The sequence below is a fragment of the Acutalibacter muris genome (genome assembly GCF_002201475.1).
GTDB lineage: Bacteria > Bacillota > Clostridia > Oscillospirales > Acutalibacteraceae > Acutalibacter > Acutalibacter muris.
The window spans coordinates 1187168-1299967 of the sequence record NZ_CP021422.1 but is presented as its reverse complement, the minus strand read 5'-3'; the positions used below and the strand labels follow the sequence as shown (position 1 = coordinate 1299967).

Annotated in this window: 123 protein-coding genes (2 of these 123 only partly in view); 22 read left to right on the top strand and 101 right to left on the bottom strand. The window is 53.3% G+C overall.

The genetic code is table 11. From position 1 onward, the window contains the following. The 18 genes from ADH66_RS06595 to miaB all read right to left on the bottom strand — a co-directional run. Nucleotides 1-215 carry the start of a YicC/YloC family endoribonuclease gene (locus tag ADH66_RS06595; RefSeq protein WP_066534133.1) on the bottom strand. It extends 661 nt beyond the left edge of the window, so the window shows 215 of its 876 coding nt (coding positions 1-215); its start codon is at nt 213-215; its stop codon lies beyond the left edge, outside the window. Nucleotides 216-366: 151 nt separating this feature from the next. Then, complete coding sequence (locus ADH66_RS06590; protein WP_066534134.1) at nt 367-759, bottom strand: hypothetical protein; 393 nt, start codon at nt 757-759, stop codon at nt 367-369. Further along, nucleotides 756-1697 (bottom strand): RluA family pseudouridine synthase, encoded by a 942-nt coding sequence (locus ADH66_RS06585; protein WP_066534137.1) that lies wholly within the window; start codon nt 1695-1697, stop codon nt 756-758. The genes ADH66_RS06590 and ADH66_RS06585 overlap by 4 nt, the downstream gene beginning before the upstream one ends. A gap of 5 nt (nt 1698-1702) precedes the next feature. After that, nucleotides 1703-2215 carry a signal peptidase II gene (gene lspA, locus ADH66_RS06580; protein WP_084384198.1) on the bottom strand — a complete coding sequence of 171 codons (513 nt, stop codon included), beginning with the start codon at nt 2213-2215 and terminating at the stop codon, nt 1703-1705. Nucleotides 2216-2236: 21 nt separating this feature from the next. After that, nucleotides 2237-3370: a DivIVA domain-containing protein gene (locus ADH66_RS06575; protein ID WP_066534139.1), complete on the bottom strand. Its 1134-nt coding sequence runs from the start codon at nt 3368-3370 to the stop codon at nt 2237-2239. 15 nt (nt 3371-3385) lie between these two features. Beyond that, the gene (locus ADH66_RS06570; RefSeq protein WP_066534143.1) at nt 3386-4126 is read right to left on the bottom strand and encodes a YlmH family RNA-binding protein; all 741 of its coding nucleotides are present in this window, start codon (nt 4124-4126) and stop codon (nt 3386-3388) included. Between the two features lies 1 nt (nt 4127). Then, nucleotides 4128-4685 (bottom strand): cell division protein SepF, encoded by a 558-nt coding sequence (locus ADH66_RS06565; protein ID WP_066534145.1) that lies wholly within the window; start codon nt 4683-4685, stop codon nt 4128-4130. Between the two features lie 24 nt (nt 4686-4709). Then, nucleotides 4710-5429, bottom strand: coding sequence for a YggS family pyridoxal phosphate-dependent enzyme (locus tag ADH66_RS06560; RefSeq protein WP_066534146.1), 720 nt, complete (start codon nt 5427-5429; stop codon nt 4710-4712). Further along, a complete protein-coding gene (locus ADH66_RS06555; protein WP_066534147.1) occupies nt 5407-6723 on the bottom strand; it encodes an HlyD family efflux transporter periplasmic adaptor subunit in 1317 nt (438 codons plus the stop codon). The genes ADH66_RS06560 and ADH66_RS06555 overlap by 23 nt, the downstream gene beginning before the upstream one ends. Continuing rightward, nucleotides 6720-7712 (bottom strand): tRNA (adenosine(37)-N6)-dimethylallyltransferase MiaA, encoded by a 993-nt coding sequence (miaA, locus tag ADH66_RS06550; protein ID WP_066534148.1) that lies wholly within the window; start codon nt 7710-7712, stop codon nt 6720-6722. Before miaA ends, ADH66_RS06555 begins: the two co-directional genes overlap by 4 nt. Further along, on the bottom strand, nt 7712-9622 hold the full coding sequence (gene mutL / locus ADH66_RS06545; protein WP_066534150.1) for a DNA mismatch repair endonuclease MutL: 1911 nt from the start codon (nt 9620-9622) through the stop codon (nt 7712-7714). The genes miaA and mutL overlap by 1 nt, the downstream gene beginning before the upstream one ends. A 19-nt stretch (nt 9623-9641) precedes the next feature. After that, the gene (locus ADH66_RS06540) at nt 9642-10286 is read right to left on the bottom strand and encodes a ParB/RepB/Spo0J family partition protein (protein WP_066534151.1); all 645 of its coding nucleotides are present in this window, start codon (nt 10284-10286) and stop codon (nt 9642-9644) included. A 3-nt stretch (nt 10287-10289) separates the two neighbouring features. Next, the gene (locus ADH66_RS06535) at nt 10290-11045 is read right to left on the bottom strand and encodes a class I SAM-dependent methyltransferase (protein WP_066534152.1); all 756 of its coding nucleotides are present in this window, start codon (nt 11043-11045) and stop codon (nt 10290-10292) included. Between the two features lie 19 nt (nt 11046-11064). After that, on the bottom strand, nt 11065-13680 hold the full coding sequence (gene mutS / locus ADH66_RS06530; RefSeq protein WP_066534153.1) for a DNA mismatch repair protein MutS: 2616 nt from the start codon (nt 13678-13680) through the stop codon (nt 11065-11067). A gap of 45 nt (nt 13681-13725) precedes the next feature. Further along, nucleotides 13726-14136, bottom strand: a complete 411-nt coding sequence (locus ADH66_RS06525) for a YlbF family regulator (RefSeq protein WP_066534158.1) — start codon at nt 14134-14136, stop codon at nt 13726-13728. Between the two features lie 27 nt (nt 14137-14163). Further along, entirely contained in the window at nt 14164-14289 is a 126-nt protein-coding gene (locus ADH66_RS21315; RefSeq protein WP_257789562.1) for a hypothetical protein, read from the bottom strand. 8 nt (nt 14290-14297) lie between these two features. Continuing rightward, nucleotides 14298-14624 (bottom strand): hypothetical protein, encoded by a 327-nt coding sequence (locus tag ADH66_RS06520; RefSeq protein ID WP_066534160.1) that lies wholly within the window; start codon nt 14622-14624, stop codon nt 14298-14300. Nucleotides 14625-14641: 17 nt separating this feature from the next. Then, nucleotides 14642-16021, bottom strand: a complete 1380-nt coding sequence (miaB, locus tag ADH66_RS06515; RefSeq protein ID WP_084384199.1) for a tRNA (N6-isopentenyl adenosine(37)-C2)-methylthiotransferase MiaB — start codon at nt 16019-16021, stop codon at nt 14642-14644. Nucleotides 16022-16307: 286 nt separating this feature from the next. Between miaB and ADH66_RS06510 the strand changes: the two genes are divergently transcribed. The 6 genes from ADH66_RS06510 to hydF all read left to right on the top strand — a co-directional run bounded on the left by ADH66_RS06510 (nt 16308) and on the right by hydF (nt 21719). Next, complete coding sequence (locus ADH66_RS06510) at nt 16308-16565, top strand: TM1266 family iron-only hydrogenase system putative regulator (protein WP_066534162.1); 258 nt, start codon at nt 16308-16310, stop codon at nt 16563-16565. Beyond that, nucleotides 16558-17613 carry a [FeFe] hydrogenase H-cluster radical SAM maturase HydE gene (hydE, locus tag ADH66_RS06505; RefSeq protein ID WP_066534166.1) on the top strand — a complete coding sequence of 352 codons (1056 nt, stop codon included), beginning with the start codon at nt 16558-16560 and terminating at the stop codon, nt 17611-17613. Before ADH66_RS06510 ends, hydE begins: the two co-directional genes overlap by 8 nt. An 8-nt stretch (nt 17614-17621) precedes the next feature. Next, nucleotides 17622-18131 carry a GNAT family N-acetyltransferase gene (locus tag ADH66_RS06500; protein WP_207653043.1) on the top strand — a complete coding sequence of 170 codons (510 nt, stop codon included), beginning with the start codon at nt 17622-17624 and terminating at the stop codon, nt 18129-18131. Further along, on the top strand, nt 18115-18879 hold the full coding sequence (locus ADH66_RS06495; protein WP_066534170.1) for a class I SAM-dependent methyltransferase: 765 nt from the start codon (nt 18115-18117) through the stop codon (nt 18877-18879). The genes ADH66_RS06500 and ADH66_RS06495 overlap by 17 nt, the downstream gene beginning before the upstream one ends. Nucleotides 18880-18956: 77 nt before the next feature. Further along, nucleotides 18957-20405, top strand: coding sequence for a [FeFe] hydrogenase H-cluster radical SAM maturase HydG (hydG, locus tag ADH66_RS06490; RefSeq protein WP_066534171.1), 1449 nt, complete (start codon nt 18957-18959; stop codon nt 20403-20405). A 111-nt stretch (nt 20406-20516) separates the two neighbouring features. Next, complete coding sequence (gene hydF / locus ADH66_RS06485; protein ID WP_066534172.1) at nt 20517-21719, top strand: [FeFe] hydrogenase H-cluster maturation GTPase HydF; 1203 nt, start codon at nt 20517-20519, stop codon at nt 21717-21719. Nucleotides 21720-21868: 149 nt separating this feature from the next. Here hydF and ADH66_RS06480 read toward each other — a convergent pair whose 3' ends face one another. Then, complete coding sequence (locus tag ADH66_RS06480; RefSeq protein ID WP_066534174.1) at nt 21869-22738, bottom strand: hypothetical protein; 870 nt, start codon at nt 22736-22738, stop codon at nt 21869-21871. A 351-nt stretch (nt 22739-23089) separates the two neighbouring features. Between ADH66_RS06480 and proB the strand changes: the two genes are divergently transcribed. The 4 genes from proB to ADH66_RS06460 all read left to right on the top strand — a co-directional run bounded on the left by proB (nt 23090) and on the right by ADH66_RS06460 (nt 27363). After that, nucleotides 23090-23899 carry a glutamate 5-kinase gene (gene proB / locus ADH66_RS06475; RefSeq protein WP_407922913.1) on the top strand — a complete coding sequence of 270 codons (810 nt, stop codon included), beginning with the start codon at nt 23090-23092 and terminating at the stop codon, nt 23897-23899. After that, nucleotides 23899-25146, top strand: a complete 1248-nt coding sequence (locus tag ADH66_RS06470; protein ID WP_066534178.1) for a glutamate-5-semialdehyde dehydrogenase — start codon at nt 23899-23901, stop codon at nt 25144-25146. Before proB ends, ADH66_RS06470 begins: the two co-directional genes overlap by 1 nt. 15 nt (nt 25147-25161) lie before the next feature. Then, nucleotides 25162-25983, top strand: a complete 822-nt coding sequence (gene proC / locus ADH66_RS06465) for a pyrroline-5-carboxylate reductase (protein WP_066534179.1) — start codon at nt 25162-25164, stop codon at nt 25981-25983. A gap of 483 nt (nt 25984-26466) precedes the next feature. Beyond that, nucleotides 26467-27363: a hypothetical protein gene (locus tag ADH66_RS06460; RefSeq protein ID WP_207653042.1), complete on the top strand. Its 897-nt coding sequence runs from the start codon at nt 26467-26469 to the stop codon at nt 27361-27363. Between the two features lie 51 nt (nt 27364-27414). Here ADH66_RS06460 and ADH66_RS06455 read toward each other — a convergent pair whose 3' ends face one another. The 4 genes from ADH66_RS06455 to ADH66_RS06440 all read right to left on the bottom strand — a co-directional run bounded on the left by ADH66_RS06455 (nt 27415) and on the right by ADH66_RS06440 (nt 32013). Next, nucleotides 27415-28803, bottom strand: coding sequence for a glycoside hydrolase family 3 N-terminal domain-containing protein (locus tag ADH66_RS06455; RefSeq protein WP_236757237.1), 1389 nt, complete (start codon nt 28801-28803; stop codon nt 27415-27417). A 17-nt stretch (nt 28804-28820) separates the two neighbouring features. Beyond that, complete coding sequence (locus ADH66_RS06450) at nt 28821-29615, bottom strand: glycoside hydrolase family 3 protein (RefSeq protein WP_066534183.1); 795 nt, start codon at nt 29613-29615, stop codon at nt 28821-28823. A 78-nt stretch (nt 29616-29693) separates the two neighbouring features. Further along, nucleotides 29694-30980 carry an O-acetylhomoserine aminocarboxypropyltransferase/cysteine synthase family protein gene (locus ADH66_RS06445; RefSeq protein ID WP_066534185.1) on the bottom strand — a complete coding sequence of 429 codons (1287 nt, stop codon included), beginning with the start codon at nt 30978-30980 and terminating at the stop codon, nt 29694-29696. A gap of 151 nt (nt 30981-31131) precedes the next feature. After that, nucleotides 31132-32013 carry a TolB family protein gene (locus tag ADH66_RS06440; protein ID WP_201448069.1) on the bottom strand — a complete coding sequence of 294 codons (882 nt, stop codon included), beginning with the start codon at nt 32011-32013 and terminating at the stop codon, nt 31132-31134. A gap of 371 nt (nt 32014-32384) precedes the next feature. Between ADH66_RS06440 and ADH66_RS06435 the strand changes: the two genes are divergently transcribed. Continuing rightward, nucleotides 32385-34196 carry a DUF342 domain-containing protein gene (locus tag ADH66_RS06435; protein WP_066534189.1) on the top strand — a complete coding sequence of 604 codons (1812 nt, stop codon included), beginning with the start codon at nt 32385-32387 and terminating at the stop codon, nt 34194-34196. 18 nt (nt 34197-34214) lie between these two features. On the opposite strand, the gene ADH66_RS06430 is transcribed toward ADH66_RS06435, so the two are convergent. Both ADH66_RS06430 and ADH66_RS06425 read right to left on the bottom strand, forming a co-directional pair. Next, nucleotides 34215-35063, bottom strand: coding sequence for a tRNA lysidine(34) synthetase (locus ADH66_RS06430; RefSeq protein ID WP_066534195.1), 849 nt, complete (start codon nt 35061-35063; stop codon nt 34215-34217). Then, nucleotides 35060-35893, bottom strand: a complete 834-nt coding sequence (locus ADH66_RS06425) for a pyridoxamine kinase (RefSeq protein ID WP_066534200.1) — start codon at nt 35891-35893, stop codon at nt 35060-35062. Before ADH66_RS06425 ends, ADH66_RS06430 begins: the two co-directional genes overlap by 4 nt. A 165-nt stretch (nt 35894-36058) precedes the next feature. Here ADH66_RS06425 and ADH66_RS06420 point away from each other — a divergent pair, with 165 nt between their 5' ends. Genes ADH66_RS06420 through ADH66_RS06410 form a run of 3 tightly spaced genes read left to right on the top strand, consistent with a single transcriptional unit; the run spans nt 36059 to nt 39557 of the window. Beyond that, nucleotides 36059-37252: an aminopeptidase gene (locus ADH66_RS06420; RefSeq protein ID WP_066534201.1), complete on the top strand. Its 1194-nt coding sequence runs from the start codon at nt 36059-36061 to the stop codon at nt 37250-37252. 42 nt (nt 37253-37294) lie between these two features. Beyond that, nucleotides 37295-38347 carry an L-threonine 3-dehydrogenase gene (gene tdh / locus ADH66_RS06415; protein ID WP_066534204.1) on the top strand — a complete coding sequence of 351 codons (1053 nt, stop codon included), beginning with the start codon at nt 37295-37297 and terminating at the stop codon, nt 38345-38347. Nucleotides 38348-38360: 13 nt separating this feature from the next. Continuing rightward, nucleotides 38361-39557 carry a glycine C-acetyltransferase gene (locus ADH66_RS06410; RefSeq protein ID WP_066534205.1) on the top strand — a complete coding sequence of 399 codons (1197 nt, stop codon included), beginning with the start codon at nt 38361-38363 and terminating at the stop codon, nt 39555-39557. Between the two features lie 51 nt (nt 39558-39608). On the opposite strand, the gene ADH66_RS06405 is transcribed toward ADH66_RS06410, so the two are convergent. Continuing rightward, the gene (locus tag ADH66_RS06405) at nt 39609-39917 is read right to left on the bottom strand and encodes a DUF3892 domain-containing protein (protein WP_066534208.1); all 309 of its coding nucleotides are present in this window, start codon (nt 39915-39917) and stop codon (nt 39609-39611) included. A gap of 190 nt (nt 39918-40107) precedes the next feature. Between ADH66_RS06405 and ADH66_RS06400 the strand changes: the two genes are divergently transcribed. The 3 genes from ADH66_RS06400 to ADH66_RS06390 all read left to right on the top strand — a co-directional run bounded on the left by ADH66_RS06400 (nt 40108) and on the right by ADH66_RS06390 (nt 42864). Beyond that, nucleotides 40108-41622: a YifB family Mg chelatase-like AAA ATPase gene (locus tag ADH66_RS06400; RefSeq protein WP_066534209.1), complete on the top strand. Its 1515-nt coding sequence runs from the start codon at nt 40108-40110 to the stop codon at nt 41620-41622. Nucleotides 41623-41630: 8 nt separating this feature from the next. Next, nucleotides 41631-42311, top strand: a complete 681-nt coding sequence (gene sfsA / locus ADH66_RS06395) for a DNA/RNA nuclease SfsA (RefSeq protein WP_066534212.1) — start codon at nt 41631-41633, stop codon at nt 42309-42311. A gap of 151 nt (nt 42312-42462) precedes the next feature. Then, on the top strand, nt 42463-42864 hold the full coding sequence (locus ADH66_RS06390; RefSeq protein WP_066534215.1) for a BlaI/MecI/CopY family transcriptional regulator: 402 nt from the start codon (nt 42463-42465) through the stop codon (nt 42862-42864). Between the two features lie 74 nt (nt 42865-42938). Here the strand turns inward: ADH66_RS06390 and ADH66_RS19940 are convergent, their stop codons facing one another. From ADH66_RS19940 to ADH66_RS06370, 5 genes are all read right to left on the bottom strand, one after another. Beyond that, the gene (locus tag ADH66_RS19940; RefSeq protein WP_066534216.1) at nt 42939-43139 is read right to left on the bottom strand and encodes a hypothetical protein; all 201 of its coding nucleotides are present in this window, start codon (nt 43137-43139) and stop codon (nt 42939-42941) included. Nucleotides 43140-43243: 104 nt separating this feature from the next. After that, on the bottom strand, nt 43244-44452 hold the full coding sequence (locus tag ADH66_RS06385) for an aspartate kinase (RefSeq protein WP_066534217.1): 1209 nt from the start codon (nt 44450-44452) through the stop codon (nt 43244-43246). A gap of 134 nt (nt 44453-44586) precedes the next feature. Continuing rightward, nucleotides 44587-45483 (bottom strand): homoserine kinase, encoded by an 897-nt coding sequence (gene thrB, locus ADH66_RS06380; protein ID WP_066534219.1) that lies wholly within the window; start codon nt 45481-45483, stop codon nt 44587-44589. An 11-nt stretch (nt 45484-45494) separates the two neighbouring features. After that, nucleotides 45495-46742: a homoserine dehydrogenase gene (locus ADH66_RS06375; protein WP_066534221.1), complete on the bottom strand. Its 1248-nt coding sequence runs from the start codon at nt 46740-46742 to the stop codon at nt 45495-45497. Between the two features lie 42 nt (nt 46743-46784). Continuing rightward, on the bottom strand, nt 46785-49268 hold the full coding sequence (locus ADH66_RS06370; RefSeq protein ID WP_066534224.1) for a transglycosylase domain-containing protein: 2484 nt from the start codon (nt 49266-49268) through the stop codon (nt 46785-46787). A 147-nt stretch (nt 49269-49415) separates the two neighbouring features. Between ADH66_RS06370 and ADH66_RS06365 the strand changes: the two genes are divergently transcribed. Further along, on the top strand, nt 49416-49817 hold the full coding sequence (locus ADH66_RS06365; RefSeq protein WP_066534230.1) for a hypothetical protein: 402 nt from the start codon (nt 49416-49418) through the stop codon (nt 49815-49817). Nucleotides 49818-49894: 77 nt separating this feature from the next. Here the strand turns inward: ADH66_RS06365 and ADH66_RS06360 are convergent, their stop codons facing one another. The 45 genes from ADH66_RS06360 to ADH66_RS06155 form a co-directional block, all read right to left on the bottom strand. Then, nucleotides 49895-51562, bottom strand: a complete 1668-nt coding sequence (locus ADH66_RS06360) for a recombinase family protein (protein WP_066534231.1) — start codon at nt 51560-51562, stop codon at nt 49895-49897. Nucleotides 51563-51633: 71 nt separating this feature from the next. Then, nucleotides 51634-51930 (bottom strand): hypothetical protein, encoded by a 297-nt coding sequence (locus ADH66_RS06355; protein ID WP_088364383.1) that lies wholly within the window; start codon nt 51928-51930, stop codon nt 51634-51636. 401 nt (nt 51931-52331) lie between these two features. Continuing rightward, nucleotides 52332-52523 carry a helix-turn-helix domain-containing protein gene (locus ADH66_RS06350; protein WP_066534235.1) on the bottom strand — a complete coding sequence of 64 codons (192 nt, stop codon included), beginning with the start codon at nt 52521-52523 and terminating at the stop codon, nt 52332-52334. Beyond that, complete coding sequence (locus ADH66_RS06345) at nt 52520-52909, bottom strand: sigma-70 family RNA polymerase sigma factor (RefSeq protein WP_066534236.1); 390 nt, start codon at nt 52907-52909, stop codon at nt 52520-52522. The genes ADH66_RS06350 and ADH66_RS06345 overlap by 4 nt, the downstream gene beginning before the upstream one ends. Nucleotides 52910-53219: 310 nt before the next feature. Then, the gene (locus ADH66_RS06340; RefSeq protein WP_066534238.1) at nt 53220-53567 is read right to left on the bottom strand and encodes a hypothetical protein; all 348 of its coding nucleotides are present in this window, start codon (nt 53565-53567) and stop codon (nt 53220-53222) included. Between the two features lie 4 nt (nt 53568-53571). Next, nucleotides 53572-54489 (bottom strand): ParM/StbA family protein, encoded by a 918-nt coding sequence (locus ADH66_RS06335; RefSeq protein WP_066534239.1) that lies wholly within the window; start codon nt 54487-54489, stop codon nt 53572-53574. Between the two features lie 121 nt (nt 54490-54610). Further along, a complete protein-coding gene (locus tag ADH66_RS06330) occupies nt 54611-55672 on the bottom strand; it encodes a DUF3854 domain-containing protein (RefSeq protein ID WP_066534241.1) in 1062 nt (353 codons plus the stop codon). A gap of 21 nt (nt 55673-55693) precedes the next feature. Next, on the bottom strand, nt 55694-56368 hold the full coding sequence (locus tag ADH66_RS06325) for a hypothetical protein (protein ID WP_066534243.1): 675 nt from the start codon (nt 56366-56368) through the stop codon (nt 55694-55696). After that, nucleotides 56355-56822: a hypothetical protein gene (locus ADH66_RS06320; protein ID WP_066534245.1), complete on the bottom strand. Its 468-nt coding sequence runs from the start codon at nt 56820-56822 to the stop codon at nt 56355-56357. Before ADH66_RS06320 ends, ADH66_RS06325 begins: the two co-directional genes overlap by 14 nt. Nucleotides 56823-56834: 12 nt before the next feature. Next, complete coding sequence (gene recD2, locus ADH66_RS06315) at nt 56835-58661, bottom strand: SF1B family DNA helicase RecD2 (RefSeq protein WP_236757236.1); 1827 nt, start codon at nt 58659-58661, stop codon at nt 56835-56837. Then, a complete protein-coding gene (locus tag ADH66_RS20910; RefSeq protein ID WP_066534255.1) occupies nt 58550-59821 on the bottom strand; it encodes a hypothetical protein in 1272 nt (423 codons plus the stop codon). The genes recD2 and ADH66_RS20910 overlap by 112 nt, the downstream gene beginning before the upstream one ends. Nucleotides 59822-60117: 296 nt before the next feature. After that, nucleotides 60118-60495: a helix-turn-helix domain-containing protein gene (locus ADH66_RS06305; protein WP_066534260.1), complete on the bottom strand. Its 378-nt coding sequence runs from the start codon at nt 60493-60495 to the stop codon at nt 60118-60120. 178 nt (nt 60496-60673) lie between these two features. Continuing rightward, a complete protein-coding gene (locus tag ADH66_RS06300; RefSeq protein ID WP_066534261.1) occupies nt 60674-61252 on the bottom strand; it encodes a Uma2 family endonuclease in 579 nt (192 codons plus the stop codon). 75 nt (nt 61253-61327) lie between these two features. Further along, on the bottom strand, nt 61328-63541 hold the full coding sequence (locus ADH66_RS06295) for a vWA domain-containing protein (protein ID WP_066534263.1): 2214 nt from the start codon (nt 63539-63541) through the stop codon (nt 61328-61330). A gap of 61 nt (nt 63542-63602) precedes the next feature. Beyond that, nucleotides 63603-63824: a hypothetical protein gene (locus ADH66_RS06290; protein WP_066534264.1), complete on the bottom strand. Its 222-nt coding sequence runs from the start codon at nt 63822-63824 to the stop codon at nt 63603-63605. Then, on the bottom strand, nt 63824-64306 hold the full coding sequence (locus ADH66_RS06285; RefSeq protein ID WP_066534266.1) for a hypothetical protein: 483 nt from the start codon (nt 64304-64306) through the stop codon (nt 63824-63826). The genes ADH66_RS06290 and ADH66_RS06285 overlap by 1 nt, the downstream gene beginning before the upstream one ends. Nucleotides 64307-64308: 2 nt before the next feature. Further along, nucleotides 64309-64869, bottom strand: coding sequence for a helix-turn-helix domain-containing protein (locus ADH66_RS06280; protein WP_207653041.1), 561 nt, complete (start codon nt 64867-64869; stop codon nt 64309-64311). Next, a complete protein-coding gene (locus ADH66_RS20905) occupies nt 64866-65651 on the bottom strand; it encodes an AAA family ATPase (RefSeq protein ID WP_236757205.1) in 786 nt (261 codons plus the stop codon). The genes ADH66_RS06280 and ADH66_RS20905 overlap by 4 nt, the downstream gene beginning before the upstream one ends. After that, on the bottom strand, nt 65636-66742 hold the full coding sequence (locus ADH66_RS20900) for a P-loop NTPase family protein (protein ID WP_066534274.1): 1107 nt from the start codon (nt 66740-66742) through the stop codon (nt 65636-65638). Before ADH66_RS20900 ends, ADH66_RS20905 begins: the two co-directional genes overlap by 16 nt. After that, nucleotides 66723-67469, bottom strand: coding sequence for a hypothetical protein (locus tag ADH66_RS06270; RefSeq protein ID WP_066534275.1), 747 nt, complete (start codon nt 67467-67469; stop codon nt 66723-66725). The genes ADH66_RS20900 and ADH66_RS06270 overlap by 20 nt, the downstream gene beginning before the upstream one ends. A 93-nt stretch (nt 67470-67562) precedes the next feature. Continuing rightward, nucleotides 67563-68027 (bottom strand): single-stranded DNA-binding protein, encoded by a 465-nt coding sequence (locus tag ADH66_RS06265; RefSeq protein ID WP_066534276.1) that lies wholly within the window; start codon nt 68025-68027, stop codon nt 67563-67565. A 169-nt stretch (nt 68028-68196) separates the two neighbouring features. After that, the gene (locus ADH66_RS06260; protein WP_157130573.1) at nt 68197-68604 is read right to left on the bottom strand and encodes a hypothetical protein; all 408 of its coding nucleotides are present in this window, start codon (nt 68602-68604) and stop codon (nt 68197-68199) included. Between the two features lie 56 nt (nt 68605-68660). After that, the gene (locus tag ADH66_RS06255; protein WP_066534278.1) at nt 68661-69215 is read right to left on the bottom strand and encodes a hypothetical protein; all 555 of its coding nucleotides are present in this window, start codon (nt 69213-69215) and stop codon (nt 68661-68663) included. 62 nt (nt 69216-69277) lie between these two features. Then, the gene (locus ADH66_RS06250; protein WP_066534286.1) at nt 69278-69619 is read right to left on the bottom strand and encodes a zinc ribbon domain-containing protein; all 342 of its coding nucleotides are present in this window, start codon (nt 69617-69619) and stop codon (nt 69278-69280) included. Nucleotides 69620-69784: 165 nt separating this feature from the next. Next, nucleotides 69785-69949 carry a hypothetical protein gene (locus tag ADH66_RS20415; protein WP_169714844.1) on the bottom strand — a complete coding sequence of 55 codons (165 nt, stop codon included), beginning with the start codon at nt 69947-69949 and terminating at the stop codon, nt 69785-69787. A gap of 96 nt (nt 69950-70045) precedes the next feature. Further along, nucleotides 70046-70732: a hypothetical protein gene (locus ADH66_RS06245; protein ID WP_066534288.1), complete on the bottom strand. Its 687-nt coding sequence runs from the start codon at nt 70730-70732 to the stop codon at nt 70046-70048. Next, nucleotides 70722-70970, bottom strand: a complete 249-nt coding sequence (locus tag ADH66_RS06240; protein WP_066534290.1) for a hypothetical protein — start codon at nt 70968-70970, stop codon at nt 70722-70724. The genes ADH66_RS06245 and ADH66_RS06240 overlap by 11 nt, the downstream gene beginning before the upstream one ends. Then, nucleotides 70967-71677, bottom strand: coding sequence for a YkgJ family cysteine cluster protein (locus ADH66_RS06235; RefSeq protein ID WP_066534291.1), 711 nt, complete (start codon nt 71675-71677; stop codon nt 70967-70969). Before ADH66_RS06235 ends, ADH66_RS06240 begins: the two co-directional genes overlap by 4 nt. 10 nt (nt 71678-71687) lie before the next feature. Further along, on the bottom strand, nt 71688-72278 hold the full coding sequence (locus ADH66_RS06230) for a hypothetical protein (RefSeq protein ID WP_066534292.1): 591 nt from the start codon (nt 72276-72278) through the stop codon (nt 71688-71690). Continuing rightward, a complete protein-coding gene (locus tag ADH66_RS06225) occupies nt 72265-73056 on the bottom strand; it encodes a hypothetical protein (protein WP_066534293.1) in 792 nt (263 codons plus the stop codon). Before ADH66_RS06225 ends, ADH66_RS06230 begins: the two co-directional genes overlap by 14 nt. Further along, on the bottom strand, nt 73053-73271 hold the full coding sequence (locus ADH66_RS06220; protein ID WP_088364382.1) for a hypothetical protein: 219 nt from the start codon (nt 73269-73271) through the stop codon (nt 73053-73055). The genes ADH66_RS06225 and ADH66_RS06220 overlap by 4 nt, the downstream gene beginning before the upstream one ends. Before the next feature lie 2 nt (nt 73272-73273). Next, entirely contained in the window at nt 73274-73969 is a 696-nt protein-coding gene (locus tag ADH66_RS06215) for a DUF1281 family ferredoxin-like fold protein (RefSeq protein ID WP_066534296.1), read from the bottom strand. A gap of 84 nt (nt 73970-74053) precedes the next feature. After that, nucleotides 74054-76012, bottom strand: a complete 1959-nt coding sequence (gene ligA / locus ADH66_RS06210; protein ID WP_066534299.1) for an NAD-dependent DNA ligase LigA — start codon at nt 76010-76012, stop codon at nt 74054-74056. A 322-nt stretch (nt 76013-76334) separates the two neighbouring features. Beyond that, complete coding sequence (locus tag ADH66_RS06205; RefSeq protein ID WP_066534301.1) at nt 76335-76766, bottom strand: hypothetical protein; 432 nt, start codon at nt 76764-76766, stop codon at nt 76335-76337. A gap of 273 nt (nt 76767-77039) precedes the next feature. Further along, on the bottom strand, nt 77040-77330 hold the full coding sequence (locus ADH66_RS06200; RefSeq protein ID WP_066534304.1) for a type II toxin-antitoxin system YafQ family toxin: 291 nt from the start codon (nt 77328-77330) through the stop codon (nt 77040-77042). Next, nucleotides 77327-77605 carry a type II toxin-antitoxin system RelB/DinJ family antitoxin gene (locus ADH66_RS06195; protein ID WP_066534306.1) on the bottom strand — a complete coding sequence of 93 codons (279 nt, stop codon included), beginning with the start codon at nt 77603-77605 and terminating at the stop codon, nt 77327-77329. Before ADH66_RS06195 ends, ADH66_RS06200 begins: the two co-directional genes overlap by 4 nt. 85 nt (nt 77606-77690) lie before the next feature. Next, the gene (locus tag ADH66_RS06190) at nt 77691-79595 is read right to left on the bottom strand and encodes a PcfJ domain-containing protein (RefSeq protein ID WP_066534307.1); all 1905 of its coding nucleotides are present in this window, start codon (nt 79593-79595) and stop codon (nt 77691-77693) included. A 12-nt stretch (nt 79596-79607) separates the two neighbouring features. Continuing rightward, a complete protein-coding gene (locus ADH66_RS20515; RefSeq protein ID WP_201448068.1) occupies nt 79608-79763 on the bottom strand; it encodes a hypothetical protein in 156 nt (51 codons plus the stop codon). 39 nt (nt 79764-79802) lie between these two features. After that, a complete protein-coding gene (locus ADH66_RS06185; RefSeq protein WP_066534309.1) occupies nt 79803-80171 on the bottom strand; it encodes a hypothetical protein in 369 nt (122 codons plus the stop codon). Then, nucleotides 80168-80566: a hypothetical protein gene (locus tag ADH66_RS06180; protein WP_066534311.1), complete on the bottom strand. Its 399-nt coding sequence runs from the start codon at nt 80564-80566 to the stop codon at nt 80168-80170. The genes ADH66_RS06185 and ADH66_RS06180 overlap by 4 nt, the downstream gene beginning before the upstream one ends. A 106-nt stretch (nt 80567-80672) precedes the next feature. After that, entirely contained in the window at nt 80673-80984 is a 312-nt protein-coding gene (locus tag ADH66_RS06175; RefSeq protein WP_066534312.1) for an LPD11 domain-containing protein, read from the bottom strand. 262 nt (nt 80985-81246) lie between these two features. Beyond that, the gene (locus ADH66_RS06170; protein WP_066534314.1) at nt 81247-81552 is read right to left on the bottom strand and encodes a type II toxin-antitoxin system RelE/ParE family toxin; all 306 of its coding nucleotides are present in this window, start codon (nt 81550-81552) and stop codon (nt 81247-81249) included. Beyond that, entirely contained in the window at nt 81545-81814 is a 270-nt protein-coding gene (locus tag ADH66_RS06165; RefSeq protein WP_066534318.1) for a type II toxin-antitoxin system Phd/YefM family antitoxin, read from the bottom strand. The genes ADH66_RS06170 and ADH66_RS06165 overlap by 8 nt, the downstream gene beginning before the upstream one ends. Nucleotides 81815-81877: 63 nt before the next feature. Further along, entirely contained in the window at nt 81878-82672 is a 795-nt protein-coding gene (gene srtB / locus ADH66_RS06160) for a class B sortase (RefSeq protein WP_066534321.1), read from the bottom strand. A 10-nt stretch (nt 82673-82682) separates the two neighbouring features. Then, nucleotides 82683-83513, bottom strand: a complete 831-nt coding sequence (locus tag ADH66_RS06155; RefSeq protein ID WP_066534324.1) for a tyrosine-type recombinase/integrase — start codon at nt 83511-83513, stop codon at nt 82683-82685. 214 nt (nt 83514-83727) lie between these two features. On the opposite strand from ADH66_RS06155, the gene ADH66_RS06150 reads away from it, so the two are divergent. Beyond that, nucleotides 83728-84069 (top strand): phage integrase N-terminal SAM-like domain-containing protein, encoded by a 342-nt coding sequence (locus ADH66_RS06150; RefSeq protein WP_066534325.1) that lies wholly within the window; start codon nt 83728-83730, stop codon nt 84067-84069. 47 nt (nt 84070-84116) lie between these two features. On the opposite strand, the gene ADH66_RS06145 is transcribed toward ADH66_RS06150, so the two are convergent. The 10 genes from ADH66_RS06145 to ADH66_RS06100 form a co-directional block, all read right to left on the bottom strand. After that, entirely contained in the window at nt 84117-84527 is a 411-nt protein-coding gene (locus tag ADH66_RS06145; protein WP_066534327.1) for a hypothetical protein, read from the bottom strand. Nucleotides 84528-84537: 10 nt separating this feature from the next. Continuing rightward, nucleotides 84538-85371 (bottom strand): carbohydrate ABC transporter permease, encoded by an 834-nt coding sequence (locus ADH66_RS06140; protein ID WP_207653040.1) that lies wholly within the window; start codon nt 85369-85371, stop codon nt 84538-84540. A gap of 47 nt (nt 85372-85418) precedes the next feature. Then, nucleotides 85419-86270 carry a carbohydrate ABC transporter permease gene (locus ADH66_RS06135; protein ID WP_066534333.1) on the bottom strand — a complete coding sequence of 284 codons (852 nt, stop codon included), beginning with the start codon at nt 86268-86270 and terminating at the stop codon, nt 85419-85421. Nucleotides 86271-86377: 107 nt separating this feature from the next. Beyond that, on the bottom strand, nt 86378-86635 hold the full coding sequence (locus tag ADH66_RS06130; protein ID WP_066534334.1) for a hypothetical protein: 258 nt from the start codon (nt 86633-86635) through the stop codon (nt 86378-86380). A gap of 49 nt (nt 86636-86684) precedes the next feature. After that, nucleotides 86685-86852, bottom strand: a complete 168-nt coding sequence (locus ADH66_RS19935; RefSeq protein ID WP_157130574.1) for a hypothetical protein — start codon at nt 86850-86852, stop codon at nt 86685-86687. Nucleotides 86853-86928: 76 nt separating this feature from the next. Next, nucleotides 86929-88440, bottom strand: a complete 1512-nt coding sequence (locus ADH66_RS06125) for a recombinase family protein (protein ID WP_016304734.1) — start codon at nt 88438-88440, stop codon at nt 86929-86931. A 94-nt stretch (nt 88441-88534) separates the two neighbouring features. Further along, entirely contained in the window at nt 88535-88726 is a 192-nt protein-coding gene (locus ADH66_RS06120) for a hypothetical protein (protein ID WP_430981912.1), read from the bottom strand. Nucleotides 88727-88730: 4 nt separating this feature from the next. Further along, nucleotides 88731-89672, bottom strand: a complete 942-nt coding sequence (mobV, locus tag ADH66_RS06115) for a MobV family relaxase (protein ID WP_066534335.1) — start codon at nt 89670-89672, stop codon at nt 88731-88733. A 173-nt stretch (nt 89673-89845) separates the two neighbouring features. After that, a complete protein-coding gene (locus ADH66_RS06105) occupies nt 89846-90241 on the bottom strand; it encodes a replication initiator protein A (RefSeq protein WP_066534337.1) in 396 nt (131 codons plus the stop codon). A 111-nt stretch (nt 90242-90352) separates the two neighbouring features. Further along, nucleotides 90353-90766, bottom strand: coding sequence for a cysteine-rich VLP domain-containing protein (locus tag ADH66_RS06100; protein ID WP_066534339.1), 414 nt, complete (start codon nt 90764-90766; stop codon nt 90353-90355). Nucleotides 90767-91092: 326 nt separating this feature from the next. Between ADH66_RS06100 and ADH66_RS06095 the strand changes: the two genes are divergently transcribed. The 3 genes from ADH66_RS06095 to ADH66_RS06085 all read left to right on the top strand — a co-directional run bounded on the left by ADH66_RS06095 (nt 91093) and on the right by ADH66_RS06085 (nt 94551). Further along, nucleotides 91093-91893 (top strand): helix-turn-helix domain-containing protein, encoded by an 801-nt coding sequence (locus ADH66_RS06095; protein WP_066534341.1) that lies wholly within the window; start codon nt 91093-91095, stop codon nt 91891-91893. 108 nt (nt 91894-92001) lie between these two features. Further along, a complete protein-coding gene (locus ADH66_RS06090) occupies nt 92002-92850 on the top strand; it encodes a DNA adenine methylase (RefSeq protein WP_066534347.1) in 849 nt (282 codons plus the stop codon). A gap of 12 nt (nt 92851-92862) precedes the next feature. Continuing rightward, nucleotides 92863-94551 carry an AlwI family type II restriction endonuclease gene (locus tag ADH66_RS06085; protein WP_066534348.1) on the top strand — a complete coding sequence of 563 codons (1689 nt, stop codon included), beginning with the start codon at nt 92863-92865 and terminating at the stop codon, nt 94549-94551. Between the two features lie 22 nt (nt 94552-94573). Here ADH66_RS06085 and ADH66_RS20335 read toward each other — a convergent pair whose 3' ends face one another. The 15 genes from ADH66_RS20335 to ADH66_RS06005 all read right to left on the bottom strand — a co-directional run. Continuing rightward, nucleotides 94574-94906, bottom strand: a complete 333-nt coding sequence (locus ADH66_RS20335) for a hypothetical protein (protein ID WP_162288732.1) — start codon at nt 94904-94906, stop codon at nt 94574-94576. Between the two features lie 183 nt (nt 94907-95089). Beyond that, the gene (locus tag ADH66_RS20510; RefSeq protein WP_066534353.1) at nt 95090-96502 is read right to left on the bottom strand and encodes a type 2 periplasmic-binding domain-containing protein; all 1413 of its coding nucleotides are present in this window, start codon (nt 96500-96502) and stop codon (nt 95090-95092) included. Between the two features lie 463 nt (nt 96503-96965). Next, complete coding sequence (locus ADH66_RS19925; protein WP_207653039.1) at nt 96966-97931, bottom strand: S8/S53 family peptidase; 966 nt, start codon at nt 97929-97931, stop codon at nt 96966-96968. A 337-nt stretch (nt 97932-98268) separates the two neighbouring features. After that, the gene (locus ADH66_RS06060; RefSeq protein ID WP_066534357.1) at nt 98269-99804 is read right to left on the bottom strand and encodes an ABC transporter substrate-binding protein; all 1536 of its coding nucleotides are present in this window, start codon (nt 99802-99804) and stop codon (nt 98269-98271) included. 457 nt (nt 99805-100261) lie between these two features. Further along, nucleotides 100262-100504: a hypothetical protein gene (locus tag ADH66_RS06055; RefSeq protein ID WP_088364380.1), complete on the bottom strand. Its 243-nt coding sequence runs from the start codon at nt 100502-100504 to the stop codon at nt 100262-100264. Nucleotides 100505-100517: 13 nt separating this feature from the next. After that, a complete protein-coding gene (locus tag ADH66_RS06050) occupies nt 100518-101573 on the bottom strand; it encodes a TIGR04066 family peptide maturation system protein (RefSeq protein ID WP_066534359.1) in 1056 nt (351 codons plus the stop codon). Beyond that, the gene (locus ADH66_RS06045; protein WP_084384208.1) at nt 101573-103006 is read right to left on the bottom strand and encodes a radical SAM/SPASM domain-containing protein; all 1434 of its coding nucleotides are present in this window, start codon (nt 103004-103006) and stop codon (nt 101573-101575) included. Before ADH66_RS06045 ends, ADH66_RS06050 begins: the two co-directional genes overlap by 1 nt. 126 nt (nt 103007-103132) lie before the next feature. Further along, nucleotides 103133-104791, bottom strand: coding sequence for an ABC transporter ATP-binding protein (locus ADH66_RS06040; RefSeq protein ID WP_066534366.1), 1659 nt, complete (start codon nt 104789-104791; stop codon nt 103133-103135). Continuing rightward, nucleotides 104772-105833, bottom strand: coding sequence for a hypothetical protein (locus ADH66_RS06035; RefSeq protein WP_066534368.1), 1062 nt, complete (start codon nt 105831-105833; stop codon nt 104772-104774). Before ADH66_RS06035 ends, ADH66_RS06040 begins: the two co-directional genes overlap by 20 nt. After that, the gene (locus tag ADH66_RS06030; protein ID WP_066534372.1) at nt 105834-106607 is read right to left on the bottom strand and encodes a carbohydrate ABC transporter permease; all 774 of its coding nucleotides are present in this window, start codon (nt 106605-106607) and stop codon (nt 105834-105836) included. Then, nucleotides 106604-107467: a carbohydrate ABC transporter permease gene (locus ADH66_RS06025; RefSeq protein ID WP_066534376.1), complete on the bottom strand. Its 864-nt coding sequence runs from the start codon at nt 107465-107467 to the stop codon at nt 106604-106606. Before ADH66_RS06025 ends, ADH66_RS06030 begins: the two co-directional genes overlap by 4 nt. A gap of 17 nt (nt 107468-107484) precedes the next feature. Beyond that, nucleotides 107485-108735, bottom strand: coding sequence for an extracellular solute-binding protein (locus ADH66_RS06020; protein WP_066534378.1), 1251 nt, complete (start codon nt 108733-108735; stop codon nt 107485-107487). 705 nt (nt 108736-109440) lie between these two features. Further along, a complete protein-coding gene (locus ADH66_RS06015) occupies nt 109441-110415 on the bottom strand; it encodes a hypothetical protein (protein ID WP_157130577.1) in 975 nt (324 codons plus the stop codon). Between the two features lie 17 nt (nt 110416-110432). After that, entirely contained in the window at nt 110433-111614 is a 1182-nt protein-coding gene (locus ADH66_RS06010; RefSeq protein ID WP_066534381.1) for a trypsin-like serine peptidase, read from the bottom strand. Nucleotides 111615-111951: 337 nt separating this feature from the next. Next, nucleotides 111952-112800, bottom strand: the 3' portion of a protein-coding gene (locus ADH66_RS06005) for a M56 family metallopeptidase (RefSeq protein ID WP_207653038.1). Its footprint extends 69 nt past the window's final position; the window shows 849 of its 918 coding nt (coding positions 70-918); its start codon lies beyond the right edge, outside the window; its stop codon occupies nt 111952-111954.

Below are 112800 nucleotides of genomic sequence, written 5' to 3'. Positions count from 1 at the left end.
CCAAGGTTCTCTATCTGTAAAAACAGGTCCACCTTGCCCCTTGATATGCGCTCGTGCAGATAGGTCTTGAGCCTGTCCTCTAAAAACTGGTATCCCCTTGTGACCCTGGGATTAATCTCGAAAAATTTATGGTTCACGGACTTTAGCTCGAACACGATATGCCGCGTTTCTACTATACCCTCTCCTCTGCCATAGCCTGTCATACTTTTTAGCATATCTGCGGTTCTCCTTCTGTCTGTTTTACTATAAACCCCTAACCAAGAAATTTTACCATTTCCAAGGCTTCAATGCAACTGATTTTCAAAGATTTCATACTTTTTTAAGAAAAAACCCGCGGGTCCCTCTGCAAGGGCCGCAGGTATCAGGTCAGTGGAACTCGTATTTTACAATAGTGCTCATGGGCGTAAAAGCATGGGTGTCGTCGCAGTCAAAGCCCCTGGCCCTGAAAAAGCCAAAGAAATCCGGGAAAGCCGTCTCGATGCTTACGGCCCCGAAATTCTCCCCATATGACGCGGCGGAACGCATAAGTGAGTCAAGAAGGAACACGGTCTCACCTCTGGGCGCTTCTGAAAAATCATAGTCCTCCGCAGTCAGCTGTAAGATGCGCAGCACAGAGCCCTCCAGCTCCAGCGCCGCTGTGCCGAGAGTCTGTCCCCGCTCGCACATAGCCAGTACCCTTGCCTGGGGTCCCGCGCCTTTTATCCCCTTGAGAATCTCCCTCTCCCTCTCTCTGTCCTGCATTGGCAGTATCTCTATCATAGCTCATACTCCTTACTGTGAAGCTTGTGTAAAAACCTGCTGAAATATTCCGGCAGCTCTGCCGAAAGCTCGACATACTCCCCCGTCCTGGGGTGGACAAAGCCCAAGAGCCCCGCGTGAAGGCACTGGCCCCGAAGCTCGGTGATGACCTTTTTAGGGCCGTACACCGGGTCCCCGGCCACAGGGTGGCCGGTATAGGCCATGTGCACCCGTATCTGATGGGTGCGGCCCGTCTCAAGCCGCAGGCGCAGATAGGTGAACCCCGGGAGCCGCTCCTCCACGAAAAAATGCGTAACGGCTTCCCGGGCCCCCGGGGCGTTATGAAGGACCGCTATTTTCTTGCGGTCGGCAGGGCTCCTGCCTAGGGGCGCGTCCACGGTGCCCTTATCCTCCCTGAAGCCGCCATATACCACGGCCCGGTACTCCCTTTTGAGGCTGTGGGCCTGTATCTGTCCGGCCAATCCCCTATGGGCCATGTCGTTCTTTGCCACCAAGAGCAGGCCGCTGGTATCCTTGTCAATGCGGTGCACAATCCCCGGGCGCAGCACGCCGTTTATCCCGGAGAGGCTTTCCCCGCAGTAGTGCACAAGGGCGTTTACCAGGGTGCCGGTATAGTTCCCCGGCGCGGGGTGCACTACCATGCCCTTGGGCTTATTTACCACCAGCAGGTCCTCGTCCTCATAGGCGATATCAAGGGGGATATCCTCCGGCAAAACGTCCGGCTCCGCCAAAGGGGGCAGAGTCACTGTGACGGCCTGCCCGGGGGAAAGCTTTGCGCTTTTGGCCAAAGCCTTTCCCCCCGCCGTTACAAAGCCCCCGGAAATCAGGTTCTGAAGGGCTGAGCGGCTCATGCCCTCGAGCCGCTGGGCCAGCAGCTTATCCAGCCGCAGGGACGCGTCCTCCACTATAAGCGTGAGCTCCTCCCCAGCCTGGACCATAGCCCTCAGCCCTCCTGCTCGGCAAGCTGCTTTTCCCGCCGGGCTCCTATTATGAAATGGATCACCAAAAAGACCGCTCCGATCGTCACACAGCAGTCAGCAAAATTGAATATATAGGGAAAAAACAGCACATGGATAAAGTCCACCACGAAACGCTCGCCTGTGGGCCCCAAATTTATTATCCTGTCAATTAAATTCCCCACACCGCCCGCAAGCAGCAGCGTAGCCGCCGTATAGCTTGCCCAGGTGTGCTCCTTATAGAGGAATACCGCCGCAATTATGCCTATAGCCACAAGAACGCTTAGAACCATGACCAGCCATATCAGCCCATCAAACAGGCCCATGGCGGCGGCCGTGTTCTCAAGATATCTGAATTCCAGCAGCCCGGGTATGACTGTCACGGACCCGCCCGCGCCCTCCCGCAGGAGGGTAGCCGCCAGGTGTTTCGTGACCTGGTCCACAACGATAAGGGCGGCTGACGCCATAATGAGCAGCACCCTTCCCAGTTTTTTACTCAAGGTTCTCTCCTTTCAAGCATCTCACCGCCTGCGCTTCCTTCCGTCCACGTCAATGCCGTCTCCGAAGGGAAGGTTGCTGTAATTTGTGCTCTTCTCCCGGCGCAGCGCTTCGGGGATATTGGAGTGGGCGTTCAGGTCGATGCCCACTGAGCTCAGGTCATTGTCCTCCAGATAGCTCTCCGGCAGGCGGGAGGGCTGCAGCTGCTCCTGGACGTAATTATACGTGTCGTTCAGCGTGCGTATCTGTGACTGCTCCTGCCGCCCTGTCCCCTCTCGTGGCGCGCCCCGGGAGGGCTGGGGAGCCGGCCTTTCCCTCACTGTCCTTGGGGGCTGGGGCTGGCGCGGGGCGGGCTGCTCCCTGTACTCCTGCACCGGCAGCATATGTCTTGGCTCTGGCTCTGGCCTTGGCTCCGGCGCAGGTTCCGCTATTGTCTCCGCTTCTGCCTCCACAACAGGTTCCTCCGGCGGAAGTTCATACAGAGGCTCCGCGGTCTTTATAGGTTCCGGCTCACGAATCGCAACAGGCTCCGGCTGGGGTACGGCCGCCGGCTTTTCGGGCTCCGGCTCGTCCTTCTGCCTGAAGGTGGGTATATGGTCTATACACTCCAGATGCTTTTTATACATCTCCAAAAGCGAGGAACGGAAAGCCGTCACCTGCTTCTTGATTTCCTCAAGCTCGGTCTTCTTCGTGTCCGCCATCTGTGAATATTCCTTGGCGGCCTTTGCCGCGTCGCTTTCGGCGTTCTGAGTGATCTTGCGGGCCTCCTCGTTGGCCTCAAGAAGCTTTGCCTCTGCCTGGGCCCGGGCGTCGCTGACTATGCCCGCGGCCTTCTCCTCGGCCTCCTTCACCATGGCCTTGGACATACGTTGGGCGCTGATGATGGCCTCCTTGATCCCCTCCTCGTCCGTGCGGTAAGTCTCGATCTTCTGGGCCAGGACAGAGAGCTTGCGCTGGGCGTCCGAGTTCCTGGCGGCCAGTTCAGTGTTCAGCGCGGCCAGCTCCCCGGCCTGTTTTACCGCCGCGTCCCTCTCTGCCAGCAGCTCCTGGAAAGAAGCGGCCACCATGTCGATAAAATTATCCACATCCTCCGGCTTATAGCCGGAGAATCCCGCTTTCCCAAAGCTCACCTCATTGATTTCCTTTACCGTCAGCATCTGGAAGTTCCTCCCCTATTGATATTTCCTACATTTAACGGTCAGCCGGCCCTTGCCGGTCAAGGGCCCGAAAGAGTCCAATATAAATTTCCCGTGCCCACGAACGGAGATAATGTCCCGCTCCTCCAGCCGCCGGTCCACGCTGAGGACCTCCTGATGGTTCACCAGCACAGCCCCAGAAGCGATAAGCCTTGCGGCCTTTTCCCGGCTTGTGCGGCATAAGAGCGCCGCGAGGCAGTCCAGCCGGTCCGAGGCTATAACGCCGCTGATATCCTTATACTCCCGAAGGACTGGCAACGGCCCCTGATATCCGGCTGTTATCCTTACTCCTGTCCGGCCTATTTTCCGAAGGCTCTCTAAAAAATACCGCTCCATCTCCCGCCTGACAAAGGCCACTGTGCGGCCCTCCTCCACCAGGAGGTCGCCTATTACGCTTCTCTCAATGCCCAGCCCCATAAAGGACCCCAAAAAATCCCTGTGGGAGAGCTTATCTCCCGGGCGGTAGATGAAGGTCAGGGCGGAAATGGGAAAATCTTCATAAGCGGGCTCCATATAGTCCGGGAAAAACCCGGCCATGACCCTCTCGGCTCCCTCATAACCGCCCCAAAGCAGATACTCCCCCGGCTCCCTGCGAAGGGCCTCCCGGCAGAAAGCCGCCTGACTCTCGTCAAGAAAGCCAAGAAAGCAGGGCCTGCGCCAGGCGGTCCTTACAGCGTCCCTCAGCTTTGCAAGGAGAAGCTCTCTTTCTCCGCCCATGTTAGAAATACAGCCCGTTGCTTTCCAGCTCGTCCAGCACGTCGTCGCCGGTCAGGTCCACAGTATACGGGGTGATGATAAAGGTGGAGGTGGCTATGCGCTTTATCTTGCCGTTATTTGCATAGGCCACGCCGCTGAGAAAATCCACGATGCGCCTGGAGGTCTCCTTATCGGTCTTCTCCAGATTCAGCACCACCGTGTGGCGGCGCAGCAGCTCGTCGGCTATAGAGCGCACCTCCTCGCCAAAGGAAACCGGGTTTCGGACCACCACCTGAAGCTGGGTCTTTGCGTTTATATTGACCACCTTGCCCGGGCTCTGCTCCCTTGGGGTATAAGCCCTGGCCGTTGAATACTCCCTTACATTATTCTCCCTTGGCGTATAGCTGGAGAACGACGAAAAGGACGACACCGGCGCCGCCCGCCGGGATTCCTCCCGGGAAGAGCCGTAATCCTGGCTCTCCTCGGGCTCCTGCTCTGTCTCCTCCGGATAGTCGTCGTACTCGTACTCATCCTCCGGCGGATTCCACATCCTCTGCAGCTTATCCATCAGCCCTGCCATAATACAAACGAACCTCCCTTATTGTTACGCCCTCGCTCCGAACAGCGACGAGCCCACGCGAACCATCGTCGCGCCGCTTTCAATGGCCTCGGGGAAGTCGGAGGACATCCCCATAGAAAGACATACCATATCTACATTATCCATGCTTTTCGCCCGGATGTCAACATAATATTGCTCCATTGCCGTAAAATAGCGGTAAAGAATTTTTTTGTCACTACATATTGGGGGTATAGCCATGAGTCCCTTGACGTGCAGGCCGGGGAAAGCGCGTATCTCATCGATAAATTCCACAAGTTCCTCCGGCAGGGCGCCGCCCTTATTCTCCTCCCGGCCGATGTTCACCTCAACGAGCGCCTCCATTATAAGGCCCTCCCTCTCACAAAGCCGTGATATTTCACGGGCCAGCTTTACGCTGCCCACCGACTGGATACAGCTGACCTTGCCAATAAGGTACTTGACCTTGTTGGTTTGCAGCTGGCCGATAAACTGTAGGTCGCACTCCTCTTTATCCAGACGGTCATATTTATCCAGAAGCTCCTGCACCCGGTTTTCCCCAAGGCACCTGAGCCCCCTTGCTATGGCATGGTTTATCACCTCTACCGGCACGGTCTTTGTGGCGGCCAGCAGAGTTATGTCCCCGGGGCTCCTCCCCGAGCGCTCCGCCGCCCGGGCGATCTTCTCCAGTATCTCCTGATAATTCCTGTCGAACGCCCCAAAGCGTTCAGCGAACGATCTTTCCGTCATAAAGGTCAACTCCTCCCACTACTACCTGATCATACATACGTATAGTATGGTCCGTCACCAGGTTCTCCTGCTCGTCCTCGCTAAGCTCCAGCTTGCATACCGCATAGCCGTTAACGTCTTTTTCCGAGAACACCTGCACAAATTCCAGCCGGCCGCCATAGACCACATAAACGCCCTTGACGTTTTCCTTTACCTTGGTAACCGTATTTCCGTCCTTGTCTTTCTCCTCGTATTCTATATCCAGAAAGCGCAGGGCCTTCTCGTTTACCAGCACGCCGGAATATGTTCTCACATTCACCTGCACATTTTCGTTGCGCACAGCGGCCAGGTCCGCGTCCATATAGGTGCACTCAAAGACCACCGCCGTCTTACCCGTGTCCACGTCCCGGTTCTTTGCCACCACTCTGGCCGGGATGGTGGCCGTGCTGGCATAGGGGATATCCAGGGTCACGTCCTCCACGCCGTCAAACTTTCCCATAGAATCCTCGTCAAACAGGCAGGCCATGTACCACTTGAAATCCTCGCATATTTTGCCAATATACTGTTCGGGGAGATCCCTACCCTCCAGGGCAAACAGCTTCTCCAGCTTTTCGGGGGTCAGCTTTTTCACCTCGTCTATTGATACCGTCTTTTCAAGGCCGTCCGCGAAGGTGACAAAGCATCCGGAGACGGGGGCCTTGATCGAATTCGTCGCCTGGTCCGTGGTCAGCGATTCCTTTTCCGCTCTGAGCTCCTTCACCCGCTGGGCATAGTCCTCATGGCTCTCCTGGCCTGAAAGCACCTGCTTGCGGCTTAAAGACAGAAGCAGCGCCTCTTTAGTATTGGCAACGCTGGAGAAATCACCGCGCTGTACGTCCAGCACGACGCTGCCCAGTTCCTCGTATATCTGCTCGCCAAGGGCGGCGCTTGCCGACACATAGGCGTCCAGCGGCCGGGAAAGGGCCGACAGGCTTTGTATCTCCCTTTCTATGCGGTCCGCCATGTTCTGGGCGGCGGCGTCGCTCTCGCTTTGAAAAATATCGGCTATCACCCCGCCCTTGGAAACACGCGCGCCGTTTGCCACGCGATAGTTCAGCACCCCGGTATAGTTGGGGCTTATTAGGCTCTCCTCACGAACGGCAAAGCCCTGGGTCTGTATGGAGTCCACCACCTCGCCGTAAAGGGCCTCCTCCGTCACAAGGCTGTTGTTTGTAAAGGAATCCGCCCGGCGGTTAACGGCGCTGAAAGCCACTGAGAGGAGCACCAGCAGCGATATGGTTATAACGGCGGCGGCATACAGCTTTCGGTTCTTCAATGGGCGCCCCCTCCTTCCCTCAAGCTGAGTTCAGTATAAAACTCACAGCTTTCCAGTATTTTCATACACTCCTCCAGGGCCGCGTCTGTGCCGCAAAGCCCGTCCATATACAGATATCGGATCTCCGGCTCCCGGGCAAACCATGTAAGCTGGCGCTTGGCGTAGCGGCGGCTCTCACGTTTGATATTTTCCACAGCCTCCTCAAGAGCTATTTGCCCCTCAAAGTACGGAAAAAGCTCCTTATACCCAATGGACTGGGCAGCGGTGGGCGGCTTTGGGGCGCTTTTGCAAAAGCTGTAGAGCTTTTGCGCCTCCTCTAATAGTCCCTTTTCAAGCATCCTGTCCACACGGGCGTTTATGCGCTCATATAAGCGCCGGCGGTCCCTAAACACAGGACAGATCATCACATACCTATATGGCCCCTCGGCCTGTCTTGACCTCTCCGTCTGCCGGGAAAAGGGCTCCCCTGAAAGTATACAGTATTCCAGCGCCCGGAGTACGCGCTTTAAGTTGTTGGGGTGTATCTCCTCCGCTGATACCGGGTCAAGCTCCGCAAGCTTTCGGTGCATCTCATCGGGACCCAGCTTCTGGGCCTCTGAGAAAAGCTTAGCCCGAAGGTTGTCGTCCCTGCACTCCTCCGTAAAGGTGAAGCCCCGAAGCAGAGAGCGGGCGTACAGCCCCGTACCCCCTACCAGCACCGGCAGCCTTCCCCGGCTGTCTATCTCTCCGATAGTCTCTCCCGCCAGCTTTACATAGTCGGATACGCTGAAATTCTCCTCCCACCCAAGAAATCCTATAAGGTGGTGCCTGACCTGTGAAAGCTCGCCCTCCTCCGGCTGGGCTGTGCCTATTTTAAGCCCTTTATATACCTGCATAGAGTCGCAGGAGACTATCTCGCCGCTAAACTTTTTCGCAAGCTCAATGCCCAAAGCCGTCTTTCCCGTGGCCGTGGGCCCTGTGACCGCGATAACAATAGGTTTCTCCGCCATTATACTCTCCCAAATTGTTTCTCTATCTCCCGCCGGCTAAGCAGAATGTATACCGGCCTGCCGTGGGGGCAGTACCGCACCTGGGGGTTCCTCTCCAGCTCCGCCGCAAGGGAGATAAGCTCCTGGCGGCTGGTGTGGTCCCCGGCCTTTATGGCGGCCCGGCACGCCACGTTGTGGTAGACCCAGTCCATATGCTCCGTAGCAAGCTCCGTCTTGAAGCTTGCCAGGTACCCGGCGATTTCCATCACGGCAGCCGCCGCGTCCCCGCCCTCCAGCAGCAGCGGCGCCGAGCGCACCAGCACCGTGCCCGCACCGAAGTCCGACACCTGGAACCCGGCCTCTGAAAGCTCCTTTTCATGGGCCAGCACGGCGGAATATTCGTCCATGTCCAGGCTCACCGCCACCGGCTCCAAAAGAGCCTGGGCCTCGCAGCCACCCCGGTCGGCCTTCAGCCGCTCATAGAGCAGCCGCTCGTGGGCGGCGTGTTTGTCGATAAGCATGAGCTTGTCCGGGCCGTACTCTACGATAATATAAGTCCCAAAGGCCTCGCCGATTATGCGCGAGGAAAATTCGGACACTATCGGCTTTGGCTTTTCCTCCGGGGGCTCCTCGCGCTCCGGCGGGGGCAGAGGCGAGTCCTGCGGTGAGAGGGACTGTCCGGGCTCCGGCTTTGCGGCCGAGTTTTCTCCCGGTTCTATGTCAATTTGCCTTGTCCTGAACACTGGCATTGGAGCTGTCTCAAATACCCGCTTTATTGCCTTTGGGAGCTCGGGTACCTTGGGTTCTTCGGCTCCGCTGTCGTGCAGGAAAAGCGGCTGGTTGAAGCTTTTTGCGGTCGAAAACGTCAGCTGCTCCTTCTTTTCCGGCACAGGCGCATAGGGCGACACAGGCTGCTTTTTCAGCTCCATCTCCTTGGGCCTGTCCCCCGCGTTCAGTGCCGAGCGTGCGGCGTGGTACACCGCGTCGAATATGGGCCGCTCGTTGACAAAGCGCACCTCCAGCTTCGCCGGGTGCACATTCACATCCACCGCCTCACAGGCTACCTCTAAATGCAGCACACAGGCGGGGAATTTTCCCGCCATAATGGAGCCCTTATAGGCCTCCTCCAAGGCCGCCATGGCCGTTCGGCTGCGGATAAAGCGCCCGTTTATGAAAAAATTCTGCATACTGCGGTTTGGGCGGCACCCGGCGGGAGCGCTGATAAAGCCCCGTACCTTTACATGCCCCAGCCGGTAATCCACAGGTATCAGCGTGGAGGAAAACTCCCTGCCGCAGACGGCGTATACTGCCGAGGAGAGCTTGCTGTCCCCGGGACTATGCAGCTGCTCCTTGCCGTCCCGGATAAAGCGTATGGATATCTCCGGGTGGGACATGGCCAGCTTGTCCAGAATACCCGCCACGGAATTTCCCTCTGTCACGTCCTTTTTCAGGAATTTCATCCGCGCCGGGGTGTTGAAGAACAGGTCCCTCACCACAAGGGTCGTACCCCCCGGGCATCCCGCTTCGGTAAGCTCCGGCTCCTCCTCCCCGCCGCAGGCATACCTGACGCCAACGGCTTCCCCCTCGGCCCGGGTAAATAGCTCCACATGGGCCACCGCCGAAATAGAGGCCAGGGCCTCCCCCCGAAAGCCCAGGGTGCCTATAGCGTTCAGGTCCTCCTGCCCCGCCACCTTGCTTGTGGCGTGGCGCAGGAAGGCGGTGGGCACGTCCTCCGGCGCTATGCCGCAGCCGTTATCCGTGACCCGCATATATGTGACGCCGCCCCGGCGTATCTCCACGGTGATGACCGTGGCCCCCGCGTCCACGGAGTTTTCCACCAGCTCCTTTATCACCGCCGAGGGCCGCTCCACCACCTCGCCGGCGGCGATAAGCTCGGCCACCTGTTTATCCAGCACACGAATTTTCGGCATTCCATGACTCCTTCATTCTTTAAGACTTTTGCGCAGAATTATCTTCAAGGGCTCCTGTCTCTGCAAAATAGTCGTCGCAGAACTTGTTCCACAGCACTTCATACTCGTCATGAGTTACACGCCGCATATCATAGGGCGTATAAATCCCGCGCTTTCTTGCCTCTGCCACAAAGCCCTCTACAGGCGGCGGGTCCTCATCAATGAACGCGCGTACTTCGCTATACCCCGCGTCAATGGCGGCGGCAAGCCGGGTGTGGCCGTCCAGAGAGATATACCCGCCCCCATCGGGTATCACAGGTATGACGATATCCTCCGGACCGTGGATAAAGGTTCTGACCGCCGCCAGCTTGTCCTGGTCCACGTAAAACTGTGACGGCTGAAGCTTCTCAAGCTTTACTTTAAATATCTCCACCGGCGGAAATTCCCGCACCAGCTCCCCCTTCACGTCAACAAAGCGTGTGATATGTCCCGCGTAAAACCTGAAGGCGTCGATTATCTCAGGATAAAGCCCTGCGTCCTCTCCGCGTATAACCGCCGAGTTCCCGCCCGTCACCTCAACTTCACAGGGCTTTCCGTTTACCAGAAACGCTCCGTGCTGATAGAGCACGGTTTTTGAAAACCTCTCGTCTTCATAGCGGTCTATTCTCTCAATTTCCGTCTCCATTCTCTACTCCTTCACGGCTCTCGTCGCCAAAAAGCATGGGATATTGTGCTCATGCAAGGTTCCCGCGCCGTTGGTGTCCTCATATAGATGTGTCAGCCGGAAGCCGGCCTCCAGCTGGCCGCCCACCTGTTCCTCCATGGTGTGGGAGAACTGGACGCCGTCGTCGTCCCGCTCAAGCTGGGCCCTCTGCTCCGGGTTCTTCAAGGGGTCAAAGGGGAAACGGCAGAGCTCCGACCTGTCGTCCTCGTCCACAAACAGGAAGTTTATACCGTTATCCAGCCCGCACAGCAGAACGCCGCCCGGCTTTAATATACGCCAGCACTCTTTAAAAATGGGCTTTACCTCCTGCACATAGCAGTTGGAAACCGGGTGGAAGATAATGTCAAAGCTGTTGTCCTCAAAGGGCAGCGGTTTTGTCATGTCCCCGCGAAGAACGTTTATCGCGTACCCCTCCCGCCCCGCCACAAGCCGCTCGCTCTCCAGCTGTTTCGGCGAATAGTCCAGCACCGTGCACTCTGCTCCCAGGGCGGCGAAGATGGGCATCTGCTGCCCGCCGCCGCTGGCAAGGCCCAAAAGACGCTTACCCTTCAAATCCCCGAACCACTCCTTCGGAACCGGCTTTGTGGGCGTCAGCAGGACGCTCCACCGGCCGCTACAAGCGGCTGCATACTCCTCATGGGATATGGGCTTTCCCCACTCCCAGCCCTCCTCTATCCACTTGTCAATAGTGGACGCGTTTATGTCCTGATAATTTTCCATAATGAATCTCTCTTATCTCTCAGTCTTTAAGCATACTGTTGAGTTCAAACAGCGCGTTCATGCACTGCATTGGCGTCATGGCGTTTACGTCCAACTCCCGAAGCCTTTGCAGCACCTGGCTGCCGGTATTGTCCATGGTCAGCTGCACTGGCTCCTCATTATCCCTGAAGGCCCGGGGGGACATCTCGCCGCCGGAATTCTCCAGCTCCCCCAGCACCTGCTTTGCCCGCCTTATCACCTTGTCCGGCACTCCGGCCAGCTTTGCCACCTCGATACCGAAGCTGTCGTCTGCTCCGCCCCGCACTATACGCCGCAGGAAGGTGATATCGTCCCCACGCTTCTTCACGGCGATATTAAAGTTCTTCACCCCGGGCAAGAGGCTCTCCATCTCCGTAAGCTCGTGATAGTGGGTGGCGAAAAGGGTTTTCGCCCCCACCAGCTTCGGGTCATGGACGAATTCCAGCACTGCTCGGGCGATGCTCATGCCGTCAAAGGTGGAGGTGCCCCGGCCTATCTCGTCAAAAATAATAAGACTCCCCTGAGTGGCGTTTCTGAGGATATCAGCCACCTCGCTCATCTCTATCATAAAGGTGGACTGCCCGGCGGACAGGTCATCCGACGCGCCCACCCGGGTGTATATGCTGTCTACAATGCCCAGCTCCGCCACAGCCGCCGGGACAAAGCAGCCTATCTGGGCCATTATTGAGATAATGGCCGTCTGGCGCATATAGGTGGACTTTCCCGCCATATTGGGCCCGGTGATAACGGCCACCCTGGTGTCGTTCATGTCCATGTCCACGTCGTTCGGCACAAAGGGTGTGTCCTGCGGCAGGGCCTCCACCACCGGGTGACGGCAGTCCTTCAGATATATCTTGCCGCTCAGATTCACCACCGGCCGGGTATAATCATTCTTCACCGACACCATCGCGAAGGAGGCCAGCACGTCCAGGGCCGCCACGGCCCTTGCGCTCTGCTGCACCCGGTCAAGCTCGCTCGCCACCTGCCGGCGTATGCCGTCGAATATCCTGCTCTCCATCTCGATGGAGCGGTCATGGGCCCCCAGCACCCGGTTCTCAAGCTCCTTGAGCTCCGGGGTGATATAGCGCTCGCCGCCGGTGAGGGTCTGCTTTCGTATATAGTCCTCGGGCACCAGGTCCTTATAGGAATTGGTAACCTCTATGTAATAGCCGAAAACCTTATTAAATCCCACCTTCAGCTTGGGTATCCCGGTGCGCTCCCTCTCCCTCATCTCTACAGAGGCGATAAGGCTCTGGCCGCCGGTCATGTCGCTTCTTATCTCGTCAAGCTCGACGCTGAACCCCTTCTTTATGAGCTTGCCCTCGCGTATGGTAAACGGCGGGTTCTCGTCGATGGCTTCATCAATAAGCCCTGAAATGTCCTCAAGGTCATCTATCTGTCCGTTCAGGCCGCAGAGCATGGTGGCTTGGCACCTGTCCAGCACCCGCTTTAGCCCCGGAAGCTTCTGCAGCGCTGCGCATAACGCCCGCAGATCCCGGCCGTTGGCGGAGCCGTACACTATCCGGGTCATGATACGCTCCAGGTCGTGTATGCCCGTCAGCTGCTCTGTCAGCTCGTCAAGAAGCTGTCTGTCTCCCGCAAGCTCCTCCACGGCGTTCAGCCGCAGGGTAATCTTAGCCGGGCTCATCAGGGGACGCTCCAGCCATGCGCGGATAAGCCGCTTGCCCATTGGGGTCTTGGTGCGGTCCAGCACCCATAACAGAGAGCCCCTGCGCTCCTTGTTCCTCATAGTCTCAATAAGTTCAAGATTGCGCACGGTGTTAAGGTCCAGGGTCATATAGGCCGAATCGGACTCCAGCTCTATCTCCCTCAGCCGCTCAAGACCCGTTATCTGCGTGCGGCCCAAATAGACCAGCAGCGCCCCCAGGGCCGTCACGGCCATGGGCCTGCCCGAAAGCCCCAAGTCCTCCAAGCTCCTGCCGCCAAACTGCTTCGAGACGGTCTCCCCGGCCCGGGACAGATTATACTCCTCTTTGTCCAGACGCTGTACCGCTGCCTGGAGCTTGTCGCGGAAAAACGCGCCCAGCTCCGAAAGCTCCCCTATACCCTCGTCTGTCAGGAGCTCTTTTGGGGAGAAGCGGCTTATGCGGTTCTCAAGCTCCCTTATGAGCTCCCTTACGTCCTCCATGGGCTCCAGCTGCTCCGCGTGGAGCTCCCCCGTGGAAACGTCCGCGAAGCAGAGCCCTACTCCCTCCTCGCCCCGGCAGACCGAGCAGATATAGTTGTTCCGGGATTCGTCCAGCATACTGCCCTCGAGAACGGTGCCCGGGGTTATCACCCGGACTACCTCGCGCTTTACAAGCCCTTTTACTGTCTTCGGGTCCTCCACCTGGTCGCAGATGGTCACCCGATAGCCCTTAGCAAGGAGCTTTGTTATATACCCCTCGGCGCTGTGGAAGGGTATGCCGCACATGGGGGCCCTCTCCCCCTGGCCGCAGTCCCGGCCCGTCAGGGTCAGGTCCAGCTCCCGGGAGACGGTCTTAGCGTCGTTAAAGAACATCTCATAGAAATCCCCCAGCCGGAAAAACAGGATGGAGTCGGGGTTTTCCTTTTTCGCTTCAAAATACTGCTTCATCATGGGGGAAAAATCCGCCATGCTTGCCGCCCCCTTATCGGTTCATTTTCCCGCAGAGCCTATCCATCAGTGGCAGCCGCCCCCGCAGCTGGAGCAGTCGCCGTTACAGCTGGCCGCGTCGTAGTCGCAGGTCTCCGGGTCCGCGCCCTCAGAGCAGAGGTCCAGAATACCCTTCACCCGCTGGAACATAGCGTCAAACTCGGTCTTGGCCGCGTCATACCGTTTCATATGCTCGTTTGCCATTATCTTGGCGTAGACCTCTCTGAACTCCTTATTCAGCCGCTGCAGGGTCTCGTCATTGCGGTCGGGCTTGGCGGCCTCGTTGCTTATAGCCATGCGCTTTAAATTGAACTCGCCTATAGCGTCCTGAAGCTCCTGGTCCTCGTCGCTCTGCTGCCGTGCCAGCTGCAGCTCCACAAACCTCGGGTCAGCCTGTATGGCGCGGCCCAGCTCTCTTGTCAGCTCGATGATGTCCATTGAAATTACCTCCAAAAGTTTTTTATATTATTCTACAGTAAATTCTGTCCAGTAAATCTTGTCGTAAACCATAACGTCCTTTGGCCTTGTCATGCCCAGCTTTTCATAGAACTCCACGGCCTTCAGGCGCTCCTCCTGTATGGTATAGTTCACAGTTCCCCTCACTTTACCCTATATTTTTTCTCTATCCGCTTATAGATCAGCACCAGCAACACCGCACCAGCCGCTCCCAGCACGCACATCAGAACTGTCGCCGCCATCGGGCTCCACAGTGCAATAAGCCCCGAAATGAACCAGACTGCGCTATACCCGCCCCACAGCCTGCTCACGGCCCGGTTATACGCGGGAATATCCGAGATGCTCTCGCTGGGGACCTCAACGCCGGACCAGAAATTCATCGGGGTCTTTCTTCTTGCGCCATAACCGCCAATACCCAGGAAAATGGCTCCGCAGAGCATACATAAAAAAGCCAAAATAAGCTTGCCCATAGTACGCCTTCCCCTCTCTAAATTTTCTGTCCTCTCAGACTCCATCCCTTCGCTTCGGTGACCTCCACCTCGGCAAACTCTCCTATAAGGCTGTCGTCCCCCGAAAACAGCACCACAAGGCTCCCCTGGGTCCTGCCGGAGAGCAGGCCGCTCTTGCCGTCACGGTCCTCGACCAGCACGTGCTGGCGGCTGCCCACCAGCTTTTTGCAGTTGTTTACGGCTATTTCCTCCTGCACCTTCAAAAGCTCCGCAAACCACTCAGTTTTCTCCTCGTGTGGCACCGGGTCGGGCCTCCCCGCCGCTTTAGTGCCTGGCCTTGGGGAATAGATGAAGGTAAACAGGTTCACAAACTCAACCTCTCTGATAAGGCTCAGGGTATCCTGAAACTCCTCGTAGGTCTCGCCGGGAAAGCCCACTATCACGTCCGACGTGAACGTCACGTCCGGCATAACCCTCCTGGCATATTCTATCAGTGAAAGGTATTTCTCCCTGTCGTACCTGCGGTTCATCTCCCGAAGCACCCGGTCATTGCCTGACTGAAAGGGCAGGTGTATATGGTGCGGGATATGCTTACTCCCCGCCATCGCGTCAAAGAGCTCCTTGGACGCGTCCTTGGGGTGGGAGGTCATGAAGCGCAGGCGAAAGTCGCCGTCAATGCTGTCAAGCCTCGAGAGAAGTCCGGCAAAGTTTATCTTCTCCGAAAGCCCCTTGCCGTAAGAGTTCACGTTCTGGCCCAGCAGGGTTATTTCTTTATACCCGGACTCCACCAGAGTCCTGCACTCGCTGTATATATCGTCAGGCCTGCGGCTCTTCTCCCGGCCCCGCACATAGGGCACGATACAGTAGGAGCAGAAGTTGTCGCAGCCGTACATGGCCGTGACCCAGGCCCTTGATTTTCCGTCCCGCCGTATGGGAACGTCCTCACGAATAGTCTTCTCCTCATGGCCCAGGAGCAGGACGCGCTGGGACTCGGACAGGACCTCATAGAGCATCTCCGGCAGCCGGTGCAGCACATGGGTGCCGAAAACCAGGTTCACAAAGGGGAAGGTCTTTTGCAGGCGCTTTGCCACCTCTGGCTGCTCGGTCATGCAGCCGCAGACCCCGATGATGAGCCCCGGTTTGCGGCGCTTCAGGTTCTTCAGCGCCCCCACGTTGCCGAACACCCTGTCCTCGGCGTGCTCCCGGACGGCGCAGGTGTTGAAGATTATCAGGTCCGCCTCACTGTCGGAGTCAGTAAACCCAAAGCCCATCTCATAGAGCAGGCCCTTTATCTTCTCCCCGTCCGCCACGTTCTGCTGACAGCCGTAGGTGCGCACATAGGCCAAGGGCGCTCCTCCGGCCCGGACACGCATAAGCTCGCCCACGCCGGAAATATATGCGGTCATATCCTCGTTCATCAAGCAGCGTCCTCTCTCCGAATTTATTTCACTACAAAATGTAATCAATGTATTTTATCATAAAAAAAGGAAAACTGCAAGTGATTTGATGGGAGGACGCATAAATCCCGGCTGGCAAATTGTTTTACTTGACTTTCCCCGCCTGTGCGGGTATAATAAGCTCAGATTCGATACCTGACCCAAAGGGCGGCGGTCCTGCGTGAAAGGTGCGGCATATACTGCGCTTTGCTTCGCCGTACCTTTTTTGAGGTACGGCTTTCCTTATGCCAATAAACGGAGGTATACCATGGAGACACGGGTGGCTGTCATAAGCATAATAGTCGAGGAGCCGGAGACAGTTGAAAAACTCAACGGCATTTTGCACGAGTACGGCGAGTATATAATCGGCCGCATGGGGCTTCCATACCGGGCCCGGAACATCAGCATTATCAGCATTGCCCTGGACGCGCCGAAGGACACTATTTCCAGCATGGCGGGCAAAATAGGCAACCTGCATGGGGTCAGCGTCAAGACGGCCCTCTCGGGGGTGACCGGCCATGAATGAGCATATTCTTTCACTTATAAACGCTTTGGCCGACAGCCACAGCCTCAGCCTGGAGCAGTACGCGGAGCTGATAGAGGCCCGCGCCCCGGAGACCGCCGCCCTCCTTGCCCAAAAAGCCGTGGCGGCGCGCAAGGCTATATACGGAAACGATGTATACGTCCGGGGGCTTATTGAGATAAGCAATATCTGCAAAAACGACTGCCTTTACTGCGGAATAAGAAGAAGCAACAAGAACTGCGACCGCTACCGGCTTACCAAGGAGCAGATAACGGACTGCGCCGCCGAGGGCTATAGGCTGGGCTTCCGCACCTTCGTGCTCCAGGGGGGCGAGGACCCGTACTATACTGACAATGTGCTGTGCGATATAGTCAGTGAGCTCAAGTCAATATATCCTGACTGCGCCGTGACTCTCTCCATGGGCGAGCGCAGCCGCGAGAGCTATGAGCTTCTTCGCCGGTCCGGGGCGGACCGGTATCTCCTGCGCCACGAGACGGCGGATAAGGCCCATTACGAGAGCCTGCACCCAAATGATATGTCCTTTGAGAACCGTATGCGCTGCCTTCGGGACCTGCGGGACCTGGGCTATCAGGTGGGCTGCGGGTTCATGGTGGGCTCGCCAAACCAGACGAGCAATACTCTTGCGAAGGATTTAAAGTTTATCGAGGGGTTCAAGCCAGATATGTGCGGCATCGGCCCCTTCGTCCCCCATAAGGACACACCCTTCCGGGACCACCCCCCCGGCACGGTGGAGCTGACCTGCTATCTTCTCTCAATTATCCGGCTCATACACCCCCCTGTCCTTCTGCCCGCCACCACCGCCCTTGGCACCATTCATCCCGAGGGACGTGAGATGGGCATAAAGGCAGGAGCGAACGTGGTAATGCCCAACCTGTCGCCGGTGTCGGTACGTAAAAAGTATGAGCTTTACGATAATAAGATATGTACAGGCGAGGAATCGGCTCAGTGCAAGGACTGCCTGAGCGCCAGGATGGAGTCGGTGGGGTATCATATTGTGACGTCGCGGGGGGATGTGAGGCGTCAAAAATGACTGTCAATATGAAGTTTATAGTGAATCCCGATATCCGTCTGGAATCCATTACAAAAGAAACCACAGAAGCGCTTTACCCACTGTTTATGGAAGATATCCGGGAATTGAACCGATGGTTCGGCTTCGACGCTGATTACAGCATACAAAACGACTACCACTATCTCGATAATCGAAAGCCGCCCTATGACAATGCAATAGTTGTTTTTTACCGCGGTGTCCCCTGCGGCAGATTCGGGCTTTATGACTACTCCCCTGGCGAAAATTCTATCTATATGTACTACTGGATATCCTCCAGGTTCCGCCGGAAAGGGATTGCCCTCGCGGCTATGGGCGCAATGCTGAAGTATCTGGGCGGGTTAGCGGTCCGGGAGGTCATGTTTGACGTGGACAGGGAAAATCTTGCCAGTATTAAGCTGCTTGAGAAATACCCAGATATACGGCTGAAATCTGAGGGAAAGCACATGATTTTTGCCTGCGATTTGCAGGCAGGGAGGTATAAAGATGGGCAAACTGTATGACAGGGCAGAAATCTACGACCTTATCGAAAGCGAAGATAGGTGCAAGGTTTTCAAAACCCACTGGGAGCATATTCTCAGCGGCAGAGACCTCCGCTCCCTGCTGGACGTGAGCATCGGCTCGGGCAGCGCGACACTGCCCCTGGCGGAGCTTGGGGTGCGGCTTTCCGGGTCCGACCTGAGCGAAAATATGCTTGCAAATTGCAGAAAAAAGGCCGAGGCGAGGGGCTTTGATATTGAGCTGAAATGCTGCGATTTCCGGAATGTCGCGGACAATTTTGACGGCGCTTTTGACTGCGTCGCCAGCACAGGGAACTCCCTGCCCTATGTAAACAACGAGGACCTACTCGGGACCCTGGAGCAGATGGACTCTCTAGTGAAGCCCGGCGGATATCTCTACTTTGAGATACGCAACTGGGATAAGATACTTACGGACAGAAAGCGCTTTTTCCCATACGCGCCCTTCTTTGACGGCGACACGCGTGTCAATCTGACCCAGATATGGGATTATAACAGCGACGGTACGATCACCTTTAACATTATGTATTTGTTTGAAAAAGACCAGAGGTATGTCCAGATGGAGGTCTTTGAGGAGCACTATTTTCCAATAAAGCGAGACCTGTTTTTAGGAAAGCTCAAGGCCATGGGCTATAGTGACATACAGTTGCTGCCTTACCCCTCCCATGTCGATACAAAGGGAACGCCCGTTGAAGATTTACCCTGGTACTGTGTAGTTGCCCAAAAGCCATAGGCTTTAAATGTAAGCTTTTAAAATATTTTAATCTGAGGCTAAGAGAAATCTGCCCCAAAGAAAAGGAGTAATGCAAGATGGCAAAGTACGACCCCAGATCCCTGCACGCGGAGGAGTTCATCAATGATGAAGAAATACAGGAAGCCCTCCGCTATGCCGAGGAGAACAAGCGCAACGTGGAGCTCATTGACCAGATTCTCGAGAAGGCCCGGCCCCAAAAGACCGAGACCGGCTGCGTCTGCTCGGGACTTACCCACCGGGAGGCCTCGGTGCTGCTGGCCTGCGATATCCCGGAGAAGATCGAGAAGATGTACGAGATTGCCGAGGAAATAAAGCTGGCCTTTTACGGCAACCGCATAGTCATCTTCGCGCCGCTGTATCTCTCAAACTACTGCGTCAACGGCTGCGTATACTGCCCCTATCACGCGGTGAACAAGCATATCCCCCGAAAGAAGCTCACCCAGGAGGAGGTCAAGGCCGAGGTCATAGCCTTACAGGATATGGGGCACAAGCGGCTGGCTATAGAGGCCGGAGAGGACCCGGTCAATAATCCCATCGAGTATATTCTGGACTGTATCAAGACCATTTACAGCGTCCACCACAAGAACGGCGATATCCGCCGGGTGAACGTAAATATCGCCGCCACCACCGTTGAGAATTACCGCAAGCTGAAGGAAGCCGGTATCGGCACCTATATCCTGTTCCAGGAGACCTACCACAAGAAGTCCTATGAGCAGCTGCACCCCACCGGCCCCAAGCATAACTATGACTACCACACCGAGGCCATGGACCGGGCCATGGAGGGCGGCATTGACGACGTGGGTCTGGGGGTGCTGTTCGGGCTGGAGCTGTATAAGTACGAATTCGCGGGACTCATTATGCACGCCGAGCACCTGGAGGCCGTCCACGGCGTGGGCCCCCACACTATAAGCGTGCCCCGTTTAAAGCGGGCCGATGACATCGACCCCGACCAGTTCGACAACGGCATCGACGACGAGACCTTTGCCCATATCACCGCCTGCATACGCCTTGCGGTGCCCTATACCGGCATGATAATCTCTACCCGGGAGACCGAGGCCGTGCGCTCGAAGCTTCTGCGCCTGGGCATCTCCCAGGTCAGCGGCGGCTCCCGCACCTCTGTGGGCGGCTACACCCAGGAGGAGCGCCCCCACGACACCGAGCAGTTCGACGTGTCCGACCAGCGCACCCTGGACGAGGTGGTCCGCTGGCTGATGGAGAACGGCCATATACCCTCCTTCTGCACCGCCTGCTATCGGGAGGGCCGCACCGGCGACCGCTTCATGAGCCTTTGCAAGAACGGCCAGATACTCAACTGCTGCCACCCCAACGCCCTTATGACCCTCTCAGAGTACCTTGAGGACTACGCCAGCCCCGAGACCAAAGAGGTGGGCTATAGGATGGTCGAGGAGGAGCTTAAAAGGATACCCAAGGACAAGGTCAGGGAGATAGCGGAGCAGAACATTAAAGATATCAAAAACTCCAACAGAAGGGACTTCAGGTTCTGATATGCTTGTCAAAACTGATAACGGCAGCGGGCTGCTGGAGATGATTTCAGAAGATTGCCGCCATTGACGAGAAATTGTTGGAGTTTTGGAAGTGAAGAACGGAGGGATAGTATGAGTCTGAACGATACCGTATCGGCGGAGCGCCCCCATATCGCCTTTTTCGGTATGCGCAACGCCGGGAAGTCCAGCCTTGTGAACGCCGTCACCGGCCAGCAGCTGGCGGTGGTGTCCGACGTGAAGGGCACCACCACCGACCCGGTCAGAAAAGCCATGGAGCTGCTGCCCATTGGGCCGGTGGTTATAATCGACACCCCCGGCCTGGACGACGAGGGGGAGCTTGGCGAACTGCGTGTACAGAAGGCAAGGGAGATACTGGCAAAGACCGACATAGCCGTGCTGGTGGTGGACGCAAAGGAGGGGCTCAGCGTGCTGGATAAGGAGCTGCTGGGGCTCTTTAAGGAGCGGGGCCTCCCCTACTGCGCGGCGTATAATAAGGCTGATTTGCTGGGCGAACGCCGGGAACTTGGTGCGGATTCGCTTTACGTAAGCGCAAAGACCGGGGAGGGCGTCACCGCCCTGAAGGAGAAGCTGGGGGCCTTTGCGGGCAAAGCGGGCAACGAGCGGCGCATTGTGGCGGACCTGCTGGGCCCCGGCGATTTAGTAGTGCTGGTAACGCCCATAGACGCCGCCGCGCCCAAGGGGCGCATGATACTGCCCCAGCAGCAGACCATGCGAGACATTCTGGACGCACACTGCGCGTTTGTCACCTGCCAGACCGGGGAGCTGGCGGCAACGCTGAAAATGCTGGCGAAGAAGCCAAGGATAGTGATAACCGATTCCCAGGCCTTTGAGAAGGTGGCGGAGGTCACCCCGCCGGATATACTTCTGACCTCCTTCTCCATACTGTTCGCACGGTATAAAGGCAGCCTGCCCACCTTGGTACAGGGGGCTGTGCAGCTGTCAAAGCTCAAGGACGGCGACCCGGTGCTCATCTCCGAGGGCTGTACTCACCACCGGCAGTGCGGGGACATCGGCACGGTGAAGCTGCCCGGGTGGATAGAGACGTATACCGGAGTGAAGCCCCGGTATACCTTCACCTCCGGCGGGGAATTCCCGGAGAGCCCGGAGGGCTACAAGCTGGTGGTGCACTGCGGCGGCTGTATGCTCAACGAAGCGGAGATGAAAAGCCGGGTGGCAAGGGCCAAAAAGGCCGGAGTGCCCATTGTGAACTACGGCGTGGCCATCGCGCAGATGCACGGCATACTGCGCAGGAGCTTGGAGGCGTTCCCGGATATTTTGGAGCTGCTGGCATAGAAAGAAGGAGAGGGCTTTGCCCTCTCCTTCTTTGCCTCAACATTTTGGATAGCAGTAAAACCGGGTGGACGTGTCACGGGTCTTGCGCTAGTTCTTTAGGTGAAAACCGGGACGCCTGAACCTTCGCTATATCCCTTTGGAAAGTCGCCTTATGGACGATACTGAGAGCGATACGGATTTTTTATATACTTAATATGGAATATGGCACAGGTGATCTTGGAAAAATATTTCCAAAAATTCCGACACTCGCCAAAGACTTTCCAAACCTTCAATTGAAATTCGTATTGTATGTAGCACTTCCTATGATGTAAAAAAATTACAGGGTATTCACTTCTGCTATTTATGCTCTTGGAATACTCAGCCCGCGCCCAGCCCCCTCCCTCCTGGGAAGGATTCCGAAACATGGGTAGATGATTCTTTTTACACAGTAAACTCCAAATAGTCTGATCGTGACGGTTTTCTAAAAACTCAGGATGTTCCTCACCCAATGTACTTGGAAGATCTGATATTATTCGGCTGTCGCAAGCAAAGTGGAGAAAATCATCAATAAAGCTGCGGCTTTTCTCAGTGTTTCTAAAAATCATATAGCCCCCGCAACATTGCGGAGAAAGCTTATAAAAGTCATCCTCGCACCCCATTAAAACAAAGGCGTCATGTTTTGTCCACCGATATTCAGACGCTGGGCTGGCAAAACACATGATATCCGTATGTTCCTTTTGCATCGCTTCTAATAACCATGTCACTGATTCTTCATATGCCACCCCGGAATCTGTATATATTAAATAATCTCCTTCATTTATCTTTGAAAGTGCATCTTTGAGGATATAGGGCTTCCATATCCAATAGCCCGCGCCACGCGGCGCCGAAAAAATCTCCTTATTTGCCGCTTTAAATTCAGCAGAAATACTCTCAGGGGAATACTCTATCACTCTATCCACACCGTGTTTAAGCGCAGTTTTTGTATTCAGTTTTTGTGCAGGTTTGAAGCGGTCCTCCGCATAGTTTATTCCAACTATCATTAATAATTTCCCCTCCTAAATAAAACCTTTAATACCCAACCGGGAATGAAGTTTGAAAATGTATACCATTTGAAAGCTCGGGAATTTTAGGATTGGGAAGAGAAAATTTTACTCGAAAATCATAAATTTGTCTTGAAATAAACACGGCTTTATGTTAGAATATTCAGAAAAGTGGGAACTATCAAAAGGTATGCTTTTTGATAGTTCCCACTTTGTGTATATAGTCTAAAATTTAGCTGTCACACGGAATATGCTTGGCTGTTTTATTTTGCGTCTGCTCATTTCCTTTTGAGCGGAAATCTGTTATACTTTATTGTGCTAATATTTTAAAATAATTGGGAGATGAACATAATGAAGCCCAAACGTATGGTGGTCAAGGTGGGCACCTCTACCCTGACCCACCCCTCCGGCAGCCTCGACCTTAGAAGCATGGAGAGGCTGGTGCGTGTGCTCAGTGACCTGTGCGGGGCGGGGCACGAGATTATCCTGGTGACCTCCGGGGCCATCGCGGTGGGGGTTGCGCACCTCGGACTTCCCGAGCGGCCCTCCTCCCTCAGGAGGAAGCAAGCCGCGGCGGCGGTGGGCCAGTGCCGTATGATGCACATATACGACAAGCTTTTCTCGGAATACAACCGCACCATGGCCCAGATACTCCTCACCGGCGAGGACGTGGAGGACCCCGTAAGGGCCGAACACCTTCGCGGAACCTTTTCCGCCCTGCTGGAGCTGGGGGTCCTCCCGGTGGTGAACGAGAACGACTCCGTGTCCTCCGCCGAGATCGAGACCGGGCGGCACAAGGTGCTGGGGGACAACGACACCCTCTCGGCCATTGTGGCCTCCCTCTGCGGCGCAGACCTGTTGGTGCTTCTCAGCGATATAGACGGCCTTTACAGCGCCGACCCCCGGGTAGACCCCGGCGCAAAGCTTTTGCACCGTGTTACGGAGCTTACCCCTGATATCCTGGACATGGCCGGGAATCCCGGCACTTGGCGGGGCACCGGCGGTATGGCCACAAAGCTTTCGGCGGCGAAAATAGCCCTGGAGGCCGGGTGCGATATGGTGATAACCAACGGGGCCCGCCCCGAAGACCTTTACGGCATTGTGGAGGGCCGGGAGACCGGCACAAGATTTATTGCAAAAAGAAAGGCGGGCGACCAATAATGACTAAGCTAGAGACTCAGTGCGCGGCAGCGAAAAAGGCCTCCTATACCCTGTCCGCCGCGGGAACCGACCTAAAAAACATGGCCCTGGAATCCATCGCAAAGGCGCTTATAGAGAACCAGGACAGGTGGCTGCTGGCAAACTCCCAGGACCTTGCCGCCGCAAAGGCCGCCGGTATGCGCCCTGCTCTTTTGGACCGGCTGGCCCTCACCCCGGAGCGTATTGCCGGGGTGGCGGAGGGACTTAGACAGGTGGCGGCTTTACCTGACCCTATAGGGAAGGTGGACCGTATGGAGACCCGGCCCAACGGGCTTATTATCGGCCGCCGGCGGGTCCCACTGGGCGTGGTGGCCATCATATATGAGGCCCGGCCCAACGTGACCGTGGACGCCGCCGCGCTGTGCCTGAAATCCGGCAACGCCTGTGTGTTAAGGGGCGGCAGCGAGGCCATACACTCCAATATGGCGGCGGTGGAAATCATGCGGAAAACACTGGCAGAAGCGGGGCTTCCCGAGGACTGCACAGCCCTTGTGCAGGACACCGGCCGGGAGACCGCCAACGAGCTTATGCGTCTTGATAAGTATATTGACGTGCTTATTCCCCGGGGCGGCGCTGGGCTTATCCGCTCCGTTGCCAAGAACGCCAGCGTGCCCGTTATCCGCACCGGCGAGGGGGTCTGCCATGTCTATATCGACAGGGAAGCCGACCTGCAAATGGGCGCGGAGATTTTATTCAACGCCAAATGTTCCCGGCCCTCTGTGTGCAACGCGGCGGAATGTGTTGTCCTCCACCGGGATATCGCAAGGGAGTTTTTGGCTGTGGCCGTGCCGCTGCTGGACAGGCATGAGGTGGAGCTCCGCTGCGACGAGGAGGCCCTGGCTCTTTTGGGGAGCAGAGGGGTCCCGGCTACAGAGGACGACTGGAACGCGGAGTACGGCGACTATACCCTGGCCGTCCGCATTGTGGGCAGCGCCGAAGAAGCCATCGAGTTCATCAACGCCCACTCCACCGGGCACTCTGAGAGCCTTGTGACAAGGGACTACTTCACCGCCCAACGGTTCCTGGACCAAGTAGACGCTGCGGCGGTTTACGTAAACGCCTCTACCCGCTTCACCGATGGCGGGGAATTTGGGCTCGGCGCGGAGATAGGCATCTCCACCCAAAAGATGCACGCCAGAGGGCCCATGGGCCTGGAGGAGCTCACAAGCTGCAAGTATATTATCTACGGTCAGGGACAGGTACGGTGAAAGGAGAGTATAGTTATGTCAACTCAAGATAAGTGGCCAAGATTCGGATTCATCGGCACGGGCAATATGGGAGGAGCTCTGGCCAGGGCCCTGCGCCGCAGGGTGCCGGGAGAAAATATTCTCCTTTCTAACCGCACATATGAAAAAGCCGCCGTACTGGCGGCTGAGCTTGGGTGTGCGGCGGAGAGGGACAATCAGGCTGTCGCCGCCAAGGCGGAGTACATCTTCCTTGGTGTAAAGCCCCAGGGCATGGCCTGTATGCTTGGGGATATCGCCCCCGCTCTCCGCGCCCGAAGGGACCGCTTTATCCTTGTGAACATCGCTGCCGGGCTGAATATTGAGGACCTCCGGCGCATGGCCGGCTCAGACTATCCTGTGATAAACCTCAAGCCCAACACCCCCGCCGCCATCGGCCAGGGCATGAGCCTATACCTTTGCAGCCCTGATATCACCAAAGCCGAGGAGGCCCTATTCCTAGAGGCCCTGGAGGGTTCGGGGCGGCTTCTATCGCTGCCGGAGAAGCTTATGGACATTGGCGGTGTCTTGGCGGGCTGCGGCCCGGCCTTTGTGGATATGTTCATAGAAGCCCTTGCCGACGGCGGCGTGGCCTGCGGCCTGCCCCGGGCCACGGCAACAGAGCTTGCGGCGCAGATGGTGGCCGGGTCCGCGGGGCTGGTACTGGAGAGCGGCAAACACCCCGGACAGCTGAAGGACGAGGTATGCTCACCGGGCGGGGTCACTATCCAAGGCGTAAGGGCCCTGGAGCGCTCCGGGTTCAGAAGCGCTGTGATAGAGGGTGTTATTGCCGCCTATGAAAAGAACGGCTCGCTAAAATAGATCACCCCTCAATCTCCTCGCCCCCCCTGATTGTCCAGCCCGTTCATGGGCTCATCCAAAAGCGGCAGCGCCGGGAGTAAGGAGACTCCCTAATTTTACATAATTTCAATTTATTTTACAGGTTTTATGCGCCGATTTCTCCTTGCAATTAGCTGAAATTCGTTATTTTGACAACAACAGCTACACTTCAGCCGTTGTTTGTTAATAATTTTGTCTCTTATTCACGAAAAATCCGTGTTTTTGAAAAGCCCCTTAATTAAAGCCGCCCTCCTGCCGAATAACATAATATATAAGGAAAATATTGGATATTCTCTTATATGGAGGACACCAATGAAAAGAGGGACAAGGGAAACCACACAAAGTCGGACGGCTGAAAATAAGGACGGCCCCCAGCGCAAGACTGCGTTTATTGCGATATTTATCGCATCGATCACAGTCTGCGTCTATCTCGTTGTCTCACTATTGCTCCACCTCCCAGGAGAGTTGCATACAGTCCTAATTGCCGCCATAGCGGTGTTTATGGCCGCCTTTGGGGCTATTTTTGCCTTTACATACAAGCCCGAGAAAAGCGCTGACCCGCTGGCAGCCTTCAAGAAAGCCGTTGCCGCCTTTTTTTCCTGGTTCCCTGTGGCGGCCTGCGCCGGGCTGCTTGTGGCCTGTGTGCTTGCAACAACCCTGACCGCCCAGATTACCTCCGGGAACGTTAGCGCTGCCGCCCCCCCTGCGGAGGAGCCACCCTCTCCCCTGGACCCTGAGCCTACCCCCTGGGAACAAAGCCGCATTCCCCTGACCGCTTGGGCGGAGGACCCCTTTTTAGCAAAAACGGACGAATATATGGGGTACCACGTGGAGATGGAGAAGCTGGAGGACGTTCTGTTTGCTCAACTGAGCATGACGATGGAGTTCATACAGATCGTCGGCCCGTATAACCCTGACGTTCTCGAGGCTTCGGAATACGGGAGAAAGGTTTATTTAGCTACCCTCTCCGAAAGCTGCTATGAAACATTTGCCAACGCGAATGAGCGTCGGGACAAGCAGATAGAGATGCTTCTGGACGCCAACCAGCTCCGCACAGAGGCAAACAGCACCTATATGGTCTGCGAAAACCTAAAAATGATGGGCGGCAACGCCATACATCTCGGGGACCTGCACGAGGACAATAACGAAAAGCTGGAATACTATAAAGAAGCCTTCGGGCACTATCGGGGAGCCTACTGCTGTGCCATATCCGAGTGCCTTTCCACAGAGGAACTGGGCTATATTGTGGAGCAGCTGGAATTCATCAGCACTAAGCTGGAGGGACTCAATATGCATAACTGGGAACGGTCCTCGGCGCCGCACATAGTTGCGGCGCTTCGGCGGGTTATGGAGAGGTATTGACCGGCAGCGCCCGGAGGGCTCAAAAACCAACAACAAGGATAAAATTCTTTCTTATCGGTAAAGCTTCGTGCCGAGCAAATAGTTCATCAGGTGGGCGGCCGCCTGTCGCAGATCATTGATACTGACCCTGCCCTCCTCATAGCCCTTCAGCACCTGGGCTATAACCGGCGGGCCGCCGGGCATTATAACATCGTTTCCGGCCCTTACCGCCTCCGCGCCGTCCACAACCATATCCATGTCGCCCCAGTCCGTGATTACAACTCCCTCATAGCCCCACTCGCCCCGCAGTATCTCAGTGCACAGGACGTGGCTGCCCGCGGCAAATTTGCCGTTGACCTTATTAAAGGAGGTCATCAGGGTTGTGGGCCTTGCCCTGGTGACTACCATCTCAAAGGGGCGCAGATAGAGCTCCCTTGCCGCCCGGGCGCTGACGATGGAATCCACGGCGTCAATGTTCTTCTTGATGCTGCCCCGGCGGTAGGTCTCCTGTTCGTTTAGGGCAAAATGCTTTGGACAGACGGTAATATTGTTGTTCTCCATCGCTCCCAACGCGACCTGGACGCCGAAAAGGCCGCACATAAAGGGATCCTCGGAGAAATACTCGAAGGCGCGGCCCTCGATGGGGCTGCGGATAAGGTTCAGCCCGGGGGCCAGCCAGCTGTCCACGTGACACATCTCTGCCTCACAGCCGCAGGCGCTGCCGAATTCATAGGCAAGCTCCGGGTTAAAGGTGCAGGCTATCATCATGCCGGTAGGCCACGCCGTTTTGCCCACGCTGGCGGGGCCATCTTTATACACCGAGGACATTATTCCATATTTTTCCAAAGCTGGGTTGCAGTATCCTGGCATGGCGTGGGGATTGGAGCAGGAGCCTATGTCCCTGCCCTCCTCGTCCTTTATAGTTACGGGGACGTCCTTCTTGCCCATGCCGCCAAAGGGCAGCCCGGGTCCAAAGCCGTTACAGAGCACCGCCAGCTCCCTTACGGTCATCTGGCCCACAAACTCCTCCCTTGTCACCCTGCCGGCGGCCACGTCCTGGAGTGTAGAGGCCACAGGCTCCGCCTTATGGTTATAGCCGCCGTATGCCGGCCGGCTTACCTCCACGTCCCTTTCTGTAAAGGCAATGCGCGGCAGGCCGTCAATATTCTCTATCCGGCGCTGTGCTTCGGGCTCCATAAGGGCAATCCTGCCCTTATTGGCCGGGGTCATGCCGATATCGGCCGACACCGTGCGTGTGACTATCTTTTCCCCAAGAGCCAGTATCGCCGCCGGGGCCGAGTTATGGGAGCCGGTCCCCACCATGGCAACATAGTCCCCGGGCTCCAGCATATAGCTCATGGAAGCCTCCTCGAAGGAGGCCATGTCCGAAAGGGGAAAGCTCAAAATAAGCTTACAGCTCTCCATCGGCTGTAGAAGCGGCGTTTTTGCGATGGCCCGCAGCTCCTGCCAGGGCTTTTTCAGCCGGACAGAGGGCCCGTGGATATAGAGCTGTACCGCCTCCTTTCCCGGGAACTTTTTAGAGATATCAGTTTCCCAGAGGGGGTCGCCCTGCCTGTGATAAGGTCCGCCAAGGCCCCTGCGGCCTGTTCCCCGGCGGTCCCCATGAAAAGCGCCGCCTTTATATTGGGACAGGTTTTGGTGCAGCTCATATCCACCATGCCGTTGCAGTTGAATACCGCCATCACATTTTCAAAATGCCCGCAGGCCAGCTCAAGCAGCCTTTTCTCAGAAGGCGTAAGGTAATAATCGTTCTCCACCCTGCGGTCGCACTCCTCGCCGCCCGTTGCCCGGCCAATAATAATTATGGCCGTGTCCGCAGCCTCCCCAGCGGCCCGCCAGAGCTCCTCGCCGGGGATTGGCTCCTCCCGGGCCGCGCTGTACTGCCCGAAGATTTCATATATAAGGCCGCTGGCAACTAAGCCTTCAAAATCCGCAAAAGGCGAACGGGATTTGGAGCTTTCCTCCCGGCGCTTTTTTGACAGTTCACGGTAGAAGCCGTCCATAGAGGCCTCCACGGCGAGCCCAGCCTTTACCAGCTCGTCGCGTATCTGTAGGGTGCCCTCGCTGAAGGAGGCCCCGGAGCCACCGCCGCCGATAACGGTATCCAGCTGTGTCTGACCCAAAAGGGCCACCGTTTTTCCTTTGGGCAGCGGGAGGAGCCCGCCCTCGTTTTTAAGCAGCACCATAGCCTCTGCCGCAAGCTGCCGTGCAAGGGCTGTCCGGGCTGTCTCTGCTTCACAGGTTTTGTTCATTGTTATTCTCTCTCCTGTGCTTCTTAACTCATAAACTAGCACATATGCGGGAAATAGTCAAGCCGCGTTTTACTATACCTAGCCCCTTCGCACCGCCTCAAAGCCCTTTTCCAGGTCGGCGATGATATCGTCAATATGCTCCGTGCCGATGGACAGCCTTATGGTGCTGGGCTTTATGCCCTGGTCCAGCAGTTCCTCCGGCGAAAGCTGGGAATGGGTGGTGGTGGCCGGGTGTATCACCAGGGACTTCACGTCCGCCACATTGGCCAAAAGCGAGAATATCTCCAGATTATCGATAAATCTGTGGGCCTCCTCCTGCCCGCCCTTTATCTCAAAGGTGAAGATGGAGGCGCCGCCATTGGGGAAGTACCTCTCATACAGGGCGTGGTCCGGGTGGTCCGGCAGACTGGGATGGTTCACCCTCTCCACCTGGGGGTGCCCCGCCAGGAACTCCACCACCCTCCTTGTGTTCCCGGCGTGTCGTTCCAGGCGCAGGGAGAGAGTTTCAACACCCTGTAAGAGCAGGAAGGCGTTGAACGGCGAGAGCGTCGCGCCGGTATCCCGCAGGAGAATTGCCCGGATATATGTAACGAAGGCCGCGGGACCTGCCGCATCCACAAAGCTCACGCCGTGGTAGCTGGGGTTGGGTTCGGCTATTGGAGCATATTTCCCGGAGGCCCTCCAGTCAAATTTGCCGCTGTCTACTATAATTCCGCCCAAGGTGGTGCCGTGCCCCCCAATGAATTTGGTGGCAGAGTGCACCACTATATCAGCCCCGTGCTCAAGGGGACGGATAAGGTAAGGTGTGCCGAAGGTATTGTCGATGACCAGGGGCAGGCCGTGGGAGTGGGCAATCCCGGCTATAGCGTCGATGTCCGGGATATCGCTGTTGGGGTTGCCCAGGGTCTCAAGATAGACCGCCTTGGTATTCGGCCTGATGGCCTCCTCGAGCTCCTTGAGGTTGTGCGCGTCTACAAAGGTAGTCTCTATGCCGTACTGGGGCAGAGTATGGGCCAGCAGGTTGTAGCTGCCGCCGTAGATGGTCTTTTGCGCTACCACATGGTCCCCCGCCTGGGCCAGGGCCTGGAGGGTATAGGCGATAGCCGCCGCGCCTGAAGCGGTGGCCAGGGCCGCCGTGCCGCCCTCCAGGGCCGCCATGCGCTTCTCCAGCACCTCCTGGGTGGAGTTTGTCAGCCGTCCGTAGATGTTTCCCGGGTCGCTGAGCCCGAAGCGGGCCGCGGCCTGGGCAGAGTCCCTGAAAACATAGGAGGTGGTCTGATAAATCGGCACTGCCCTGGCGCCGGTGGCCGGGTCGGGGCTCTCCTGCCCCACGTGAAGCTGTAATGTTTCAAACTTATAACTCATGATTTTTGTCTCCTCTCCGCTTAGTGGTACCATTATATACCTATAAACCCAGTTTGTCAATGGGAATATCAGAAACCCCTGTTATATTTCGGGGAAATAAAGAAAACCCCGCCGGACTTTGCAGGAGCCCCGGCGGGACAATTATAGGTTTTCAGGGCATTATCTCATATCGGACGAAGGCAAATCTTCTGCTGTCCGGGGCCCAGGAATTTACGTTGATGGTGCCCTGCCCGCCGAAGAGGGCGGCTATGGTTGTCAGCGGGCCCCCCTCCGCCGGCATGAGCTTGAGCTCCACGTCCTTATGGGGCAAATGCTCCTCAGGCCTTACGTCGCCTTTACGGTATCCCAACGCCACCACCCACTTGCGGTCCGGGGAAATATGCGGGAACCAGATGTTCCAGCCCTCCTCAAAGGTCATCTGGGTCTGTTCGCTGCCGTCGGCCCTCATGCGGAAGGCCTGCATAAGCCCCGAGCGCACGGAATTGAACCATATGTACTCCCCCGCGCTGTCATACTCCGGCCCGTCATTCAGCCCGGGCGCGTATGTCAGCCTAGTCTCCTCGCCGCCCTCCGCCGGAATGGTGTAGATGTCAAACTCACCGTCACGCAGGGCGCAGTAGGCTAGTGTCCTGCCGTCCGGGGACCAGCCGTGCAGGTAACTGGGGGCCAAGGGCGTTATCAGCCGGGGCACACCGCCGGATATGGGCACGGTGTATATTCTCGACTGCCCGTCCTCCTTAGTCCCATGGCTCACGGCGACGCTCCCGCCGTCGGCGGAGAGCACGTGATCGTTATTGCAGTTCCCCACAAAGTCCGTTTCCAAAAGGGTACTCCCTTTCGTCTCCAGGTCGAAGCGGTAGACGCGCCCCTTGCTGTTGTACAAGAGGAATTTGCCGTTTGGGGACCAGTTTGGGGCTTCTATAAGATAGTCAAACTCCGCCAGGGTCTCTATGCAGCCGGTCGCAAGGTCGTATACCTGTAGGAGGGACCTGTCCCGGGAGCGGTCCCAGGGGTCAGTATCGGTTTTTGTCAATGCCTCTATTCAGCTCCTTTATGCTCTTATTATAGGCGTCATTATAGCATAATAAGTATGTGTTTACAAGACGTAAAAAAATGTGCCTGCCGCACCACCGCGCCAAACAGATATGACTTTCCCTGTACTATTTGTATATCGCTTTCCTCCTGTGCTTTGGAATGAACGCGATATGATAACTACGCCTCCATTTGGCGAGGCCAGGCCTTTGCGTATAATCGTGTTTAGCGGCTTGACAAGCAGTTCCTCCCCTTTGGCTAAAATTTCTTGCCAATATAACAAAGTTTCCCTTGTCAAAAGGGCGCTGAAAGAATATAATATAATTACAGAAATATATGCTGAAATTTTCTTCCAGAAAGCGAGGCGCAATTATGGCGGCCCCAATTTCTTTCCTATCAAGACTTTTCGGTTCAAAGCTTTTCAAGTTCCGACGCAAAAAGAAGGCCCCAAAGGAAACCCCAGGCCCACGGCCCCGCCCCGGCGACAGGCCTCTAAAGCTGGCCGATGCCCAACGTCCCGCAAGGGAGGCCCCCAAGGCTGAGCCCGTGGACCCCTATACCCTGAGCCTGCCGGTGGACCACGTTATTTTCGAGCTTTGGCGGGCCTGCCGGGACCAGGGGCGCCAGCTGCCAAGGCCAGAGCTGAGCTTTAAAACAGCGGAGCCACAGGTGTTTGACCCCAGGACCTCTATGGCGGAGCTTACAAAGCTGCTGATGGCTGTGTCCTCCTCGGCGGCGGCAAGGCTCTCGGCCATGACCCCGCCGCCACTGCCCGCTCCGCCGCCGGCCCCGGAGCAGCAGCCCGCCCAGGGTCCCCAGGACCCAGAGCCCGCCCCGCCCGCGGACCTGGATGCCCAGGCCACCGTCTTTATCTCCGGGGACAAGCTCAGCGCCTGGCTGCTGCTCTATCCCCCCTCTGGAAAGGGCGAGGGCGTTACTAAGGGCATTATCATGAACTCCCTGGGCGCCGCCGGGGTGGCTTTCGGCGTTGACCTGGATACCGTCAGGGCCATACCCGAGATGGAGTCCCCCTATTTCCGTATGCATTTGATCGCCCGGGGCAAGGCCGCCGTGCCCGGAAAGGACGGCGCCATTATAGACCTCTATCCCAGAGAGGCCCACAGGGACCTGCCCGTGGACGATATGAACCGGGTGGATTTTACCGCCCTGCGCACCACCCAGAATGTGGAAAAGGACGCGCCCATCTGCCGTATAAATCCCCCTACGCCGGGTATAGCCGGGCGCACCGTTACCGACAAGGAGCTGCCCACAAGGGACGGCGTGGCGGCTGTGGCGCCCATGGGCCGCAACACAGCCCTGAACGAGGACGGCAGTGCCCTTATCGCCACCAGAGACGGCGGGCTGGAATTTTCCGGCAGGGCCTTCCAGGTGAACCCGCTCTTAGAGATAGACGGCAACGTGGACTATTCCTCCGGCAGCGTGAACTTTTTGGGGGACGTGCACATCCACGGCGACGTTTGCAGCGGCTTCACCGTGCGGGCCATGGGCACCGTCAAGGTGGACGGCGTGGTGGAGTCCAGCACCATTGAGGCCGGGGGCGACCTGATACTCAGCAAGGGCGTGCAGGGGAACAATCAGGCGGTCATACGCTCCCATAGGGACATATTCGCAAAGTACCTGGAAAACTGCATCGTCCACGCAAAGGAGAACCTCAATTCTGAGTGCATAATCAGCTGCGAGGTCTACTGCGACGCGGGCGTGTATGTACAGAACGGCCGGGGGGCCATCGTCGGCGGGCGGATATGGGCCGGGAACGAGGTGGACGCCAACACTGTGGGCTCAAAAACCGAGGTGCGCACAACTGTGGTCCTGGGCGGCCTGCCCTGTGAGAGCTATGAGAAGGAGCAGCTGTTAAAGGAGATAGCGGAGCTGGAAAAGAGCCTCGAGGAGACCGAGCGCCAGCCCTCAAGCCCCACAAAGCTCAGCCGGATGTCCAAAATGCGTATGCAGATATCTGTGGACCGCTTAAAGCTCAACCAGCACCAGAAGAGCCTTGACGAGCTCCAGGAGGATACGGAGCGCCGGCTCGCGGGGCGTCTGACCTTCAGAACGGCGCACCCAGGCACCCTGGTGGAGATAGGCGGGGCGCAGCTGAAGCTTGAGAACGAGACACGGCACAGCATTGCCACGCTCATAGACGGCGAGGTAAAGCTAATAACCTGACACAGGAAAGGGGGACGCTTATGCGTCCCCCTGGTTTTTGCCGTATCTCTCCAGAAAGCTGTGCTCCTCCCCGCCCTGGATATAACCCGGGAAGGTGTCAAGGCATACGGAGTGTATGCTGTTGAAAATGCGCTTCTCTATGTCCGGGTCCTGCTTTTGAAGCTCCAACAGCAGCTCCTTTATCTCCTGCCGCTTGGAACGGCCCGTATCCCGGGCGGCGCTTTCGGTGAAGCGGCAGGCGCACCCTATAAACTCCAGATTATTATAGCGCCTCCATGAGAGGACGTCCTCCTCCCGAATGCAGTACATGGGCCGTATAAGCTCCATACCCGGGAAGTTCCTGCTTCTTAGCTTCGGCATCATGCCCTGGAGCTGGCCGCCGTAGAACATTCCGAGAAGGGTGGTCTCCACCACGTCGCTCTGGTGGTGGCCCAGGGCTATCTTGTTGCAGCCCAGGTCCTTTGCGAACCGATAGAGATACCCCCGGCGCATACGTGCGCAGAGGTAGCAGGGGTTTTTCTCCGTATTATTGGCCACCTTAAAGACGTCCGTTTCAAATATCTTTATGGGTACACGCAGAAGCTCCGCGTTCTCCTCTATCCTCCTGCGGTTCTCCGGGTTATAGCCCGGATCCATCACTACAAACTCCAGCCCGAAGGGCACGTCGCTGACCCGCTCTAAAAGCTGCATAAGCTTAGAGAGCAGCATGGAGTCCTTGCCGCCGGAGATGCACACGGCTATTTTGTCGCCGCTCTCTATGAGACTATAGCGCTTCAGGGCCGCGATAAAGGGCCCCCAGAGCTCCCGGCGGTACTTCTTTATTATGCTGCGCTCCGCCTGCTCGTGGGGCTCAAGCTCCCGCCTCATAGGCCCAGCATACGGATATAGTCCGGCAGTGCCTGCTCGAACTTCACGCCATACCAGTGGCTCTGGTCCCCCCGGGTCTTTTCTATGCAGAGCACCGTGAAGTCGGCGGCAATCTTCGCCGCCTCAAACAGCGGCCGGCCGCCCAGCATCGCGCCCACAAAGGCGGAGGCGTAGATATCCCCGGTGCCGTGGCAGCCCTTGGCGATTTTCTTGTGCTCATAATAGGAGCGTTCTCCCTTCTCGTCCACCAGCACCCCGGTGGTATCGGGCTTAAAGCTTACGCCGGTGAGAATTACAGTAGAGGCTCCGGCACTCTCAAGGCTCGTGAGCAGGCCGTCGATGTACGCCCTGTCATAGCTCTCCCGGTACTCCGTGCCGGTGAGCAGGCAGGCCTCGGTAATGTTGGGCAAAATTATGTCGGCGGAGAATACGAGGCTCTTCATGGCCTGTACAAAATCCCCGTCAAAGCCAACGTACAGCTTCCCGTTGTCGGCCATGGCCGGGTCCACAATGCTCAGGGCGTTATCGGCCGAAAGCCTGTTTGTTATGTCCTTAACATATTCTATCTGCCGGGCACTGCCCAGGTAGCCGGAGTATACCGCGTCAAACCTGATGCCCTCGCTCTCCCAATGGTCCGCAATGCCGGGGATATCCTCCGTAAGGTCCCGAAAGGTATAGCCCTTAAAACCCCCGGTATGGGTGGACAGCACCGCCGAGGGCAATATGCAGGTCTCGACCCCCGAGGCCGACAGTATGGGCAGGGCCACCGTCAGGGAGCACTGGCCCACACAGGATATATCCTGTATTGTCAGTATCCTTTTATATGACATGATCGCTTCATTTCCTTTCCGATTTATTATTCTCCTACAAATTCGGTATGTTGGTAATTATAGCACAGGAGCTTTCGCGTGTCAACTTTTCCGGGGCTTTACAGCGGGGCCGCTCTGCGCTATAATATGATTAAATAATTCATGTACCCAAAGGAGGGGCTGAAAATGGACCTGGAGAAGATGAAGCGCAAATACGCCTATACCCTGGCAAGGGTGGGGCTCAATGTTCAGAAGGGCCAGACCGTACTGGTAGAGGCCGCGGTGGAGGGCTGGGAGTTCACCTCTATCTTTGCCGAGGAGTGCTATAAGCTGGGGGCCGGGAACGTAGTGGTACACTACCTGGACCTGCCCAACATGAAGGTGGGCGCCCAGTACCGGGCTGATGAGGACGTGCGCCGGGTAGAGGACTGGGAGTACGCCATGCACCAGGGCTACCTGGACAACGGAGCCTGCTATGTGCGGCTGGAGGGGGTGAACCCGAGGCTCATGGAGGACGTGAGCGAAAAGAACTCCAACGCCATCTTTGCCCATGTGGACGCGGTGCGGAACATCATGCGCCGTGCCAGTCGGGAGAAGCACTGCCAGTGGCTTATCGCCATGGTTCCCACTATACAGTGGGCCGAGTACATACTGGACAAGACCGGCGAGGAGGCTCTTAACGAGCTGTGGGAGATACTCCTAAAGCTCTGCTATATTACCGAGGACAACGACGTTGTAAAAACCTGGGAGGAGAAGGGCAGAAGGAACGCCGAGAGGGGCCGGGCTGTGGACGCTTTGAAGCTTACAAAGCTCCACTATACCGCTTCTAACGGCACAGACCTGACGGTAGGGCTTACCCCCTGGTCCAAGTTTGGCCACGATGACAGCGACCTGCCCGCCGGGCAGGTCCCCTTCAACGCCAATATACCCTCCGAGGAAATTTTCACCACCCCCGACAAATTTGGCACCAACGGCATAGTCTATGCCTCCCGACCCCTCCTGCTGGGTGGTAAAAGCATAGAAAACTTCGGCTTCAGGTTCGAGAAGGGCAAGGTGGTCGAGGTTTTGGCAGACGAGGGCAAGGAGATGCTCGAAGCGCTTATAAACACCGACGAGAACGCCGGGTATCTGGGCGAGGCCGCATTGGTGGAGTACCACTCCCCCATCAGCATGAGCGGGCTTGTGTACTATACCACCCTGATAGACGAGAACGCCAGCTGCCACCTGGCCCTGGGCCGGGGCTTCGGCCAGCGCCCGGAGTTCAACGATTCCACCATACACGTGGACTTCATGATAGGCACACCGGACCTGTGCATTGTGGGCACCACAGAGGACGGTCGCGAGGTAGATATTTTCAGAGACGGAGACTTTGCCCTTTGAAAAGATACCGAGATTTTTTATATTCAGAAAGAGAGGTCTTTTATGAGCGACAACATGATGTGGGCTCTCGTCAAGGAAAAACCGGAAGCAGGACTTTGGATGAAGCGTGTACTCATCCCTGAACTCGGTCCCAACGACGTGAAAATCAAAATCAAAAAAACTGCCATCTGCGGCACCGACGTGCACATCTACCAGTGGAACGACTGGGCCCAGCATACCATCCCGGCGGGCCTTACCGCAGGCCACGAGTATGTGGGCGAGGTAGTCGAGGTGGGCCCGGGCGTGGAGGGCTTTAAGCCCGGCGACCTGGTCTCCGGCGAGGGGCATATCACCTGCGGCAAGTGCCGCAACTGCCTGGAGGGCCATAAGGAAAACTGCAAGGACGCCAAGGGCGTGGGCGTAAACAGGAACGGGGCCTTCGCCGAATATCTGGTGATACCCTCCTCCAACGTCTGGCCCTGCAACCCCAACGTGCCTGAGGAACTCTATGCCATCTTCGACCCATTGGGCAACGCCACCCATACCGCCCTGTCCTATGATATGCTGGGCGAGGACGTACTTATCACCGGCGCAGGGCCCATTGGCATTATGGCGGCGGCCATTGCCAAGTTCTCCGGGGCCCGGCACGTGATAGTCACGGACATGAACCCCTATAGGCTGGACCTTGCAAAGAAGCTGGGGGCCACCGAGACGGTGAATCTAAAAGAGCGCAAGCTTACCGACGTAATGCGCGAGGTGGGCATGACCGAGGGCTTTGACGTGGGCATGGAGATGTCCGGAAACGCGGCAGGTCTCTCCGACATGATAAACAACATGAAGCACGGAGGCAAGATAGCCCTTCTGGGACTGCTGCCCAAGGACACCCATGTGGACATGGAGACCGTCATCTTCAACGGCCTGAACCTTCGGGGTATATACGGCAGGAAGGTCTGGGACACCTGGTACAAGATGACCACCATGATACAGTCGGGCCTGGATATTGCCCCGGTAATAACTCACCGCTTTGATATCCGGGACTATGAAAAGGGCTTTGAAGCCATGATATCCGGGCAGTCCGGCAAGGTCATACTGGACTGGGCCCATATAAACGATTAAGGAGGAGCTGACTATGCCGCGCAAAAATGATATCCTGAACATATACGCAAAGGAAGTGGAGTCCATTAAGGAGGCCGGGCTCTTTAAGGGCGAGGCCCCCTTCATCTCCCCCCAGGGCGCAAGGGTGCGCATGGAGGACGGCAGGGAGCTGCTGTGCATGTGCGCCAACAACTACCTGGGCCTTGGCAATAATCAGCGGCTGATAGACGCCGCCAAGCGCACCTATGACGAAAAGGGCTACGGACTGGCTTCGGTGCGGTTCATCTGCGGTACCCAGGACATACACAAAACTCTGGAAAAGAAAATCTCCGGATTTCTGGGCACTGACGATACAATACTCTACTCCTCCTGCTTCGACGCCAACGGAGGGCTCTTTGAGACGCTGCTCACTGCTGAGGACGCTGTGATAAGCGACGAGCTGAACCATGCGTCCATTATAGACGGCGTGCGGCTCTGCAAAGCCAAGCGGTTCCGCTATAAGAACAACGACATGGAGGATTTGGAGTCCCAGCTGAAGGCCGCAGACGAGGCCGGGGCCAGGATAAAGCTTATCGCCACCGACGGCGTGTTCTCTATGGACGGCATTATCTGCAACCTAAAGGGTATCTGCGACCTGGCGGACAAGTACAATGCCCTGGTGATGGTGGACGACAGCCACGCCGTGGGCTTTGTGGGAAAGACCGGCCGGGGCACTCCCGAGCACTGCGGTGTAGAGGGCCGGGTGGATATTATCACCGGGACCCTTGGCAAGGCCCTGGGCGGGGCCTCCGGCGGCTACACCAGCGGGCGGCGGGAGATAATCGACCTCTTGCGCCAGAGGAGCAGGCCCTACCTGTTCTCCAACACTTTAGCTCCCGCCATTGCCGGGGCCAGCATTGAGATGCTGAATATGCTCGAGGAGAGCACCGAGCTCAGGGACCATCTCGAAGATGTGACCGCCCACTACCGCAAACTGCTGGTGGATAACGGCTTCGATGTTATCCCGGGAACCCACCCCTGTGTTCCGGTGATGCTCTATGACGAGAAGCTGGCCGTGGAGTACGCAAAACGCATGATGGCAAAGGGCGTTTACGTGGTGGCCTTCTCCTATCCTGTGGTGCCCAAGGGCAAGGCCCGCATACGCACCCAGGTCTGCGCCAGCCACTCCCGCAAGGATGTGGAGTTTGCGGTGCAGTGCTTTAAAGAGGTTCGGGACGAGATAGGCAGGTAAAAGTCAGATATAAAGCGGAGGCCCCCGGATAAAACCGGGGGCTTCCTGCGGTCATTCAAAATTTCCCGGGGCACTGGGCAAGTCGCCCAGGTTGTTGCTCTCATCGCCGTCTGGCAGAGAGCGCAGATACTCGCTGCCGTTGCGGCTGGCGATGGCCACGCCCCTGATGCCCCCCTGCTTGGCAAGGGCCACGCCCTCCCGCTTGGAGAGCACTGTGCCGTCCGACAGCCGGTAGCCGGCTATCTTGCCGTTCTTTCGCACCAGCTGGGTGATGGACTTTGCGTCCTTATTGGGCACTGGGTTCATGATGTTGATATTCGCCGGCAGGTTCCCTATCCGGCCTTCTGAATGATGGGACATTTGGATCCTTCCTTTCAGGGAGGTATAAGGTCTTTTGCATATCCATATTGTGCTTCTCATACCCGGAAAATATGCGCGCGGTGAAAATCCTGCACAGAATAATTCTTTAGTTAAATTTGCTATTGCCAAAAACAGACATATGGTATATAATGTCATTCATATTTGCATTTTCATATAAGGTGGGGTCTCTATGGTAGCAAGAACATACAGCATGGGCGCCTTTGGCCTGGAGGCCTTCCCGGTGGAGGTGGAGACCGACCTTTCCACAGGGCTCCCGGCCTTCGAGGTGGTGGGCCTGCCGGACGCGGCGGTAAAGGAGTCCCGGGATAGGGTGCGGGCCGCCATGAAGAACTGCGGCTTTGACTTCCCGGTGGGAAGGATAGTCATGAATCTGGCCCCCGCCGACAAGCGTAAGGAGGGCCCCATCTACGACCTGCCGCTGCTGCTCTCCCTATTAAAGGCCTCGGGCCAGCTGGCCTGCGATACTGACGGCGCGGCATTCCTGGGGGAGCTGTCCCTTTCCGGCCAAGTGCGGCGGGTGTGCGGAGTGCTGGCTATGGCGGTGAAGGCCAAGGAGGCCGGCTTTAAGGAGCTCTTCCTCCCCGCCGCCAACGCCCGGGAGGGTGCCGTGATACAGGGCTTAACGGTGTATCCGGTGAACGATGTGCAGCAGCTTGTGGGGCACCTCACCGGTAAAAAGCCCATCTCTCCCGAAAGGCCCGGCCCCAGGGAGCATATTGTGGAGGATATGCCGGATTTTGCCGATGTGCGGGGCCAGTATGAGGTAAAGCGGGCCCTGGAGATTGCCGCCAGCGGCGGGCACAGCGTTATAATGGTGGGCACTCCTGGCTCGGGCAAGAGCATGATGGCAAAGCGCATACCCTCCATACTGCCGGAGATGACCTTTGAGGAGGCCCTTGAGACTACCATGATACACTCCATCGCCGGAAAGCTGCCCGAGGGCAGCGCACTTCTGAGCTCCCGCCCCTTCCGGGCCCCCCACCACACCATATCCCCGGCCGGGCTCTCCGGCGGGGGCAGCTCCCCGAAGCCCGGGGAGATCTCCCTTGCACATAACGGCGTGCTGTTTTTGGACGAGCTCCCCGAGTTCACCCGCCCCGCCATGGAGATACTGCGCCAGCCCATGGAGGACGGCGTGGTAACCATCTCCCGGGTGGGCGGCAACGCCGCTTTTCCCTGCCGGTTCATGCTGGTGGCTGCCATGAATCCCTGTCCCTGCGGCTATCACGGCCACCCCACCCGGCCCTGTACCTGCTCCCCACGGGCTGTAGAGCGGTATCAGTCCAGAATATCCGGCCCCCTTATGGAGCGCATCGACCTGCACGTGCAGGTGCTTCCCGTGGAGTTCCAGCAGCTTTCGGGCAAGAACACCGCCGAATCCTCCGCCCAGATACGCAAGCGGGTGAACACCGCCCGGCAGCTTCAGGTGGAGAGGTACAAGGGACTGGGATACTCCTGCAACGCCGGTATACCCTCCTCTCAGCTTGAGGAGACCGTTAAGGCGACCCATGAGGCCCAAAGCCTGCTGGAGGCCGCCTTCGACCGCTTCGGCTTTTCTGCCCGGAGCTATACCCGGGTGCTGCGTGTGGCAAGGACCATTGCCGACCTTGAGCGCAGCGAGAACGTACAGGCCGACCACGTGGCCGAGGCCGTCCAGTACCGCACCCTGGACCGCAGACTGTAGGCGGCTCTATGAAGTATGATAAAATAGTGCCCGGCATCTTCCGCCGGCGGCCCAACCGCTTTATCGCCCATGTGGAGACCGCCTGGGGTATGGAGGTCTGCCATGTGAAGAATACCGGCCGCTGTAAAGAGCTCCTTGTGGACGGCGCGACGGTCTATCTCTCGGAGAGCGATAACCCGGCGCGAAAGACCCGCTTTGACCTGGTGGCGGTGGAGAAGGGGCCGCTGCTCATAAACATGGACAGTCAGGCCCCCAACAAGGTGGCCGCCGAGTATATGCCCCTCCTGCTGCCGGGACTCAGTCTTCTGCGGCCCGAGACGAAGTTCGGCGGCTCGCGGTTCGACTTCTACGCCGAAGCGGCCGGGGAGAGAGGGTTTATTGAGGTCAAAGGCGTGACCCTTGAGCAGGAGGGCCTTGCCCTGTTCCCGGACGCACCTACAGAGCGGGGGACAAAGCACCTGCGGGAGCTCTGCGGCTGTGTAGAGCAGGGATATAGGGCCTGCGCCCTGTTCGTGGTACAGATGGCCGGGGTCAGCTCCTTTTCGCCAAACGCCAAAACCGACCCGGAGTTTACCGCCGCCCTCTGTGAAGCCGCTAAAAATGGGGTGCGGCTTGAGGCAGTGGACTGCATAGTTACGCCGGATTCTCTTACTATTAGGCAAAAACTGCCAATTTCTCTGCCGTTTTGAAATAAATATTCAGCCGTGTTGAAAAATATTTTTAAAAATTGCTTTTATTTCTAAAAGAGTAATTGACTTTTGGAAGTATTGCATTTATACTACATATAAGTAAGAAGGATTTCAGATTTTTCCACTATTTTTATACCGGGAGGTCTATATCATGAACACCGAACATCCGCGCTATTTCAGGCTCACCAAATCCGAGAATGAGATCATGGAGCTGATGTGGAAGGAAGGCCATCCGCTCTCCCGCTCGGAGATCATCGAACTTACTCCCGAACGCACCTGGAAACCCTCCTCGATCCATATCCTGTTAAATTCCATGCTGGAGAAAAATGCCATCGAGGTCGCGGGGTTTGTCCAGAGCACCAAGAACTATGCCCGCACCTTTGTACCCTGCGTCTCCTCAGACGCCTATGCAATCATGCAGATAAAGAGCAGCCCCACCTTCTCTCAGAAATCAGTGCCCTCTCTGCTGACGGCGCTGGTGGAGGAGGTGACGGAGCTGGACATCCTGGGGCAGCTTGAGGACATCATCAAGACCAGAAAAAAAGAACTGTAAGCTGAGAAAAATATTGGATCACATGAAAAATTGGACAGGGCAGCCCTGTCCAATTTTCCTCTTTGCGCCCCGGCTCAGCGCCTGAGCATGAGCTCGTCTATAAGCCGGCGCATATCGGCCTCACTGTGGATCTCCTTCTGGCGCTCCTCCAGGGCGGACCTTATCTCCTCTGGCAGGTCCCGGTAACCCGGATAGTCCACGGGCAGCAGCCCCGCCATCATGCCGCTGCCTGGATACCCCATGGCGGACACGCTTCCCCACTGATACGGAAACATAAAATCACCCCCGGAACCTAGTATGCGCAGGTTGGGGGTGATTTTGTCTGTGAAAATTTACCGCATATTTCTGGCAATTACGCGCTATGCTGTTGTTTATCCCCTCAGTTCTCAAAGAACTTGGAATGTATAGCCTCCACCGCCCTGTCGCTGTCGGCCTTATGCACCAGGACAGAAATTTTGATCTCGCTGGTGGAGATCATCTGTATGTTCACGTTGCGGCTGAAAAGGGCCTCGAACATCTCCGCTGCCACGCCGGGGTGGGTCTCCATGCCTGCGCCCACTATGGACACCTTTGACACATTGTCGTCGGCCACAAGGCTTGTGGCGCCCAGCTTCTCGGTGTACTCCTTCAGAAGCTCGATGGTGTCCTCCATGCGGTCCTTCTCCACGGTGAAGCTGATGTCTTTGGTGCCGTTGCGGCCTATGGACTGGAGTATTATGTCAACATTTGTACCCTTTGAGGAGAGCTTCGAGAAAATTTTATAGGCAAGGCCGGGCTTATCCGGCACGCCGATTATTGAAATGCGAGCGATATTGTCGTCCTTGGCCACGCCGCTTAATAGCATCTGTTCCACGCTGTTATCCTCCTTCACGATGGTCCCCTTGGCCCCTGTCAGGCTTGAAAGGACCTCCAGCTCGATATTGTATTTCTTCGCCATCTCTACAGAGCGGTTATGGAGCACCTGGGCCCCCAGGGTTGCCAGCTCCAGCATCTCGTCATAGGTGATGCTGTCCAGTTTTTTTGCCCCTGGTATTCTCCTGGGGTCGGCGGTGTAAACGCCGTCCACGTCCGTGTATATCTGGCACAGGTCTGCGTGCATTGCCGCCGCCATAGCCACGGCGCTGGTGTCTGAGCCGCCGCGCCCAAGTGTAGTCATGTCGCCGTAGCGGTTCACCCCTTGGAAGCCGGTTATCACCACTATGCGGCGCTTATCCAGTTCCTTCCTCACCCTGGAGGTGTCTATCTTCTTTATGCGCGCGTTTCCGTAGTCCGAGGTAGTGTCGAAGCCCGCCTGCCAGCCCAGCAGGGAGACCACGGGATAGCCCATGCGCTCGATGGCCATGGCGAGAAGCGCCGCAGATATCTGCTCCCCCGAGGAGAGCAGCATATCCATCTCGCGCTTACTGGGCCGCTGATTCACCTCGGCGGCCTTGGCGATAAGGTCGTCTGTAGTGTCCCCCTGGGCGGAAACCACCACTATCACATCGTTGCCGCCCTTATAAGCGGTGGTGACGATATTGGCCACATTGTCAATGCGCTGGGCGTCGCGCACGGAGGTGCCGCCGAATTTCTGTACGATTAAAGCCATATACAACCCCTCTATGCTTTATTTTTGTTTTAGCGTATTATAGCGCTAAAAGAAATAACTGTCAACACGGGCCGGTCAATTCAGGCGATTTATACATTCGTATGCGGTGAACCGGGAAATTTTGCGGTTAGGTTTTACTCAATGACCACCTTCGCGCCCTCCTGGTCCGCCTGGAGTGTCTCCACCCGCCAGCCGGTTATGCCCTTATCCTCCAGGTGGGAGATGCATTTCCTCCCAAAATCCTCGGCGTTCCAGCTCTCTATCATGGCGATGATGGTGGGCCCCGCGCCGCTGACGTAGGTGCCCAAGGAGCCCAGCTCGTAGCTCATGCGGAACACGTTGTCATAGTTCTCGATGAGCCCAGAGCGGTAAGGCTGGTGTATTCTGTCCTGGACCGCCACTCTGAGGTTGTGCAGCTCACCCGAGAACAGGGACGCCGTCATAAGCCCCGAGCGGGACAGGTTATACACCGCGTCCTCACGGCTGTACTCCTTTGGCAGCGCGGCCCGGGCCTTCTCCGTTTTCAGCTCGAAGGGGGGTATCATAACCGCGAAGCGTATCTTGTCGCTGACGGGCACGCTGACGCTGTACACCCTCTCCCCCTCCATGGCCGAGGCCACAAGGCCCCCGGAGAGGGCTGGGCTGGTGTTGTCCGGGTGGCCCTCTATCTTAGCCGCGAGATTTATCAGGTCCGTATGCGACAGAGGGTTGCCCATAAAGCGGTTCGCCGCCAAAATGCCGGCAACTATACAGGCGGAGCTGCTGCCAAGGCCTCTGGCCATAGGTATGTTGTTCTCCTGTATAATTTTAAGCCCCGGCAGCTTTTTGCCGCAGATATCGTAGAGGTGGCTGGCGGCCCAGAAGATAAGGTTGCTCTCGTCCTTTGGCACGTCCAGTCCGTCGGTGCAGCTTATGTCAAGTCCGTCATACTCCTCCACCCAGACCCGGTTCTTCATGGTCAGGGCTATGCCTAATGAGTCAAAGCCGGAGCCCAGGTTGGCACTGGTGGCCGGCACGTCTATGCGTATCATTTCCTGCCCCCTTAAAAGTCCGAAATCCTGATGCGGTCCAGGACCCTTACGCCGCTCTCCTCAAGCCGCAGAAGGCGCTCCCTTATCCCGGCTTCGCTTATGTTCTCCACGGTGACCCCCGCTTCTCCCTTGGCCTCCTCCCTGCGGACTATCCGCGCCGCGCCGGGCAAGGCCTCTGCCGCTTTGGCAAAAGTCTCGTCAGAGGAGCAGTCTCCCTGGATCCTCAGGAAGAAGTCCCCTTTAATGCTCTCGAAGGGCTCGATATAGTCTGGCCTCGCCTCCTCCCAGAACAGGTATTTTCTCGCTTTCATATGCTTTACGCAGTCGATAACGTCCGCCACGACGGCGCTGGCCGTGGGAAGCTTCCCGGCTCCCTTGCCGTAAAACATCACGTCGCCGGTGGCGTCCCCCCGGACCACAATGCCGTTGAACACGTCGTCCACGTTGGCAAGCTGGCTTTCCCGGCTGATAAGCATGGGGGCCACCATGATGGCTATATGGCCGTTTTCCAGCATACTCACCTGTCCGATAAGCTTTATCACCCCGCCCCAGGCGTCGGCATAGGCCACGTCCTCCAGGGTTATCTTCGTAATGCCCTCGGTGTGCACCTCCTCGGGGTACACATGGGTGCCAAAGGCCAGGCTCGCCAGAATACATATCTTCCGGCAGGCGTCCGCGCCCTCTACGTCGGCGGAGGGGTCCCGCTCGGCATAGCCCAGCTCCTGGGCCAGCTTTAAGGCCTCCTCAAAGCCCATATGCTCTCTTATCATCTTCGTCAAAATAAAGTTGGTGGTGCCGTTGAGGATACCCGCTATCTCTCCCACCTCGTTAGCCGCAAGGCACTGGCTGATGGGCCGGATAATGGGTATGCCGCCGCCGACGCTGGCCTCGAAAAGGAAATTGAGGTTGTTCTTCTGGGCCAGGGCCAGCAGCTCCGCGCCCTTGGCGGCCACCAGCTCCTTGTTGGAGGTCACCACGGACTTGCCGTTTTCAAGGCACTTTCGCACGAAGGTGTATGCCGGCTCAAGTCCCCCCATGCACTCCACCACTATGGTGACCTCCGGGTCCTCCAGTATAACCTTGAAATCCTTTGTAAAGCTGCCTGCGTATGGGAGCTCCGGGAACTCCCTGAGGTCCAGGATATGCTTTACCCTTATCTCCTCCTTGGCCCGGCGGGTAATGCTCTGTGTATGGGTCAAAAGCACCTCCAGCACGCCGGAGCCTACCACTCCGTGGCCCAATACCGCGATGTCTGCCATGTTTCTCACTTCCCAAAATATATTTTATGCTGTTATAACTGTCTATTCCGGTACGTCCGGTGTGTGGTCCGGCGGGGGATCGTCCGTTGGGGCCTGCGTGGGCTCTTGAGTGGGCTCCTGGGTAGGTTCCTGTGTCGGCTCCTGAGTGGGCTGGTCAGAGGGCGTGGGGTCGAAGCTGGGCGGCGGGTCCGGGGTTACTGGCGTATCTGTGGGACCGGCGCTGGGGTCGGTACTGGGAGAAGCGCTGGGCGATACCGAGGGGACCACCGACGGCGCCGCGGACGGCAAAGCCGAGGGCGAGGGCGAAGGTCCTGTAATATGGTCCGAACCGCCGTTACAGGTGCCCGGGGCGTTACCCGACTCATACCAGCCGGTGGCCGTGTCAAAGCAGCTAGGCCCGGCCAGCTTTCCGCTGCTGCGGCAGAAGGCCAGCTGCTGGACGTTATCGCTTAGGATCCAGTTCCTGTCGCCCCAGTCGTAATTCTCATAGAGATAGTTCATCACCGTCTTCCAAATGCGCATGGACATGCTCCCGTCCCCCAGCTCTCTGGAGTAGGTATAGCCGTTCCAGACCCCCGCCACGCAGAAGGGTGTGCCCCCCACGAAGTACAGGTCATAGTCGTCGTCTGTGGTGCCGGTCTTGCCGAAGACCTCCATGGGCATATCCGCAAGGTAGCCGCCGGTGGAGTTGGCGTAGTATATGGGCTTATGCAAAAGCTTATTCATGATGGTGGCGCTCTCCTCGCGCATGACCCGCTCGCCGTTCTCCATTCCGTCCCTATTGTCCAGGATAACGCTGCCGTTATGGTCCTGTACATAATAGTAGGTGGCCGGCTTGTGGTACACGCCGCCGTTGGCAAAAATCTGATAGCCCGCCGTCATGTCCGCAACGGTAACGCCCCAATACTGGGTGCCCAGGGCCATGGCCGAGCGGCTGTGGGCGTCCACGTCGACGGTAAGGGTGGAAAAGTGCAGCTTCTCCGTCAGCCACTCATAGCAGGCCTCGGGGGTAAGGGTGGTGCACAGCTGGGCCGCCGGGGCGTTCATGGACATCTCTATGGCAGTGTCCACGCACATATAGTCGGTATACCTGCCGTTCCAGTTGGCGGGCCCGGGCTCGCCGCCTATGCCGTTCCAGTCCGCCAGGGGCTGGTTCTTCAGCAGCGTGCCGTAGGTTATTGTGCCGTTCTCTATGCCCAGAGGATATGGGCTCACTGTCTTCATGGACGAGCCGCAGGGGCGCATGGCCTGGGTAGCGTTGCTGTAGAGCAGCGCGCCGTTGCGCTCGTACCTGCTGCCTACAGTCACCAGCACCCGGCCGGTATAGGGGTCCATGACGAAAAGGCCCGTGTCAATATCGTCGTCGGCGGGCAGCATATCTGTGTTTGTCAGAAACAGCCGCTCGACGGCGCTCTGCATCTCATAATCCATGGCGCAGTAGATGGAAAGGCCGCCGTTATACATGACGGTCTCGGCATACTCCTCGGAGTAGCCGTACTTGTCCATCAGGTCCTCCTTCACCTGATTAAAGAGGTAATCAATGTACCAGTTCCACTTTCCCAAATCCAGGTCGGCGTCGTCGTCCTCCTCGTCGATGTCCGCGCCTATAAAATCCATGCTCTCAAGCTCCGCTATGGCCTCGTTATATTCCGCGCGGGTGATGCGCTGCAAATGCTCGGCGTCAAACTCCTCAGACTCCGAAAGCTCCAGCATACGGTCAAGGACTGTCTCGGCCTTTTCCTTGCTCTCCTCCGGGAATATAAGAGGGTTAAACTGATAGGGATTCTGGGTTATGCCCGCAATAAGGGCGCACTCGGCCAGGGAGCACTCGGTTATGCTCTTTTCAAAATAGCACTGGGCGGCGGATTCCACCCCCTGGCAGATGCCGCCGTAGTTGACGATATTCAGGTACGCCTCCAGTATCTGGGCCTTTGTATACTTGTCCTTCTCCATGTTAAGGGCGGTAAATATCTCCGTCACCTTGCGCATAATGCTCACCTGGTTCTCGCCGGTGATGTTTTTTATCAGCTGCTGCGTCAGGGTGGAGCCGCCGCGGCCGGGCTGGCCGGTCATCAGGTGCAGGACGGCCCCCGCGGTGCCCCTCCAGTCCACGCCGTGGTGCTGGTAAAAGCGGTGGTCCTCGATGCATATCTGGGCGGTCTGCATTTGCAGGGGGATATCGGAAAGGGACATCCACACCCGGTTCTCGTTGCGGTACAGGGGCAGGTACTCCGTGGCGTTGCCGTCCTTGTCCATCAGGTATATCTCGCTGGAGTAGTTCAGGTTGCCCACGTTGATATCCGGCGGCTCGGCGTTTCGGAAGCTCAGGATGTAAGAGGCCACGGAGAAAAAGACCAAAAGTCCCGTAATGGCCGCTATCCAGAACACGGTCTTAAACACCTTCCATATCATGCCGCACATGGTGGCCACAGTGGCCCCGGCGGACTTGGTGAACTCCCCCTCCGTATGCTGGCTGGGCACGCTCACAGACGTGGTGGTATACTTGTTGATGTCTTCTCTTCTCATAGGCTGTCCCTCCATGTTCGCGGAATGTTCCGTTTCTTCTTGAAAATTATGTTAATTATTTTGATAGCTTGTCCAAATACTGGCATAAAATGCGGGCATACGTGGCAGAATAGGCGTATCTCAAGCTTGTAAAGGAAGGCGACGGATATGACATACAGACGCTATAAGACCCTGACCATAATCCTGCTGATAGTCACGGTAATCGCCCTTTTGCTCTCGGCCGTCATGCTCACGCTGCGGCGCAGCGGGTTGGCTGTTTCTGGGGAGCCGGAAAGCCCGCCTGAAAACCCCGCCACGGTATATTATACCCCAAAGCCCGCCCCAAGTCAAGAAAACAGCGAAACTGAAGAAAGTAAGGCGGAGGATAAATTTCTTGTCACAATTTACCGTGGCGGCATAGGGGTGTTCCAGCCGGGCAAATCCGTGCCGGTGCTCACAAAGCACACGGAGGTGTATCTGCTGCCCGAGGAGGACATCAAGCTCCTGCGCGACGGTATTTGGGCCAGGGACCTCTCCCACGCCAAGGAGATCCTTGAGGATTTTGACTAAATCCTCTCCCGCGTGAAAGGAGCGCCCTGCCGGTTTAACCCCGGCAGAGCGCTCCTTCTTTGGCTTGAGGACTTCGCTTACTTCAGGCCCTTCTCGTAGCTCTCGATCATCTTCTTGAACGTGTGACCCGCACGACCTCTGAGATTCTGAAGGTACTTGTCCGTGGTCTCCCCAGTAAATATCTTGATTTGCAGAAGCATCCGGCCCTCCTCCGGGGTCACATATATCTTGTCGATGTACTTATCCACAAACTCCTTGTTGATGATACCCTCCGCTGCGTCCCTCTTGGCCTCGTGGAGCACCCGGCGGATGGTGTCAATATGCTTTTTCAGCTCACCTCGGGAGAGCTGGCTCTGCTCTAACTCATAAATCTGTTTCTCAGCCTCGCTGATCTCCTGGTCGCAGGCCTTGTTCATTGCAAGGAAGTCCCGGTCAGACAGCTCACCCATCGCGTTGAAACCCAGCAGCTTGGACTTCTTCTTTTGGGCCAGCTCGATCCTTTTTCTCATATCTTCTATCTGCCGGGCCGTGTCCCCATCGTCCTGCAAGGACTTGTACACCTCTACATATTCCTCAACGAGAGCCTCGGCATCTGCCTCTGTCTTGCTGAACACCTGGAAAAGCAGAGGTTTTATTTCCTCCTCATAGATCGCAAAGGAAGGGCAGGCATCCGCGCCGTTCTTTATTTTACCGGAGCAGACCCACTTGCTGTTCTTCTTTCCGTCCCGGCTGACAGAATCCCGACGGTAGTAAGCCACGCCGCAATGGGTACAAATGAGCTTGCCGGTCAGGAGGTTGGCGTGGTTGCAAATGCCCTGGCGGTTCTTTACGTCCTCGCTGCGCTTGTGGAGGACTTGGTTTGCCTGCTCCCAAAGCTCCTCGTCCACGATAGCGGGCACTATCTCCCCTGTCTCGTCCTTGAACATGACCCACTCCTCTGGCGGGAGGAACTTCTGTTTCTTGGTGAACAGGTCCACCACCTTCACCTTGTTGCCCACATAGTAGCCCTTGTATTTGGGATTTGATATTATCCCCGACATGGTAGTGTGTGCGATGCGGTTGCCGTTGTGGTTGCGGTAGCCCTTCTCCCAGAAAATGGTCTCGATCTGCTTCATGCTGTGCTCACCTGTGGCGTAGAGTTCAAAAAGCTCTTGGACCATCCGGGCTTCGTCTTCATCTATCACCAGCCGACCGCCATCTTTTATATAGCCGAAAATGCGGCTGTTGCCCAGCACCACACTGTTTTTTATAGCCTGGGCATGACCGAACTTTACCCGGCTGCTGAGCTTACGCAGCTCGTCTTGGGCAATGCCGGACATGATGGTCAGGCGCAGCTCGCTGTCCTCGTCCAGGGTGTTGATGTTGTCGTTCTGGAAGAATACGCCAACTCCAGCGTTCAGCAGTTCTCGGGTATAGCTGATAGAGTCCAGGGTATTTCTGGCAAACCGGCTGATCTCCTTTGTGATGATGAAGTCAAAAACCCCCGCTCTGCCGTCCTCCACCATGCGGTGAAAGTTCTCTCGGTTCTTGGTGGTGGCAGCGGAAAGGCCCTCGTCGATGTAGCCCTCCACATATTCCCAGGCGGGATTTTTGCGGATGAGCTCCTGGTAATAGGCGATTTGGTTCCCCAGGGAGTTCAGCTGCTCGTCCTTTTCGCTGGATACCCGGGCGTAGAAGGTGACTCGCAGGGGCAGGTCGTAGATGGGCCTTGTCTTCAACTGTTGGCGGATGGTATGGATATCCATATCTCGCACCTCCGTTCAGTTCGTTATATCATGATTATAGTATAACAGAAAGAAATCGAAAAGGCAAGAGCCTAACCGATCATACGGCGCAGCTTTTGCCTCTCCTCTTCTGTTATCAGATTGTGCTGGTACAAGTAGTCGTTGAAGTAATTCAGCCAGATTTTGCGAACAACTGCATCGGCTGTCTGCTTTCCTTTGTGTTGATTGCGGGAATCACTTGAGTGCTTAGGGTTATCTTTCAATGTACAGTTATTCTCCTTTCTGACAGAGGACATCATTTTTAGTTTTTCATAGCGAATGTCATAATATACCATGACGTTAGCCAAAATCTGATTGTTTTTCCACTGGTTCTCTGCTGCAGCCTTCAAAATTATGCGCATTTTTGAGCACAAAAAAAGTCATTTATGCCTATACAGACACAAATGACACTTTGAAACTCTTCAACTTTGCTTTATCCAAAAGCCTTGAAACTATACATATATAGTAGCATATATTGGTTCTCATGTCAAGTGCGAATGAAATATCTTCGCCGGCGTCCGTAGCTGGCGGACAGCGGAGTGGTCGGTTCTCCCATATCCTTTGCAGGGTCTTCGCGTTGGCATAGTGCCGCCATGCCATATGTACTCTTGGCCTACTTTCCAGATAGGTGGATAGCCGCTCTCTCGCAGGGATATGTACCGGGTCAGACTGTGAAGTTGTCAAGGTTCGTGGCATGGGGAAATTGCCTTTCATCCTATAAAAACAACTCAGATTTCGGAAATCTTCCCTCTCAGAGAGAAAATTTTGAAATATTTTTGATAATGTGCAGCAGGATATACTGACGCAAGTCTTCGTCCAGCTCCCCATCCACATAACTTCTGCTGTTTATCAGAGGTATATATAACTCGATTATATTGGCGAGGGCATCATTGTTCCCATTTACCGCCGCCGTAAGCGTAGTACGAAATTCGATGGCGTTCAATGCGCGTCACCGCCTTCCAGTGCCTCGCGGAGCCTCTTTATTGCCAGGGACTTCTGCTTATAAACGTACTGTACTGTGCAACCCAATTCTCCTGCGATTTCCTCTGGCAACATATCCAAAAGGAACAGCATAGTTATTATCCTCTTTTTTGCGGCAGGCAGCTGGGCAAACGCTTCCGCGAGATGCTCCTCCGCAAAATCGAAAGACTCACCGGTTGGCATATCCTGGCAGCTTAACTTGTCCATAGGAGCTTCCTCCAGGGGAACCGTATCCACTCTACGGCTTTGCTCTTTTAGGTAATTTAACCTCGCCCTGTAAACAGTCACCTCCATCCACTTAGTAAACCTAGCCCTCAACTCGTCCCGTTCCTGTTCTTTGCCGCACATGGTGCGCTCCTTTCTTCCAGGGCACACCAGCAGGGCAAAGTGCGGAACGAAAAATCCAGACACACCTGAATGGTATGCCTGGACAAAATGATTTGAAAAGACAAAAAGGCCGGGCTACATTTCTGTAGAACAGCCTTTTGCGAGCGGTCAGGAAAGATGTCTGCCAATATGCTGAACAACTTGCCAACATATCGTCTGACGCTTATTTTTTTAACCGCATTATAATTCTACCATTTTTACCTCCCCATTAAAATAGTTGTAAAGATGTATTGTAATCGTTTTAGGATGAGTTATGTCAAAAATGTTTAATTTACTGAAATGCCTCTATATTATCCAACATTTCTGTTATATTGCCATTAAAATCTACGTCATCTCCAGTATCACTCCCATCTTCATGAACAGCCTCGAGCTGTTCTTTCAGCACATTACGGACCATCTCCTCAAGAAAATTCTGTGATAGGCTCTGCACCGCCTTGATTTCCACCCTGCACTCCGGGCTAAGCAGTGCCGGGTGAGCTGCCAAATACTCCCCCAGCGCCGCCACCACGACCGCGCTTTTTCGATTGCCTAACCGCTCCAGCAGTTCACCGGCCTGTATCTGCTCCTCGGTTTCAGCCGGAAATTGCAACGAAAAACGGTACTTTCCATTCTTGCGCATAAGATTACCCCCTCAATCGGGCCAACTGTTTCTCCCCGAGCATCTCATACCCCACAGCGTTGGCATTGGGCGAGTCGATAAACTCCGCCTTGCCTGCCAGCGGTGATTCACTCAGGTAAGGCTGAAGGAGGATGCTGCCCCCGCCGATGAAGATAGCAGGGTTGGAGCGAAGGTCAACCTGAAGCTCCCGAAGCTGGTTCAGAATATCGTTGGCATGGAGTTTCGCGGCAGTGTAGATTACTTCCCGGACTTCATCGGACAGATATTTCTCCTTGCCCTGTAGGACGTTGGCAATGTGCTCGTCGTCAATCTTCATATCATACTGAGAGCTGACCTTGCGGATGACCTCGTTGTTCATGGTGATGACGCCGGTTTCCAGGGAGCGGCAGAACTGCAAATCCGGCTTACCGTTTTGCAGGAGCAGCACATCCGTGGTGTATCCGCCAATGTCGATGATGAACAAACGTGAAGTATTTAGCACCATATCACTCTTGGGCACCACCGCCGCGAAAGCCTGGGGAAACACCATCACATGGTCGATTTGAATGGCGTATGGCTTGTCCCGGTAAGAGAACCGCACGGGCGCAGAGCGCTTGAAGTATGAGGCAAACTTCTCTTTCAGCCCGCCGTAATGCTCCGGCGGCAAGCCTACCGCAAGCTGGACGCGCTCAACCGGGGAATACTGTCCCTTGCGCTCCAACTCCTTGGCGATAGCAAACAAGGTCAGGATGAAGAACCGCTCGTCCTGGGTTTTGTCCCTCATGTAGGGCAGGCGGTGGCTTGTCAGCGTCCAGAATTTGCCGGCGTATTCCAGAATCTCGTCGGTCATGGGCGGCTTGACAGAGTGCTCGGTGAGACCGGACACAAAAGTGAAGCGGGGCGTTTTAATGGCATAGTTGCCGTGGTCGATGGCGATCAACATTGTAAGTACCTCCTGAGTTTCATTTGCAGGGATCACACCCATTACTGTGCGCATTTACAACTGAAATACGCAATATTTTTTCAAAAGCAAAGGGGCAACGCAGCGCGTCACCCCTCGTTCGTCAACTATTTCTATCCAGATCTGCTTTCAGCCGGGCCCAGATAAAGTCATCCAACCCCTTGTATCGTGGATCCCAGACATAGGTGCCATACCGGAACCCCATCCGGCCCAGCAGGGCCATTAACTTCTCGTAGGCGCTCTGCACATAGCAGTTGGTAACATAGTCCATATCAAAGGCCGTCTTGATTTCCCTGACGCCCTGTTTTCGTAGTTCGGTAAGAGCTTCTTCCAGCCTTTGCAAGGCGTTCACCCCCGGCACCGCCAAAACGGTCAGCCCGGAGAGGGCATGAATCACATCGGCCTTCATGGGGCCCTCGGTTAGAACTATCATCTTGCCTGGTTTCCCAGCCAAGTGCGTCCAGGCTGGCGAACAACAGCCGCCGGTAAGCTCCACGCTGGATATCCAGCGGAACTTACGGTTCTCGGTGTTGTCCAGCCGGAGCTGTAACCCTTGAATCCGGCCCCGCATATCTCGGACGGGAATCAATATCCCCGACCGCTGGTGTACAAACGACCACCACCTGGCTTTTGTGCGGAAGAACCCCGGCACGCCTTGCGGGTCAGCGCCGGTTTCCAGTACGCGATGGACAAGCTCGGAGTTGTTTGACAGCGGCATAGACTTGTAGTCCAGCTGGGCTATATCACGGTCACTAAGTCCGCGGTTGTGGAGGTTGTCACGGTGGGCGTTCGCCAGTCCCAGGACAGAGAGGAGCGCGGAGTAGGTGCGGTGGCGCATAGAAATATCGGCGATAGGAGTTTCAACTGGTTGTTGATAATCTCTCGATTCTGCCCGCATGGGCCGCTCGTTCAAGCGCAGCCGCTCCGCCAGCTCCCGCCACACCCTATCACGGTCGGTGCTGGTGAAAAGGGAGTACAGGTCGAAGATACCGCCTGACACCCCGCATTTTGCGCACCGAAACACCTCTTTCTTGAAGTTGATATTCAGGTGCTTATCCCGCTCACCATCACAGCAGGGGCAGCGAACATAGCAGGAGATCCGTCCAGCCGAGGGCTGGGGCAGGCCCAGCAGGGATACCACGTCCGTCATGCGGATCCGTTCCATGCGCTTCACTCCTTATGCTCTTTATGCGGATTGCAGGGCAAAGTCCCTGATGAACTGTGCGGCTGCTCCGACTTTCTCCGTAGCGGGAAACTTCTCGGCAACCCACTTTATGGCTCCGGGGTCAAGCTGAAGAACCTCGCCCAAGGTCTTGCCCTTGAACTTGGTGATAGGGCAAGGCACTTTCATGGCCTGCTCCAGCTTTTCCTCCTGAGTCAGTTCGCGGGGAGCAGGCTCCTCGACGGCATAGGGCTCGGTGGGCGCTGGCATATTAGTTGTCGTAACACCCTCGGAAACCGTGTCCGGGAACTCGTCCCCAGCCATAGAGAACTGTAGGCCAAAGCCGGCATTTCTCAGCGCGATACCCACTGCCGCGGTCTGTGCCCACTCTCTGGGCGAAACGGAAGGTTTGTCCTCAAGGTAGCCCCGGGAGGCCGTAGCCTCTGCCAGAAAGTACTCTGCCGGATCTTTGTAGCTGGGGTACACCCGGGCGGTCGCCACAAAGCAATCTTTGCCGGGAGTTGCCTGCACAGAAATGCGGCCCTCCGGGTATTTTAGACGAAACCAGGCAATTTGCGCCATGACGGGCAGACGCTTGCGGGTCTCTCCGGTGTTGAGGTCGGTGTAATCCACCGCATAGGGTGTCGGGTCGAAACCCTCCACGGCGTTGATTTTATTCAAAATGTTACTGTTGTCCACTTTTCAAAACCTCCTGCAAGTTGATATAGGTATCGCGGTACTGCATCCAGACCGGGAGCAGCGTGTTGATGTATTTGCCGACGGTCTGGCTGTACTGCTCGGGCTTACTGGGCGAAAAACTGGAGAATTGCTTTCGCCCAGTCTGCACCACCTTTTCAAGAGACTGGTGGGCGGTTTCACGGCGCTTCTTGCCGTCGGCGTCGGTTTTGGCACCGAACTGCCGCTCGCTGAGCACGGACTTGATGTAGGCGTCCACCAGCTGGTAGTGGTAGCTCAGGTCATCCACCTTCATGCCCATGGGGGCGCTTTTGGAGAAAGCCTGGAAGGTCTCCAGCACGCAAATGCGGTAGTTCAGCTCCTGCAGGGCAAGGTTCTCCCTGGGCTGAATTGTGTGTTTGGCAATCTTGGAGTTGTACTCTGTCTGCTTTTCTCTGCATACTGTGAGAATGCTCATTTTGACTCTCCTTTATGAATTTCTGATACGTTTTGCGAGGCAGGTGCCACGTTTTTCAGTGTCCGTCCGGCTGATAGCGATATACAACGCCTGCTTCTCTCCCACCAAAATCACCCTGGACTTGCCCCGGGTGATGGCCGTGTAGACCAACGGGCGGGTCAGCATGATGTAGTGCGTTTTTTGCAGGTTGACGATGACCGACTGATACTCCGAACCTTGGGATTTGTGGACGGTAGAGGCGTAGCCCAAGTCCAGCATAGACAACTGGTCAGTGTCGTACTCCACCTCGCGTCCGTCGCCAAAGTTGACCCGGATGGTGATACCGTCAGTGTCACGGAAAATATCGGTGATGTATCCTACATCGCCATTATTTACCTCGCCCAGATTCTTCGTCTGCATAACTCTGTCGTCCAGACGGAAGACTCTCTTTCCATGAGTGGCCTCGGGCTTGCCGGGCGCGGGCGGGTTCACCAGGTCGCGCAAACGGAGGTTGAGGGCATTGGCTCCGGTCGCCGTCTTTTTGCGGTAGGGCGTGAGCAGGGCCACGTTGTCAAGGCCGTATTTTTTGACCTCTTGCAGGTACAACTCCACCACCTTATCAGCCGAAGTTTCAATATCAGGAGACTCCACGAACTGGAAATCCTCGCCGAACTCCAGATTGCGCACACCCTGACGGATAGCCTTCGCGTTGACCGCAATACGGCTCCCAGCCTGCTGACGGAACACCTTATCGAGTCTCGCCACAGGCACCTTGCCGCTGGCAATAATCTCGCTGAGCACCGCGCCGGGGCCTACTGAGGGTAGCTGGTCTGCGTCACCAATGAGCACAACCTGTGCGCCCAGGCTTATCGCGTCCAGCAGATAGCCCGCAAGGTACACGTCCAGCATGGACACCTCGTCCACCAGGACAAGGTTGGCGTCCAGGAGCTCGGGGTCGTTGAAATTGCCGTCTTCGTCGGCCACGAGGTTCAGGGCCTTGTGTATCGTTGAGGCCGGGTGACCGGTGGCCTGCTCCATGCGGCGGGCAGCGCGCCCAGTGGGAGCACAGCAGCAGATTGTAGCGTCAGGGTTCTGACGGTGGTAGATGTCCAGAATTGCTTTTTGAATCATGGTTTTGCCTGTGCCGGGGCCGCCGGTTATGACGGACAAACCTTGGGTAAGGGCCATTTTTACAGCTTGCCGCTGTTCCGGGGCAAAACGGAGATTCAAGCGCTTTTCAGCGCTGTCCAACTCAGTTTCCAAATTGGTGCAGCCCGTTATTTTGGTCTGCAAAAACTGCTGGATTCTCCGAGCCAAGTGGTTCTCAGCATGGGCGGTCTTGGTGCGGTACACATATTGGTCGTAGGTGGTGAGCTGCCCACTCTCCACCAGCCGCGCCGCACGGTTCGCCGCCATCTGAGCGGTAAGGTTGGGCGCGTCCAGCAGCTTGAGGGCTGCCTTTAGGAAAACGTGCTTTTCCAAGCAGAGATGCCCGCAGCCCTCGGCCTCGGTCAGGGTGCAAAGGAGTCCTTCGTCTACCCTCTCGGTGGAAAGCCGGTCAAAGCCCATACTTGCCGCGATTTTATCAGCCGTCAGAAAGCCAACGCCGGACAGCTCGCACAGCCGGTAAGGGTGATTCTTCACCGTGTCCATGGTGTGCTCGGCATACTCCTCGTAGAATTTCAGAGCCTGCCGGGGCGTGATACCGTGGGGCGCGAGGAACGCAATGATGTCTCGGGCACCCCGGTTCATGAGGTAGGACTCACGGATTTTCTGCAGTTTCTTTTCAGTGATTCCTTTGATTTGCAGCAGCTTTTCCGGCTCAGAATCAAGGATATCAAGAGCCTTAACACCGAACAGGTCGTAGATTTTCTCGGCAGTTTTCTGCCCGATACCCTTGCCAGGTCATAGTCAGACCAGCGCAAGGTAAGGGCCCGGGCCATATTTTCCTCAACAGACAGAATTTTACTCTCGGGAGCGCCCTGGGTCTTGAGGATAAAGGGTATCTCCTGCATGGCGAAGTACACATCGTGCGCCGTGGCCGTGTTGCCGCCCAGAGCCATCTCGTACATGGCAATGGCCTCAACAGCGGCTTTCTTGGGCAGGCTGAGTTTTTTACAAACCCTGGTCATGGCGTTGATGGGATAATCCAACTCCACCTCCAGGAGCTTCTGCAGCTTGCCCACCAGGTCGCCGAACTGGGCGAAAACCTGGTCAAGAGCGCTCTCGAAGTCTGAGACTTTGTGGCCTTTGCGGTGGTCTACGGCTACGCACTCGCCGATGTGGATGGGGTACTGACTGCCCATGAGCAGGGCGGAGACCTTTGCCGAGGCTGTACCGGTGTCCGAGGTCATAAAACGGATACCCGGCGTGAGCTTTGCCGCAAGGCTGGTCTTCCCCTGGGCCGCCAACAGCTTGGCGTAAGTGCCCAGCAGGTCATCTTTCTGGTTGGGCATTTCCCAGGAGGCGCTGACTATGGAGTGGTCGCAGTAGCCGTCCACAAAGTTGTTGCCCGGGAAACGTGCGTCCAGCTTTCCTTTGAGGGTCAGGAGCAGTTCATCCACCGGCAGCACAGCATAGTCGCTCTCACCGCCGGAGTGAACTGCCGACACCTTCTCGTCACGGATAAGCAATAGCGCCTCGTCGCCGAACAGGGTCATGCAGGCGTTGAGCACGTCGGCCAGCTTGTCCCTCTTGAGCTTGGGCAGGGCCGTGCCATTGATTTTTGCCCGGCCCAGCAGGCTCTTGTAGGCCGTGTCCCGGACGGGGTAGTAGCCGCTGTCCATCTTCATGGCGAGGCCCAGATTGTGGGCGGTGTCCTCCACTGCCTCACGGCTGATGCCGGGGGCAAAGGATGAGAGGTCGCTATAGAGCGGGGCGTTGGTGTCCAGGGGCTCCAGGCGAAGGTCTTTGACCCGGCGGCGCTCCCATTGGCTCTCCTTGGTTTGGTTCTCGTGGTAGCCCAGCATGGCGGGGAAATCCGGGAACGTGGTGAAGAATTTGTCTTGGCAGGTTGACATTTTGATACTCCCTTTCTTTGATGAAATGCAAAAAGGCAGCGGTCTTTTCGACTGCTGCCTTTTGCCAGTATCGGCCCGACAAGCGTGACGAAGAGCATAAATGCTCTGACCCAATTCGCGGGGTCGCGCAAAGCAACGCGCTACGGTTGTGCTATATTCCAGCATATGCGTCGCGGGATATAAGCTTCAGGAAAACAAAAAGTGCCATCCATGTCTGCACACGGCAAACACAAATGACACTCTGTAACTCTGATACTCTGTCCGTTTTGGGAACCTGATACTGTAATGCTATTTTATCAGGTTTTTGGGGGATTGTCAATCTCTTTTAGCGATTCATTTCTCTCTGCGCGTTTTGTCGCTTGCTTGATTAAATGCTCAAGCAAATCCAAAATATCATTCTTTTCAGTTGCCGGGAGGGAAGCCAGTTTATCACTCAAGTAGGAAGAACGATGGTCCATGGACTTTTTAACAACATCACAGAACACTTCGTCCGCCGAAATCTCCAGCGCATCCAGCAATAAAATCATTTTGTCATAACGAGGATATCTTTTGCCTCTCTCAACATAGGAGATGTACTGTACAGATATCCCAATCATATCCGCCAAATCTTCCTGGGTCAGTCTTAAACTCTCTCTACACTCCTTGAATCGGTTTCCAAACTTTTTATCCGTCATACTGCTCTCCTGTTAGATTCACCTTTTAGGCTTTGTATACCCGCTTTAGTGAAATTGCTCCATCACGTTAGAGTTGATTGATACACCTTTAAGGCGTATTTGAGAAAATCTTTTTTCGTAAAAAGAACGACACTGGTATAACCAGTGTCGTTGATAGCATAAGAAACCGCTTTTCAATTTATGCGAACACTTTTCCGACCTCAATAAAGCAGCCATCCAATGTGTTCACCTTGGCAATATCTTTTATAGTATAGACCTCGTGGGGGAGCAGGAAACCGTCCCTCAGCAGAAAGACCTCAATCGAACCGCCAGCCGGGTCCACCAGCCAAAGCTCGCCTATTCCGGCCCGTTGGTACAAATTGAACTTCACCAGCCGGTCGTGCCGAAGACTGCCGGGGGAGATGATCTCAATCACCATCTCCGGCGCGCCCTTACACCCGCGCTCGTCCAGCTTGGACTTGTCGCAGACTACCGAGATGTCGGGCTGAACTACTGTGTCTACATCCTCAGGTGAGCCAGCTTCTTCAAACAGTCGCACATCAAAAGGGGCCGCGATCGCTTTACAGTTTTTACCTTCTAAAAAATTCGCCAACTGCCGCATAAGTTCCGCTGAAACTAACTGATGTGAGGTAGACGGCGCGGCCAAAAGCACAGCCTCTCCATCGATTAACTCGTAACGCTCCGGGGAGTCCCATTTGAGATAATCCGCATAGGTGTATGGCTCATGGGCTTTTTCCTGTGCGATGGGGGTAGTCATTTGCGATCCTCCTCTGCCGTTTATATGGTTATATTATACCGCAGTACCATCAGAAAATCAACAGATACCTTCATCCTAAATCCTGATATGCCTTTTCACAACCGCCGTCAACTTCCCCGGTAGCTGCTCCAAATCCGTAATATCCAGGAACGAGTCACCATAAATCCGCTGAATACTTGGCTTATCATTCCCAATAGCAGCCGCCACAAAGATGATGCCCTTGCGCTGGTACTCCTGCTTAATGCCCCGCAAATCTTCCTCAGCGGCAGTACCGCTGTAACCATCGTCAGCGGGCTGACCGTCTGAAACCAGAATCAGCAGCTTCACTGCTTCCGGGCGCTTAGAAAGCCGCTCCGCCACATATCGCAGAGCCGCCCCATCCCGATTGCTACCCCTTGCGCCGATGTCCATGAGTCGGTAGCGGTCATCGCTGTCAAATCCATCGAACTCAGCATAGGAATACAGCTCGACCGAGTCCCAGCCGGTAGAATGGCCGTAGACCATAACAGGAATATCCAGGCTGTCACAGAAATCGTGCAGGATAATGGCAGCAGCCCGTGCATAGGTACATCGGTCACCGGAGCACATAGAGCCGGACTCGTCCACCAGCAGGCCCACCGCAAGCTCGGGTATCTCATTTGGCAGAGCGTTCTTGTAAAATACCTTTCCATCGTTCCGGCACAGAGCATGGGTATCGAGTCTTCTGCCCATGACCAGTCCGGTCTGCTTACCACCTTGACGGTGCTCTTTGAGCTCCTTCTGGATGCTCCGCTGGAGCTGCTTGGAAATAGTCACCAGCCGGGGAGCAACAGCGTCGTACTGCTCCATGAGGTCAGTATCTACGCTGGAAATACGGTTGATTTTGATGTTCACGCCCTGGTGGATATCACCGTAGGAGATGCTGTTCGCCATCTCGTTCAGCTCGGATAAGCGCTCATTTTCCAGCTGCTCACAGGCGGAGTGCTCAGCCATTTTGTCCAGCATACGGTCAATGTCTGACGCGGCCTTGTCGTACTGCTCCCGCTCGTAGTCGGCGTTGTACTCGGTAGTGCCGCCCACTGGCTCAGACAGAGAGCTGGTCTGGTGGTAGGGGATGCGCCCACCCTCGGAATCCGTAGTGTCCTGCTTCTTGGGCTTGGGCACGGAACCCATTATGGGCGGTAAATCTTCGCCGGACTGGGCAGGCTTTTCCTCTGTAGAGTTATTTTCGCTGTTTTCGGAATCTTCATCATTGCCTGCCTCAGCGTCCTCATGGGTCTTAGCGCGGCTTGCCGCCGTCGCGGAAGCGCCCGCAGAGCTACCTGCTCCTGGAACAGGCGCACCGCCTGTCCCAGCGGTAGTCGTGCCGGGCATTCCGCCTAGGCTCTTTTTTACTGCGTCCGACATGGACTCAGCCACCGCCTTCGCCGCCTTGAGTCGTTCGCAGTAGTCTTGGATATGCTCCCAGCAGCGAACAAGGATCAGATTTACGGTGCGTAACCGGGTCTTGGGGTCTGGGTCGGTTACCGAGCGGTCAAGCTCGTTGATAAGGTCGAAGGTGGTCTGGATGCGTATATCGTCCAGTTCTTCATCACCGTATTTTATCTCGCCGTACTTCACGTAGGACAGCATGACCTCTAAGATGCTCTGGAAAATGTGGCACGAGCCGTCTCCCTCGTATTGCTTCAGGTCGGTGACAGTGCCCATCTCCTCCCACATTTTTTGGCGCACGACACTAAGCCCAAAGCCCAGTGTGCCGGGGAAGTCATTGAGCATACGGTTCTCAATGTAGCCGTCCTCCAGCACGTTGGAGATATGGTGCGAAACCTCCTTTACAGCCTCCAGATTCTTGGGGTCAGCCTTGAGATATGCCCACATGGCTTTCTCATTGGCAAAGTCCTCCGCCGTGTGCAGGGTAGGCGGCTCCGGGTACCAAAGACCGCGCTCCATATAGTTTGTCTGGGTCTGGGGCTGCAAAAAATCAGTGTACAGCACATGGCCCAACTCGTGAGCGAACAGACCGCACACCAGATGATACCGGTTCTTCCGGCCCTTGGTTTTGGTCACCAGCGGATAGCCGGCGTTGATGTGAATGGTCTGATTGTCAGTATAAGCGACACTGCCGTCCTTTGGCTTCCAGCTAAGCAGCACCCTTACCCGCCGGTCGTACTTGTAGCGCCGGGTCTGGGCGGCGGCCATGTCCTCAAAGTGTCCCGCCAACACCCGGCTGGTGAAGAACTGCCGGTCGGTTATCTTGCTGCGTTTTTCGTTGAGCAGCTTTTTTACCAGCTTGTGGTTTACTCTTGCCATTTTTGGCCTCCAATATAATCATGATAGGAGAAGGGCCAGACTTACCGCCTGGCCGCTCCCATTATTCCTGTGATACTATTTTGCCTGAGTCAAGCAGATACTTGGCAAAGTCGTGTTCGGTTTTGGTGACAATATACCAGATCCGGTTGGTATTGTCATAAAGGCGGTACTGATTTGAGCGCCCATTGGTGAAGCAAACTGGAACGAGCCCCTCTTGAAGAAGATTGAAAACAAACTCCCTCCGGGTCATCACCGTGCCGTTTAGCTTGCCCTTGCGTGCCATCACCTTTTTACCTGACCTTCCTTCTCATTTCTACGTCGGGCTTGCTCCCACAGCTCCAAACGGTTTTGCCTGTGCAAGGCTAACTTTTGGGCCAAAGGTTCATCGAACTGTTTTACAAATTCGATATCCGCCAGCCCGACCCACCTGGAGTTTTCCATGTCCTCTCTCAGATTATCAAGATAGCCGGACAGGGAAGCCAAGTTTTCGCTTTGCAGCAGGCCCAGAAGGTACTCTGTCGTAACTCTGTCATCAATGTGCTGATTTTTGATATAGCGCAATCCTACGGGGACTTCATCGTATAGCAGGTATAAGTCACATTTCAGCTCCCCATACTTGTTTACCGCCTCCCGTCCCTTGTAAAGAGGGCCGGAAACCTGCTGTACCTCACGCCAGTGGGGTACCGGCCTGTTGGCGTTCTTGCCTGAACCGTATACGATAATTTTCCGTCCAATATACGGCGTTTGCAGCTCTGTTATGTGCATATTCAACCCTCCAGTTCAAAGCCATACTCGCACATAGCCTCCACCGAGCAGAATGTGACACGAACCCCGCGAGGCACATCGGTCATTCCTCTGGATGACGCTTTCCGGGCCAACTTCATGAGGTGGTACTGCATGGCGATGTTGAGGTGCGTCCGCAGACTAGCTCCGGCGCTTGGGTCATAGGTCTCTATGGCCTGCAATCCCCGGAGCAGAAGTTCTTGCCTGACATCCTCCACATCCAAGCCGGTTGCGAGCACCAGCGTCCAGTTCTGCCGGATGATATATCCGGGCAAGTCCATGTACTTTTCCAGAAGCTGGTTGCGTTCGCTTGCAGTAGTGCGCATGGGCGGCAGAGGATAGTCCTCCACCTCAAGCCCCAGCACCTCTGCCAAGGTACGCAAACGCTTAGCCGGTGGGTTATGACGGCCCCGCTCATACGCCTGGATGGTGTAGTAGGGGATGCCGGTTCTCTGCCCCAGTTCCCGCTGGGTCAAGCCCTGCTCAATACGGGCCTCCCGCATTGGCTGATAACAATTTTGATTTATAACAATCACGATTTTCACTCCTTTATGCTGTTTTTTCTTTTGGGGCCAAACATCGGCTCCAGCACAGCGCTTATTAGCGCTTCACGGTCAATTTCATCGGCGGTTGCCTTGCTTATGACGGTGTACAGCGCCGACTGGTACACATCGCCGGTAATTTCCGCGCTGGTGATCCAGTCGATAAGGCTGCGCATACCGTAACTGCCATCCGAAATGCTGTTTTTGCGGCAATACTCCGCTAAATCGTTGACCACCTGCACCATCTGCCCTACCTGGTACTCGTCGGTAGCGCCGGTAACGGACATAGCTCTCTGCACCATGACCTCCGGGGTCGGCAGTTCCACGTCCCGCACCAAGCTCATGCGGTCGAGCACAGACTGGTTCATTCCCCGGCACCCCTCGTAGCTGGTGTTAGTGGTGACCACCACAACAGCATCCGGGTGGCGCTGGATAATTTCGCCAGTGGGCAGGGTAATCGTGCCTGATTGCTCCAACAGGGAGTTCAGGCCCACTAGCACGCCCGGCTGGGCGATGGTAGAAGGCTCCTGAATCTCGATGACGTAGCCGTAGCGCAAAGCCTTGATGAAGTCCGTGTCCACATAGCGGTAGGTCTGACCGCTAGATTGGTTCTCCTCTGTACGCTTTGTCAAAGCCTGTACTTTTGCGGTCACCCGCTCCATGACAACAGCCATGCACTCCTGAGAAGTAGCGTCCTCTTTTTCCAGTCCCGTCAGCGCCTGGTATACCCCTGCGGGGTCGTAATCCATGTCGTCCAAGCCGGGCAGATTCATGATTTTAGCCACGTTCGCGTAGGTGATGCCGCCATGCTCTCAAGCTGCTCTTTCTCCTTATCCAACTGGGCGTCCCCGGTGGAGCCACCCTCGGAATCGGGAAAAATCATGCCCACGAAGTCGAAGATCTCCGTGTTGGCAGAGCAGGTGTACTTCATGTACGGCAGGCGCAGCCCGGCGGCGATGGCCTTCGCGCCCATTGTCTTGCCTGTCCCGGCGGGGCCGCGCAGGATGAAGTTCCTCATGGGAGCAGATTTTTCTGTGGTGGCCTGGGCGTGCTTGCAGATGTCTACCACCTCACAGGGAATGATGTACCACTCCGGCAGCGCCGGGACAAGCGCCTGTTCCTGGGGGCTGAGTGCTCTTGTGTGCAGTGCATACTTGCCCACAAAATCGCTATGCTCTATCACGGCGCTTGCCTTTTTGACAGTCGCCCGCCCGGTCTTGGCGAAGATGGTGAACTCGCCCGCAATCACGTCCGTTGGGGTGAACGCGCCGGAGTCGAGGTGTCCCTGGGTGACCCGCATCAGGTTGCCGGATTTATCCAGAGTCACTTTGATGTGGGCATCGCAAGTCTCGTCCTTGACCCGGCGATACACATTGTCGCAGAGGATAGCCATAGTGTTTGTGGCGGCAGGCACGTCAGGAAACCCCGCCGCGTACTGGTCGAAATATTCGTTGAATTTCTGCTCAAATTCCTCGTCCCGGTTAAGGAATGGGAACATGGCCATCACCACGGCTGCGCCGTCACGGTCGGTAGTCTTCAGCACATAGTTCTCGATGAGCTCTGTGTTTTTGTCATAAACAGTAGCCATAATGGAGCCAGTGCCGCTGTCAAAGACCGTCAGATGGTAGGCGTCCGGGCCCATGGATGACTTGTACTCCGCTACCGAGCGGTGGTCTATCACGCCCACCGCGCCCTCGCCGGAGCCGTTCATGCAGGCGCATACAGCGTTCAGCGCCTTGATGACCGTGCAGCAGAGGGTCGCCTGCTTGCCGTCGCCGTACTTGGAGGCCACCGGGACTTTCCTGTTGGTGACAGCACTAAAGGGCGGCGGCAACGGGCGGCCAAAATTGAATAGATTATTCAGGGCTGCGCTCATTTTCATCAACTCCTATCGTGATTTTTATGCCCTCGGCGAGCACCTGTGTTCTGTACCCGGCGCGGGCCAGCTCAGTGCAGATGTCCTGCCAGCTCTGGGCTACAGGCAGTTCTGTTTCCGGCACCAGCAGGTGGGAAAGGCCATTTTTCCGGGCTTCATCACACCTGGAACTCAGGTCGGACAGGTGCGCGTCCACCCACTGGAAGGCCAGGAGGGAGTAGTTGTCCGGTTCGGTTTCTTCCGGCTCAGGAGCGGCAGGTGGCTCAACGGGAGCGACGGTAATGCCCTCGTACTTCAGGCCGGTCACCTGCAGGTTTTGGTACAGCACCTGTGCCCGGCGGTAACCTCCGGCCCGGTTGAGGAGGATGTACACCTCGTGGCCCTCCATGATCAGCTTCTGAGCCGAGGGAAACTCCCATACCCAGCGGGCGGTGGGATAGTCCCGGGCTACCAGCTCGGTTATTCGACCGCAAATCATGGAGAACGCCAAGTTTTCCAGGTCGCGCTGGGTGGGCGTGGGGGCCGGGATTGGTTCTGCCGGTATGAACGGCGCAAGCTGGACAGGTTTTGTTTTCCGGGACTTCACCAACGTACGCACGATGACAGCCAAACCATAGATGATTAGGAAAATCGCCATGGGCCAGAACCGGCACACAAAGCAGGCCATGATTGCCAGGCCAACGATTTTGAGCGAATCCAGAAACGGGCTTCGTTTTGTCTCCTGCATGGCAGGCTCCTTTCCTCCGAACGCAAAAAAGCGCATAACAAGTTAGAAAACTCATTATGCGCTCAAATACGCTCAGACTTCATTTTTTGTACCTTAATCGTCTCCGTCAAAGAAGGATGTGCCGCCAAAGGACTCGTAGCCGGTGAACTCGCCGGGGGCCTCGGTGGGCAGGGGAGCTTTCTCGGGCTGATTGGCAGGAGCGGTATTGCTCTCGGATTCATCCTTGGACTTGCCGCCCGCGTACTCGATGTCCTCCGCAACGATGTAGAGGCTCCTGCGGGTCTCGCCGCTCTTGTCCATCCACACGTCCTCGTCCAGACGGCCCCGGATGTTGATGTACATGCCCTCCTTGAGCTGCATTTTCTTCACTCTGTCCACCATGTAGTTGAAACCCTTGATGTTCAGGTTGACCCAGCGCCGGTTGTCCTCGGATTGGGAGTCATACACCTTTTTGCCCACCCGGAACCAGACGGCTTTTCCGCTGTCAGATACCTTGACGGCCGGTTCGTCCTGGTAGCCTTTGGAGACCACTGCCCCCGTGATTAGAACTGCTAACATTTTGACCTCTTTTCCGGCGGATACTCCGCCATTTATTCAGTTTTTGGCACTCTTAGGAAACAAAAAAGTGCCGACTAGCGCATCCGTGCTAAAGCACGCGCAAATCGACACTTTGTAACTCTGATACTATGTTTCCAGGGGGAAACCATGAAACTGTATTTATAATATATCACAGTTTCCCGCGCTCGTCAATCTTTTTCTTGGATGGGGCGGCGAGCTCCAAGGCGAGATACGAAAAGATTTTTAATATGCCGTCCTGTTCATAGACCGGCGTATTGGTGGCAAGATATAGCGTTACGGAACTGCCCGCCGGAAAAGGTTTTCGATTTGCCGGTAGTCGGATAATGCCCTCCTCGGTTTCAAGCAGCAGATATTTGGGGAGCTTGCGGATGCCGGTCATGACCACCTCTTTGACCGTGCCAGTGATACAAAGAAAATTGCGATGTACGAGCATACAGCTACTGACCAAAAGATATGCCCCAAGCGTCGCACAGGGAATTGCCAGGGTGATGTCACCCATGAGAATCCATATTATAATGAAAAGCACGAGCGCCGCGCCGCCCACCATCATGCGCAAACCTATCACTCTCCGCAAGGGCTCCGGCAGATTTTTGAATTTCGCCCAAGCTGATTTCACAGCAGCACCAGCCTCTTTTTCCGCAACAGTGACAGCAAATCTGCCACTACCTCGTCTCGGCAGCCCGCCGACTCCATCTGCTGCTCCAAGAGGTTGTCCGCAATGTTGTGGGGATTATAGATTCTCTCCACAAGCGCCTGCCGGTTTCTTGCCCGGAGCAGCTTGCGGGCAGGGCGGATATCCCGGCTCCGCAGGTAGACCAGCTCGGCGACGGTCATACGCAGGCCCGCTTTCTTCAGCCAGCAGAGGAGTTCCTTTTCCCCGGTGGTAAGCCCGATGCCCGGACGCTGGGTGGGGCAGAGGACACAGCTGGTAAGGGCGTAGTAGCGAAAGGTGGCAGTGCTCTCCTGCTGGATTTCAGCAAGCCCGGCCCTGGAGAGGCTTGTCAGCGCCATCTCCTCGGCTTTGGTCTGAGCGGACGCAAACTCGTACCGGCCCTTGCGCCACAGCTCGGCCTGGAGGCCGGAGAGCTGGACTGTCTTGCCGCAGCGGGTCACTTTGAGGGGATTACGCAAGCTGGATTTTGAGGTACCTTTGGATATGTAAATCATCGGTTATATCTCCTTTTTCTGAATTTTGCCTTATTACACGAATGGGTAATGCCGTTTGCAACTCACAAAACATATAAAATTGCAACGCAGGCCCCAATCACCACCAGCAGGCACAGTATCAGCGCTACCACCTTTTTGATGATGCTTTTGTCCATGCCGTCCCGGCGGTGGCCTTCGTCTATGGGGAGGCGGTCGTCGTAGTAGCCATCGTAGCCGTCCTCAACAGGGGGTTCAGTTCTCTTGGGCTTTTTGGGGCGAGCCTTGGGTTTTGTGGGCTTGTTCTTCCGCTTTTGCTCCTTGACAGGCTTCTCCACGGTGCTTTCCGATAAAGACTTCCCACATTCCGGGCAGAAAGATACGGCGCTGTCCGGGAGGGCAGCACCGCAATAAGGACAGTATTTCATTTTTCAACAGCCTTTCCACAATAAAGTTGAAAAGCCGGCCCCAGGGTATCGGCCAGCTTTCCACGCTATTATTATAGCAGATTCTCATTTCCGTGTCATCGGCTTGACATAGGCAATTTGTAGGCACTTCGTTTTCATTAGCCTGTTTTGCGCCATTATACCGGCTTAATTTACCAAAGTCCACGAAAAATTCTCCCACAACAGCCTGCTGCCAACATCCGTCCCCTCCGGCAGGAGGAACATAGCAACCTGATTCTCCACGCCGTCGTCGCTGGTCATATAGGCATAATCGCCGTTTATAGAATCGACTGTATAGTAAACTGGCTCCATGATATCCGCTCCTCTCTTTGGAATATTATACCAGATTCAACTGCATTTAGCAACAAAAGAAACGGCGCAGCCCAAAAGCCACGCCGTCAAAAAACTTTAGAACATCGCAACCGCCCCATACCCCGGCTCCACAGAGTAAACCGGCTCAGGGACGCGCTCTTTTGGTTGTGCCGGAATCCGCTCCAGTTTGGGAGGGGCATCCTTTTTTGCCACCGCTTGTTTGGCGTACCAAGCCGCCAGCCATGCCTCATAGTGGGCCTTAGTCGTCAGCATCAGTCCGCTAAAGCTCTCATAGGTCATGCTTACCGATACATGGTTCTCCGGCTTGTTCCCAAACCTCGGCACGATAAGCCCGGTCTTGTTGGACTCGCCGGGGCCGCTGCTGGCCACGAACAGGAAGTTGCCGTTCTTGCCGCATACCAGCTCAGCAGTGCGGGACAGGCTCATGCCGTCGGGACGGGAGCGGTTGATTTTCGCAAGCTTCTCAGCCGAGGTGCCGCCGAGGCATTTGTAAAGGGGCTCCTTGTTGCTCTCTTTCAAGCGCTGGATCATCATATGCCGTAGTTCGCCGGAGCAGAGCTTGCGGCACAGCTCCAGAAACTCGTCAACCGCCATATAGATGTGGACGGAATTGGTCTGCCGCTGGCCCGCTGGGAGCTTCATGTCATAGGTGGCAAAGCCAAAATGTACCTTGCCGAACTCGAAGGAGTCGTTCAGGGTCTCCACGAAGCAGGCGCGGGCGTCTTTGCGGATAATCTGGTGTTCGTTGCGGTCAGTGTCCATTATATACCTCCATATCTGAATCGGGATAGCCCAGCATAACGACCTTCCCGGCAGCTTTTGGCGTGTCATCCACCATCTTTTCCAGCTTTTGCATCACATGTCCCCTGTAAAGGACAGTGCCGCAATCCACGCATTTGCAGCATGGAACACCATAGATAACGATGAACTGTCCAGCCCGGGGTGTAACATTGTTGATGGTATCCTTTTTTAGCAAGCCGCCACAGTGAGGGCATGTCATTTGCCGCCCTCCTCTGCCAGCTCATATATCATTTCATAGACTTCACCCAGATGGGTCTTGAACTGAGGCTCGAAGGGCTTCTCCATCTCATACATCAGGAAAAAGATCGTCCCGGTGAGACTCCAGATCGGCCCCATATCCGCTCCCAATTTCTTTTCCAACCTACGAAAGCGTTGGCTCAGCTCTACAAGACACTTTTGCCATTCGACAAAGAACTCATCCTCCACCGGAAGGCCAAAATCCTCCAGCCACTCCCGGACGGTATGGGTCTCGGAATCGTCCCCACAGCCGGGGTCGGTCAGGAAGTACCGAATGTCCTTTGCGGTCAGCGCGACGGTGCTGCCCTTCTTTTGAACGATCCCCCTGCCAATAGGGAACAGCGCACATACCGTCGGCTTTGCCCTGTGTACAGAACATTTTGTATCCTTGAGCAACGGGCAACGCTTGATTTCCCCTCTGGGTTTCAGCCGCACCACAGGTAGGCGCGAATCGCTGCCTATGTAGGTCTCACAGTAAGCGTTCATCACCTCGCGCGGGGTCATTTTCAGCTCTTTCGCCAGGTTGTACATGTCCCTGGGGTTGAGCAGGATGTCCTCGCGGTTGATACAACACTTGCCGCACATGGTGCAATGGAACCGAAAGGGCTCATCAGGTTCAAGCTGGTTGCTCTCATACTCCTTGAGAATTTCCTTAATTCTTGCGTTCATATTGATTCTCCTATTCCACCCAGGCTCTGCCCGGGAGCGTATTCAGTAACTTTTTCGCCTCTGCCTCGTCCTTGGCCGCAAAAGCGACCTTGAGCCGCCGGTCCATGATTGCCGCCCGTTCGTCCAACTCCTGCACAATAGATGTGAGGCAGTCGTGGGCGGCCTTGATGTCGAAGAATGAGGTCAGCACCACCATCACGGTTCGAAATGTGCGGATTAGGTCTGCCTTTGTCAGTTGTTCCAGACGTTTCTGTGCCTCCTTAATCGCTAAATTCTCGCAGTATGGGTCTGTCATGTGGTAGTAATCCATCTCTACGGAATCGTAGCCCATGACGGTCGTGGTCTGCCCCAAAAGACAGACTGCCATATCGTCCCAGTGCTCCCGAAGGTCATGCTCCGTCAGCGCATCCAGCAAGGAACTTGCGCCGAGGGCCAGCTCGTCGAACTGCTCCTTGTAGTCCTGATAGTACCCGCTTTCAGAGCTTTCGTAGCCGAACGGGTCGCCGTTTTCCGCAATCTCATATAATATTTTCAGAATATCGTCCAGATTCAGGTGCTGGAGCATGGACTTTCTCCAAAGGGGGACATCAGGCTGTTTCATGCTGATTACCCTCCTGCTTTGCGAGATATGCGGCCATGTCACTTAACGCTCCGAGCAAGCCCTGGGAGAAAAACTGCCAATCTGCTGCTAACTGCATAACCTGTTTTGCCTGAAGCAGCCTGGCATCCTTGAGGTCGAAAAACTCATAGGTCTCACCGTCAAACCCATCATATGGCAGGCAAAGCACGCCTTCCTTAACGAGCACCAGGAACAAGCCCAAATGCTTATCTTCCGCAAGGGGGTAGGGCCAGCACAGGTCGTTTCCGTAGTGCTTTTTATAGTCTTCACAGAACTCCATCAGGGCGGCATGGGTGCAGGAACCCTCATCAAAGAAAGTGAAAAGCTCGTCCTTGGACTTCAACTCCTCAAAGCACACTTCCAAGCCGTCAATCATGGCAGGCTCCGGCTGGCGCTCCTTTTTATCGTAAACGCCCACCAGCCACAGTCCCTCCGGGGCGATGATCTGCCGCATCCAGGCAAAGCCAAGGCCCTTACGGAGCAGATGCTCGCTAAGCTCCATGCCAAAGCCGTTTACCGTGTTTCCTCCCTCGTCCGGGAGAGTGTCCTGCCAGTCCTCAGCGGGAAAACCGCTGAGGAGCATGATTTGGCAGGCCTCGTGTAGGGGCAAAACAGGCTGGTCTGTGCACCAGAAGCTTTCGTCCTCGTATTTTGCCCAGCATGGGACATGGCGGCCGAGATGCTTTTCAACCTCGTCAGTCAGGATTTCCGACACCTCCGGCCAAGGCAGGAGATAGCAGCTTTTTTCAAACGCTTTCATGTGATTTGCTCCTTTGTTATTCTATTTGCAGGGGATATTTTTAGGACATACTGTGTGTTTTTGGTCTCGAAGCGAACCTCGCCGGGTGACACACGCCGCACATTCAAGACCGGGGTAGTTCTTCTCAGGCCGTTACCCTCATGGATCAACGCCGGTTCGCCCACGGCGATGGGTCGCACCGGGCTGCCGGAGATGATACGGCTGATCTTAGCCATAGTCATAAAATCCTCCCGCCAGTTGCGCCTGTGGCATTGCCCACATTCATTTTGATATAGGAAGGGGCTGTCGCCCAGCAGAAAGCATAGGTATCATAAGCCTCGCTGCTGCCATCCATATAGAACTCCTTTATTTCAGCCTTCCCCTGGAAGTATTTTGCATAACCGGCATTGTTCCCTATTTCCTCGTCGGCCCACCAGTGATTGATAACTGCCTGGGGATACCTCTGGGCTAATGCGCCAATCACCCGGATCGGCGGGATCCATGACGTGGTGAAGATGAGCATATCGTCATTCGCGACTTTCGTGTGGTACGCGTTGGATCTTGTTCCCCAGTTATGACAGCACCAGTCATACCAGGTTGCCGCGCCATACAGCACTTTATTGCTGATATACTGAAGGCCGAGTTTACTGAGCTCATCCTCGGGCCTTGCGTGAATGGCGACCTGCTTTGCGAACTGCTCGTCGCTCATGGCCGGAACAGCCTGTGCCTTTTGGAATGGGTGACTTCTGTGGGCAACCTTCCGGATAGCCGCCTCGATTGCCACGTTTTCCAGCGAGCCTGCTTCCACATCCAGAGATTCCGGCATGGGGAGCAGCTTATTGAAGTCGAACTCCAGAGAGCCGTTTCTTTTCGTGAACAGGGGAAGGGAGGCAATCCCCTCCATCTGTATTACGTTTTGTACAAAAATTGCCATATGATATTTTGCCTTTCCTTATTATTATCGCTATATATAGAAAGCGCGGGACAGTCACCTGCCCCGCCACTTTCTTCTGGCTAATTAGCCAGCCATATCCTCAAATTCCTGCTCGGTCAGGGTGGTAATGCCCAGAGCCTGGGCCTTCGCCAGCTTGCTGCCGGCCTTTTCGCCCACGATCAGGAAATCGGTATTTTTAGTCACCGAGGAGGCCGGGTGTGCGCCCAGCTCCAAAAGGCGGGTCTGGATGCCGTCGCGGGTGTAGTTCACCAGCTTACCGGTAGCCACCACATTTTTGCCTGCGAAGGGATTATTTGTGCTGTTCATAATTGTATTCTCCTTTATGAATGTAATATGGTCGAGCAGCGGACGCCAGAGGTCAGCCTCGTCAGCGTCAGCATACCATTTGTAAATGTTGTCGTGCATTGTAGCGCCAAAGTCCGGCAGAGATGTGAAGTCAAAGCCATCTTTTATAGCCTGCTCGAACGCCTCCCAAGAGCCGCCAAAGCACTTGTCCCGCTCCCGCCCAGCGTGGCGGCCCACCATGGGGATACCCAGCCCGGCGATGAATTTCGCCAAAGTGCAGTTTCGGCTCTTGTCAATAGAGGCTTGCAGGCGCTCATATGACTTCACGCCAAAGCCTTCTGTGTTGATGATCTCCTCCTTGTACCTATCCAGCGTGTACAGATCGCCAAAGCTGCGGATCCAGCCGTGACCGATGAATTTCTCCAGGGTCGTGGCGGACAGGCCCTCGATGTTCATGCGGGTCTTCTCGCAGAAATGAGCGAATTTCTGTACCAGCTTGGCGGCGCAGTGGGGATTGTCGCAGAACAGTTGGGATGTGCCGCCGGAGGTCTGCTGAATTGACAGCGCTCTTCCGCAGCAGGGACACTTTTCCGGCAGCTTGTAAGTACCGCTTTTTGTGAGGTTTTCCGCGACTTGCGGGATGATCATGTTGGCCTTGTAGACCTGGATGGTGTCGCCCACCCCAAACTGGAACTGTTCAAAAATGTTGTAGTTGTGCAGATAGGCCCGGCTGACCTTGGCGCCATCCATCTCCACAGGCTCAAAAAGCCCGGTGATACTTACCATGCCCGTGCGGGTGGTAGCGAGCTCTACACCCAGAAATTTGGTGGTGTACAGCTCATCTTTCCACTTGAGGGCAATCAGGCGGTTCTCATGGTGCCCGGTCGCGCCCAGGCTCTTGCCATAGGCGGTATCGTTGTACTCCATGATGAGGCCGTCTACCGGGTACTCAAAGCCTGCGGGGTTCATGAGGGCAACGGTGTCCTTCACTTTGCCGGCACTTGGCGCGGCCAGCCTAAGGTGTGGCACCACGGAAAAGCCGTTCTCAGCCAAAAAATCCAATTGCTCTGTTTTAGTTGGGAAGGTCAAATCCGTCACCAGGTCGAAAGCCTTGAACTCCAGCAGCCTCTTTTTGGATTCTGCCGGGTCCAGCTTGCGGACGCTGCCCGCCGCCAGGTTTCGCGGGTGGGTGTAGGGTTCCTCCAGGCTGTCGTTGATTTTCTTGAAATTCTCCCAAGAAATCACGCCCTCGCCCCGGACCTCGAAAGATTCTCTTGTGGGTACAGTCACGGGCACATTGAGGAAGGTACGGACTGTGTGGGTCACATCCTCGCCAATGATGCCCTCCCGTCCCCGGGTTATGGCCTGCTGGAGCTGGCCATCGTCGTAGCGAAGCACCAGGGTCAGGCCGTCCAGTTTCCAGGACAGCACCACGTCCCGGCCTCCGGCGAAGCGTACCAAGTCATCTACTGACTTGGTCTTGTCCGCCGACAGCATAGGACGGGTATGGCGTACCTCGGTCAGGCTCTCCAGTATCTCGCCCGGCACCTTCTGGGTGGGGGAGTCGGAGAGAATGACGCCGGTGTTCTGCTCCAGCTTTTTCAGCAGGTCAACCGCCACGTCGTAGTCGCGGTCGGACATAATGGGGCGGTCGTCACGGAAATAGGCGATGTCAGCCTGTTTGATGGTGGCGATAAGACCACGCATCTGCTCGATTTTGGATCGATTGTCGTCCATATGGACACTTCCTTTCAAATTGATTATGTGATGGGGATTGCTCCCCGGATAAAAGTTGGCAGGAGCTGATCGGGCTTGCTCCAATCTATGAATGAAAAAGCGCACACAGCTATGCCATGTACGCTTTTGTTGCCCCCTTCGGGGAGCTTTATTAACTTTTGCGCCGGATTTCCCGGCTGAAACGCAAAGAGCGTCTAAGAGTGATGATAACTCTCAGACGCTCGGTAACTCGGATTACTGTGTTTGCTCAGATGTCAAACTCGATACTGTACGCTTAGTATACCAGCTTTTGCTGGAAAAGGCAAGGGCAATCTTGGGAAAACTATCTTTTTTCACTCAGAATCGCCTCCACTGATTTATGAAATACCTGCTGAAACACCTCCATGTACCGCTTAAATCCAGCTTCATTGAGGGGCGCACGCAAGGAGGTTTCACTCCAGCGGATCGCCTCCTCCTCGGGAGGCATATATTTGTCCGGGTAGAACTTGTTTCCGTCATACCGGGGCGCGGGAGGATTCAGAATGGACTGGATATCCTTTTTAGTGGTTGCCTCTGTGATCCAGCGGGCTTTCTTACTTGCGATTGCGCACAGTAGAGCGGGGTCATAGCAGCGCTCTGAATATCGGTTCAAGGTAATTTCCAGTTCAGCCAAAGCAGCGGATTGCAGAAGCTTCGGACGCTCGGCCTCATTGGGTTCAGCAATCGCCGTCAATGCTGTGGCAATTATCTGGTGATAATCAGTCGTGCTTTTCATACCGAATGGCCTCCTGGTCTGGGATCTCCGAATCTGGGCGGGCGTTGGCCCAATAGTAGGGGCAATCCAGCTCTCTGAATTGGTACTCGCATTTCTTCCGCCCACATTCATCGTATAGTGGTCAGCGGGCATTGATTCTTTTCATTTTGTGCTCTCTCCTTCGTTTTCTTGAAATAGGAAAAGCGCCTGGAAGTTGAAAAAACTTTCAGACGCTTTTGTAAATCGGATTGTTTGTGTTTGCTTAAATGATAAGCCTGATACCTGATTAAAGAGCTATTTTCCAAACAGGTCGCTGTGTGTTCCCGTTCGTGATAATGTCAACACAAGAACATCGTTTTCGATGCGGTATACCAGCAGCCAATCCGGCAGAATATGGCATTCCCGGTAGCCGGCCCAGTTCCCGGATAGACTGTGATCCCGGTTCTTTTCGGGCAGGGAATTGCCCATAGACAGAGCAGCAACCACTTCCTCAAGCAATCGGATATTAAGATTGCGCTTCAGGGCCATTTTGTAGTCTTTCCTAAACTGGGTCGTGACCTTGACAATATACTTTGTTTTTCTCATGAGCGCAGATCCGCAAACAACTCATCCAAATCATTATACCCCTTTACGGATGGGTCTTTTGCAATCCTTTCCGCCTCCAGCATGGCCGCAACGGTCTCTTGGTTGGGCTGATTCAGAGAAATGTCAAAGGGTATCCTGCCCTCCCGCAGCGACTGCCGGACAAAGATATTAAATGCGGTAGAAAGATTCATGCCAAGCTCCGCAAAAAGAGCGTCTGCCTGTGCTTTCAAGTCAGCATCCATGCGGATGCTGATATTTGTTGTTGTACCGGCCATATGACCATCTCCTTTCGACTGATACATATAGTATATGCCATTTGCACGAAGATTTCAATAGTTTGCACGAATTCTATTGAGAAACTTACCCTGCCATCCGTTCTGCATTTCTCCACCGCATAGCCGCCCGAACAAACCCTTCCACAAACCCCCGCACCTCCTTCGGTGCGGAGCAGTCGCTAAAACCATAGAGCTGCTTGATCCTTCCAGCATCCATGTCGATTTCAGTGGTGAAGAACGGTTTCTCCGGCTGACTCGCCCGGCGGATAAAAAACACCATGCTCCGGCCAAGAACGTGCCGGTCATAGTAGCTGGCGTTCCCAACACAGTGGTGCAGGATGCGGCCCTCATTGATGAAGTCGTTCTTGGTCTGGGGGTACACAACGCAATAATCCTCGCTGGCGTACTCCTGTGCCCACTCGTACAGGCCGTTCTCAATGGCGTGGGGCAGCAGCAAGTTCTCTTTCTCCGTCTTGTGCGCGGCAAGCTGCTCTGCTAAGAGGTCATGCTGGGCTTTCAGGTCGCGGGGCTCCAAAATGGCCTTTTTCTTCAGGTTGCAGCCCAGGTTCCTGGCCATATCTAAGTAATCCCGATATAGGCCAAGCAAATTTGCATAGGTCTTTTTGATTTTCTTCTGGCCCTGCAAGTACCGCAGCACTCGTCCCAGGCTGTTATACTCCATGATGCTTTGCATGGTGGTCAGGCCGGTTATGTCCAAATTCAAAGCACACAGCTCGCGGAACACCTCGAAGGGCACCCACTTTTGGGATTCTGCAAGCAGATTTATTTCACCTTTCCCCGCCTGAGTTTCCCTTAAAATGGGAAGATACTGTTTGCTTACGCCGGTCAGTTCAGAAAAGCTGGCAGCGCCGGATTCCTTTAGCGACAGGCCTGCCGCCAGACCCGGAAGGCCCAGCTTGAACAGGTACTCCGCTTGGGGAATATTTTGCAGATTCCGTAGAATCCCGGCAAAGTCAATGGGCCGAAGCAGGTCTCTCAAACCAGCCTGCAGGTCAACGTGACAGTATTGCTCGCCAAAAACTTCCGTCAGGTTTTCCGTGTACACATAGGTATAGCTATAGCACCCCGAGCCGTTTTTAAGCCTGCTCCACCCGCTCCAGTAATACGGATAACTTCTCCACCAGTATGCGTAGGCTTTCTGCCGGCCAGCCTTTTCAACAACGATGTTGAGAAAGAAGTCTGAATAGTCAAACTCCGGCTCCCTCTCGTCAGGAGAGATAACGCGCCGCACATCGGTGTACCGAAGGAGCAGCTGGCCGTCCACCCGGGAGGGAATACAGATTTTTGCCTTCTCCACAATTGGTTTAGTAGCCCTTTCGCCCCGGAACCTGACGGGAAAGCTACACTTGGGGCAAGTACCCTCGCTGCCCGGTTTCACCGAACGGTCGAGGAGGAACTCCCTGCCACAGTGCATACACCGACCCCAGCGTTTGCCTTTTTCCAGTTTAGAAAGGTAGACAATGGAGCGGTGGAACACATGGTTCTCGCAAAACTCGTCCAGGTCGTCGGGGTAGGCGGGGAACATATCCAGGTGCTGCTCCATGAGCCGGCATTTTGCATCCCTGGCCCTCTCTTTTTTCTGCTTATGGAAGCGCTCAATGAACTCTCCTACGCATTCCTCCGTCTGATGCAGGACGTTCAGTGAGGAAGGATTGGCCTTCAAAATGTGGGTGATTCTTTTTACTGAGCAGGGCCTGATTGAAATTGCCTGGTATTTGATACCGTCAAACTGAAAAAGATTCTTTTTCGTCCACCCGGGCTTCCCAGGATGCTCGCTCCAGGTGATGCAATTTTTTCCATCCGAGAAGAAGCGGAAGAGCAGTTTGCGCTGTTGGTACACGTCAAGCGCAAGGATTCTGCCACAGCGGGGTAACTGATGGATTTTTGCCCCGGCTGTCAGAGGGATCTTCTTCGTAGGGTCAGGAGCAGGGGACAGGGGAAGATTCTGCAATTCTTTTTTGATAAGCACTGTATCACCCCCTCAGAACAGCGAAAGCTGAATAAAACGTTGGCCTGCGGCCAAGTTTATTTCCGGCTCAGCAGGCTTTGGCGCTGCAGGAGCAGCGGCCTTTTCAGCAGGCTTGGGAGCGGCCTTGGGAGCCGGTTTCGGCTGGCTGGGCTTCGGCTTTTCTGGCACACGGGCCATCTCCTCCTCGCTGGGGGCCGCGCCGTTTATCTAGATGTTCATAAGAAACCGCACATCGGCATTGGGGAAGTAGGCTTTCACGATCCCTCGGTACACGTCGTTATCGGACATATAATTGCCGGTGCCATTTAACACTTCAGCACAACAGTCAGAGAGCGTGCGCTTGGTCTTGTAGACCACCTCGGCAAACTCCGGTGACTCCTCGCAGAAATGAGTGATTTCCGCGGCAACATGGGTGGATACGCATTTCTCTTTTTGACCACCGGTGAAGGATTTCAGCTCGGCGGCGATTTTCTCCACAGCCATGGCCTGGAACACGTTTTTGTCATTTTGGGGTTGATAATCCCTGATGGGGATGACCGTACCCTCGGTGGTGGTACATTCGATGTCTGGATTCATTTTGATGCCTCCGATTTCTTAATTTTCAGCTTCCCGCATATTACCATCTTCTCCCAGTTCAGCCGCTGACCACAAGAATCATGGTACTTGGGCCGGTATAGCCCCTCCTTCTGGCCCTTGCGGCGCTGGGTGATGGTGTCGTGGCAGTGGGGACAGATATAGTCGATGTACTCTCGACCCTTGGCTGTACTAACGATGATGGGTTTTGCCTGCATCTTGTGAAGCCGATGGACTGCCTCGTGCAGCATCCGTATGTCGAGGGTGAAGATGTCATCAGGGGCGTCGCGGTCAACGAAACTGACCTTGTCCCTGGCTTGGTCGAGCAGACTGGCGATGATGGCCTTGAGCTCCAGGGCCTCTTGGGGCTTTTTACTGTGTACAGACGGTGTTTTCATATTGGTATCCTCCATTTTGGGGCACTGCCCCTATTTTATGATAAAAAGACGCGCAAAGCCATGCAATGCGCGCCTTTTGTACCCACTCTGGGGTAAGAAACATGATTTATGTTTTGTCTGGAGTCGTACACATCTGCCGTTCATACTCCAGAATCTGTTCCCAAGTCAGCCATTCCGGCTTTTCATCATCGGCAAATTCCAACCATCGCTTTTTCATGCACTCGATGTGCTCTTGGGGAGTGCCACACAAAATATCTTCGTTCCTGTTCCCATATCCCAGGTAATAATCGCAGTCGCATCTGAGCCTGCCGCAGTCTGTGTCTTTCCAAAGGTGCTGAAATTGGGCTCTGTATACTGGGCGGGACCAGGAATCGTCGCCAATATACGTCAGTGTCAATGGGTCTTGTGGTGATTTCATTTTGGTTACCTCTTTTCTTTTTTGATATAGAAAAAAGCAAGCAAAGATTACCTCTCTGCTTGCCTTTTTGCCTGAGTGAGCTAGATATTCATTTATGCCGATTTATCCGGCTGAAACACAAAAAAGCGCCTGAAAGTATTACTTCACAACGTGAAGCAATAAACTTATCAGACGCTCTGTAACTCGGAAACTGTGTTTTACTGAATTTCAAACTTGATACTGTATAACAAAGTATAGCATAACCAGGCGCATTTTACAAGCCCTATTTCAGCAGCCGTGGATAATCCGTCCTGCCGTTCACGATACGGTAGATGTACACGGTATCGTCAATAATTTTATACACGGCGACATAAGTTTTCGTCAGTACCAGTTTGCGGAAGCCATTCTCTGCCAGGACTGGGTCCGGGTGGGTCTGTCCCAAGAGCGGAAATTCTGCCAGCCGGTTTATGGTGCCTTCAATCGACGCATAGACCTTCCGTGCAGAGGCCGGCCCCACATTGGCAATATGAAACTTCACGATCTCCTCCATATCGTGGGCGGCTGGGGCCAGATAGACCAGCTTACTCATGGGCACGGAACAGCGCCTCCATCCTCTCGTGCATTTCTTCCGCCGTATAGGTCTTCTCGCCATTCAGGCGGCTCAGCTCCGCGGCGTAGATCTGGTCACGGTGCCGGAACATCTTTTCCCGCTCCTCGTAGGCCTCCATGCTCATAAACACGCCATCGTCCTCGCCCTTGTTGGTGATGAAGATGGGCTCGCCGGACTCCTTTGCCAAAAGTGATATTTGCGTGTATTCGTTCCGCAGGGCGGATGAGGGTCTGATTTTCATGGGTGGCACCTCCTATCTGGATTTTGATAATATTATATCAAAGCTCTCGGAGAAATGCAAGGGTCAATCTACAACAAGGCGACCATGCAGAACAAGTCTTGCGTTATAAAACTCATAGCTGCAGGTGGAGAGGGTAACGATTCTATCCGATGCCGTTGGCGTGACCGGGCTCTCAAACAGGGATTTTTCTTTTGCGTTCTCAGCCCACTTTCCAAACTCTGCATCCGATGCAAAATCCAGCTTCCATGCGTTCCCATCCACACCGGCCACATATCCGGCAAAGAACTCTACAGTGTAGGTGCCGTCCGGCGTGAAAAGCTGAGCGGTCGGGTGCTCGTCATAGAAAGACTGGTCTTTGTAGTCCATCAGTTTCTGGAACATGGTGCCATTGTCCATATGGTGCCCATATATAATAGTATGCAAATCTGAAAAGCCGGCCTGATTGCTGCAGTCCATAAACAGGCAGCCGGAGCTGTTCCACTCGCCGGTAAATAGGTGGTGGAGGTAGTAGTCGTTGTCGCTATGCTGGGCCACAGGGTAGTCGATATTGGTGCCGTCGATGGAGAGCCACGCAACGATTTCCGGGTTGACTGCCCGAAGGGAGTCGAAGTCAACTTGCGGAGTAGGCGGGAGAGTCGGTTCCGGCCCAGAGGATGGGGTAGGGGTAAAATCTGGTGAACTTGATGTGTCCGGCTGGATTGTCGGCTCTGGTGTGGGGATTCGCGCGAACTGCCGCAAATCCTCATAGGCGTTGAAGCTCATGTTGTCCTCATGGACGGGCACATAAACCTGCCAAGCAGCTACACCAGAAACCGCAAGGAGGACGAGCGCCGCCACAATAAAAATCAGTTTCTTCATGCGCACCCCCTTACAGCTTATTGGCCTTATCCTTCATGGCCTGGGCGGTTGGGTTGGTGTAGAGCATGGTTACCTGAATGGAGCTGTGTCCAGCTAAATTGCTCACCTCATGGATTGAAAATCCGCTTTCCAAAGCATGAGAACAGAAAAAATGTCTCAAAGTTTTTGGATAAATATTATCTGAATATTTGTTAAATCTCTGGTTGATTCTGGATGGGGTCAGCTTCTCACTTTGCCTGCTGATAAAAAAGTAGGGGCTGTCGGAGTTGCGCTCCTTCAGGTACTCCCGCATGGCGTGAACGATCTTGTCATTGATGTATACTACCCGCTGCTTGTCGCCTTTGCCAATGACGCGAATCTCTCTGGCGGTCAGGTCTACCTGGTCCAGCTTGAGGTTGGCGCACTCGCTTCGCCGGATGCCAGAGTAGGCGAACAGGGTCACGATGGCGTAGTTACGTTTGCTGTCGCTCTCAAGCAGACGTTGCCGAAAAGCCTCCACATCTTTCTTGGTAACAGTGCTGGGGCTGGCGTACTGTAGCTGGATCTTCATAAAATCGTTCTTCAGTATGACGGTATCCGTCTGTTGGCCGGATTCTATAAGGCAATCGTTGTAGCTCCGTAGAGAGGACAGGTGATGGTTGACCGTCTTGGGACTGTAACCCTTGATATTACGCATATAGGAGATGTACTCCAGCACGTTGGCCCGGTAGAGTTGACTTGGACGCTCGCCAAATGTCTCCTCGCACCCCCGAAGGTACTGCGAGATATTTTGACAGTAAACTGAAACTGTTCCGGGGGATTTCCCCCTCGTGTGTAGATAAAGAGAAAATAATTTTAACATAGTATCGCCTCCAAACTACATCACACAGCTTGGAGGCGATTCTTGCAATCGCAATATTTGCTCAGGCTTACCAATTATCAAATTTTTTCACACTGAGATTTTACTCTTAAATTTCATTCGCCTCTTAGGGGGTAAATATTATTTTGGATAACTCGTTTCGGGCCTGTCTCCCTATAATTTGGTCTAACTCAAAGGGAGTTAGGAGGCCATTTGTATGAATGGGCTAAATAGAAATGATATTGAACAAATCTCACTGTTGCGCGAGGACTTCCCAATCCGCCAGAGCTCCTGTAAACTTGTTGTAAGCGAACTATCCGCAAAATCAGGCAAAGGAGCAAAAGCCATGAACACAGAGCAATACATCCAAAGGAGGCGGGAAGACATGGAACTGCACCGACTTGCGGAAAGCACGCAAGGGAACTATGAGAGGGCCATCCGATCGTTTCTGAAACAAACCGGAAGGAGGGTGGAAGAATTAAACGAGCAGGACATCAGGGCATACTCCCTGAGTCTTGTGAAGCAGGGGCTGCAGGCGAGCACATTTAACGTGCATTAGGCGGCGATACGGTTTTCTTTGCCGCTACGCTGAACCGGTATCCCCCTCTACTCCCCCGCCTGCAGCCGAACCTCCATCCCATCAAAAGTCTCCTCACTGCACCGCGCCACAACTGGGTCGCCAATATCCGAAAGCGCATAGAACCGCACCCTGCTTTCATCCCCCTCCACGGGATAGACCGACTCCGCCCTGACTTGGCTGATAACATACCTGTTCCCCCAGGGCCCATTTACCTGCTTCACCGTGTCCACCACCCAGCCTCCGTCCGGGAGCTCCCGCACATATTCCAGGGGCACACAGATCCCGTCCACCGCTCCCTGAGGCGGCAACTCCGCCACAGGCAGTTGGTCTACATAAATCGTCAAACTGTACACAGTTGCAACGACGAGCACCAGCAGATACAACGCCCCCAGTATCAGGTAGACAAGCCTTGATTTCAAAAAGCGTTTCTCCTCCATAAGCCGCCTCCTACGCCTTGACGCTTGACAGGGCGATGCCCTCGGTCAAATAGTCCTGCCCCAGCAAAAACACCAACAGGGATGGAATCAGGTAGAACACCGACACCGCGAAAAACGTCCCCGGGTCCCCCTGCACCGCCTGGCCCAGGTACACCGACAGCGGATAGTCGTACAGCTCCTTAAGGAAGACCACTGCTTGGTCGATGATGTTCCAATTATCCGCGAATAAGAGCACCAGCATCGCCGCCACAACAGAAGTCAGGTTGGGCCGGACAATGCTCCGGTATGCCTGCCAGGGGCCAGCACCGTCCAGAAATGCCGCCTCCATGCACTCCTTGGGAAAGTTTTTCAGCTGTTGGCGCAGTAGGAACACCCCCAGCGGGTGGAACATGGCGGGCAGGATGATGGCAAGATATGACTCCCGGATGTTCAGCCATCCGGCCACCACAAAGTTTGGCACCAGGGTTATCTGGGTGGGCATGAGCATCACAATTATATATGCAAAATACAGCGCCTCTTTATACTTCCACCTGATATTTTCCAGCCCATAGGCGGCCATCGGGGCCAAAATGCACTGCCCCGCCAGCACCGGCGCCACCAGCAGCACAGAGTTCCAGAACATCCGCAGATAGCCGGGGCTGTGGAATAGCAACAGACGGTACTGTTCCAGGGACGGCTGTTCCGGGATAAGCCCAAAGCGCACAAAATGTATGCCGTGGGAGCTGAAATCCCCGGCGTTGGCCTCTGTTATCTCCCGGCCATAGCGACTGAGTATCTCGGCGCCGCTCATGAAGGAGTTTGCGAACAGATAGAGCACCGGGAAAAGCGCTAGTACCCCTGCCAAAACGATTAAAAAACTGGGCAAAATTTTTATTCTCCGCATTTTTCACCTCACTGAAAGCTGTCTGTGACCCGCTTCTGGGCGTAAAATACGGCCAAAAGCGCCAGCCCGATGACCAGGAACATTATGTACGCCGTGGCAGAGAGCTTCTGCATGTTCATGGCGGCAAACTGATTGTTCATATAGTGCTGGAGCATATATATATCCGGGCTGGGATAACTGCCATAGAGCATATAGACCTCCTTGAACACCTTGAAGGAATTGACGATGCTCATGAGCAGTACCACAAAGGTGGTGGGCGCGAGATACACCCAGGTGACATTGGCAAACTGCCGGAAAACCCCCGCCCCCTCAAGGGCCATCTGCTCGTAATAGGTCTTGGGTATCCAGTTAAGGCCCGACCAAAAGAGGACGATATTATAGCTGACATTTTTCCACAGGAATATCACCACCAGCGCGGCCATAGACCAGTCGCTGGACGAGAGGGCATCATGGGAAAAGCCCGCTTGCAACAGCGCCTTCATCACCAGCCCATTAGAAGAAAACAGCGTGTTCCAGAAGGAGACGATGCTACCCGAGGGCACCACCAGCGGCACAAGCAAAATCAGAGTGGCTAGCGGACGGCAGCGCTTGAGCCCTTTGAGGCAGAGGGCCAACAAAAGTGCAAGGCCCATGCTCAACGGCACGCAGATACACACAAACAGCACGGTGTTCCCCGCCGCCTGTATGAACAGCGGGTTGCGGAGGGTCTCCTCAAAATGCCGCAGCCCCACAAACTTCCAGGAGGTCATATTGTCTATCACCGCGTAGCAGAAGGAGTAGATAAAGGGGACTATGTAGAAGAACGCCACCCCCAGCAGGCTGGGCAGCAGAAAGAGCCAGTATGATATTTTGTTTCGCATAGTATCAAGTCCTTAAATTTTTTCGGATATATCACGCAGTTCTCCGTTATCGAGTAGATAAACACGGTCAAATCCTTCCAAGTTGCTATACCGATGTGTAATCATCACTATAGTTTTATTGCCCAAACTAGAGTGTTGATGTTTGTAGATGATATGCCTGGATTTTCTATATCACACAAGGAAGTCTCATTGCAAAATCCCTTTTCCTGAAATCTCTCCAGAATTTTCCTATCATACGAAGTGCATTCTTTTCGGATGACCCGAGAGAGCGCAAGGTATTCTTCTTCCTGTAAAGGAATGATTTTGTTCTTTTCTCGGTCATATAGACGATAACCAATAGGCAACTGAAATACAGTAAAGGCCATAGATTCCCCTCCATCTTATCATACAGTTGTTTTGTGTTTGCATATATGATTACTCATGTAGCCAAATATTGACCCTATCCTGAATCTTCTTCGCACACTGCTCCGCTGTGCCCAGCCCATTGACATAATACTCGTCCAAGAATTCCTGCACGTCAATTCCATATGACCCGGAATTCGCCAGCGGCAGGGAAAGCACCTGCTCCAGCTTCTTCGTCACGGCTTCAACATCGACGGAAAGTACAGTTTACAAGGGACTACACAAGGTAACGGTCTGACGGGCGCTGATATGCCCGTCAGATTTTCCATGTGATGTTTAAGCTGTCGCTTGTGGCGGCAATGGTGGTAATCATCAAATCCACCACCCGCCGCTTGTCGTCAAAGGATACGTTCTTCCAAGTGTCGAGGTAGCCGGAAATCTGGCTGACCTGTTCCGGGCTGATGGCTTCCACGGTCAACTCCGCCATCTTCGCCAGAAGTTCCTGCTTGCGTCCGTCCAGTTCGGCTATCTTCACATTCACATAGGAGAGCAGCACATTATTTGCGCCTGTCAGACTGTCCAGCAACTTTTCAATCTCGCTATCCACATGGGCAAGTTCCACTTGCAGGGCGGTGATTTTGGGATTGGCCTTTGCCGCTTTCTTCCTGCCCGTCAGCGTCTTGTAGCTGTCCAGCTTTTTCACCATCTGCCGATACACCACCGCTTCCAGTTCCGCCGTGATGATTTTCCCACAGCCGGGACAGCTTTTGTTGTCCAGCCGTTTCGTACAGCGCAGATATTGTCTGCCGGAGGGATTGAAGATACTCATAAGGGCGTACCCGCAGTTCCCGCACTTGATTTTCCCCGCCAGCCATGTATGGGTGGCTTTCCGGGCGGACTGGATTTTCATGTTGTTCATCAGCTTCTTGCGGCAGGTCAGCCATATATCCGAGGGGACAATCCCCTCATGGGGCGCAAGCACCAGCATTTGGTCTTTCAGGCTTTGGGCCTTGCCCGGCTTCACATCCCGGCCTTGATAGAGATAACACCCGTTCATGCCCGTGAAGTCGGCGGCGTCATTGACAAGCACCGTCCCCTGGCTCTTGAAAAACTCGTACACATCCAAGTCCGCCTGCACATAGACGGGGTTGCGTAACATCTGCGCCAGCGTGGGGCGTATCAGTTCCCGGCCATTAAATAAAATGCCCTGTTCCGCAAAGTGCCGGGTAATGTCCCCATAGGAAGTTGTCGGCTCGGCGTACATTTCAAACATCAGCCGGATATTTGCCGCTTCCTCCGGCTTCACTACCAGCCGCTTTGTATTGATACCGTCCATCTTGATAGGCTCCGTATGGAAGCCATAGGGGGCTTTCCCGCCCATCTTGAAGCCCCGCTGACTGCGGGAATAGTAAGCGTCCGTCACCCGCTTCTGTATCGTTTCCCGTTCCAACTGTGCGAACACGATACAAATATTCAGCATGGCCCGGCCCATCGGGGTTGAAGTATCAAACTTTTCCGTGGAAGAAACAAACTCCACATTGTACTGCTGGAACAGCTCCATCATGGTTGCGAAATCCAGAATGGAACGGCTGATACGGTCAAGTTTGTAGACAATGACTTTTGCTATCAGGCCCTTTTTAATATCCCGCACCAACTCTTGAAATTTCGGGCGGTCTGTGTTTTTGCCGCTGTATCCTTTATCTGTGTATTCCCTGCAACTACCGCCTTTCAATTCGTATTTGCAAAACTCAATCTGGCTTTCAATGGAAATGCTGTCCTTTTTGTCTACCGATTGTCTTGCATAGATTGCGTCTATCCGATTATTCATATTGTCGCTCCTTTTCTTAAAAAAGAAACGGAGCTGCTGACAGTCTTATTATACCGCCAACAGCCCCGTAAATCAATGATGTGGCTGGAAAAACTTACGCCCCGGCTTCCTCTTTCTGCCGCTTGTCGGCGTACTTGCGGAACACCTCATAAAGCTGCTGTTCCAGTTCCCGGCGTTTTGCCGCTTCCTGCTCCGGTGTAAATACCGGGGAGAGATTTTCCAGCGTGATTTCCTTTCCTTGAAAAGTCACGATTTCTGTTTCCTTTTTGTATCTGATATTCGTTATAAAATCACCTTTCCTTTCCATAGTTCGGTTGCCGCTTCAACTCTGCCAGCACTTCCGGCGGGATACGGTCAACCAGCCGTTGAATGTTGTGTAACTCGCTTTCCAGCTTTGCCCGTTCCATAACGCCTTTCATCTTGTCCTTTTCGCTGGCCTTTGCCCTTGCCTCCAGTTTTTCATTTTCTGCCAAGAGGTCATTTATCGTGACCTTGTATTTCTTCAACTGCCCGGAGAAGTTCTCCATCTGCGGAAACCACTTTTTGAGCATAGAGAGGGCTTCCTCTTTCTTCTTTCCGGCGTTAATTGGATTGATACCGTCCAGCGTGGCTTCAATCGCCCTCGCCTGTTTGGAGAGGGAAACCGCCTGTTTGAAAAGCCGGGTGGGGATATGCTTTCTTCCCGTTTTGCTTGCGCTCTCCCCACGCTCCAAGCTGGGGTACTTCTCCAACATATAGGCGTGAAAATCGTCCTGCCACTTTGTCAGATTGGCCCGGTTGCCTATGATTTCTTTGGCGCACAGGCGGTTGTCTTTCGTCAGCGGAACAAAGGTCAAATGCAGGTGGGGCGTTTTCTCGTCCATGTGTACTATCGCCGACACGATATTTTCCCGGCCGACCCGGTCAATGAGGAAGTCCGCCGCTCTTTTGAAAAACGCCTGTATTTCCTCCGGGGATTTCTTCTTGAAAAACTCCGGGCTGGCGGTTATCAGCGTATCGACAAAGCGTGTACTGTCTTTCCTCGTTCTGCACCCAGACTGTTCAATGCGGCTCTGAATGAAATGGTAGTAGCGCCCCTCCGGCTTGACGATATGGAAATTGTACTTGCTCCGGCTGGTGTCAATGTCCGGGTTGCTGGCGTACTGCTCCTTTTTCCGTTCGTGGTGGGCTTCCAGCGGTCTTGCCGGGTTGCCCTTGTGTTTCTCAAATCGCAAAATTGCGTGTTGCGCCATTGAACTCCTTTCCCCATTCCATTCCTTTCCGGCGGGTTTTCCCGCCGAAAATATCTCTGATAGGATTGGAATGGAATCGATATAAATAGATGGTTTTAATCTCTGTATTTCTATATATCGTCCGGTTTCCGTACTCCAAGAGGATTGATTTTCGTACTTGTAGGGTACGGTTTTCATCCCTCCGGCGTACCGCAGCCGGACTTCTTGAAGTCGGTGTTTGGAACCGCTTCATAGGATTTCGGGTAAATGCGGTTGGGTTTTCCACAGCCCTGTTTCTGTATTTCCACCAGCCCCGCATACTGCAACTCCCGCAGGGTATTCACCGCCTTCTGCCGCCCACAGTGGAGCAGGGCGACCACCTCGCAGATGGGGTAATACAGGTAAATCCGCCCATATTCGTCCGCCCACCCGTTTTTCCGGGATAACTCCGCCCGCCGCAGGATAAAGGCGTACAGCACCTTCGCTTCGTTGGACAGGGGCTTGAATGATGGGGCTTCAAAAAGGAAATTGGGGAGCCGGGTGAAGCTGATGGCTTTCTCCGGCTGGTGAATGTAAATCGTGTTTGTCATAGCGTGTTTTGTGGACGGTTAGAAGCCCGTTTTCCGGGGTGGGTAATAAATCATACCGCCCACCCCGGTTTTGGGCTTGCGGAGCCTTGCAAATCAATGCTTTTTCCCGCCTTAACTGTCCACAGCAGACCTCCTTTTCCGTTCACTTTCTGTTTTCTGCCGCCTGTGAACTCCGGCGGCGCAGTCCGGGCAGTATTTACCCCGGTTGGATTTCGGGACAAACATTCCCCCGCACTCCGCACAGCGTTTCAAATCCCTGTCCCGGTAAATCTCTGCTTCCAACGTCCCGTCCAGCGGCAAGACCGCCCAGCGGAACCATTTGCAGCAGACAGAGAATGTTAACATCTGCGGACAGACACAGGTGTCGCCATCATCCAACGCAAGGCAGTTGCCGTTGTCACAGTTGCAGCACTCCCGGCGTATCAGGCTGTTGGCCCGCTTCCTCTGCGCCGGGGTCATGCGGTAGGGGGAGCCGTCCGGCCTGTGTTCCAGCGGCGGCAGGTGTTGATAGGTTTGTTCTTTCATGCTGTCCCTCCGTTTTCTTCTTGCTGCCGTTCTCCCCGAAAAGGTTTCCTGCCCCATTCCTGCGGCGTGTTCCGGCGTTGGCGCGCTCACTTGCTCTGGTCACGGTGTCCAGAAGCAGGGTCACGGCGCACTTCCCCAGCCGGGGTATTCCTTTTCAGACGGTCATTCGGTTTTCAAGGGGCCTGTCCATCGATGGTAATTGAAGTTTAGCAGAAAAAAACGCAATCCCCGGATTTCTGCGGGAATTGCATTTGATAGAAGTTTACACTTTGAGAATTGCAAAATTGCAATCGTTCTAGTATAATAAAAAATAGGGGGTGTGGTCTATGTATTTGCTGGGGACGGTAGGAGAGCGGATAGCCGATTTGCGTTCAGTGAAAGGCTGGAACCAAAAGGAATTGGCGAAACGGATGGAACTGGCCCCCTCTCAGTTAAGCCGGATAGAAAGCGGGGAGACTAAAAATATCAGCAGCGACATCCTGGTAAAGCTGGCAAAGGTATTTCATGTGTCCACGGATTACATACTGGGCCTAACCACAGTCAGCGTACCGAAAAGCTACGATATATCAGAATTGGGGCTGTCCGAGGGAGCAATCAAGGGTCTTGTGATGGGAACAGTCAATGCGGAGATACTTAACCGTCTGATGGAACACAAGAGTTTTCCCCGACTGGTAAACCTGATACAAATTTACTTTTCAGATACCGCCGCAAGAGGGATTATGGCCCGCAACCAGATTATTGATCTGGCGACTTCCTCTATCAGTGATTTGATGAAAAACAAGCCAGAGTATCGGAGCGAAGCCAGACAGGATATGCAATTCTTGACCGCTCAAAAGATAGGAAAGCATGAAGCGGAGATAGAAAAAATCAAAAGTGTGTTTCTCGCTATTCTCCGGGATATAAAGAACGATATAGACAGCGGCACGAAGTCAGAGGACACGGCTACTGCTGGTATGATACAAAAAATCAAAGCCGCTTTGCCGGATAAGCCGCAGGAGCAGATTACGGCGGACGATGTGGCGGCGGCTGTCGCTTCTCAGGTTGGACAGGCAATCGCTATGGACGAGGAAACGGCGGGAGCGTTTCAAAGTTTCGTGAAGCAGATGTTAGAACAGGCCGGAAGATAAAAAGCTTTTCAAAAGGAAAGCGGGTTGTAAAGAACGGTTCGATGTGTTACAATAAACGTGGAGTAATTTAGTTTCTACGTTAGAATTTTTAGAAAGTGAGGTGTGCTGATGAACCCGGTTTTGAAATATCGTGGAGGAAAATCAAGGGAAATCCCTCGCTTTCTTCAATATATACCTGATGATTTTCACCGTTACATTGAACCATTTTTCGGTGGCGGCGCAGTTTTCTTTTATCTGGAACCAGATAGCGCCATTGTCAATGACGCAAATGCCCGATTAATGACATTTTATCAGCAGTTAAGGGATGACTACCACACTATGCGTACACAGCTTGATGCGCTTCAAAAAATTTATGAAGTCAATCAAGCAGAATTTAAGAGACTAAAAGCGATAACCCCAGAGGAACGAGTCCCCAATGCAAATGAGGATTTATATTACCGTATGAGAGAACTGTTTAATCACCCAGATGATAGTTTCTTAGACGGTGTTTTATACTTTTTCATCAATAAAACAGCCTATTCTGGAATGATTCGCTATAACAATAATGGCGAATATAATGTTCCCTTTGGACGATACCCAAATCTTAATACAAGGCTGGTGACACAACAACACAGCGAGTTGCTACAACGCGCCGAGTTGTTTAATCTCGATTATGGAGAAGTTTTTGATATGGCGGAAGAAGATGACTTTATCTTTCTTGACCCACCCTACGATTGTGTGTTTAATGACTATGGCAATATTGACATGATGAATGGTTTTGATGAAACTGAACACAGGCGGTTAGCCGCAGATTTTAGAAATTTACCATGTCGTGCCTTAATGGTCATTGGAAAAACACCATTGACAGAGGAACTTTATGGCGAATATATCTTTGATGAATATTATAAAAACTACTCTGTCAATATAAGAAACCGTTTTAACAATGATAAGATGCATATTGTTGTAAAGAACTATTAAGGAGGTGTTGTAATGGCAAGAATTGATAATAAGTTACTCTTTTTTACTACTTCGCCAAGAACACCTGCAAAGATGATACCAGAAATTCAGTTATTGTATGAAAAATTTTCTGGGTGTGCATGGGACAAATCAACACAAGAGCAGTTTATCGATGAATTAGCACAGAGTGATTTTTTTGAGGGAAAAGGCTCTCCTGCGGATAAGGCTTTTAGTGCCAGAGATAGAATCAGTCGAGCGCCGAAAGCATTAGGATTTATAAACTTAAAACCTTGCATAGAGCTAACAGAAGCAGGGAATGCCTTTATTTATGGAAAGCGTCCACAGGAAATTTTTCTTCGTCAATTACTAAAGTTTCAATTACCCTCTCCCTATCATGTAGAGAATCAAAACATTGCTGGAACTTTCTGCATTCGTCCTTACCTTGAGATTTTAAGATTAGTTCGGGAATTGGAGTACATTACATTCGATGAATTTAAGATATTTGCTGTCCAAATGACGGATTATCGCAAATTTGATATTGTGCGGGATTCCATTTTACATTTTAGAGAAGAAAAAGAACAAAATAAGGGGCAATATAAGCGTTTTGTTAATAGGGTATGGGAAAACGCAATTTTAGAAATACATGGAGATAGAATTGCTGCCGGGAAAACAAGAACAAGGGAAACAACTGATGGAAGTTTGAAAAAGTTTATTGCCACTCAAAAGAGCAATATGCGTGACTATGCGGATGCTTGCTTCCGATACTTGAGATATACAGGGCTAATCTCTATTTCTCATAGAAATCGCTCTATATCCGTTTTTGCAGACAAAACTGTCGAAGTGGATTTTATTCTCTCAACTGTGCCACGAGACCCTGTGTTTATTGATGATATATACGCTTATAAAGCCCATTTGTTTTCAGCAACTTCTCCTGCACTTTATACAGACGATAGAGACAACATTGTTGATGTCCTTATGCGTATAGGTTCATTTACACGGAGAGAATTAGCTGGTAAAAACATTGATGAACTGAAAGATTTGCGAGACGAGATAGTAAAACAGCATAAGGCTAACGTCATTCATGAACAAGTTACTGAGATAAAGTCTTATGCGTTGTACTCAGAAATTATTGATACCTTTAATGAGATTATTGCTGATGAGTATTATGATGCTCCATTGATGTTTGAGTATAATACTTGGCGGGCAATGACTATGCTTGATGGTGGCAATATTAAAGGGAACTTCAATTTTGATGACGCTGGCCAGCCGCTTTCAACAGCGGCGGGAAATATGCCGGATATTGAATGTGATTATGACGATTTTTCTTTGTCCGTGGAGGTGACCTTGCAAGCTGGTCAACGTCAATATGAATCCGAGGGAGAACCAGTTGCCCGACATTATGGTCAGTTAAAGAAAAGGACTGGAAAAGACACCTATTGTCTCTTTATTGCTCCAACTATCAATCCTGCAACATTAGCGCACTTTTACGGTTTGAATCATCTTTCTATTGCGCTATATGGGGGAAAGTCTAAAATTGTACCGTTGGAGTTAGATCAGTTTATGAGACTTATTGAAAACTCATATAATTATGAAACACAACCGATTCCAAGTGACATTCGGCGTTTTCTCGACTGTGCTATTAAGCTTTGCGAGAAAGCGACAGATGAAAACCATTGGCGTTACGGTATTCAAGCCTGCGTTGATATGTGGTTAGCTTCATAAATAGCAAAGCCAGGCGAGCCAGTCAACGGTCAAGATGAACGGCGCTTTCAGCGCCGCCGTTGACAGTCTTGCCCGTCTTTGCTGATAGGTAATCAAGACGGAAAAGCCCTAAAATGGCTTTCCCGCCCATTTCAATTTTGAGAAAAAAGGCCCTTAAAAATGGATGAGTGTTGCCACACATATAGTCACGGTGTCCCGAGGTTTGGGACAGTGGACGAGGGATGGGGGCTTTCATATACGCCCTGTCTGCTGCTGAAACCGGCCCTTTGTTTCCGGCTTCCCAACCCCAAACAAAGCCCTGCTTTCTTGCCGCTTCAAATGCCCTTGCCCTCCCCAGCGGCAACTGCATTTTCACGGCAACGCCGACAGAGCGTATAACACACTACACTTTGCTTCGCAAAGTCGTGTGCCAAATGGGGCGTTGCCCCCTTTGGATACCCCCACAACAAACAGGCGCTATGCCCCTTGCCGGGAGCATAACGCCGTTTGTTGTCAGCAGCCCGTTTCACGGTCTGCACGTAGTTCCTTGTAAACTGACCTAATCCAAATTGTAAACTACAATATTATTCCCATCGTCGTTTTGAGCATAATATTTCAGATTATTTTGAAAATTAGTTTTTGATAACGGAATATCGCTTGTGTATAAGCCAGGAGAGCCTAAATGGGAAAAGGTCACCAACTCCTCGCTCCTGGGGGAAATGCAATACTTGATGAACTCCCAGGCAAGGCCCTTTGACGTGCAGCTTGACGGTATGGCAAAACTATCAAGGGAAGTCAGCCCCAGCGTGCCGTTGGAACTTATCAGGGGATATGGGCCGGCCGCGTATTCCATGGACGAGTCCATAAGCAGGAGAGTATAACTCGTCACTGACTCTATCGCCGCGAAGGCTGGGCGGCTCTTAACAGCTACATTGCGGAACTTCTCATTCAATTCAGGCCCTAATCCGAAAGCGGAATCCAACACCGAGCCGGTTGACTGGAAACGGATCTGTTCATTGAACAGTCCGCTGTCCATCACGCCCTGCTCCGTCTCGTAGTCAAGGTCGGGGTCCTGGTCATTGATGGCCTGTGTGCGCTCTAAAAACGAAATGAACTCAGGGGATTCAAAACTGGAAGTCCCTCTATCTAGATCAATATAGTTGGGCCGCTCGATGGGGAACAGAGTCTTCTTATCCGGCGATGTGAAGAATAGATTCAAATCACTGTTGCTTTCAGCCGCTTTCTCGTACCAGTCCAAAAGCTGTGTTACGCTTACTGTGTTTATCGCGTCCGCCTCCACATCTATTTCACTTAAAACCCCGCGGTTCAGGTAGGCGGCGTCGAACATAAATGAGACCGGTATAACAGGGAGCTTCCCGTCACAGGAAAAGGCATCAAGAACGGGCTGGAAATATTCGGAGCTGTCCAAGTCTGGGTCATTCTCGAAATACGGCCACAGGTCTTCAATAAGGCCGCTCCTTGAGAGTTGGGGGATGTGGAATCTCTCGTCCATTCTGTAGAGAAGATAGTCCCCTTCGCCGCTGGCCAGTTCTACACGCATCTGTGTGTAGAAGCTTTCACGGCGGACCTCGCGTTCCGCCCGCGTCAAAAGGTCATTCTCGGCAGTCGGAATCCCAATGTCAAAGGTAATGGTTACGTTTGGATGAAGCGCCATAAATTCCTTTGCCAGGTAAGGCAATTTGTATTCAAGATAGCACGACTTGATAACTAGCTCGCCGCTCAGGTCATCATCCGCAAGCGGCTCCGGCTCCTTTATCTGGTCTTTTGACGGCCCGATGTAGTTTGGCGCGTCGAAGTCTATCTCGGGCTCAGAACTCTCTTCCGGCGTGGATTTGCTGGATCGCTGCATAGCCTGGCTGTATACTTGGTCGCTGGTCTCTAGACAGCCGGAAAGGGTGAGCAGCAGGAGGCTTAAAATGGAGATGATGGATATGATACGGGTTCGGGTCATATGTATCCTCTTTTCGATACTATAATAAATATAGAACGTAAATCATGAATATTTTCTGTGCTGTTGGCATTATTGCGCAATGTGAGAGCCTCGTTGTCAATCGGTAAATGTTGAAACGCTGGGTGTTTTTAATGAAAAGCAAGACGCGCAAGATTTAGACACATCCTTTATTGAACGTTGTTATTCTGAATAATCTTGTGTTCCTCCATCTTTCGCACAAGGCTCTTCTTGGATTCCGTCAGGCACACATATTAACTTTTTTATTGCCGGAGCAAGCAGTTCCCGATCACACCCCACTTTCAAATATTTGCCCATGATCCAATTTGTAAATTCGGTCCATCCCTTCTAAATTCTCATAACGGTGGGTAATCATGATGGCCCTTTACCATCAGCAAAAAATCCCCAGACAAGATTACTCAGATTCGGCAAATGTAGAATGGTAACCCATACTGCAATAAACTCACTAAGAAAACTCCCTTAGAATCAAATCGTAAAATTTGGATTCGTCAATAAATGAGTAATCTGCATCTACTTCCAAATCGTAAAAAGTCCTGACATACGTTTGATTCAAATCAATATCCAGCAGAGCTATGCCTGCATTTTGCAAAGCATTTAGTGCACATCTAATATCTGCTGCGTTTCTAACGTGAACAAACAACTGTGACCAATCTGTTTCTATTCTATCCGACAAAAGTGCGGCCATATAATCCTTCTGTTGCAACAAACGACATAAAGACTTAATCTGGTAAACATCCGAGTGGATAATGCGCACTATAGGAATCTCGCATTGCATCTGTTTTAACCCTCTCTTTCTGATGGTTGGACCTTCTTTTGGGAGACATCTGACTTCATTATTTTGCACATACCAGCCCATAAAATATGGTACTGCCATACTACTGGTACGATTACTAAAAAAAAGATCGCACCTTGACAACTGATCCAAAACAAATGAGTAAAACGGTCCAACCACCACGTCATATCCAGAACACATAGTATCACTTCGCCGGATACCATTACACCCTTTGTCATAACAAACTGCAACTGTCCACGGATAACATGCAGGGAAAGTTAATGACAGCTTTGGGCTTACTGCGCAGACTACTGTACTTCCAATATCAGCCAATTGCTTGGTTGCGGATATCATTGGCTTTGCTCCAAGCCAATTTTCAGTTCCTACACTCATACAGATGTATTCAATTTGATTTTTATAGCACCAATCCAGAGCAATACACAGATTGGATATGGAAAAATCCGCAAGGGCTCTTGGAGCAACGGAAACGCTGAAATATTCAGCATCATGGATAAACTCTGTCGCAAGTGCTGTACAAACAGAGCCATGTGACAGATAATTTTTTGTAGAATAATCCGGCAGACAATATCCATCAATAATTTGGTATGAATTCACTTCTGCCCCGGTTATTTCTTTCACAAACTCTCGTGATATAGTATTGTCAATAATTGCTATTCTCAAAAGAACTTACCCCACTTTGCTCCCCACAAAATAGACTTCTACTCCAGGACGAAGATATTCCGTGGAATCCCGCACGATGGGCACGTCTATTATTTCATTCCCAAAAATGTACACTTTGTCAACCTCTTTAAACTGATCAAAGGTATCTGCTGTACGATATATTTATTCACCCAGTACCCCTTTTCTGGGACAATGGAGTTCGAATAGAAGAAATCATAATCGGAAATAGAGCTGGCGTACCCGCCGGGCGAACAATAATGCCAGCAGCAAAGTTTCTTTTTCCCATAGGCCCACCTCACTCATTCAGCCAAATATAAGCCCTGTCCTGCATCTTTCTGGCGCACTCCTCCGGTGTGGTCAGGCCGCTCACATAAAACTCCTCCAAAAACTCCTCCATGTCCACGCTGTACAAATCAATATTTACCATCTCCCGGTCAAGTATCTCCTCCAGCAACTCAGTCATGGACTTAGGGTCAATGGTGTCAAAACCGCTGTACCCCATGGCCAGGCCGTGGTCACCGTGTTGGTTGACATCTTCAAGCATATTTTGAAAGGTTGCCTTGTTTACCGGGATAAAGGTGGTGTATTTTACGGGAGAGCCCTGGGCCAAAAAATCCAGCCGTTCCACGCTCCGCGTGCCAAGACAGTGCTTTATGAACTCCCAGGCCAGCTCCTTGTCCTTCATAGCGGAGGGCAGGGAGAATTCTTCCACAGAGCGCACCCCCAATTTCCCGTCAGTGGTCAAAAGCGGGTAGGGGCCCGCAGCATACTCTTTGGGCTGCTGCATTGTGATAAGATTCGGCATAAATGATTCTTCCAAAACCAAAAATCCCGGCCTGGCTTTTTCCACCACGGTTTTAAATACCTCCGGGCTCCACGCTAAGATATCCTCCGAATATTCCCCTGTTTTACGATAGCTGATATTTGCGTCCAGCAGTCCTCCGCAGCCGCCATATCCAAGCAGCTCGGGTTCCAGGTCAGGGTCCTCATTGAGCACGTCATTAGTGCGGGTCAAAAAATCTATGAACTCCGGCGAGTCAAATGACGCGGTGCGTTCCGCTAGGTCAATATAATGGCAGCGCTCAAGATATTCATAAAATAGGCCCTTGCCCCCGGAGGAAAATGAAAGATTAAGGTTGCTCTGGAGCTCCCTGCCTCGCTCATACCAGTCCAGCACCCGGTTCGGGTCCACCGCCTCAATGGTCTCCGGGTCCACGCCCAGGCGCTCTAATATATCGCGGTTCAGATAGAGGTCATAAAAGGAGAAGGAGTAGGGCAGAGTGCTCAGCTTGCCGTCCACCTTAAAGCCGCTTAACACATTGGTAAAATACCCGTCAGAGCTGAGGGCTGGGTCGGCCTCCCAAAGGGGCAATAGATCCTCTAAAAATCCGTTGCGGGTCAACTGAGGGATATTCAGCCCATCGCGCACATCGAAAAGGGCATAGTCCGCCTCGCCGCTGGCGATCTCCATAGAGACGCGGGAATAAAAGCTCTCGCGAGCCATCTGTATCTCCGCCCGAGACATACTGAGTATCTGTGAGTTGGAAATAGCCGAATCTATCTCAATGACAACGCCGGGGTGCAGGTCCATAAATTCTTTGGCAAGATACGGCAAGGCTCCGGTGCCGTCATTGGAGAACGGCGTCTTAATGACCAGTTTTCTTTCACCAGTTTCTCCGGCCTCCGGAAAGGGTCCCTGACTTTCGGAAGCGTCAGCGGACTTGGTCATGGCCTCACTGTATATGTCGTCCTGCTCATTTTTGCAGCCGGTAAGAGTCAGGAGAAGGCAGAGTGTCAGGAGGTATGGAAGGGAGATTTTTATGATACGCATTGTGGATCAGCACCTTTCGGGGAGATATGCTTTTTTGAAAATCTTTTTGAAGGATAAAAGAAATGGGGAAAAGACGCAATCCTTAACATTAAAATTACAAATTGCGCCTTTAGCCACTTTGCCATTACTTTGATTAGAGTAATGTTTTAAGGTTGGAAATACTCCGCACAGTCACACTAGGAGTTAATCCTACTAGAAGCTGACCGTCCGACAGTGCTATCCACCGAAGTTTGCGCTTCTGAAGGATACCACGACGCCGTTTCTGACCCGCAGTGATGCAGACAACTACACTGACAGCCACAAATCACTATGATGTAGTATGTGCTAGCCATTTGGTTAGCGGTAGATTTCCTTAGCAGCTTTTTCATGCATTTCCCTCCCTTCTCTACACAGAGCCTTACTTAAATCTATTTTTAGTCAAAATAGATTCCTAATGTTATCACAGTAATTCGCCGTATTATTTTTCCGAAATGACACTAGATAGTGTATTTAGGGAAATCACATCGATTTCATTTGCTAATTTCTTATAATCCAGTGAATATTGATCTCCCAATTTCATACACACATATACCAAATCTCTTGGTGCAATTTGGAAACGAGAAGAGAATATATCTTCACCAACATCATAAGATGTAATATAACACTCTGGATTTGCTTCTTTCAGCAAATGAACAATTTTATCTATCAATTCGGCGCGCATAGAATCCATCCCTTTATACGTTATCTTCTAAAAAGTTTATCAAAGACTTCCCCATATTTCTCATGCTCTCATCATCGCCTGAATAAAAAAACTCAGTTTCTTCGCAAATGGGTAGCGGAATACTCTTTATCGATGAGAGAGGTATAGTACCATATTCATATCTTCTGGACTCCAAAGATAGATTTATTGATGTGTTTGAAATAGCAATATGCTTAAATGGCGAATTCAGTTTATATCTGCATATATTTTTTTGCCATTCTATGGCGTTTGGCTCAAAATCAATTGAATATGAACAGAAGACTGTCGCGTCTGGCGTAACGGCATTTGCGATTAGGTATGACCAAATACCCATTTCCTCATATTTCATGGGATTCATTGGCATAAACCCACCCGGTATTCCGATTATCATTACATCCGGATTGCTTATAATATATTGATTATAAAAGAAACGGTTAAGAGCGATTATTTTATCACGTTCACTTATTCCATTTTGGTACATCCAATTTGGAAGTGATGGAAATCCAAAAAATTTTGACAATCTGCTTGAACCTATTAACGAAACAGAATATCCCCTCCTTTCAAAAAAATCACAAATGGCAATTTGGACCAAGAACTTTTGAGTGTTGGGGCCTGCTCCAAGCACAAATATTACAGGGATAGGTATTCCATATACATTATCATGCCCGTCGTCTGTCATGAAATTTGGAGACTCATCATTATCGCCCAAAAGGAACACAGAATTTTTTTCTATACCACAAGGAAGATATTCAGTGAAGACCTGTTTGTGCTTTTGCATGGAGGACAAAAATATCTCCTTTATGTAATTTTCAGAAAATGACCTTATTGATTCAGGAAAAAGTATTGCATCCGCGGTATCAATTTTTGCTTTGAGATCTGTACTAATCTTTTTCCCAGTTGTGTGACCACCATCTAACAAAGCAAAATCCACGCCCTCCTGTGCAATCCCCTTAGGAACCAGAAATGTTATTTCATCAAACTCTTTTACCATTTCACTATGTCTCGCTAGAGCACTTACCTCTTTTGACGATGGGTATACTAATAAGTTCATCACTTTTCCTCCACCTGTTTAAAATCGCATCCATAAAACCGCAGTGTTTCTAAATCTTGAAAATGTCTTAGCAAATTGTCCTTTGTGTTTCCACATTGCTCTAATCGCTTCTTTCGACTAATCCTCCCCTCGGTCACCATTTTTGCTACACAAGTTCCGCAATACAGAAAGGCCCAACATTTAAGGCACTCATCTTCTGTACATTTTCCTACGTTAATCATTTGCCTTATTTTCTCATAATCTAAACCATGAGTAATATCCCCAATTTTAAAATTATCAACTTCCGCTATTTTTTCGCAAGGATAAAAATATCCATTCACATCTACAAAAACCCGTTTTTGACCAGGGATACATGGTCCTCCGGGATGGTGAGCTTTCATTCGGTGAGTACCTCCGATTAGGAGGAGTCTATCCATTTTTAGGATTTCAGTCAAATCGGCTTTAACCAAAGATGATACGGATTCAAAATCAATTAAGCCAAGCATCGCAAGCATCAGTTTGAATTTTTCCTTTTTATAAATACAATAATAATCATCATCGTAGGATATCGGAATTTTTGAATCATCATCATTAACCAAAGTAGATGTTGAATAAAGAGGACCAAAAAGTTCGTCACCATCGAGGAAATCAAGGATATCTCTATAGTCACTTCCAGGAGAGATAACCGTATTTGTTAAACATTTGGCAAAGTATTCCTTTGATTTTTCACATATTCGTTTTGCATTTGAAACGACAGTTGAATAAGAGCCTTTGCCATTAGAAAATACTCTATACTTATCCTGCACCTTCTCTGGCCCGTCAATACTAATCATCACAGAGACGTCATTTTTAATCAAAAAATCGATTACATAATCATTAAACATCGTAAGATTAGTTGTGAGGTTATATCGCACTTTCTTTTCCGGATAATTTTGCTTTACATAATGTACAACGCTTTTTATTAGTTCAAATTCTAGTATTGGCTCGCCTCCATAAAAACTAATTGCAACTTCCTCCACACCAGATGAGTGCAACATAAGAAAATCAACTGCTGCCAATGCTGTTTTAACATCCATACTCTTTTTGCTATGAGTACGGTTATAATAATTACCAGAATAGGTGCAATATGAGCATCTCAAATTGCAATTTTGTGTAATTTGCAACACGATCTGATTGATATTGTTTCTCACGATTGTCTCAATGTTCTTTGTTGCCGGATGCTCAATTTTGTTTAAATCACTTGCACAACAGAACCCGTGGTTTTGCAATTTTCTTAAAATTGCATAGTCTTCCTTTGTTCCACAACCCATTTTTACATTTTCTAAAGCTTTATACTCATGCAACTGTAAATGGATTATCCTATTTTGTTCTCGATCATATAACCGATGTCCGAACGGTGTGATAAATGTGATGTACGCCATTTTTTCCTCCCAATTTCCCATGGTTCTTTCCATGCAAGATTCTCATAACTCAAATGATTCCGTCACTTTTCTCTGTAAAAGAAACACTAACAAAAGAGCCACATTGACCACCCCAAAAATAAGATAAGCTGCACAAATCTTTGGTATAGCACTCGTCAATCATATAATTGCGACTTGCCCATTCTCTAACCGATAGACCCTGTCCATCCCCTCCAAATTCTTATACCGATGGGTTATCATGATAACCGATTTCCCCGCCATCCGATTCACCACCACATCATGAAGGTATGCATCCGACTCAACATCGAAGCCAGAGGTGGCCTCATCAAAAATCACAATGGGCGCGTCCTTCAATAGAGCCCTTGCTACCGCAAGTTTTTGCTTCTCTCCGCCGGATAGTCGAGCTCCGTTGCGGCCAATTTGGGTCTTTACGCCCTCCGGCATACGCTCCGCGTAGTTCGCCATGCCGCTAGTCTCCAGGGCGACTTTCAGCCTCTCCTGCGAAGCCCGCCCAGTCAGGTTGACGTTCTCCGTGATATCCCCCAGGAAAAGATATGGTTCCTGGCTTACCACTGAGAATAGGGCGCGGTATTCGTTCAGCGCGAGTTGTGATATTGGCACTCCGTCCGCCGTAATCGACCCGGAATCCGGCGCGTAGAACCGCAGAAGAAGGTTCAGTATTGTTGACTTACCGCTGCCATTCCGGCCGATTATGGCAATCTTCTCCCCGGGTTCCACACGGAAACTTGCACCTTTAAGAATGGGCTGTTTCTCATTATAGGCAAATGTCACGTCCTTGAACTCAAGCCGGGGCGGCTGGGTTTTCACCTTCCCCTTGCCCCCGTCTTGTTCCGTCTCCTGGCCCAGGAACTTGAACAGCCGGCGTGCTGAGGGCAGTATGCGTGCGAAGTACATCTTCAAATTCAGCAACGCTGACACCGGCCCGGTCACGTACCAGGAATATGACACAAAGGCGAACACCGCGCCGATGGTCAGGCTGCCGCTGCAGATGAGGAGGCCACCCACCAGGTACAGCAAAATTGTGACGCTCCACTCCAGCAGCGACTCCAAAAGGATATTCCAGGCGTCAATCATGGCGTTGCCCTTCTGAAGGCGCAGTATGCCGTCGAGCTTTTCCCGGAACACCCTGTCCCGGCTCTCGAACAGGCCCCAAAGCTTGATTTCATCTATGCCCTCCAAGTTGTCGCCGAACCACTGGGAGAAATCCCGGTTGCTTTCAATCATGTTATCAATGGCCTTCTCCTGGCGTTTTGAAAAGCGTCTCACTAGGAGTATCTTCACCGGCACCATTGCCAGCACGATGACGGTCAATTTCCAGCTTATCAGCAGCAGACCAACTATGCCGCTGGCTATGCGGAACACGTGGCTAATGCTCATCACCGTGTATCGGTCAGTTATTGAGGCCACTTGGGAGACGTCCGTCTGCAGACAGCTAAGTATTTCGGCGTTGTTTCTGTCCTCGAAGTAGCTCTTTTTGAGCCCCAGCAGCTTGCGGAAGGTCTGCAGGAAGATGTGCGAATATGTCCTATTATGCACGTTCACAAAGAGCCTTGTCTGGGCCATCTCTATGACCTGGCCCAGCAGCACCAGAATGGCAAGGGCTAATACCGCCCGTCGAAGCACTGAAATATCCTGGGCCATCATACCTTTATCTGTGATTTCTTGGATGACCAGCGGCTGAAGGAAACCAATTCCAGTGGCTGCCACCAGGAGTAGCCCTGCAAACACAAACTCCTTTTTATAGGGCGATAGATAGGAGAGGGTTCGCCATATAATATTATGATTGTTTGTTCCCATTCTGCTCATCCTTTACCATATAATGAACGCTTCCTTTGCGGGAGAAGATGATCTCTGCCACGCATATGCCTATGGCAATTATGCTTATTACCGCCGCCAGTCCCACGCTCCTCCACAGCATAGTGCTTGCCTGATGGATTGCGCCATCTGCGACTTGACTGCCCTGGGCTGCAAAGCCCTTCAGCGCCCCAAAGAACTGGTCCATGGCCCCGGCGATGGCCCCGAAGTCAGTTATCCGCTCCCGAGGAAGCAAGGACGAGGGCAGGTCAATAGTGTCCAGCACCAGGGGCACGCATATGAGAAGCGCAAGCCCCAATGCCAGGTTCACTATCAGCGCCCATCGGTTGCGCCTGACCTTTCTTGAGAACACGCAGGAGCATATCCACAGCACCAGCACCAGCGTCAGTATCCCCAGCAGCAGCCCGAATCCTGTGAAGTTGTCCAGAAGCTGGTACATGTCGTTAAAGCTGTACACCGTGGCCCCGGCAAGATTTGGCACCCGGCTTTTGGCCCGGCCCTGCATAAAGGGGGCCAGGTCGTCATCTACATGCAGCTGGACGGCGTTCTGGTTCCACTCCTCAACGCTTACGCCCTTTGGCAGCTCGGCCCCGTCCCAGTTGAGCTCCAGCTCCAGGCCCTCGGGGAACACCGCCAGCCACCGGTCCTCCACCTTGTCTCCGCCCCGGAGGACCTCCAGCAGCTCCCCCTCTCTGAGGGGCTTCGAGCTGTACTGGACAAAGTCGCCCCAGGAGTTGCTGAGTATTATCTTGTCCTCCATCTGAAACCAGCCGCTGACCTCTGCCGCCCGGGTCCCGGCCTCCCAGCCGGTGCCCTCGTATATGCTGTAGACGTGCTGGCCGTTTTCGTCCTCAATAATGCAGTCTGCGGGCAGGGTGGGGTCCTTGTCCCAGCCCACACCACGGTCCGGCTCTACCGCGGTCACCTGGGGTATCATCTCCTGCTCCACCTTCATGGACAAAAAGGTGCAGGCCGCCACCATCCAGAATATCAGCGTGAATATAAGCAGCGCTTTCTTTTTCATTTATTTCACCTCCGCCAATACAATGCCCTCAACCAGCTCCCGGTTGAAGTAGGTAAACAGGAACAGCGGCGGCAGCACCACCATTATGCAGCAGACCAGCTGTAAGGTGGAGTCCGCCGGCGGCACGTATGCCAGGGCCACCGAGATGGGATAGCGCAGGAAGTCCTTTATGTATGCTATGGGCTGCTCCACCATGTTCCAGCCATCCAGGAAAGAGAGCAATGTGACGCACACAAGGCCGCTGGTGTTCATGGGCAGGAGGATTTTTGTCAGCAGACGGAACAGCCCGCAGCCATCCAGCTTTGCCGCGTCGATAATGTCGTCGCTTACAGACTTGAAGCTCTGGGTCAATATAAAGGTGCCCAGGGGGATGAAGATGGACGGCAGTATCAGCGCCGAGTAGGTGTCCAAAAGCCCCAGCTTGTCGAGCATTATATAGTTTGGGGCCAGGGTCACCTGCAGGGGCAGCACCATCAGTATCATGAGCACGAACAGCAGGACATTCTTGCCGGGGAAGTCGCACTTTGCAAAGCCGTATCCCGCCAGCACCGAGACTATCAGCTGCCCCGCCACGATGGCAAGGCATATGAGCAGGCTCTTCCAGAAGCGCAGAAGGTACTGGGAGGTGCCCAAAAACACGTCGTAATAGTACCCGAAGGTGACCCCCTTCGGGGTCAAAAAGCTCAGCGCCAGCACGTACACGAAGGGCGCGATGGAGATAAAGGCGAACACCCACGCGAAGATATTGCCCCCAAGTGAAGTTTTTGTCCTCATGCCCTAAACGCCTCCTTTTTGCGGACGAAGATGTAGAAAATTGCAAAGACAATCAGCACGACTATCAGCAGTAATACAGACGCTACTGACAGTTTAGCGTAGTTCAGGTTCTCAAAGCTGTTATTGAGGAAGTGCTGTAGCATGTAGATATTCTCATTGGGATGAGTGCCGCCAATCAGGAAAATCTCTCTAAAGCACTTGAAAGCATTTATCAGCGAGAAGATGATGGCGAAGAACACCGAGTACCACATCTGGGGCGTGGTGATGTAGTAAAACTTCTGCCAGCCGGAAGCACCGTCCAGGTCGGCGGCTGAGTATTGCTCCTCTGGTATGGTCACAAGCCCCGCCAGCAGCAGTATCACGCTGTAGCCGGTGTTCTTCCAGAGGTACAATAAGAGCACCACCCCGAAGGCCGCCGGCCCGCCAAGCCAGTCCACCAGAGGCAGGCCCAGGGCACTTGCTATGTTCGGCACAAGCCCGGTCTCTGCAAAGAGCAGCTCTACTAAAATCACCGCTCCGACCACCGGCATGATGTAGGGGAACAGGAACACGGACTTTAGAAGCTTGTGCTTGTTGGCGTGCTTCTGCATGAGCAGCGCGATGGCATAGGCCAGCACCATGATGAGAGGCAGCGCCGCCGCCAAAAAGCGCATGGTGTTGCCGAAGGCAAGGGTGAACATATGGTTCGCGGTCACGTCCTGGTAGTTGTAGAAGCCTATGAAGTAGAGGGCGTCCCCGCTGCCGGTGGAGAGGGAGTACTGCACCACCAGCACAAAGGGTATGGCGTAGAACAGCAGGCACCCGATCATCAGGGGGGCTATCAGCAGATAGCCCTGTAGGATGTTGTGTGTTTTTTTCATGTGGGAGTGTCCTGGTTTCAGCTTTCGGCGAGTAGCATTTCCATAAGAACATACTGCTTATGTACCATGTTCTTTAGTTCATCACCTTCAACTGAAATATTGTAGGCATCCCTTGCCGCTTTGTCCAGAGGCGTGTAAAATTTTGCTACGTTAATTTCTTCACGCAATCTATCGAACTGCTCAAAATTCCATTGATTCATGAATTTGCCTTGGTGCGGATTCTCTTTAGAATATAAGTCCATATGAACAGGAAGATACTGAGAATAAACGAAAGAATTTGACTGGATTTGCTTTGATAAAAGATAGTCCAAGACTTTAAAGGCTTCATCCGGATGTGCCGTATTTCGATTAATTCCCGCATAATTAACTACGTCTACTGTGGTCCCACCGTCAATATTGCACCCTGAGAGCATCCAAAACTCAGCACCGTCTTCGCCCAGATTTACTGGCTCCTGACCCTTTTCAGTGGCGACAGTGAAATGTCCGTCCTGGATAAATGTATCCCGGACATCAGAAGTAATATCTTGGCTTTTCCTAAGAAGATTAATATAACGCTGAGAATAGTCCAAAAGTTCCTCTTCCGTTATTACAATATTGTCACTACCATAGTCTGCGAATTCTCCTAGCAAATCGTAGAATGCGGTGCTTGAAGCTATCATCTGTGCGTCCATATCCTCACTCTCGGCCAATTTATCCCAGGAGACTGGGTGTTCAAATCCGGGTGAATGCTCCTCTTTATCTAACAAAAAAATTTTCATATTATATGTAAGAGGAAGAAGGAACTGGCCATCTTTATTACTCCCAGCGTCCATTACTGAAGGCAAGAGTTTATCCCACTCCATATACTCAGCCTGCTTGATATATTCGTCTAGAGGGAGAAATAAATTATTTTCCATAACCTGGCGTGGAAATGGAAAAAGGGGAGAATGATGATAAAATGGAAGGTCGCTGGTGCAGAGAAAGACATCCGGTCCTTTGCCAGCCAGTATTTCTGTACGTATCCGCTTCAACACATTCTCCCTCTCGGATTCTTCTTCGGGGATTGTTTCTATTAGTATTTCGTAGTCAGAGCCCACACCGGGAAATGCCGCAAAAAAATCCCAAATCGTTTTGCTGTATGTATTTGGAAGGTCAACACATATATTGATGATAACAGGCTTTATGTCCTCGGATTCTATATGACTAATGCTTTCGGAATTTGGACTGCACGCAGTTAACTGCATGAAAAGCAGCAAAATAGGGATTAGTGCTATAAATATTTTTTTCATTATGATACCTCCTTTAGTGTGCCCTTGGCTTGCAAAATATAAAGCATAGACCTGCTCAAAAAAAGCAAAGCCAATTAGAGTAACTTGCGCTATTTTGACTAACACACTATTTTTGAGCAGGTTTGAATCCTACACTAACTTGACCTTTATCTTTGTTACCTCAAGGGACTTATGCTACGGCACCACCTATTGGACAATAGTTGGAAGTGCTTTCAAACGAAGATCCTATATCTTCGCGACATTTATTGCATACCACTGGATTGATACGTGTGGCATTTGCATGTGAGTGTCGCGAGGAACTAAACCGGCAACTGTCGACTGTCCTGGAAGGGGAACCAGGGCGCCATGTTCCGCTATAGGAAACAAAGGTTTCCACAAAGCCACAGCGTGGACAATTTCCGGTTCCTGCCGAAGCACTTATTGCAAAAAGTCCCACAATAAGTGCTAGGGCCATCAAAAGAGCAACTAACCTTTTTGCTTTCATATCGGAAATCCTCCTTTGGATTATTCTATGTCGCGCAAGCAAACAAGCTTGCCTTGGGTTTACATCCCAAACACATAAAGTGCCGGGGCGGACATGAGCCCAGTGGCAAATGAAACCTCAGGACCCGCTCAGCGCCGCAGCACAATGGCTTTGCACCCGGCGCCTTTATCTCAAGGTCGGCGCCAACCGATGAGACAATCGGATTACCATATGTGTTGGATTCAACAACCCAGTACATATGGTTGTAAGCACTCTGGAACAGTTCCTACTAATTCATCTCGGTGAAGATGAATCCCATATTCTACAAACCACTCGTTTTGGGCCCAAACTGGGGGTTGGCAAGATTCATTCGGATTGATTCCTAACGTGTCTATGATGTTCTTCAGGACTTGCAGTTGGAATTCATTTTCCTCTTGCCCAGAGAAAGCGATGAGATAAATGTACCGTTCAGTTTCGAACAAGAAATGCTCACCATACCGCTCATAAACGTAGTCAAGATCATAACCCGTAGTCTGAGGAACATCTGGGTCAACCTCCCGTTTGTAAGTGTAATGATAAGCTGTCACACCATTCAAGTCAATATCCTCCAGCCGGTTAAAGCTGATATATTCTGGGTCTGTCCCCGCCTCGGCAGCAGCAAAGTTTTTTTTGTAAAAATCTGCCGCATCGTGGAACGACTCTGTTGTGTATGTCTGCTGTGCCATCAATTCTCCGTCCGGCTGCGTTGGAGAAACCTTAATAAGGTGCTCCATTGTGTACCAACTCATATGGCAGAAGTTCTCATTGATGGGGCCTTCCTTCTCTCGGATGTGGATATCAAGAAATGTGTCATACTTTCCATTGTCTTCATAAACATAGCTGGCTGTTGGACAAAATTTATTCAAACCGAATGGCAGTGCATTGCAACGGGTAAAAAAAGTAAATGTTTCAGATGTAACTCGTCCAACTGTTCTGGGAAAAAGTGTGTAGCTAATCTCGAGCTGAGTATCGGTAGTCTGTTCGAAAAAACTCTCTGCTTTTGTGGCTTCGCGCAAAGTTGTCGAAGCGTTTTTTTGCTCAGCGTATATCCAGTCACTACTGGAAGAAATGACTGCAGAACTAATATCAGTTCTTATATCCCTTGAGGAGTAGTTTGTAAAGATCACACATAGCATTATAAGGATTAGAATGCCGAAAGCAAATGCTTTTCTCCTCATATTTATCGACACCATTCTTATTCATATTTTTTCAAAGCGGCATACAGCCACTTATCAAGAGAAACAGCCATTGATCGACTTCCATCAAGCGTTTTACCGATGAAGATAGCTATGACGTTTCCATTTTTGTCTAAAACGGGAGAGCCGCTCATTCCATGCCAGCCATCTGCGTTTCCACCAGATGTATCACTTCCATATAAGACGCGTGTTGTCGTAAGTCCGGAGGGTTTTGATACTGTCTTTCCTTTTACCCGGAACATTGAGTTTTCAATAGATGGGTCGGGCTGAGGATATCCATATATTGTAATATTCTCTCCAATATATGTCTTTACATCAATTTGCTTTTTGGGCCGATAAGAATAACCGCCTACTTTTTTTGTAACTTTGAATGCGCCCCAATCATCGTCATCTGAGCCTCGGTCTCGCCATGAAGCACCCACAACCATATCATTACAATCGGTGCAAGTGGCAAAAGCTATGCCATAGGGTTCTTTTGACGTAGTACTTTTGGGTGCATATGCTTGCTTAACGTATACTTCGTCCGCAAAACAAAGGCCGAGCGTGTCTTCCCAAAATACGTTCCATAACATATGGGCTGCTGTTGCCACAACATCATCGCCAACATAGAAACCAGACCCAAAATACGGCTTACCGTTATACATTGAAAAGACTTTGCACACCGAATTGCAATGCGCATTATATCTAGGATCAACAATCGCATCATAATCGTTATAATTGAAAGGCTCAATGCCATTTACATCACTCACATCACCATTTTCTGAGGGCGCTTCTTCAACCAAATCGTCCTCATCAAAGTAAACGTAATAACCGCCATCACCGTCCCGGACATACATTCCTCGTCGATCTGAAGAATTTGATGAGTCTGTAAATGTGTTCACAGGTTCAGGAGAATTTTCTAACATATTTTCAATTGGTATTGCAATGGATTCTATATGATCTAGCGCTTTCTTCGCAAGTATAGGATCGATTTCAAGCAATTCCTCACATATAGCGAATGAATTCCTCGGGAACTCACCACTTTTACATTCTAATATGTGTTGAGCAGTTTCCCTTAATGTTTGTCCGTGTTCATTTGCCGCAAGCGAGCACATCCCACCCTGAGCCCAGGCTGAATTTGGAATCGAAAAAGCCAACACCAGAGCCAAAATCAGGGCTTCAAATCGTTTTGCTTTTTTCATTGCAATTTACTACTTTTTTACGTGTATAAACATAACTTGTCTTGGACTTACATCTCGCTCACATAAAGAGCCGGGGCGGACAGGAACCCTAGCGATGAAATGATACCGCAGTGGTTTCCCCAGCGCCGCAGCACAATGGCTTTGCACCCGGTGCTTCTATCTCGAGACCGGCCGGTCAGTGAGACAATTTAACAGGGGCTATTTCACATCTATCCAGTATGGATCAACCCAATAGCCTTGGGTTTCGTTCCAGCGGCGGCACTGAACCCGTCCCTGGTAGATTCTGGTCTTTACGACGATAACATCAGCTAAAGGCATTATTCCGTTCATAATGGTTTCATTCCTTTCGTATAGTTGTACCTGCGTCAATATAAAATTGAAGAACCGGGTCACTTATAGGACACTTTTCACCATTTCCCAGCACGAGTGAATATGTCATATCACTATGCTGAAGTATATATACATCTTCCGAATCCCACTCCACCGTTGACTCGTCTGTGAAGATGTCCTCCACCGGCGGGTCAAAGGCCGGCTGGAGAACGAACGAATATGAAAGCACCAGCAGAACCATCGAACAACTCAAAAGGATTGCCTGGTACTTCCACTTTACCTGATTTGCGGCTTTCATGATCAGCTCAAAGCGCTCCTTCGTGTTATCTCCCTTCGTCCTGGAAATCAAGCCGGTGGCGGTCAAAGGCGAAGGTGAATTGCCTGGGGCAGGATTTCCTTTCAACACTCTGAGAATAGTCAGCAAATACTCCAACCGTTCCTTTTTCGTAAAGCTCTGAGTGGCATAAACGTCACATTTGATTTCCAAAATTTGGGAAACATCCTTCTTCAATATGTATACAGCAGGATTCCACCAGAACACACAGCAGAACAGCATCGTTAGAAGTTTGACTACTCCATCACGATTGCAGAAATGCGTGTACTCGTGCATCATGATGTAATACAGTTCTTCCTTTGCAAACTTTTCGTCAGGCAGATATATCCATTTATGGAATAATCCAAGCCCCATGGGGATATCTATACTCCCGCATACGCATACGTTTACAGGAAGCTTCCTTGAGGAAACCGCCATTGCTTTTGAAAGCGCTCGTTCCGCGTCTTTGTTTTCATTCCTATGGCATAGGGCAAGTTCCTTTTTAACAGCATGGTCCCGCCAGATAAAGCGGGTGAAAAGGAC

Bases quoted from the DNA above. Each gene is read 5' to 3' on its own strand.
- ADH66_RS06590 (WP_066534134.1), bottom strand. From the start codon at position 759: ATGATAGAGATACTGCCAATGCAGGACAGAGAGAGGGAGAGGGAGATT.
- ADH66_RS06585 (WP_066534137.1), bottom strand. From the start codon at position 1,697: ATGGTCCAGGCTGGGGAGGAGCTCACGCTTATAGTGGAGGACGCGTCC.
- ADH66_RS06575 (WP_066534139.1), bottom strand. From the start codon at position 3,370: ATGCTGACGGTAAAGGAAATCAATGAGGTGAGCTTTGGGAAAGCGGGA.
- ADH66_RS06570 (WP_066534143.1), bottom strand. From the start codon at position 4,126: ATGGGCGGAGAAAGAGAGCTTCTCCTTGCAAAGCTGAGGGACGCTGTA.
- ADH66_RS06565 (WP_066534145.1), bottom strand. From the start codon at position 4,685: ATGGCAGGGCTGATGGATAAGCTGCAGAGGATGTGGAATCCGCCGGAG.
- ADH66_RS06560 (WP_066534146.1), bottom strand. From the start codon at position 5,429: ATGACGGAAAGATCGTTCGCTGAACGCTTTGGGGCGTTCGACAGGAAT.
- miaA (WP_066534148.1), bottom strand. From the start codon at position 7,712: ATGGCGGAGAAACCTATTGTTATCGCGGTCACAGGGCCCACGGCCACG.
- mutL (WP_066534150.1), bottom strand. From the start codon at position 9,622: ATGCCGAAAATTCGTGTGCTGGATAAACAGGTGGCCGAGCTTATCGCC.
- ADH66_RS06540 (WP_066534151.1), bottom strand. From the start codon at position 10,286: ATGGAGACGGAAATTGAGAGAATAGACCGCTATGAAGACGAGAGGTTT.
- ADH66_RS06535 (WP_066534152.1), bottom strand. From the start codon at position 11,045: ATGGAAAATTATCAGGACATAAACGCGTCCACTATTGACAAGTGGATA.
- mutS (WP_066534153.1), bottom strand. From the start codon at position 13,680: ATGGCGGATTTTTCCCCCATGATGAAGCAGTATTTTGAAGCGAAAAAG.
- ADH66_RS06525 (WP_066534158.1), bottom strand. From the start codon at position 14,136: ATGGACATCATCGAGCTGACAAGAGAGCTGGGCCGCGCCATACAGGCT.
- ADH66_RS06520 (WP_066534160.1), bottom strand. From the start codon at position 14,624: ATGGGCAAGCTTATTTTGGCTTTTTTATGTATGCTCTGCGGAGCCATT.
- miaB (WP_084384199.1), bottom strand. From the start codon at position 16,021: ATGAACGAGGATATGACCGCATATATTTCCGGCGTGGGCGAGCTTATG.
- ADH66_RS06510 (WP_066534162.1), top strand. From the start codon at position 16,308: ATGGAGACACGGGTGGCTGTCATAAGCATAATAGTCGAGGAGCCGGAG.
- hydE (WP_066534166.1), top strand. From the start codon at position 16,558: ATGAATGAGCATATTCTTTCACTTATAAACGCTTTGGCCGACAGCCAC.
- ADH66_RS06500 (WP_207653043.1), top strand. From the start codon at position 17,622: ATGAAGTTTATAGTGAATCCCGATATCCGTCTGGAATCCATTACAAAA.
- ADH66_RS06495 (WP_066534170.1), top strand. From the start codon at position 18,115: ATGGGCAAACTGTATGACAGGGCAGAAATCTACGACCTTATCGAAAGC.
- hydG (WP_066534171.1), top strand. From the start codon at position 18,957: ATGGCAAAGTACGACCCCAGATCCCTGCACGCGGAGGAGTTCATCAAT.
- hydF (WP_066534172.1), top strand. From the start codon at position 20,517: ATGAGTCTGAACGATACCGTATCGGCGGAGCGCCCCCATATCGCCTTT.
- ADH66_RS06480 (WP_066534174.1), bottom strand. From the start codon at position 22,738: ATGATAGTTGGAATAAACTATGCGGAGGACCGCTTCAAACCTGCACAA.
- proB (WP_407922913.1), top strand. From the start codon at position 23,090: ATGAAGCCCAAACGTATGGTGGTCAAGGTGGGCACCTCTACCCTGACC.
- ADH66_RS06470 (WP_066534178.1), top strand. From the start codon at position 23,899: ATGACTAAGCTAGAGACTCAGTGCGCGGCAGCGAAAAAGGCCTCCTAT.
- proC (WP_066534179.1), top strand. From the start codon at position 25,162: ATGTCAACTCAAGATAAGTGGCCAAGATTCGGATTCATCGGCACGGGC.
- ADH66_RS06450 (WP_066534183.1), bottom strand. From the start codon at position 29,615: ATGAACAAAACCTGTGAAGCAGAGACAGCCCGGACAGCCCTTGCACGG.
- ADH66_RS06445 (WP_066534185.1), bottom strand. From the start codon at position 30,980: ATGAGTTATAAGTTTGAAACATTACAGCTTCACGTGGGGCAGGAGAGC.
- ADH66_RS06435 (WP_066534189.1), top strand. From the start codon at position 32,385: ATGGCGGCCCCAATTTCTTTCCTATCAAGACTTTTCGGTTCAAAGCTT.
- ADH66_RS06430 (WP_066534195.1), bottom strand. From the start codon at position 35,063: ATGAGGCGGGAGCTTGAGCCCCACGAGCAGGCGGAGCGCAGCATAATA.
- ADH66_RS06425 (WP_066534200.1), bottom strand. From the start codon at position 35,893: ATGTCATATAAAAGGATACTGACAATACAGGATATATCCTGTGTGGGC.
- ADH66_RS06420 (WP_066534201.1), top strand. From the start codon at position 36,059: ATGGACCTGGAGAAGATGAAGCGCAAATACGCCTATACCCTGGCAAGG.
- tdh (WP_066534204.1), top strand. From the start codon at position 37,295: ATGAGCGACAACATGATGTGGGCTCTCGTCAAGGAAAAACCGGAAGCA.
- ADH66_RS06410 (WP_066534205.1), top strand. From the start codon at position 38,361: ATGCCGCGCAAAAATGATATCCTGAACATATACGCAAAGGAAGTGGAG.
- ADH66_RS06405 (WP_066534208.1), bottom strand. From the start codon at position 39,917: ATGTCCCATCATTCAGAAGGCCGGATAGGGAACCTGCCGGCGAATATC.
- ADH66_RS06400 (WP_066534209.1), top strand. From the start codon at position 40,108: ATGGTAGCAAGAACATACAGCATGGGCGCCTTTGGCCTGGAGGCCTTC.
- sfsA (WP_066534212.1), top strand. From the start codon at position 41,631: ATGAAGTATGATAAAATAGTGCCCGGCATCTTCCGCCGGCGGCCCAAC.
- ADH66_RS06390 (WP_066534215.1), top strand. From the start codon at position 42,463: ATGAACACCGAACATCCGCGCTATTTCAGGCTCACCAAATCCGAGAAT.
- ADH66_RS19940 (WP_066534216.1), bottom strand. From the start codon at position 43,139: ATGTTTCCGTATCAGTGGGGAAGCGTGTCCGCCATGGGGTATCCAGGC.
- ADH66_RS06385 (WP_066534217.1), bottom strand. From the start codon at position 44,452: ATGGCTTTAATCGTACAGAAATTCGGCGGCACCTCCGTGCGCGACGCC.
- thrB (WP_066534219.1), bottom strand. From the start codon at position 45,483: ATGATACGCATAGACGTGCCGGCCACCAGTGCCAACCTGGGCTCCGGC.
- ADH66_RS06375 (WP_066534221.1), bottom strand. From the start codon at position 46,742: ATGGCAGACATCGCGGTATTGGGCCACGGAGTGGTAGGCTCCGGCGTG.
- ADH66_RS06370 (WP_066534224.1), bottom strand. From the start codon at position 49,268: ATGAGAAGAGAAGACATCAACAAGTATACCACCACGTCTGTGAGCGTG.
- ADH66_RS06365 (WP_066534230.1), top strand. From the start codon at position 49,416: ATGACATACAGACGCTATAAGACCCTGACCATAATCCTGCTGATAGTC.
- ADH66_RS06360 (WP_066534231.1), bottom strand. From the start codon at position 51,562: ATGGATATCCATACCATCCGCCAACAGTTGAAGACAAGGCCCATCTAC.
- ADH66_RS06345 (WP_066534236.1), bottom strand. From the start codon at position 52,909: ATGTGCGGCAAAGAACAGGAACGGGACGAGTTGAGGGCTAGGTTTACT.
- ADH66_RS06340 (WP_066534238.1), bottom strand. From the start codon at position 53,567: ATGCGCAAGAATGGAAAGTACCGTTTTTCGTTGCAATTTCCGGCTGAA.
- ADH66_RS06335 (WP_066534239.1), bottom strand. From the start codon at position 54,489: ATGTTGATCGCCATCGACCACGGCAACTATGCCATTAAAACGCCCCGC.
- ADH66_RS06330 (WP_066534241.1), bottom strand. From the start codon at position 55,672: ATGGAACGGATCCGCATGACGGACGTGGTATCCCTGCTGGGCCTGCCC.
- ADH66_RS06320 (WP_066534245.1), bottom strand. From the start codon at position 56,822: ATGAGCATTCTCACAGTATGCAGAGAAAAGCAGACAGAGTACAACTCC.
- ADH66_RS20910 (WP_066534255.1), bottom strand. From the start codon at position 59,821: ATGTCAACCTGCCAAGACAAATTCTTCACCACGTTCCCGGATTTCCCC.
- ADH66_RS06305 (WP_066534260.1), bottom strand. From the start codon at position 60,495: ATGACGGATAAAAAGTTTGGAAACCGATTCAAGGAGTGTAGAGAGAGT.
- ADH66_RS06300 (WP_066534261.1), bottom strand. From the start codon at position 61,252: ATGACTACCCCCATCGCACAGGAAAAAGCCCATGAGCCATACACCTAT.
- ADH66_RS06295 (WP_066534263.1), bottom strand. From the start codon at position 63,541: ATGGCAAGAGTAAACCACAAGCTGGTAAAAAAGCTGCTCAACGAAAAA.
- ADH66_RS06290 (WP_066534264.1), bottom strand. From the start codon at position 63,824: ATGGCACGCAAGGGCAAGCTAAACGGCACGGTGATGACCCGGAGGGAG.
- ADH66_RS06285 (WP_066534266.1), bottom strand. From the start codon at position 64,306: ATGCACATAACAGAGCTGCAAACGCCGTATATTGGACGGAAAATTATC.
- ADH66_RS20900 (WP_066534274.1), bottom strand. From the start codon at position 66,742: ATGAGCGCAGCCCTGAATAATCTATTCAATTTTGGCCGCCCGTTGCCG.
- ADH66_RS06270 (WP_066534275.1), bottom strand. From the start codon at position 67,469: ATGCAGGAGACAAAACGAAGCCCGTTTCTGGATTCGCTCAAAATCGTT.
- ADH66_RS06265 (WP_066534276.1), bottom strand. From the start codon at position 68,027: ATGTTAGCAGTTCTAATCACGGGGGCAGTGGTCTCCAAAGGCTACCAG.
- ADH66_RS06255 (WP_066534278.1), bottom strand. From the start codon at position 69,215: ATGATTTACATATCCAAAGGTACCTCAAAATCCAGCTTGCGTAATCCC.
- ADH66_RS06250 (WP_066534286.1), bottom strand. From the start codon at position 69,619: ATGAAATACTGTCCTTATTGCGGTGCTGCCCTCCCGGACAGCGCCGTA.
- ADH66_RS20415 (WP_169714844.1), bottom strand. From the start codon at position 69,949: ATGGAGCCAGTTTACTATACAGTCGATTCTATAAACGGCGATTATGCC.
- ADH66_RS06245 (WP_066534288.1), bottom strand. From the start codon at position 70,732: ATGGACACTGACCGCAACGAACACCAGATTATCCGCAAAGACGCCCGC.
- ADH66_RS06240 (WP_066534290.1), bottom strand. From the start codon at position 70,970: ATGACATGCCCTCACTGTGGCGGCTTGCTAAAAAAGGATACCATCAAC.
- ADH66_RS06235 (WP_066534291.1), bottom strand. From the start codon at position 71,677: ATGAACGCAAGAATTAAGGAAATTCTCAAGGAGTATGAGAGCAACCAG.
- ADH66_RS06230 (WP_066534292.1), bottom strand. From the start codon at position 72,278: ATGAAACAGCCTGATGTCCCCCTTTGGAGAAAGTCCATGCTCCAGCAC.
- ADH66_RS06225 (WP_066534293.1), bottom strand. From the start codon at position 73,056: ATGAAAGCGTTTGAAAAAAGCTGCTATCTCCTGCCTTGGCCGGAGGTG.
- ADH66_RS06220 (WP_088364382.1), bottom strand. From the start codon at position 73,271: ATGGCTAAGATCAGCCGTATCATCTCCGGCAGCCCGGTGCGACCCATC.
- ADH66_RS06215 (WP_066534296.1), bottom strand. From the start codon at position 73,969: ATGGCAATTTTTGTACAAAACGTAATACAGATGGAGGGGATTGCCTCC.
- ligA (WP_066534299.1), bottom strand. From the start codon at position 76,012: ATGGACGACAATCGATCCAAAATCGAGCAGATGCGTGGTCTTATCGCC.
- ADH66_RS06205 (WP_066534301.1), bottom strand. From the start codon at position 76,766: ATGAAAAGCACGACTGATTATCACCAGATAATTGCCACAGCATTGACG.
- ADH66_RS06200 (WP_066534304.1), bottom strand. From the start codon at position 77,330: ATGAGAAAAACAAAGTATATTGTCAAGGTCACGACCCAGTTTAGGAAA.
- ADH66_RS06195 (WP_066534306.1), bottom strand. From the start codon at position 77,605: ATGGCCGGTACAACAACAAATATCAGCATCCGCATGGATGCTGACTTG.
- ADH66_RS06185 (WP_066534309.1), bottom strand. From the start codon at position 80,171: ATGAATCCAGACATCGAATGTACCACCACCGAGGGTACGGTCATCCCC.
- ADH66_RS06180 (WP_066534311.1), bottom strand. From the start codon at position 80,566: ATGAAAACACCGTCTGTACACAGTAAAAAGCCCCAAGAGGCCCTGGAG.
- ADH66_RS06175 (WP_066534312.1), bottom strand. From the start codon at position 80,984: ATGAAATCACCACAAGACCCATTGACACTGACGTATATTGGCGACGAT.
- ADH66_RS06170 (WP_066534314.1), bottom strand. From the start codon at position 81,552: ATGAGTAAGCTGGTCTATCTGGCCCCAGCCGCCCACGATATGGAGGAG.
- ADH66_RS06165 (WP_066534318.1), bottom strand. From the start codon at position 81,814: ATGAAAATCAGACCCTCATCCGCCCTGCGGAACGAATACACGCAAATA.
- srtB (WP_066534321.1), bottom strand. From the start codon at position 82,672: ATGAAGAAACTGATTTTTATTGTGGCGGCGCTCGTCCTCCTTGCGGTT.
- ADH66_RS06155 (WP_066534324.1), bottom strand. From the start codon at position 83,513: ATGTTAAAATTATTTTCTCTTTATCTACACACGAGGGGGAAATCCCCC.
- ADH66_RS06150 (WP_066534325.1), top strand. From the start codon at position 83,728: ATGAATGGGCTAAATAGAAATGATATTGAACAAATCTCACTGTTGCGC.
- ADH66_RS06145 (WP_066534327.1), bottom strand. From the start codon at position 84,527: ATGGAGGAGAAACGCTTTTTGAAATCAAGGCTTGTCTACCTGATACTG.
- ADH66_RS06135 (WP_066534333.1), bottom strand. From the start codon at position 86,270: ATGCGAAACAAAATATCATACTGGCTCTTTCTGCTGCCCAGCCTGCTG.
- ADH66_RS06130 (WP_066534334.1), bottom strand. From the start codon at position 86,635: ATGGCCTTTACTGTATTTCAGTTGCCTATTGGTTATCGTCTATATGAC.
- ADH66_RS06125 (WP_016304734.1), bottom strand. From the start codon at position 88,440: ATGAATAATCGGATAGACGCAATCTATGCAAGACAATCGGTAGACAAA.
- mobV (WP_066534335.1), bottom strand. From the start codon at position 89,672: ATGGCGCAACACGCAATTTTGCGATTTGAGAAACACAAGGGCAACCCG.
- ADH66_RS06105 (WP_066534337.1), bottom strand. From the start codon at position 90,241: ATGACAAACACGATTTACATTCACCAGCCGGAGAAAGCCATCAGCTTC.
- ADH66_RS06100 (WP_066534339.1), bottom strand. From the start codon at position 90,766: ATGAAAGAACAAACCTATCAACACCTGCCGCCGCTGGAACACAGGCCG.
- ADH66_RS06095 (WP_066534341.1), top strand. From the start codon at position 91,093: ATGTATTTGCTGGGGACGGTAGGAGAGCGGATAGCCGATTTGCGTTCA.
- ADH66_RS06090 (WP_066534347.1), top strand. From the start codon at position 92,002: ATGAACCCGGTTTTGAAATATCGTGGAGGAAAATCAAGGGAAATCCCT.
- ADH66_RS06085 (WP_066534348.1), top strand. From the start codon at position 92,863: ATGGCAAGAATTGATAATAAGTTACTCTTTTTTACTACTTCGCCAAGA.
- ADH66_RS20510 (WP_066534353.1), bottom strand. From the start codon at position 96,502: ATGACCCGAACCCGTATCATATCCATCATCTCCATTTTAAGCCTCCTG.
- ADH66_RS06060 (WP_066534357.1), bottom strand. From the start codon at position 99,804: ATGCGTATCATAAAAATCTCCCTTCCATACCTCCTGACACTCTGCCTT.
- ADH66_RS06055 (WP_088364380.1), bottom strand. From the start codon at position 100,504: ATGCGCGCCGAATTGATAGATAAAATTGTTCATTTGCTGAAAGAAGCA.
- ADH66_RS06050 (WP_066534359.1), bottom strand. From the start codon at position 101,573: ATGAACTTATTAGTATACCCATCGTCAAAAGAGGTAAGTGCTCTAGCG.
- ADH66_RS06045 (WP_084384208.1), bottom strand. From the start codon at position 103,006: ATGGAAAGAACCATGGGAAATTGGGAGGAAAAAATGGCGTACATCACA.
- ADH66_RS06040 (WP_066534366.1), bottom strand. From the start codon at position 104,791: ATGGGAACAAACAATCATAATATTATATGGCGAACCCTCTCCTATCTA.
- ADH66_RS06035 (WP_066534368.1), bottom strand. From the start codon at position 105,833: ATGAAAAAGAAAGCGCTGCTTATATTCACGCTGATATTCTGGATGGTG.
- ADH66_RS06030 (WP_066534372.1), bottom strand. From the start codon at position 106,607: ATGAGGACAAAAACTTCACTTGGGGGCAATATCTTCGCGTGGGTGTTC.
- ADH66_RS06025 (WP_066534376.1), bottom strand. From the start codon at position 107,467: ATGAAAAAAACACACAACATCCTACAGGGCTATCTGCTGATAGCCCCC.
- ADH66_RS06020 (WP_066534378.1), bottom strand. From the start codon at position 108,735: ATGAAAAAAATATTTATAGCACTAATCCCTATTTTGCTGCTTTTCATG.
- ADH66_RS06015 (WP_157130577.1), bottom strand. From the start codon at position 110,415: ATGAGGAGAAAAGCATTTGCTTTCGGCATTCTAATCCTTATAATGCTA.
- ADH66_RS06010 (WP_066534381.1), bottom strand. From the start codon at position 111,614: ATGAAAAAAGCAAAACGATTTGAAGCCCTGATTTTGGCTCTGGTGTTG.